This is a genomic window from Brevundimonas sp. (genome assembly GCF_013912005.1).
In the GTDB taxonomy this organism is placed as follows: domain Bacteria; phylum Pseudomonadota; class Alphaproteobacteria; order Caulobacterales; family Caulobacteraceae; genus Brevundimonas.
Genome location: NZ_JACESB010000005.1, coordinates 1 through 106,382 on the forward strand (window position 1 = coordinate 1; position 106,382 = coordinate 106,382).

122 protein-coding genes, 4 tRNA genes and 1 other RNA gene (1 of these 127 running past the window's edge) are annotated in these 106,382 nt (G+C 71.9%); 71 read left to right on the plus strand and 56 right to left on the minus strand.

Features of this window, described 5'->3' with window-relative positions:
- The first annotated feature begins 239 nt into the window (after positions 1-239).
- Entirely contained in the window at positions 240-659 is a 420-nt protein-coding gene (locus H2038_RS05100; protein WP_292109926.1) for an endonuclease domain-containing protein, read from the plus strand.
- Positions 660-865: 206 nt separating this feature from the next.
- Here H2038_RS05100 and fabG read toward each other — a convergent pair whose 3' ends face one another.
- The 3 genes from fabG to H2038_RS05115 form a co-directional block, all read right to left on the minus strand.
- A complete protein-coding gene (fabG, locus tag H2038_RS05105; protein WP_292109928.1) occupies positions 866-1,606 on the minus strand; it encodes a 3-oxoacyl-[acyl-carrier-protein] reductase in 741 nt (246 codons plus the stop codon).
- A gap of 112 nt (positions 1,607-1,718) precedes the next feature.
- A complete protein-coding gene (fabD, locus tag H2038_RS05110) occupies positions 1,719-2,666 on the minus strand; it encodes an ACP S-malonyltransferase (RefSeq protein ID WP_292109930.1) in 948 nt (315 codons plus the stop codon).
- Positions 2,667-2,735: 69 nt separating this feature from the next.
- A complete protein-coding gene (locus tag H2038_RS05115) occupies positions 2,736-4,142 on the minus strand; it encodes an FAD-binding oxidoreductase (RefSeq protein ID WP_292109933.1) in 1,407 nt (468 codons plus the stop codon).
- Positions 4,143-4,199: 57 nt separating this feature from the next.
- Between H2038_RS05115 and H2038_RS05120 the strand changes: the two genes are divergently transcribed.
- The 3 genes from H2038_RS05120 (at position 4,200) to H2038_RS05130 (ending at position 6,154) form a co-directional block, all read left to right on the plus strand.
- Positions 4,200-4,610 (plus strand): NUDIX hydrolase, encoded by a 411-nt coding sequence (locus H2038_RS05120; protein ID WP_292109935.1) that lies wholly within the window; start codon positions 4,200-4,202, stop codon positions 4,608-4,610.
- A gap of 101 nt (positions 4,611-4,711) precedes the next feature.
- On the plus strand, positions 4,712-5,689 hold the full coding sequence (locus tag H2038_RS05125) for an SPFH domain-containing protein (RefSeq protein WP_292110396.1): 978 nt from the start codon (positions 4,712-4,714) through the stop codon (positions 5,687-5,689).
- Between the two features lie 3 nt (positions 5,690-5,692).
- On the plus strand, positions 5,693-6,154 hold the full coding sequence (locus tag H2038_RS05130) for an NfeD family protein (RefSeq protein ID WP_292109938.1): 462 nt from the start codon (positions 5,693-5,695) through the stop codon (positions 6,152-6,154).
- On the opposite strand, the gene H2038_RS05135 is transcribed toward H2038_RS05130, so the two are convergent.
- Positions 6,047-7,333 carry a patatin-like phospholipase family protein gene (locus H2038_RS05135; protein ID WP_292109941.1) on the minus strand — a complete coding sequence of 429 codons (1,287 nt, stop codon included), beginning with the start codon at positions 7,331-7,333 and terminating at the stop codon, positions 6,047-6,049. The two genes, H2038_RS05130 and H2038_RS05135, sit on opposite strands and share 108 nt — an antisense overlap.
- Before the next feature lie 40 nt (positions 7,334-7,373).
- Complete coding sequence (gene rnhA / locus H2038_RS05140; RefSeq protein ID WP_292109944.1) at positions 7,374-7,814, minus strand: ribonuclease HI; 441 nt, start codon at positions 7,812-7,814, stop codon at positions 7,374-7,376.
- A gap of 85 nt (positions 7,815-7,899) precedes the next feature.
- Here rnhA and H2038_RS05145 point away from each other — a divergent pair, with 85 nt between their 5' ends.
- The 6 genes from H2038_RS05145 (at position 7,900) to H2038_RS05170 (ending at position 11,310) form a co-directional block, all read left to right on the plus strand.
- On the plus strand, positions 7,900-8,088 hold the full coding sequence (locus tag H2038_RS05145) for a hypothetical protein (RefSeq protein WP_292109947.1): 189 nt from the start codon (positions 7,900-7,902) through the stop codon (positions 8,086-8,088).
- Positions 8,085-8,477, plus strand: coding sequence for a type II toxin-antitoxin system death-on-curing family toxin (locus H2038_RS05150; RefSeq protein ID WP_292109950.1), 393 nt, complete (start codon positions 8,085-8,087; stop codon positions 8,475-8,477). Before H2038_RS05145 ends, H2038_RS05150 begins: the two co-directional genes overlap by 4 nt.
- A 102-nt stretch (positions 8,478-8,579) precedes the next feature.
- Positions 8,580-8,795, plus strand: coding sequence for a twin-arginine translocase TatA/TatE family subunit (locus H2038_RS05155; protein WP_292109953.1), 216 nt, complete (start codon positions 8,580-8,582; stop codon positions 8,793-8,795).
- Between the two features lie 38 nt (positions 8,796-8,833).
- Positions 8,834-9,373 carry a Sec-independent protein translocase protein TatB gene (gene tatB, locus H2038_RS14850; protein WP_366926484.1) on the plus strand — a complete coding sequence of 180 codons (540 nt, stop codon included), beginning with the start codon at positions 8,834-8,836 and terminating at the stop codon, positions 9,371-9,373.
- Entirely contained in the window at positions 9,370-10,248 is an 879-nt protein-coding gene (gene tatC / locus H2038_RS05165) for a twin-arginine translocase subunit TatC (RefSeq protein ID WP_292109956.1), read from the plus strand. Before tatB ends, tatC begins: the two co-directional genes overlap by 4 nt.
- Before the next feature lie 51 nt (positions 10,249-10,299).
- Positions 10,300-11,310: an HWE histidine kinase domain-containing protein gene (locus H2038_RS05170; RefSeq protein ID WP_292109959.1), complete on the plus strand. Its 1,011-nt coding sequence runs from the start codon at positions 10,300-10,302 to the stop codon at positions 11,308-11,310.
- Between the two features lie 73 nt (positions 11,311-11,383).
- On the opposite strand, the gene glnA is transcribed toward H2038_RS05170, so the two are convergent.
- Both glnA and H2038_RS05180 read right to left on the minus strand, forming a co-directional pair.
- The gene (gene glnA, locus H2038_RS05175) at positions 11,384-12,793 is read right to left on the minus strand and encodes a type I glutamate--ammonia ligase (protein ID WP_292109962.1); all 1,410 of its coding nucleotides are present in this window, start codon (positions 12,791-12,793) and stop codon (positions 11,384-11,386) included.
- A 72-nt stretch (positions 12,794-12,865) separates the two neighbouring features.
- Complete coding sequence (locus H2038_RS05180) at positions 12,866-13,204, minus strand: P-II family nitrogen regulator (protein WP_292109964.1); 339 nt, start codon at positions 13,202-13,204, stop codon at positions 12,866-12,868.
- A 117-nt stretch (positions 13,205-13,321) separates the two neighbouring features.
- Between H2038_RS05180 and H2038_RS05185 the strand changes: the two genes are divergently transcribed.
- The 5 genes from H2038_RS05185 (at position 13,322) to H2038_RS05205 (ending at position 19,256) form a co-directional block, all read left to right on the plus strand.
- Positions 13,322-14,146, plus strand: coding sequence for an NAD(P)H-hydrate dehydratase (locus H2038_RS05185; RefSeq protein ID WP_292109965.1), 825 nt, complete (start codon positions 13,322-13,324; stop codon positions 14,144-14,146).
- A gap of 44 nt (positions 14,147-14,190) precedes the next feature.
- Positions 14,191-14,964: a peroxide stress protein YaaA gene (gene yaaA / locus H2038_RS05190; protein WP_292109967.1), complete on the plus strand. Its 774-nt coding sequence runs from the start codon at positions 14,191-14,193 to the stop codon at positions 14,962-14,964.
- A gap of 65 nt (positions 14,965-15,029) precedes the next feature.
- Positions 15,030-15,878, plus strand: coding sequence for a 3-hydroxybutyrate dehydrogenase (locus tag H2038_RS05195; protein ID WP_292109969.1), 849 nt, complete (start codon positions 15,030-15,032; stop codon positions 15,876-15,878).
- Positions 15,879-15,993: 115 nt separating this feature from the next.
- A complete protein-coding gene (locus H2038_RS05200) occupies positions 15,994-18,162 on the plus strand; it encodes a TonB-dependent siderophore receptor (RefSeq protein WP_292109971.1) in 2,169 nt (722 codons plus the stop codon).
- Positions 18,072-19,256, plus strand: coding sequence for a PepSY domain-containing protein (locus H2038_RS05205; protein ID WP_292110399.1), 1,185 nt, complete (start codon positions 18,072-18,074; stop codon positions 19,254-19,256). Before H2038_RS05200 ends, H2038_RS05205 begins: the two co-directional genes overlap by 91 nt.
- Before the next feature lie 201 nt (positions 19,257-19,457).
- Here the strand turns inward: H2038_RS05205 and H2038_RS05210 are convergent, their stop codons facing one another.
- Together H2038_RS05210 and H2038_RS05215 are read right to left on the minus strand one after the other, a co-directional pair.
- The gene (locus tag H2038_RS05210) at positions 19,458-20,396 is read right to left on the minus strand and encodes an L-threonylcarbamoyladenylate synthase (RefSeq protein ID WP_292109974.1); all 939 of its coding nucleotides are present in this window, start codon (positions 20,394-20,396) and stop codon (positions 19,458-19,460) included.
- Between the two features lie 70 nt (positions 20,397-20,466).
- Entirely contained in the window at positions 20,467-21,015 is a 549-nt protein-coding gene (locus H2038_RS05215) for a cytochrome b (RefSeq protein ID WP_292109977.1), read from the minus strand.
- 120 nt (positions 21,016-21,135) lie between these two features.
- Between H2038_RS05215 and H2038_RS05220 the strand changes: the two genes are divergently transcribed.
- Positions 21,136-22,920 (plus strand): acyl-CoA dehydrogenase, encoded by a 1,785-nt coding sequence (locus H2038_RS05220; RefSeq protein WP_292109980.1) that lies wholly within the window; start codon positions 21,136-21,138, stop codon positions 22,918-22,920.
- Here the strand turns inward: H2038_RS05220 and H2038_RS05225 are convergent.
- Positions 22,917-23,726 carry a serine protease gene (locus H2038_RS05225; RefSeq protein WP_292109982.1) on the minus strand — a complete coding sequence of 270 codons (810 nt, stop codon included), beginning with the start codon at positions 23,724-23,726 and terminating at the stop codon, positions 22,917-22,919. The two genes, H2038_RS05220 and H2038_RS05225, sit on opposite strands and share 4 nt — an antisense overlap.
- A gap of 87 nt (positions 23,727-23,813) precedes the next feature.
- Between H2038_RS05225 and H2038_RS05230 the strand changes: the two genes are divergently transcribed.
- Positions 23,814-25,994, plus strand: a complete 2,181-nt coding sequence (locus H2038_RS05230; RefSeq protein WP_292109984.1) for a S9 family peptidase — start codon at positions 23,814-23,816, stop codon at positions 25,992-25,994.
- 13 nt (positions 25,995-26,007) lie between these two features.
- On the opposite strand, the gene H2038_RS05235 is transcribed toward H2038_RS05230, so the two are convergent.
- Complete coding sequence (locus H2038_RS05235) at positions 26,008-26,475, minus strand: DUF1036 domain-containing protein (protein WP_292109986.1); 468 nt, start codon at positions 26,473-26,475, stop codon at positions 26,008-26,010.
- A gap of 86 nt (positions 26,476-26,561) precedes the next feature.
- On the opposite strand from H2038_RS05235, the gene H2038_RS05240 reads away from it, so the two are divergent.
- From H2038_RS05240 to H2038_RS05250, 3 genes are read left to right on the plus strand one after another with little or no spacing between them, the layout of a single operon-like run.
- The gene (locus tag H2038_RS05240) at positions 26,562-27,119 is read left to right on the plus strand and encodes a GNAT family N-acetyltransferase (RefSeq protein ID WP_292109988.1); all 558 of its coding nucleotides are present in this window, start codon (positions 26,562-26,564) and stop codon (positions 27,117-27,119) included.
- Positions 27,120-27,150: 31 nt separating this feature from the next.
- On the plus strand, positions 27,151-27,468 hold the full coding sequence (locus H2038_RS05245) for a hypothetical protein (RefSeq protein WP_292109990.1): 318 nt from the start codon (positions 27,151-27,153) through the stop codon (positions 27,466-27,468).
- A gap of 58 nt (positions 27,469-27,526) precedes the next feature.
- Entirely contained in the window at positions 27,527-28,981 is a 1,455-nt protein-coding gene (locus H2038_RS05250) for a hypothetical protein (RefSeq protein ID WP_292109992.1), read from the plus strand.
- A gap of 30 nt (positions 28,982-29,011) precedes the next feature.
- Here H2038_RS05250 and H2038_RS05255 read toward each other — a convergent pair whose 3' ends face one another.
- The gene (locus tag H2038_RS05255; RefSeq protein WP_292109995.1) at positions 29,012-29,467 is read right to left on the minus strand and encodes a response regulator; all 456 of its coding nucleotides are present in this window, start codon (positions 29,465-29,467) and stop codon (positions 29,012-29,014) included.
- 128 nt (positions 29,468-29,595) lie between these two features.
- On the opposite strand from H2038_RS05255, the gene H2038_RS05260 reads away from it, so the two are divergent.
- Positions 29,596-30,195 (plus strand): sensor histidine kinase, encoded by a 600-nt coding sequence (locus H2038_RS05260; protein ID WP_292109998.1) that lies wholly within the window; start codon positions 29,596-29,598, stop codon positions 30,193-30,195.
- A gap of 44 nt (positions 30,196-30,239) precedes the next feature.
- A complete protein-coding gene (locus tag H2038_RS05265; protein ID WP_292110000.1) occupies positions 30,240-30,440 on the plus strand; it encodes a hypothetical protein in 201 nt (66 codons plus the stop codon).
- On the opposite strand, the gene H2038_RS05270 is transcribed toward H2038_RS05265, so the two are convergent.
- Positions 30,441-30,680: a hypothetical protein gene (locus H2038_RS05270; protein ID WP_292110003.1), complete on the minus strand. Its 240-nt coding sequence runs from the start codon at positions 30,678-30,680 to the stop codon at positions 30,441-30,443.
- 64 nt (positions 30,681-30,744) lie between these two features.
- Positions 30,745-30,818 (minus strand) — tRNA-Gln (locus tag H2038_RS05275).
- Between the two features lie 186 nt (positions 30,819-31,004).
- On the opposite strand from H2038_RS05275, the gene H2038_RS05280 reads away from it, so the two are divergent.
- Positions 31,005-31,081: transfer RNA gene (locus H2038_RS05280), tRNA-Pro, on the plus strand.
- Positions 31,082-31,107: 26 nt separating this feature from the next.
- Here H2038_RS05280 and ilvC read toward each other — a convergent pair.
- Genes ilvC through H2038_RS05295 form a run of 3 tightly spaced genes read right to left on the minus strand, consistent with a single transcriptional unit; the run spans position 31,108 to position 32,751 of the window.
- Positions 31,108-32,139, minus strand: coding sequence for a ketol-acid reductoisomerase (gene ilvC / locus H2038_RS05285; protein ID WP_292110005.1), 1,032 nt, complete (start codon positions 32,137-32,139; stop codon positions 31,108-31,110).
- Entirely contained in the window at positions 32,136-32,492 is a 357-nt protein-coding gene (locus tag H2038_RS05290; protein WP_292110008.1) for a type II toxin-antitoxin system PemK/MazF family toxin, read from the minus strand. Before H2038_RS05290 ends, ilvC begins: the two co-directional genes overlap by 4 nt.
- Complete coding sequence (locus H2038_RS05295; RefSeq protein WP_292110009.1) at positions 32,479-32,751, minus strand: AbrB/MazE/SpoVT family DNA-binding domain-containing protein; 273 nt, start codon at positions 32,749-32,751, stop codon at positions 32,479-32,481. The genes H2038_RS05290 and H2038_RS05295 overlap by 14 nt, the downstream gene beginning before the upstream one ends.
- Before the next feature lie 43 nt (positions 32,752-32,794).
- Between H2038_RS05295 and H2038_RS05300 the strand changes: the two genes are divergently transcribed.
- The 6 genes from H2038_RS05300 to H2038_RS05325 all read left to right on the plus strand — a co-directional run bounded on the left by H2038_RS05300 (position 32,795) and on the right by H2038_RS05325 (position 35,903).
- On the plus strand, positions 32,795-33,337 hold the full coding sequence (locus H2038_RS05300) for a DUF924 family protein (RefSeq protein ID WP_292110011.1): 543 nt from the start codon (positions 32,795-32,797) through the stop codon (positions 33,335-33,337).
- A 3-nt stretch (positions 33,338-33,340) separates the two neighbouring features.
- Positions 33,341-33,598: a hypothetical protein gene (locus tag H2038_RS05305; protein WP_292110014.1), complete on the plus strand. Its 258-nt coding sequence runs from the start codon at positions 33,341-33,343 to the stop codon at positions 33,596-33,598.
- 85 nt (positions 33,599-33,683) lie between these two features.
- On the plus strand, positions 33,684-34,541 hold the full coding sequence (locus tag H2038_RS05310; RefSeq protein WP_292110017.1) for a thymidylate synthase: 858 nt from the start codon (positions 33,684-33,686) through the stop codon (positions 34,539-34,541).
- 203 nt (positions 34,542-34,744) lie between these two features.
- Positions 34,745-35,044, plus strand: coding sequence for a phosphoribosyl-ATP pyrophosphohydrolase (locus H2038_RS05315; protein ID WP_292110020.1), 300 nt, complete (start codon positions 34,745-34,747; stop codon positions 35,042-35,044).
- Entirely contained in the window at positions 35,041-35,559 is a 519-nt protein-coding gene (locus tag H2038_RS05320) for a dihydrofolate reductase (protein ID WP_292110023.1), read from the plus strand. The genes H2038_RS05315 and H2038_RS05320 overlap by 4 nt, the downstream gene beginning before the upstream one ends.
- Before the next feature lie 23 nt (positions 35,560-35,582).
- The gene (locus H2038_RS05325; protein ID WP_292110025.1) at positions 35,583-35,903 is read left to right on the plus strand and encodes a YbjQ family protein; all 321 of its coding nucleotides are present in this window, start codon (positions 35,583-35,585) and stop codon (positions 35,901-35,903) included.
- Here the strand turns inward: H2038_RS05325 and H2038_RS05330 are convergent.
- Together H2038_RS05330 and H2038_RS05335 are read right to left on the minus strand one after the other, a co-directional pair.
- Positions 35,870-36,922, minus strand: a complete 1,053-nt coding sequence (locus H2038_RS05330; protein WP_292110027.1) for a hypothetical protein — start codon at positions 36,920-36,922, stop codon at positions 35,870-35,872. The genes H2038_RS05325 and H2038_RS05330 overlap by 34 nt on opposite strands.
- A 60-nt stretch (positions 36,923-36,982) precedes the next feature.
- Complete coding sequence (locus H2038_RS05335; RefSeq protein ID WP_292110030.1) at positions 36,983-38,062, minus strand: Mrp/NBP35 family ATP-binding protein; 1,080 nt, start codon at positions 38,060-38,062, stop codon at positions 36,983-36,985.
- A gap of 103 nt (positions 38,063-38,165) precedes the next feature.
- Between H2038_RS05335 and miaA the strand changes: the two genes are divergently transcribed.
- The 6 genes from miaA to H2038_RS05365 all read left to right on the plus strand — a co-directional run bounded on the left by miaA (position 38,166) and on the right by H2038_RS05365 (position 41,749).
- Positions 38,166-39,017 (plus strand): tRNA (adenosine(37)-N6)-dimethylallyltransferase MiaA, encoded by an 852-nt coding sequence (gene miaA, locus H2038_RS05340; RefSeq protein WP_292110032.1) that lies wholly within the window; start codon positions 38,166-38,168, stop codon positions 39,015-39,017.
- A gap of 352 nt (positions 39,018-39,369) precedes the next feature.
- Positions 39,370-39,663 carry a hypothetical protein gene (locus H2038_RS05345; RefSeq protein ID WP_292110033.1) on the plus strand — a complete coding sequence of 98 codons (294 nt, stop codon included), beginning with the start codon at positions 39,370-39,372 and terminating at the stop codon, positions 39,661-39,663.
- Between the two features lie 110 nt (positions 39,664-39,773).
- Positions 39,774-40,034 (plus strand): hypothetical protein, encoded by a 261-nt coding sequence (locus H2038_RS05350; RefSeq protein ID WP_292110035.1) that lies wholly within the window; start codon positions 39,774-39,776, stop codon positions 40,032-40,034.
- Positions 40,035-40,401, plus strand: a transfer-messenger RNA (tmRNA) gene (ssrA, locus tag H2038_RS05355).
- A 71-nt stretch (positions 40,402-40,472) separates the two neighbouring features.
- Complete coding sequence (locus H2038_RS05360; RefSeq protein WP_292110038.1) at positions 40,473-40,955, plus strand: ClpXP protease specificity-enhancing factor SspB; 483 nt, start codon at positions 40,473-40,475, stop codon at positions 40,953-40,955.
- Between the two features lie 56 nt (positions 40,956-41,011).
- The gene (locus H2038_RS05365; RefSeq protein ID WP_292110040.1) at positions 41,012-41,749 is read left to right on the plus strand and encodes a C13 family peptidase; all 738 of its coding nucleotides are present in this window, start codon (positions 41,012-41,014) and stop codon (positions 41,747-41,749) included.
- Between the two features lie 4 nt (positions 41,750-41,753).
- Here the strand turns inward: H2038_RS05365 and H2038_RS05370 are convergent, their stop codons facing one another.
- Positions 41,754-42,116, minus strand: a complete 363-nt coding sequence (locus H2038_RS05370) for a RusA family crossover junction endodeoxyribonuclease (protein ID WP_292110043.1) — start codon at positions 42,114-42,116, stop codon at positions 41,754-41,756.
- An 86-nt stretch (positions 42,117-42,202) separates the two neighbouring features.
- Between H2038_RS05370 and fumC the strand changes: the two genes are divergently transcribed.
- From fumC to H2038_RS05385, 3 genes are read left to right on the plus strand one after another with little or no spacing between them, the layout of a single operon-like run.
- Positions 42,203-43,594 (plus strand): class II fumarate hydratase, encoded by a 1,392-nt coding sequence (fumC, locus tag H2038_RS05375; protein WP_292110047.1) that lies wholly within the window; start codon positions 42,203-42,205, stop codon positions 43,592-43,594.
- 53 nt (positions 43,595-43,647) lie between these two features.
- Positions 43,648-43,905, plus strand: coding sequence for a type II toxin-antitoxin system CcdA family antitoxin (locus tag H2038_RS05380; RefSeq protein ID WP_292110048.1), 258 nt, complete (start codon positions 43,648-43,650; stop codon positions 43,903-43,905).
- Positions 43,905-44,159 carry a CcdB family protein gene (locus H2038_RS05385; RefSeq protein ID WP_292110052.1) on the plus strand — a complete coding sequence of 85 codons (255 nt, stop codon included), beginning with the start codon at positions 43,905-43,907 and terminating at the stop codon, positions 44,157-44,159. The genes H2038_RS05380 and H2038_RS05385 overlap by 1 nt, the downstream gene beginning before the upstream one ends.
- 102 nt (positions 44,160-44,261) lie before the next feature.
- Here the strand turns inward: H2038_RS05385 and H2038_RS05390 are convergent, their stop codons facing one another.
- On the minus strand, positions 44,262-44,504 hold the full coding sequence (locus tag H2038_RS05390) for a DUF2171 domain-containing protein (protein ID WP_292110055.1): 243 nt from the start codon (positions 44,502-44,504) through the stop codon (positions 44,262-44,264).
- The gene (locus H2038_RS05395; RefSeq protein WP_292110058.1) at positions 44,504-44,737 is read right to left on the minus strand and encodes a DUF2171 domain-containing protein; all 234 of its coding nucleotides are present in this window, start codon (positions 44,735-44,737) and stop codon (positions 44,504-44,506) included. Before H2038_RS05395 ends, H2038_RS05390 begins: the two co-directional genes overlap by 1 nt.
- Before the next feature lie 71 nt (positions 44,738-44,808).
- On the opposite strand from H2038_RS05395, the gene H2038_RS05400 reads away from it, so the two are divergent.
- A complete protein-coding gene (locus tag H2038_RS05400; RefSeq protein ID WP_292110061.1) occupies positions 44,809-45,000 on the plus strand; it encodes a DUF4169 family protein in 192 nt (63 codons plus the stop codon).
- Entirely contained in the window at positions 44,987-45,145 is a 159-nt protein-coding gene (locus H2038_RS05405; RefSeq protein ID WP_292110067.1) for a hypothetical protein, read from the plus strand. The genes H2038_RS05400 and H2038_RS05405 overlap by 14 nt, the downstream gene beginning before the upstream one ends.
- On the opposite strand, the gene H2038_RS05410 is transcribed toward H2038_RS05405, so the two are convergent.
- On the minus strand, positions 45,142-46,083 hold the full coding sequence (locus H2038_RS05410) for an EamA family transporter (protein ID WP_292110070.1): 942 nt from the start codon (positions 46,081-46,083) through the stop codon (positions 45,142-45,144). The genes H2038_RS05405 and H2038_RS05410 overlap by 4 nt on opposite strands.
- Positions 46,084-46,170: 87 nt before the next feature.
- A complete protein-coding gene (locus tag H2038_RS05415) occupies positions 46,171-46,920 on the minus strand; it encodes a Coq4 family protein (RefSeq protein ID WP_292110072.1) in 750 nt (249 codons plus the stop codon).
- A gap of 97 nt (positions 46,921-47,017) precedes the next feature.
- Here H2038_RS05415 and H2038_RS05420 point away from each other — a divergent pair, with 97 nt between their 5' ends.
- Both H2038_RS05420 and H2038_RS05425 read left to right on the plus strand, forming a co-directional pair.
- On the plus strand, positions 47,018-47,254 hold the full coding sequence (locus H2038_RS05420; protein ID WP_292110076.1) for a ribbon-helix-helix domain-containing protein: 237 nt from the start codon (positions 47,018-47,020) through the stop codon (positions 47,252-47,254).
- Positions 47,255-47,296: 42 nt separating this feature from the next.
- The gene (locus tag H2038_RS05425; RefSeq protein WP_292110079.1) at positions 47,297-48,013 is read left to right on the plus strand and encodes an SIMPL domain-containing protein; all 717 of its coding nucleotides are present in this window, start codon (positions 47,297-47,299) and stop codon (positions 48,011-48,013) included.
- A 3-nt stretch (positions 48,014-48,016) separates the two neighbouring features.
- Here H2038_RS05425 and H2038_RS05430 read toward each other — a convergent pair whose 3' ends face one another.
- Together H2038_RS05430 and H2038_RS05435 are read right to left on the minus strand one after the other, a co-directional pair.
- On the minus strand, positions 48,017-48,343 hold the full coding sequence (locus H2038_RS05430) for a hypothetical protein (RefSeq protein ID WP_292110082.1): 327 nt from the start codon (positions 48,341-48,343) through the stop codon (positions 48,017-48,019).
- 3 nt (positions 48,344-48,346) lie between these two features.
- A complete protein-coding gene (locus tag H2038_RS05435; RefSeq protein WP_292110085.1) occupies positions 48,347-48,553 on the minus strand; it encodes a hypothetical protein in 207 nt (68 codons plus the stop codon).
- Positions 48,554-48,678: 125 nt separating this feature from the next.
- On the opposite strand from H2038_RS05435, the gene H2038_RS05440 reads away from it, so the two are divergent.
- The gene (locus tag H2038_RS05440) at positions 48,679-51,000 is read left to right on the plus strand and encodes an ATP-dependent helicase (protein WP_292110087.1); all 2,322 of its coding nucleotides are present in this window, start codon (positions 48,679-48,681) and stop codon (positions 50,998-51,000) included.
- Between the two features lie 43 nt (positions 51,001-51,043).
- Here the strand turns inward: H2038_RS05440 and H2038_RS05445 are convergent, their stop codons facing one another.
- Entirely contained in the window at positions 51,044-51,289 is a 246-nt protein-coding gene (locus tag H2038_RS05445) for a DUF378 domain-containing protein (protein ID WP_292110090.1), read from the minus strand.
- Positions 51,290-51,454: 165 nt separating this feature from the next.
- On the opposite strand from H2038_RS05445, the gene H2038_RS05450 reads away from it, so the two are divergent.
- Together H2038_RS05450 and parE are read left to right on the plus strand one after the other, a co-directional pair.
- On the plus strand, positions 51,455-52,810 hold the full coding sequence (locus H2038_RS05450; RefSeq protein ID WP_292110093.1) for an O-antigen ligase: 1,356 nt from the start codon (positions 51,455-51,457) through the stop codon (positions 52,808-52,810).
- A complete protein-coding gene (gene parE / locus H2038_RS05455) occupies positions 52,773-54,866 on the plus strand; it encodes a DNA topoisomerase IV subunit B (RefSeq protein ID WP_292110096.1) in 2,094 nt (697 codons plus the stop codon). Before H2038_RS05450 ends, parE begins: the two co-directional genes overlap by 38 nt.
- Here the strand turns inward: parE and H2038_RS05460 are convergent, their stop codons facing one another.
- From H2038_RS05460 to H2038_RS05475, 4 genes are all read right to left on the minus strand, one after another.
- Entirely contained in the window at positions 54,867-55,385 is a 519-nt protein-coding gene (locus tag H2038_RS05460; RefSeq protein WP_292110098.1) for a phosphoglycerate mutase family protein, read from the minus strand. It lies immediately after the preceding gene.
- 76 nt (positions 55,386-55,461) lie between these two features.
- Positions 55,462-56,814, minus strand: coding sequence for a glycosyltransferase (locus tag H2038_RS05465; RefSeq protein WP_292110101.1), 1,353 nt, complete (start codon positions 56,812-56,814; stop codon positions 55,462-55,464).
- 31 nt (positions 56,815-56,845) lie between these two features.
- The gene (locus H2038_RS05470; RefSeq protein ID WP_292110104.1) at positions 56,846-57,001 is read right to left on the minus strand and encodes a hypothetical protein; all 156 of its coding nucleotides are present in this window, start codon (positions 56,999-57,001) and stop codon (positions 56,846-56,848) included.
- A gap of 32 nt (positions 57,002-57,033) precedes the next feature.
- Complete coding sequence (locus tag H2038_RS05475; protein ID WP_292110107.1) at positions 57,034-57,924, minus strand: SPFH domain-containing protein; 891 nt, start codon at positions 57,922-57,924, stop codon at positions 57,034-57,036.
- Between the two features lie 201 nt (positions 57,925-58,125).
- Between H2038_RS05475 and H2038_RS05480 the strand changes: the two genes are divergently transcribed.
- The 4 genes from H2038_RS05480 to H2038_RS05495 all read left to right on the plus strand — a co-directional run bounded on the left by H2038_RS05480 (position 58,126) and on the right by H2038_RS05495 (position 62,167).
- Entirely contained in the window at positions 58,126-61,419 is a 3,294-nt protein-coding gene (locus tag H2038_RS05480; protein ID WP_292110109.1) for an autotransporter outer membrane beta-barrel domain-containing protein, read from the plus strand.
- 26 nt (positions 61,420-61,445) lie between these two features.
- Positions 61,446-61,522, plus strand: a tRNA-Val gene (locus H2038_RS05485).
- Positions 61,523-61,602: 80 nt separating this feature from the next.
- On the plus strand, positions 61,603-61,827 hold the full coding sequence (locus H2038_RS05490; protein WP_292110111.1) for a hypothetical protein: 225 nt from the start codon (positions 61,603-61,605) through the stop codon (positions 61,825-61,827).
- A 67-nt stretch (positions 61,828-61,894) separates the two neighbouring features.
- On the plus strand, positions 61,895-62,167 hold the full coding sequence (locus H2038_RS05495; protein WP_292110114.1) for a hypothetical protein: 273 nt from the start codon (positions 61,895-61,897) through the stop codon (positions 62,165-62,167).
- Here H2038_RS05495 and H2038_RS05500 read toward each other — a convergent pair.
- The 4 genes from H2038_RS05500 to queC are packed head-to-tail and all read right to left on the minus strand — an operon-like array spanning position 62,164 to position 64,350.
- Positions 62,164-62,634, minus strand: coding sequence for a GNAT family N-acetyltransferase (locus H2038_RS05500; RefSeq protein ID WP_292110117.1), 471 nt, complete (start codon positions 62,632-62,634; stop codon positions 62,164-62,166). The two genes, H2038_RS05495 and H2038_RS05500, sit on opposite strands and share 4 nt — an antisense overlap.
- Positions 62,631-62,999 (minus strand): 6-carboxytetrahydropterin synthase, encoded by a 369-nt coding sequence (locus H2038_RS05505; RefSeq protein ID WP_292110120.1) that lies wholly within the window; start codon positions 62,997-62,999, stop codon positions 62,631-62,633. The genes H2038_RS05500 and H2038_RS05505 overlap by 4 nt, the downstream gene beginning before the upstream one ends.
- Entirely contained in the window at positions 62,999-63,634 is a 636-nt protein-coding gene (gene queE, locus H2038_RS05510) for a 7-carboxy-7-deazaguanine synthase (protein WP_292110122.1), read from the minus strand. Before queE ends, H2038_RS05505 begins: the two co-directional genes overlap by 1 nt.
- Positions 63,631-64,350, minus strand: a complete 720-nt coding sequence (gene queC / locus H2038_RS05515; RefSeq protein WP_292110124.1) for a 7-cyano-7-deazaguanine synthase QueC — start codon at positions 64,348-64,350, stop codon at positions 63,631-63,633. Before queC ends, queE begins: the two co-directional genes overlap by 4 nt.
- A 188-nt stretch (positions 64,351-64,538) precedes the next feature.
- Between queC and H2038_RS05520 the strand changes: the two genes are divergently transcribed.
- Entirely contained in the window at positions 64,539-66,149 is a 1,611-nt protein-coding gene (locus H2038_RS05520) for a response regulator (protein ID WP_292110126.1), read from the plus strand.
- Here H2038_RS05520 and H2038_RS05525 read toward each other — a convergent pair.
- Entirely contained in the window at positions 66,128-67,177 is a 1,050-nt protein-coding gene (locus H2038_RS05525) for a ligase-associated DNA damage response exonuclease (RefSeq protein WP_292110130.1), read from the minus strand. The genes H2038_RS05520 and H2038_RS05525 overlap by 22 nt on opposite strands.
- Before the next feature lie 79 nt (positions 67,178-67,256).
- On the opposite strand from H2038_RS05525, the gene H2038_RS05530 reads away from it, so the two are divergent.
- From H2038_RS05530 to H2038_RS05560, 7 genes are all read left to right on the plus strand, one after another.
- On the plus strand, positions 67,257-67,733 hold the full coding sequence (locus tag H2038_RS05530; protein WP_292110132.1) for a PaaI family thioesterase: 477 nt from the start codon (positions 67,257-67,259) through the stop codon (positions 67,731-67,733).
- Complete coding sequence (locus tag H2038_RS05535) at positions 67,730-68,128, plus strand: PaaI family thioesterase (protein WP_292110135.1); 399 nt, start codon at positions 67,730-67,732, stop codon at positions 68,126-68,128. Before H2038_RS05530 ends, H2038_RS05535 begins: the two co-directional genes overlap by 4 nt.
- A gap of 64 nt (positions 68,129-68,192) precedes the next feature.
- Positions 68,193-68,603, plus strand: coding sequence for a hypothetical protein (locus tag H2038_RS05540; protein ID WP_292110137.1), 411 nt, complete (start codon positions 68,193-68,195; stop codon positions 68,601-68,603).
- Positions 68,604-68,636: 33 nt separating this feature from the next.
- Positions 68,637-68,978 carry a hypothetical protein gene (locus tag H2038_RS05545; RefSeq protein ID WP_292110138.1) on the plus strand — a complete coding sequence of 114 codons (342 nt, stop codon included), beginning with the start codon at positions 68,637-68,639 and terminating at the stop codon, positions 68,976-68,978.
- Positions 68,979-69,065: 87 nt separating this feature from the next.
- Entirely contained in the window at positions 69,066-69,518 is a 453-nt protein-coding gene (locus H2038_RS05550) for a hypothetical protein (protein WP_292110141.1), read from the plus strand.
- A gap of 8 nt (positions 69,519-69,526) precedes the next feature.
- A complete protein-coding gene (locus H2038_RS05555; protein ID WP_292110144.1) occupies positions 69,527-69,955 on the plus strand; it encodes a hypothetical protein in 429 nt (142 codons plus the stop codon).
- Positions 69,956-70,023: 68 nt separating this feature from the next.
- Positions 70,024-70,659: a helix-turn-helix transcriptional regulator gene (locus H2038_RS05560; RefSeq protein ID WP_292110146.1), complete on the plus strand. Its 636-nt coding sequence runs from the start codon at positions 70,024-70,026 to the stop codon at positions 70,657-70,659.
- Between the two features lie 52 nt (positions 70,660-70,711).
- On the opposite strand, the gene H2038_RS05565 is transcribed toward H2038_RS05560, so the two are convergent.
- The 4 genes from H2038_RS05565 to H2038_RS05580 all read right to left on the minus strand — a co-directional run bounded on the left by H2038_RS05565 (position 70,712) and on the right by H2038_RS05580 (position 74,978).
- Complete coding sequence (locus H2038_RS05565) at positions 70,712-71,197, minus strand: SH3 domain-containing protein (protein ID WP_292110149.1); 486 nt, start codon at positions 71,195-71,197, stop codon at positions 70,712-70,714.
- A 117-nt stretch (positions 71,198-71,314) separates the two neighbouring features.
- Positions 71,315-72,985, minus strand: coding sequence for a lysine--tRNA ligase (locus H2038_RS05570; RefSeq protein WP_292110151.1), 1,671 nt, complete (start codon positions 72,983-72,985; stop codon positions 71,315-71,317).
- Between the two features lie 48 nt (positions 72,986-73,033).
- On the minus strand, positions 73,034-73,501 hold the full coding sequence (locus H2038_RS05575; RefSeq protein ID WP_292110153.1) for a hypothetical protein: 468 nt from the start codon (positions 73,499-73,501) through the stop codon (positions 73,034-73,036).
- 31 nt (positions 73,502-73,532) lie between these two features.
- Positions 73,533-74,978: a response regulator gene (locus H2038_RS05580; RefSeq protein ID WP_292110156.1), complete on the minus strand. Its 1,446-nt coding sequence runs from the start codon at positions 74,976-74,978 to the stop codon at positions 73,533-73,535.
- A gap of 117 nt (positions 74,979-75,095) precedes the next feature.
- Between H2038_RS05580 and queA the strand changes: the two genes are divergently transcribed.
- From queA to tgt, 3 genes are read left to right on the plus strand one after another with little or no spacing between them, the layout of a single operon-like run.
- Complete coding sequence (gene queA, locus H2038_RS05585; protein WP_292110159.1) at positions 75,096-76,187, plus strand: tRNA preQ1(34) S-adenosylmethionine ribosyltransferase-isomerase QueA; 1,092 nt, start codon at positions 75,096-75,098, stop codon at positions 76,185-76,187.
- Positions 76,184-76,663: a hypothetical protein gene (locus tag H2038_RS05590; protein ID WP_292110162.1), complete on the plus strand. Its 480-nt coding sequence runs from the start codon at positions 76,184-76,186 to the stop codon at positions 76,661-76,663. Before queA ends, H2038_RS05590 begins: the two co-directional genes overlap by 4 nt.
- On the plus strand, positions 76,660-77,784 hold the full coding sequence (tgt, locus tag H2038_RS05595; protein ID WP_292110402.1) for a tRNA guanosine(34) transglycosylase Tgt: 1,125 nt from the start codon (positions 76,660-76,662) through the stop codon (positions 77,782-77,784). The genes H2038_RS05590 and tgt overlap by 4 nt, the downstream gene beginning before the upstream one ends.
- A gap of 193 nt (positions 77,785-77,977) precedes the next feature.
- Here the strand turns inward: tgt and H2038_RS05600 are convergent, their stop codons facing one another.
- From H2038_RS05600 to H2038_RS05615, 4 genes are all read right to left on the minus strand, one after another.
- Complete coding sequence (locus tag H2038_RS05600) at positions 77,978-78,520, minus strand: hypothetical protein (RefSeq protein ID WP_292110165.1); 543 nt, start codon at positions 78,518-78,520, stop codon at positions 77,978-77,980.
- A 53-nt stretch (positions 78,521-78,573) separates the two neighbouring features.
- Entirely contained in the window at positions 78,574-78,915 is a 342-nt protein-coding gene (locus H2038_RS05605; RefSeq protein WP_292110168.1) for a hypothetical protein, read from the minus strand.
- 67 nt (positions 78,916-78,982) lie between these two features.
- Positions 78,983-79,939, minus strand: a complete 957-nt coding sequence (locus H2038_RS05610) for an alpha/beta hydrolase (RefSeq protein ID WP_292110171.1) — start codon at positions 79,937-79,939, stop codon at positions 78,983-78,985.
- Between the two features lie 95 nt (positions 79,940-80,034).
- Positions 80,035-80,111: transfer RNA gene (locus tag H2038_RS05615), tRNA-Lys, on the minus strand.
- 109 nt (positions 80,112-80,220) lie between these two features.
- On the opposite strand from H2038_RS05615, the gene H2038_RS05620 reads away from it, so the two are divergent.
- Positions 80,221-81,303, plus strand: coding sequence for a CaiB/BaiF CoA-transferase family protein (locus H2038_RS05620; protein WP_292110173.1), 1,083 nt, complete (start codon positions 80,221-80,223; stop codon positions 81,301-81,303).
- Positions 81,304-81,305: 2 nt separating this feature from the next.
- Here the strand turns inward: H2038_RS05620 and H2038_RS05625 are convergent, their stop codons facing one another.
- A complete protein-coding gene (locus H2038_RS05625; protein WP_292110176.1) occupies positions 81,306-81,668 on the minus strand; it encodes a response regulator in 363 nt (120 codons plus the stop codon).
- Position 81,669: 1 nt separating this feature from the next.
- Positions 81,670-83,013: an ATP-binding protein gene (locus H2038_RS05630; RefSeq protein ID WP_292110178.1), complete on the minus strand. Its 1,344-nt coding sequence runs from the start codon at positions 83,011-83,013 to the stop codon at positions 81,670-81,672.
- A 186-nt stretch (positions 83,014-83,199) separates the two neighbouring features.
- Here H2038_RS05630 and H2038_RS05635 point away from each other — a divergent pair, with 186 nt between their 5' ends.
- From H2038_RS05635 to H2038_RS05645, 3 genes are all read left to right on the plus strand, one after another.
- The gene (locus H2038_RS05635; RefSeq protein WP_292110181.1) at positions 83,200-83,463 is read left to right on the plus strand and encodes a hypothetical protein; all 264 of its coding nucleotides are present in this window, start codon (positions 83,200-83,202) and stop codon (positions 83,461-83,463) included.
- 80 nt (positions 83,464-83,543) lie between these two features.
- Positions 83,544-85,331: an autotransporter assembly complex family protein gene (locus tag H2038_RS05640; protein ID WP_292110184.1), complete on the plus strand. Its 1,788-nt coding sequence runs from the start codon at positions 83,544-83,546 to the stop codon at positions 85,329-85,331.
- Positions 85,328-89,557, plus strand: coding sequence for a translocation/assembly module TamB domain-containing protein (locus H2038_RS05645; protein WP_292110187.1), 4,230 nt, complete (start codon positions 85,328-85,330; stop codon positions 89,555-89,557). Before H2038_RS05640 ends, H2038_RS05645 begins: the two co-directional genes overlap by 4 nt.
- A 61-nt stretch (positions 89,558-89,618) precedes the next feature.
- On the opposite strand, the gene H2038_RS05650 is transcribed toward H2038_RS05645, so the two are convergent.
- On the minus strand, positions 89,619-90,143 hold the full coding sequence (locus H2038_RS05650) for a hypothetical protein (protein WP_292110190.1): 525 nt from the start codon (positions 90,141-90,143) through the stop codon (positions 89,619-89,621).
- A gap of 104 nt (positions 90,144-90,247) precedes the next feature.
- On the opposite strand from H2038_RS05650, the gene H2038_RS05655 reads away from it, so the two are divergent.
- Genes H2038_RS05655 through H2038_RS05675 form a run of 5 tightly spaced genes read left to right on the plus strand, consistent with a single transcriptional unit; the run spans position 90,248 to position 95,891 of the window.
- A complete protein-coding gene (locus H2038_RS05655) occupies positions 90,248-91,498 on the plus strand; it encodes a hydrolase (RefSeq protein ID WP_292110193.1) in 1,251 nt (416 codons plus the stop codon).
- Positions 91,499-91,502: 4 nt separating this feature from the next.
- Positions 91,503-92,510 carry an arginine N-succinyltransferase gene (locus tag H2038_RS05660; RefSeq protein ID WP_292110195.1) on the plus strand — a complete coding sequence of 336 codons (1,008 nt, stop codon included), beginning with the start codon at positions 91,503-91,505 and terminating at the stop codon, positions 92,508-92,510.
- A 17-nt stretch (positions 92,511-92,527) separates the two neighbouring features.
- Positions 92,528-93,946 carry a succinylglutamate-semialdehyde dehydrogenase gene (astD, locus tag H2038_RS05665; RefSeq protein ID WP_292110403.1) on the plus strand — a complete coding sequence of 473 codons (1,419 nt, stop codon included), beginning with the start codon at positions 92,528-92,530 and terminating at the stop codon, positions 93,944-93,946.
- Entirely contained in the window at positions 93,943-95,283 is a 1,341-nt protein-coding gene (astB, locus tag H2038_RS05670; RefSeq protein ID WP_292110198.1) for an N-succinylarginine dihydrolase, read from the plus strand. Before astD ends, astB begins: the two co-directional genes overlap by 4 nt.
- A gap of 2 nt (positions 95,284-95,285) precedes the next feature.
- The gene (locus H2038_RS05675) at positions 95,286-95,891 is read left to right on the plus strand and encodes a DUF998 domain-containing protein (RefSeq protein WP_292110201.1); all 606 of its coding nucleotides are present in this window, start codon (positions 95,286-95,288) and stop codon (positions 95,889-95,891) included.
- Positions 95,892-95,896: 5 nt separating this feature from the next.
- On the opposite strand, the gene H2038_RS05680 is transcribed toward H2038_RS05675, so the two are convergent.
- The gene (locus tag H2038_RS05680) at positions 95,897-96,877 is read right to left on the minus strand and encodes a LytTR family DNA-binding domain-containing protein (RefSeq protein ID WP_292110204.1); all 981 of its coding nucleotides are present in this window, start codon (positions 96,875-96,877) and stop codon (positions 95,897-95,899) included.
- Here H2038_RS05680 and H2038_RS05685 point away from each other — a divergent pair.
- Positions 96,867-98,111 carry an acyltransferase family protein gene (locus tag H2038_RS05685; RefSeq protein ID WP_292110207.1) on the plus strand — a complete coding sequence of 415 codons (1,245 nt, stop codon included), beginning with the start codon at positions 96,867-96,869 and terminating at the stop codon, positions 98,109-98,111. The two genes, H2038_RS05680 and H2038_RS05685, sit on opposite strands and share 11 nt — an antisense overlap.
- 13 nt (positions 98,112-98,124) lie before the next feature.
- Here the strand turns inward: H2038_RS05685 and phhA are convergent, their stop codons facing one another.
- Both phhA and hspQ read right to left on the minus strand, forming a co-directional pair.
- Positions 98,125-99,000, minus strand: coding sequence for a phenylalanine 4-monooxygenase (gene phhA / locus H2038_RS05690; protein WP_292110210.1), 876 nt, complete (start codon positions 98,998-99,000; stop codon positions 98,125-98,127).
- Positions 99,001-99,069: 69 nt separating this feature from the next.
- Positions 99,070-99,387, minus strand: a complete 318-nt coding sequence (gene hspQ / locus H2038_RS05695) for a heat shock protein HspQ (protein ID WP_292110213.1) — start codon at positions 99,385-99,387, stop codon at positions 99,070-99,072.
- 147 nt (positions 99,388-99,534) lie between these two features.
- On the opposite strand from hspQ, the gene H2038_RS05700 reads away from it, so the two are divergent.
- Positions 99,535-100,662, plus strand: coding sequence for a Ppx/GppA phosphatase family protein (locus H2038_RS05700; RefSeq protein WP_292110216.1), 1,128 nt, complete (start codon positions 99,535-99,537; stop codon positions 100,660-100,662).
- On the opposite strand, the gene H2038_RS05705 is transcribed toward H2038_RS05700, so the two are convergent.
- The 6 genes in view from H2038_RS05705 to gyrA are tightly spaced (at most 60 nt apart) and all read right to left on the minus strand, a layout consistent with a single transcriptional unit that may run on beyond the window.
- Positions 100,659-100,922, minus strand: coding sequence for a hypothetical protein (locus tag H2038_RS05705; protein WP_292110218.1), 264 nt, complete (start codon positions 100,920-100,922; stop codon positions 100,659-100,661). The two genes, H2038_RS05700 and H2038_RS05705, sit on opposite strands and share 4 nt — an antisense overlap.
- 60 nt (positions 100,923-100,982) lie before the next feature.
- Positions 100,983-101,867 carry a peptidylprolyl isomerase gene (locus H2038_RS05710; protein WP_292110220.1) on the minus strand — a complete coding sequence of 295 codons (885 nt, stop codon included), beginning with the start codon at positions 101,865-101,867 and terminating at the stop codon, positions 100,983-100,985.
- A 22-nt stretch (positions 101,868-101,889) separates the two neighbouring features.
- Complete coding sequence (locus H2038_RS05715) at positions 101,890-102,726, minus strand: peptidylprolyl isomerase (RefSeq protein WP_292110222.1); 837 nt, start codon at positions 102,724-102,726, stop codon at positions 101,890-101,892.
- Between the two features lie 2 nt (positions 102,727-102,728).
- Positions 102,729-103,211 carry a pantetheine-phosphate adenylyltransferase gene (gene coaD / locus H2038_RS05720; protein ID WP_292110224.1) on the minus strand — a complete coding sequence of 161 codons (483 nt, stop codon included), beginning with the start codon at positions 103,209-103,211 and terminating at the stop codon, positions 102,729-102,731.
- Between the two features lie 50 nt (positions 103,212-103,261).
- Positions 103,262-104,062, minus strand: coding sequence for an aminotransferase class IV (locus H2038_RS05725; protein ID WP_292110226.1), 801 nt, complete (start codon positions 104,060-104,062; stop codon positions 103,262-103,264).
- Positions 104,063-104,065: 3 nt separating this feature from the next.
- Positions 104,066-106,382 carry the 3' portion of a DNA gyrase subunit A gene (gyrA, locus tag H2038_RS05730; RefSeq protein WP_292110228.1) on the minus strand. 449 nt of this gene lie beyond the right edge of the window, so only the last 2,317 of its 2,766 coding nucleotides appear in the window; the start codon falls outside the window, past its right edge — the gene reads right to left on this strand; the stop codon is at positions 104,066-104,068.

A 106,382-nucleotide genomic window follows, 5' to 3' on the forward strand; every position in this document is an offset into this window, starting at 1 on the left:
CGGCGCTGGCGCTCACCTCCCCGTGAGCGAAGGCGAACGGGGAGGACAGACCCGCGTCAGCGGGTCAGGAGGGGGCGACGCGGGCCCAGGGGGCGGCCCGCGGACACCGCCTGCGCCGCCCCTCCACCGCCCTTCGGGTCCCCCTCCCCGTCTCCGACGGGGAGGTGAATGGCCGGGGTTGCGACCATGTGTTCCGCGTTTGTTCTTGTCCGTTTCCATACCCGTGTTATCTTTTCCCCATGGAAGAGCGTGGCACCTATGCCCAGGCCAAGGCTCTCCGGCGCCCGATGTCGCCGCCGGAAGCGCGTCTGTGGGCGCGGGTGCGCGGGAAGCGACTGCACGGTCACAAGTTCCGCAGGCAGCACCCGATCGGGCCGTACATCCTCGACTTCTATTGTCCGGCGGCGACGTTGGCGGTGGAGATCGACGGCCGCTGCCACGAAGATCCCGAGCGGCTGGCGCACGACCGCCGCCGGTCCGCGTGGCTGGCGGCGCGGGGCGTGCGCGTGATCCGGGTGGCGGCGGTGGACGTGCGCGACGAACTGGACGGCGTGCTGGCCTTCATCGTTCGGGTGGTGCGGGAGCGCCTCCAGGCGTCCGCGCCGCCCCCTCCACCGCCCTTCGGGCGGTCCCCCTCCCCGTCTCCGACGGGGAGGTGAAGCGGCGCTGGCGCTCACCTCCCCGTGAGCGAAGGCGAACGGGGAGGACAGACCCGCGTCAGCGGGTCAGGAGGGGGCGACGCGGGCCCAGGGAGCGGCCCGCGGACACCGCCTGCGCCGCCCCTTCCACCATCCCTCGCCTGCGGCCCGGATGGTCTCCCTCCTCATCTGCGACGGGGAGGTGACGCGGAGGCCGCGGCGCGGGTTCAGATCATCGCCATGCCGCCGTTGACGTGCAGGGTCTGGCCGGTGACGTAGGCGGCCTCGTCGGAGGACAGGTAGACGGCGGCGGCGGCGATCTCGTCGCCCTGGCCGAGGCGGCCGGCGGGGATCCTCGACAGGATGGCCTCGCGCTGCTGGTCGTTGAGCACGTCGGTCATCGGCGAGGCGATGAAGCCGGGGGCGATGCAGTTGACGGTGATGCCGCGGCTGCCGACCTCCTGGGCCAGCGACTTGGAGAAGCCGATCATGCCGGCCTTGGAGGCGGCGTAGTTGGTCTGGCCCGGGTTGCCGGTGACGCCGACCACCGAGGTGACGCCGATGATGCGGCCGGCGCGGCGCTTCATCATCCCCTTCACGGCGGCGCGGGACAGGCGGAAGTAGCTCTCGAGGTTGACCTTGATGACCTGCTCGAAGTCCTCGTCCTTCATCCGCATCAGCAGACCGTCCTTGGTGATGCCGGCGTTGGCGACGAGGATGTCCAGCGGGGCGCCGGCGGCCTCCTCGGCGCGGGCGACCAGACCGTCGACCGACTCCGCGTCCGAAAGGTTGGCGGCGGCGGCGAAGGCGCGCTCGCCCAGTTCCTTCGCCAGGTCCTGCAGCACCGCCTCGCGGGTGCCGGAGAGGACGACGGTCGCGCCCTGCGCATGCAGGGCGCGGGCGATGGAGCCGCCGATGCCGCCGGTGGCGCCGGTGACGAGGGCGGTCTTGCCGGTGAGGTTGAACATGGGGGGCTCCGATGCGGTGTGGTGAGAAGTGAAAAGTGTTAGTGAGCGAGAGGTGAGCTGCGTGAGAGCAGGCGGTCGCCGCAGCGGCTCACTTCTTGCTCACTGGCGCTCTTCACCCAAAGCTCTTCGCGAAGGCCTCGAGGTCCTCCGGGCTGTTCAGCGACAGGCTTTCCGCGTCCGGCGCGATCCGTTTGGCCATGCCGGTCAGGACCTTGCCGGAGCCGATCTCGGCGAAGCGGGTCACGCCGCCCTCCCCGGCCATCCACTCCATCGACTCGCGCCAGCGGACGCGGCCGGTGACCTGCTCGACCAGCAGGCGGCGGATGACCTCCGGATCGGTCTCCGGGCGGGCGGTGACGTTGGCGACGACGGGGACGACCGGGGCCGAGATGCGGGCGTCGGCGAGGGCGGCGGCCATCTCGTCGGCGGCGGGCTGCATCAGCGGGCAGTGGAAGGGCGCCGAGACGTTCAGCGGGATGGCGCGGGCGCCCAGCTCCTTGGCTTTTTCGATGGCGCGGTCGACGGCGGCCTTGTCGCCCGAGATGACGATGTTGCCGGCGTTGTTGTCATTGGCGACGACGCAGACGCCGACCTCGGAGCCGGCCTTCGCGGCTTCCTCGGCGAGGGCGAGGTCGGTCTTCGGCCCGATCAGCGAGGCCATGGCGCCCTTGCCCACCGGCACGGCGCGCTGCATGGCCTGGCCGCGCAGCTTCAGCAGGCGGGCCGTGTCGGCGAGGGCGATCGCGCCGGCGGCGCACAGGGCGGAGTATTCGCCCAGCGAATGGCCGGCGACGAAGGCGGCGCGGCTGACGTCGACCCCGAACTCGGCCTTCAGGGCGCGGGCGGCGGCGACCGAGACGGCCATCAGGGCCGGCTGGGCGTTCTCGGTCAGGGTCAGCTGGTCCTCGGGGCCCTCGCGCATCAGGATCGACAGCTTCTGGCCCAGCGCCTCGTCGACCTCGGCGAAGACCTCGCGGGCGCTGGCGAAGGCGTCGGCCAGCGCCGCCCCCATGCCGACCGACTGGCTGCCTTGTCCGGGGAAGAGAAGGGCGAGGGTCATGGGGGGCTCCGGAACCGTGAATCGAGGGCGCAGCGATAGGCCGGGCCTGCCGCAGGGGCAAGCCGGGGCTCAGAACAGAACGGCCGGGTTCATGATGCGGTGCGGGTCCAGCGCCGCGCGGATCGCCTGCATGGCGGCGACCTCGGCGGGAGACTTGTAGCGCCGGGCCTCGTCGGTCTTGAGGCGGCCGAGACCGTGTTCGGCCGAGATGGAGCCGTCGTAGCGGGCGACGATGTCATGGACGATCCGCGAGCCCTCGGGCTGGCGGGCCATGAAGGCCGCGGGGTCGGCCTCCGGCGGGCGCATGACGTCGTAGTGGATGTTGCCGTCGCCGACATGACCGAAGGCGCTGACGCGGGCCCCCGGCTCGAAACGGAGCACGGCGGCGGTGGCCTCCTCGAGGAAGTCGGCGATGCGGGACACGGGCACCGAGACGTCGTGCTTCCAGCCGGGCCCCTCGGGCTTCTGCCCGGCGGACTGCTCCTCGCGCACCTTCCAGAAGGCGGCGCGCTGGGCCTCGTTCTGGGCGATCGCGGCGTCGGTGACCAGGCCGCGTTCGAAGGCCTCGGCGAGCAGGGCCTCCAGCGCCGTCTCGGCCGCGCCGGGCTGGCCGGCGCCCAGCTCGATCAGCACGCACCAGGGCGGGGTCGAGTCGAGCGGCTCGCGGGTGTCGGGGATGTGCTTCAGCACCAGTTCGAGGCCGATGCGCTTCATCAGCTCGAAGGCCTCGACCCCGCCGCCGGTCTCCGCCTTGGCGCGGGCCAGCAGTTCGACGGCGGCCTGGGGGCCGTCCACGCCGACGACCGCGGTGGCGCGGGAGCGCAGCACCGGGTGGAGCTTCAGGGTGGCGGCGGTGACGACGCCGAGGGTGCCCTCCGCCCCGATCAGCAGCTGCTTGAGGTCGTAGCCGGTGTTGTCCTTGCGCAGGCGTTTCAGGCCGTGGAAGACCTCCCCGTCCGGCAGCACGGCCTCCAGCCCGAGCACCAGGTCGCGCATCATGCCGTAGCGCACCACGCCCGTGCCGCCGGCGTTGCTGGACACGGCCCCGCCGATGGTGGCCGTGCCCTCGGAGGCGAGGCCGAGGGGGAAGCGGCGATCGACGGCGGCGGCGGCCTGCTGGGCTTCCAGCAGGGTGACCCCCGCCTCGACGGTGAGGGCGTCGTCGAGCGGGCTCACGTCGCGGATGGCCCGCAGCCGGCGGGTCGAGAGCAGCACCTCGCCGAACGGGACCTGGCCGCCGACGAGGCCGGTGCCGCCGCCCTGGGTGACGACCGGGATGCGGCGTCCGGCGCAGACCCGGAGGGCGCGGGCGACCTCCCCGGTCGAGCGGGGCAGCAGCATCAGCGGGGTCGCGCCGCTCCAGCGGCCGCGCCATTCGGTCAGCGAGGGCCCGATCTCGGCGGGATCCTCGGTCCAGCCGCCGGGATCGAGAGCGTCCTTGAGGGCGGCGAGGGCTTCGGCGTCGGGCGGGGTCATGGGCCGGTTGTTCCAGAGTCATGGACGCGGGGGAAGGGGCGGGCCAACCTGCGGCGCATGTCGACTCCCCTCCCCGCCCCGGTTCCCTGCGTCGGCGTCGTCTGCCTGCGGGGCGAGGAGGTGCTGCTGGTCCGCCGCGGCCGGCCGCCGCGGCAGGGCGAGTGGAGCCTGCCCGGCGGGCGCATCGAGCCGGGCGAGCGCGCCGTCGACGCCGCCCTGCGGGAGCTGCGGGAGGAGACCGGCGTCGAGGCGCGCCTCCTCGGCGTGCTGGACGTGGTCGACGGCCTCTTTCCCGAGGCGGGGCGGCACTATGTGCTGATCGACTACGCCGCCGAATGGACCGCCGGCGAGCCGGTCGCGGGCGACGACGCGGCGGAGGCGGCCTTCTTTCCCCTCGCCGAGGCGGCGGCGCGGGTGGAGTGGGAGGAGACGCGGCGCATCATCGCCCTCGCCGCCGCACGCCGCTGAACGGCGAAGATTACGCGGATGTCATCTTCCGCATGTCCGGTTTCGGTGGCGGCCGCCCCCCGGGCTGATAACCTGAACGGGATCGGGAGGCTTGCATGGACATGTCGGTTCTATTCGTGGTGGCGCTGGTCGTTCTGGCCTTCGTGCTGCTGTTCAGCGTGGTGAAGATCGTGCCGCAGGGGCGCGAGTACACGGTCGAGCGGTTCGGCAAGTACACCCGGACCCTGCCCCCGGGGATCAGCCTGCTGACCCCCTTCGTCGAGCGCATCGGCCGGCGGATGAACATGATGGAGCAGGTGCTGGACGTCCCGACCCAGGAGGTCATCACCAAGGACAACGCCATGGTGAAGGTGGACGGCATCGTCTTCATCCAGGTGATGGACGCGGCGCGCGCCGCCTACCGGGTCGACAACCTGCCCTACGCCATCGCCCAGCTGTGCATGACCAACCTGCGCACCGTGGTGGGCTCGATGGAGCTGGACGAGGTGCTGAGCCAGCGCGACGCGATCAACACCCGGCTGCTGCACGTCATCGACGCGGCGACCGAGCCGTGGGGCGTCAAGGCCAACCGCATCGAGATCAAGGACCTGACCCCGCCGACCGACATCACCAACGCCATGGCCCGGCAGATGAAGGCCGAGCGCGAGCGGCGGGCGGTGATCACCGAGGCGGACGGCGAGAAGCAGGCGGCCATCGCCCGCGCCGAGGGGGCCAAGCAGGCCGCCATCCTCGAGGCCGAGGGCCGGCGCGAGGCGGCCTTCCGCGACGCCGAGGCGCGCGAGCGCGAGGCCGAGGCCGAGGCCCGCGCCACGGCCATGGTGTCGGAGGCGATCGCCCGCGGCGACGTCAACGCCATCAACTACTTCGTGGCCCAGAAATACGTCGAGGCCTTCGCCGAACTGGCCCGCAGCCCGCAGCAGAAGACGGTCATCGTGCCGTCGGAGATGGGGGCCCTGGTCGGCTCGATCGCCGGCATCGGCGAGCTGGTCGGCCTGGCCCGGGACCAGCAGGGCGGCGCCCGCCCGGCCCCCGCCCCGCGCGCGCCCCGGACGCGCGGCTCGGTTCCCGGAACGGAGTAGACCATGGACGCCCTGATGGACCTCCACGCGGCCCAGCCCTTCTGGATCTGGCTGGCCCTGGGCGTGCTGCTGCTCGCGGTCGAGGCGGCCTTCTCCACCGAATGGCTGTTGTGGCCCGCCGTGTCCGCCGGCGCGGTGGCCGTGGTCACGGCGCTGGGGCTGCCGCTGGGCGGCTTCTGGGGCGAGGCGGCGCTGTTCGCCGTGCTGACCGTGATCGCCACCCTGCTGTCGCGACGGCTTGTCCAGCGGGTCAACCCCGCCGACGCGCCGGACATCAACGCCCGCGACGGGCGGCTGGTGGGCCAGCGGGCGCAGGTGACGGAAGCCTTCGTCGACGGCCGCGGCCGCGTCTTCGTGTCAGGCGCCGAATGGGCCGCCGAGATCGACGGCGTCGCGCCGCCGGTCGGCGAGAGCGTCATCGTCGCCGCCGTCGACGGGGCGCGGCTGAAGGTGCGCGCCGCCTGAGCGCGGCGGGAGCTCCCCTTCCGCCTCGCCGGTCAGCGTCTCCGCCCTGAAACGCCGCCAGGCCTCGCCGTCGCGGGCGGCGCGGCGGCCGGCGTCGAACAGGGCCCGCATCGAGTCGCGGTCGAAATCGAGGCTGGACGTCTCCAGCTCGGGGGGCGTGGCCGCCACGTAGAGCGGCATGTCGATCCGGTGCGCGAACTCGGCGGTGGCCAGCAGCTGGGCGCGGAGCATGGCCTTGCCCGCGCTGTCGAAGCTGCGCTCGAGGATGTCGCGCAGGCGGCCGCCGGTCACCCGCGGCGTACGGGTCAGCTGGCCGTTGACGAGGACGTAGAATGTCCCGCGCACCGGCGATTCCGGCGTCCAGTCCAGCAGGCCTTCCGGCACGCCGAGGAAGGGCGCGTTGACGCCGCCGTCCACGTGCATGGTCTGGACCACCCGCCCCTGCTCGTCGAGGCCGGCGATGAGGACCGGAGGGAAGACCCCGGGAACGCTGGCCGAGGCGACGAGGATGTCGCGGAACAGGACCAGCCCCTGCGGCCCGCCCTGGGTCGCCACGACGCCCATGTCCCAGATCACGGTCTCCTGCGCGTCCAGATCGGTCGTGGCCACGAGCAGACGCCGGCCCCGGGCGTGCTCGGCGGCGACCGCGGCGAGGAGCTCCGGCGTCACATGGCGTTCGACGACCTCCCGCAGGTCGGCGGGGCTGAACAGGCTGGGGGCGAAGAAGGCGGCGAAGCTGCGCCAGCTGACCAGGCCCTGGGTTCCGCCGTCCGTATAGGCGGACTCGAGCCGGTCGTCCCACGCCGGGCCGAGGAAGGCGAAGGGCGCGGTCAGGGCGCCCGTGCTGACGCCGGTGACCACGGCGAAGGCCGGGCGGTCGCCCCGGTCGCTCCAGCCGGAGAGGACTCCCGCCCCCCAGGCGCCGTTCGCGCCGCCGCCGGACAGGGCGAGGACGGCCGCCGGCTGACCCTCCTGGAGATGGCTGGCCAGCTCTCCGGCGAGGCGCTCGAGCCGGCCCGCGTCGGACGCCCGGATGCGGGGGTCGGCGGCCGGAACGACCTCGACGTCGGCCAGCCGCAGCACGCCGTCCGGCGGCCGGCTGAGGGTCCCGCACGCGGCGAGGCAGACCGCGAGTCCGGCGAGCACGGCGGTGCGGAGGTTCCGGGTCAGGCTGGCCATGACGCCCGTGGATACTCCCGGGCGGGCCACGGCGGCAACGTCAGCGCGGGAGTTCGTCGATGCCGCGATTGGCCAGCCGGTCGGCGCGTTCGTTGAGCTCATGGCCGGCGTGGCCCTTGACCCAATGCCATTTGACCTCGTGGCGCAGGCGGGCCTCGTCGAGGCGTTTCCACAGGTCCTCGTTCTTCACCGGCTTCTTCTCGGCCGTCTTCCAGCCGCGCGCCTTCCAGCCGCGGATCCATTCGGTGATGCCCTGCATCACATACTTGCTGTCAGTGTGCAGATCGACGCGGCAGGGGCGGGTCAGGGCCTCCAGCGCCCGGATCGCCGCCATCAGCTCCATGCGGTTGTTGGTGGTCAGCGGCTCGCCGCCCCACAGCTCCTTCTCGTGGCCGCCGCCGGTCTGCAGGACCGCGCCCCAGCCGCCCGGGCCCGGATTGCCGCGACAGGCGCCGTCGGTGTGGATGATGACGTGGGACACGGCGGCTTTCCTTGGTCGGTTTCCCACCTCGGGTTGGTTGGAGGCGAGTCGGCGTTCGGCTATGTTCCTAGGCAGGAGCGACACCATGATCCATGCGAAGATTCAGAACGTGTCCGGCAAGGCCGTAATCGAACTGGACGAAGCGGACCTCGCCAAGCTTGGCGCCACCTTCGGCGACGATGTCCGGGTCGAAGCCGCCGGTTCGGAGGCAGTCGAGAAGGGCAAGGCGTTTGTTGAGCGATATATCAGGACGTTCGACGCACTGGCCAAGTGACCGTGGAGCCCCGCTGGCTGACCGACCCCGAGATATTCGAACTCCATAGTTATGTCCTCGCGCGAACAGGAGGCTCTCCGGGACTGCGCGACGCGGGGCTGTTGAGTTCGGCGTTGACGCGGCCCGTCAACCGCTGGTGTTACGAGGGCGTGGAGGACGTCCGGGCCCTTGCCGCGACGTATGCTGTGGGACTGGCCAGAAACCATCCGTTCGTCGACGGGAACAAGCGGGCGGCGTTCCTCGGACTGGGTCTCTTCCTCGAACTGAACGGGTGGAGGCTGCTCGCGGCCGACGAGGACGCAACCCGCGCCATGGTCGCAGTCGCGGGCGGCGAGATGGACGAAGGACAGCTGGCCGCCTGGATCCGCGCCAACAGCGCGGCGACCTGACGCGGCAATCGCTTGGCGTCACGCCACCGAACGGCCTATATGCGGGACCATGAATTCCGGCCGGGGCAATATCGCTCCGCCATCGATAGAGATTGAGCCGCCATGCAGCCCGGTATCTGGCAAATCCTGATCATCGCCGTCCTCGCCCTCCTGCTGTTCGGCGGGCGCGGCAAGATCTCGGGCCTGATGGGCGACGCCGCCAAGGGCATCCGCGCCTTCCGCGACGGCCTCAAGGACGGTGACGCCGAAAAGCCGCGGGACGAGCGCGCCGGCGCCCTGCCGCGCACCGAGTCCGAAAAAGAAGACCTCAGGTCGTAAGCGCCGCATCGCGCCGGAGAGACTGACGGATGGGTGGTCTGGGGCCCGGCATCGGCGGGCTGGAAATCCTCGTCATCGGCCTGCTGGCGCTTATCGTCGTGGGACCGAAGGACCTGCCCCTGTTGATGCGCAAGGTCGGCAGGGCCGTGGGCAAGGCGCGCGCCATGGCCAATGAATTCCGCTCAAGCTTCGACGAACTGGCGCGTCAGTCCGAGCTGGACGAACTGCGCAAGGAGGTCGAGGCGCTTCGCACCGGTCAGGCGATGGTCCCCCTTGGGGCCGAGGCCGAGGCGACGTTCCGCGACATCAGCCAGGACCTGAACCGACCGCTGGACGCGAGCCGGCCGGCCCTGACCGGACCGGACGAATGGCCCGACTCCGCCCCGGTGATGGAGCCGCTGGCGGAACCTGAACCCGAGCCCGTCCCGCCGCCCGTCAAGCCCGCCCGGTCGAGGGCGAAGAAGACGACCGCCGCCGCGGGCGCCGCCGGCTCGGGGCCGAAGTCGAAGGCCGGGGCCGCCGCGTCCCGCGCCCCCGCCAATTCCCGCGCGCCGCGCAAGAGGGCGATCGAGCCGTGAGTCCCCATGATCGCGACGAGGACGAGATCGAGGCGTCGCGCGCCCCGCTCATGGATCATCTGATCGAACTGCGCAGCCGGCTGGTCGTCTGCGTGGCGGCCTTCGTGCTGGGCTTCATCGGCTGCTTCATCGTTGCCGACCCGATCTATGTCTTCCTGGTCCAGCCTTTCGCGGTCGCCGCCCAGTTCCGCGAGGCGGCCGGCCCCGGCGGAAGCGTTTCGCCGTTTGACCTGATCCTGGGAACCGCCGGGCTGGTTCCCGTTCCGCGAGGGGACGGCGACACCGTGAATCTGATCTTCACCGCGCCCCTCGAGTTCCTGATCACCAAGATGAAGCTGGCCGCCTTCGGGGCCGTGGTCGTCACCTTCCCGGTGCTGGCGTGGCAGTTGTACCGGTTCGTAGCCCCGGGCCTCTACCGCAACGAGAGGGGCGCCTTCCTGCCCTTCCTGATCGCCGCGCCCCTGCTGTTCCTGCTTGGCGCGGCGATGGTCTATTACGTCATGCTGCCGTTCGTCATGCTTTTCTCGCTAGGACAGCAGATCAGCGGCGGCGGCATTTCCGCCGAGCTTCTGCCGCGCGTATCCGACTATCTGAATCTCGTCATGGCGCTGCTGCTGGCTTTCGGCCTGTGCTTCCAGCTGCCGGTGGTGATGACCCTGTTGGGGATGGCCGGGATTGTGTCGTCGGACGCCCTCGCCTCCAGCCGGAAATACGCCATCGTCGCCATCGCCGTGGTGGCCGCCTTCGTCACCCCGCCCGATCCGCTCAGCCAGATCATGCTCGGCATCCCCCTGGTGCTGCTCTACGAGGTCAGCATCTGGTGCGTGCGGCTGATCGAGCTGCGCCGCGGACGGGCGGACGCCGCAGCCGCCTGAGTCGGCCAGTCGACGCAGGCGCCTTTGCGGCGCCAGCCGCGTTGGACCTGGATGACCCGGGTCTGTCCCGCCTTCGCCTCCTCCCTGCTCGAGCACCTGCGCGGCTATGCCGTGATCGGCCTGACCGGAGACGGGCGGATCGTGCGGTGGCTGGCCGACGCGACCGGCATCACCGGCCATGACGAACAGGACGTGGTGGGGCGGCACGTGCGCCTGCTGTACACCGCCGCCGACCAGGCCGCAGGCGCGCCCGAGCAGGAAATCGAGACGGCGCTCGCCACCGGGCGGGCGGAGGATTCACGGTGGCACTGCAGCCGCAACGGCACGCGCTTCTGGGGCAACGGGCTGACCCTGCCCTTCCGCCACGACGACACCGCGGTGATCAAGATCTTCCGCGACGAGACCGCGCTCAAGATGGCGGAGGAACAGCGCGTCCTGCTGCTCAACGAGCTCAACCACCGGGTGAAGAACACCTTGGCCACAGTGCAGTCGGTGATCGAGCAGACCCTGCGCGGCGCCGGGGTCTCCGCCGAAGTGCGCACCGACCTGACCGGCCGGCTGCTGGCGCTGTCGCGGGCCCACAACGTGCTGGTGCAGCAGAACTGGGCGGGCGCGGACCTGGCCGCCCTGGTCGACGACGTGGTCGCGCCCTACCGGGGCGAGCCGGCGCACTTCCATCTCGAGGGGCCGCGGGTGCGGCTGCACCCGTCGCAGGCGGTCACCCTGTCGCTGGTGCTGCATGAGCTGGCCACCAACGCCGTCAAGTACGGGGCGCTGGGCGTGGCGGGGGGCGAGGTCCACCTCGGCTGGAACCTGTCGCTGGACGCCTGCGGCCGCCGCGCCCTGACCCTGCTCTGGCGCGAGGCCGGCGGGCCGCCGGTCCGCCCGCCGACCCGCCGGGGCTTCGGCAGCCGGCTGCTGCGCAGCGCCTTCTCGGACCAGCGGGGCGAGGCCCGCGTGGAGTACGAGCCGGAGGGGGTGCGCTGCCTGATCACCCTCGGGCTGGTCGAGACGGCCGCGCCCGACGCGGGCCTGGTCGCAGACGCCGGCCCCGCCGGATGAGCCCGGGAACAGCGAAAGGGCGCCGGACGGTCTCCCGCCCGGCGCCCCCGCGTGATCGTCAGCCCCCTGTCGATCAGCAGCTGTAGTACATGTCGAACTCGACCGGGTGCGGGTGCAGCTGCAGCCGCATGACCTCCTCCATCTTCAGCTCGATGTAGCTGTCGATGAAGTCGTCATCCATGACGCCGCCCTTCTTGAGGAAGGCGCGGTCCTTGTCGAGGTTCTCCAGCGCCTCGCGCAGCGAGCCGCAGACCTCCGGAATGTTGGTCCGCTCTTCCGGCGGCAGGTCGTACAGGTTCTTGTCCGCGGCCGCGCCCGGGTCGATCCGGTTCTCGATGCCGTCGAGACCGGCCATCAGCAGGGCGACGAAGGTCAGGTAGGGGTTGCCCATCGGGTCCGGGAAGCGGGCCTCAATGCGCTTGGCCTTGGGCGAGTTGACCCACGGGATGCGGATCGAGGCCGAGCGGTTGCGGGCCGAATAGGCCAGCTTCACCGGGGCCTCGTAGCCCGGCACCAGGCGCTTGTAGGAGTTGGTGGTCGAGTTGGCGAAGGCGTTAATGGCCTTAGCGTGCTTGATGATGCCGCCGATGTACCAGAGGCAGAGATCCGACAGGCCGGCGTACTTGTCGCCGGCGAACAGCGGCTTGCCGTCCTTCCAGATCGACTGGTGCACGTGCATGCCCGAGCCGTTGTCGGCGAACATCGGCTTGGCCATGAAGGTCGCCGACTTGCCGTAGGCCGCGGCGACGTTGTGGATCACGTATTTGTAGAGCTGCAGCCGGTCGGCCATGGTCAGCAGGTCGCTGAACTTGAGGCCGAGCTCGTGCTGGGCCGGCGCCACCTCGTGGTGGTGCTTTTCGGGGTTCAGCCCGAGGTCCTTCATGACCGACAGCATCTCGCCGCGCAGGTCCTGGCCGGAATCGACCGGGTTGACCGGGAAATAGCCGCCCTTCGGCCCCGGGCGGTGGCCCATGTTGCCTTCCGAATACTCGGCGCCGGTGTTGGCCGGCAGCTCGATGGAGTCAAAGGCGTAGCCGGTGTCGTGGGCCTGGGTCGACCAGCGCACGTCGTCGAACACGAAGAACTCGGCCTCGGGGCCGAAGAAGACCATGTCGCCGACGCCGGAGGACTGGACATAGGCCAGCGCCTTCTTGGCCATCGAGCGGCTGTCGCGGTTGTAGGGCTCGCCGGTGTCCGGGTTCAGCACGTCGCAGAACAGGAACATCGTGGTCTGCTGGTAGAACGGATCGATCCAGGCGCTGCTGAGGTCCGGCTTGAGCAGCATGTCGGACTCGTTGATCGCCTTCCAGCCGGCGATCGACGAACCGTCGAACATGGTGCCCTCCTCAAGGAACTCCTCGTCGACGAGGTCCACGTCGAAGGTGACGTGCTGCATCCGCCCCTTGGTGTCGGTGAAGCGGAGATCGACGTAGCGGACGTCCTTCTCCTTGATGTCCTTCAGTATCTTGCCGGCGTCGCTCATGCTCGGAGGTCCGTTTCTTGGGGAGGATAGTGAAACGGCCGCCCCGGGAGGGCGGCCGGTGGTCTGCAGCGATCAGACGGCCTGGGCCCCCGTCTCGCCGGTGCGGATGCGGATGACGTCGAGGACGTCGGAGACGAAGATCTTGCCGTCGCCGATCTTGCCGGTGCGGGCGGCGGTCTGGATCGCCTCGACCACCGCCGGGACGAGGTCGTCGGGAACCACCACCTCGATCTTGATCTTGGGCAGGAAGTCGATGACGTACTCGGCCCCGCGATACAGTTCCGAATGCCCCTTCTGCCGGCCGTAGCCGCGCGCCTCGAGCACCGTCATGCCCTGCACGCCGACGTCCTGCAGCGCTTCCTTCACTTCATCCAGCTTGAAGGGCTTGATGACGGCTTCGATCTTCTTCATCGGCGATCCCGGCGGGCCAGAGGGCCTCGCGCTCGGGAGGCGAATGGACATTGCATCGCACAATAAGGCAAGCCCTTTTCGACCGCAGTCGCCATCCGTGAACGGAGGAGAGGCCCGATGACCGCCCCTGCCCTTGCCGACTGGCGCGAAGCCCTGCCCTGGCCGGCCGAAGATATCCACAAGCACGCGCGGGGACGCCTCGGCGTGGTGGCCGGCAAGGCCTTCCAGACCGGCGCGGCCCGGCTGGCGGCGCGGGGCGGGCTGCGCATCGGGGCGGGACTGGTGCGCATCCTGTGTCCGCCGGAGGCGGCGGCGATCATCGCGCCGGCCATCGAGGCGGTCATGCTGACGCCGTTCGCCTCGCCCGAGGCCCTCGCGGAAGCCGCGCAGCCGCTGGATGCGGTGGTGATCGGCCCCGCAGCGGGGGTGAACGACGCCACGCGGGCCAATCTGCGGGCGCTGGCGGAGACGGGCGCGGCGCTGGTCGTCGACGCCGACGGTCTGACGGCCTTCGAGGCCTGGCCCGCCGACCTGTTCGAGCTGCTCGACCGCGACGACGTGCTGACGCCGCATGCGGGCGAGTTCGAACGCCTGTTCCCGGGCCTGCTCGACGGCGGGCGCGAGGCGGCGGCGGCGGAGGCGGCGGCCCGCTCGGGGGCGGTGGTGGTCCTGAAGGGGCCGGCGACGGTGATCGCCGCGCCCGACGGCCGCCGGGCGATCAACGACAACGGCACGCCGTGGCTGGCCACCGCCGGCAGCGGCGACGTGCTGGCGGGCATGATCGGCGGTCTGGTCGCCCAGCGCATGGACAGCTTCGACGCCGCGCGGGCGGCGGCGTGGATGCACGCCGAGGCGGCGCGGCGCTTCGGGCCCGGCCTGATCGCCGAGGACCTGCCCGACCTGCTGCCCGGGGTGCTGGCGGCGCTGCAGCCGGGCGGCTGAGGTCGGCGGTTCAATTCGCGGCCGAAGCGGCCTAATCCGACCGCATGTTGATCGTCCTCTCCCCGGCCAAGCGGCTGGACTTCACCGAACCCGATCCGGCGATCCCCGCCACGGAGCGCCGCTTCGTGGACGAGACGACGGCGCTGACGCGCACGGCCCGGCGACAGACGCAGGCCGAGCTGCGGCGGCTGATGTCCCTGTCCGACGATCTGGCCCGGCTGAACCAGGAGCGGTTCCGGGCGCTGGAGCCGGCGGCGACGGACAAGGGCGTGCAGGCGGCGCTGGCCTTCGCCGGCGACGTCTACCAAGGGCTGGACGCGCGGACCCTCGACCGACCGGCGCTGGGCTGGGCCCAGGCCCATGTGCGCATCCTGTCGGGGCTGTACGGCCTGCTGCGGCCGCTCGACCGGATCCAGCCCTACCGGCTGGAGATGGGGACGCGGCTGAAGACGCGGCGCGGGGCCAACCTCTACGACTTCTGGGGCGACCGCATCTCGAAACAGCTGAACGCCGACGCGGAAGGGCACGCCGACCCGACCCTGGTGAACCTCGCCAGCCAGGAATATTTCGGCGCCGTCGACGCGCGGGCGCTGAAGCTGCCGGTGGTCACCTGCCACTTCCGCGAGGCGCGCGACGGATCGAGCCGCATCGTCTCCTTCTTCGCCAAGCGGGCGCGCGGGAGCATGGCCCGGTTCGCGGCCGAATCGGGGCTCGAACGGGTCGAGGACCTGAAGGCGTTCGACCGCGACGGCTATCGCTTCGACGAGGCTTTATCGAGCGCCACGGACTGGATATTCATCAGGCCGGGAAATTCCTGAGGCCTGTCGCCTTCGCACCCGCGAACGGCTAGGCTGGCGTGACAGACAGGACGGACGAGACCTTCATGTTCCAGTGGCCCCGGCGCGGCGACGCCTCCGACACCGCTCGCGAGCCCTTCCGCGACATCGGCGACCTCAGCGGCCAGGTGGCGGTGATCTCCGGCTCGACCTCGGGGATCGGTCTGGCCATGGCGCGGGCCATCGCCTCGCGCGGCGGGGACGTGGTGCTGAACGGCCTCGGCGACCCGGCCGAGATCGAGCGCACCCGCGCCGAGATGGAGGCGAGCTGCGGCGTCCGGGTGCGGTACCACGCCGCCGACATGCGGCGCGGCGACGAGGTCGCCGACATGGTGGCCTTCGGCAAGCACCAGCTGGGCCGGGTCGACATCCTGATCAACAACGCCGGCGTGCAGCACGTCGAGGCGGTGGAGAAGTTCCCGGCGGACAAGTGGGAGCAGATCATCGCCATCAACCTGTCGTCGACCTTCTATGCGACCCGGGCGGCGATCCCGATCATGAAGGCCCAGGGCCGCGGGCGGATCGTCAACGTCGCCTCGGCCCACGGTCTGGTCGCCAGCCCGTTCAAGTCGGCCTATGTCGCGGCCAAGCACGGCGTGATCGGCTTCACCAAGACCGTCGCCCTCGAGGTCGCGCAGGACAACATCACCTGCAACGCCATCTGCCCCGGCTTCGTCGAGACGCCCATCGTCGAGAAGCAGATCGCCGACCAGGCGCGGACGCGGGGCATGTCGAAGGAGCAGGTGCTGAAGGACGTGATCCTCGGCTCGCAGCCGACCAAGCGCTTCGTCACCACCGACGAGCTGGTCGGGATGATGCTCTACCTCGTCTCCGACCTCGGCGCCTCGGCGAACGGGGCGAGCTTCTCCATCGACGGCGGCTGGACGGCGCAGTAGGCCCGGCCGCCGCCCGCTGCGGCCTGCGGTCGCGCCCCGGCTGCGGACGCGGCTTCGCCTTGCGCCCCGGAGACCTCCACGATAATGCGAGCCATTCGCATTATCGGAGTCCGTCGTGTCCGTTCGTCTCACCGCCCTGCTGACCTCCGTCGCCGTCGCCGCCGTGGCGGCCTCCGGACCTGTCTTCGCCCAGGAGGCGGACGCCGAGCCGGCGCGGCTGGACGAGATCGTCGTCACCGGCTCCCAGGTCCGGCTGCCGCCCCCGTATGCGGGCGGTCAGGTGGCCACCGGGGGCCGCGCCGGCCTGTTCGGCTCGCTGGACGTGATGGACACGCCGTTCGCCACGACGAGCTACACGGAGACCCTGATCCGCGACCAGCAGGCGCGGAGCGTCGCCGACGTGCTGCAGAACGACCCGGCGGTGCGCGTCACCAAGGGCTTCGGCAACTTCCAGGAGCTGTACGTCATCCGCGGCTTCCCGGTGTACTCGGACGACATGACCTACAACGGCCTGTACGGCGTGCTGCCGCGCCAGTTCGTGGCGGCGGAGCTGCTGGAGCGGGTGGAGGTCTTCCACGGGGCCACCGCCTTCCTGAACGGAGCGGCCCCCGGCGGGAGCAGCGTCGGCGGGGCCTTCAACCTCGTGCCGAAGCGGGCGGGGAACGCGCCGCTCACGCGCCTGACCGCCGGCTGGTCGGGCGAGGACGAGATCTACGCCGCCGCCGACCTGTCGCGCCGCTTCGGGACCGACGGCGACTGGGGCGTGCGCCTCAACCTGGCCGCCCGTGACGGGACCGGCGCGGTGGACGGCGAGGATCGCCAGCTGCGCGTCGCGGGGCTGGGCGTCGACCACCGCGGCGACCGCGCCCGCTTCTCGGCCGATCTGGGCTGGCAGGACCACCACATCGACGCGCCGCGGCCGAGCGTGACCCCGGCCGGCGCGGTTCCGACGCCCCCGTCCGCAGACGCCAACTTCGCCCAGCCGTGGACCTACACCGACGAGCGGCAGCTGTTCGGCGCGGCGCGGGGCGAGTTCGACCTGACCGGGGACGTCGTCGCCTGGGCCGCCTTCGGCGGCCGGCGGGGCGAGGAGGCGAACCGGCTGGCCAACCCGACGGCCCAGCCGGACGGGACCCTCAGCGCCTACCGCTTCGACAACGCCCGCCGCGACACGGTGTGGTCGGGCGATGTGGGGGTGCGCGCCGATCTGACGGCCGGCGCCGTCGGCCACCGCCTCGTCGCCTCCGCCTCACGGGTGCAGTCGAAGTCGGAGAACGCCTACGCCTTCTCGAGCTTCGCCGGCTTCGCCAGCAACCTGTACGCCCCGGTCGTCGTGGCGCCCCCGGCCGCGGACTTCTTCGTCGGCGGCGATCTGGACGATCCGAACGTCACCGAGCGGGTGGAGAACACCTCCGTCGCCCTGGCCGACATGATGTCCTTCCTCGACGGCCGCCTGCTGCTCACGGCCGGGGTGCGTCACCAGCAGATCGAGACGCGCTCCTACGACTACAACAGCGGCGCGCCGCTCTCCGCCTACGAGGGCGACGCCGTCACCCCCGCCCTGGCCCTCGTGTACAAGCCGTCGGACCGGATCTCGCTGTACGCCAACTATGCGGAGGCGCTGGTTCCGGGCCAGACGGCGCCCGCCGTCAGCGGCGGCGTGCCCGTCGACAACGCCGGGGAGGTGCTGGACCCGTTCCGCGGGGAACAGGCCGAGGTCGGGGCCAAGTACGACGGCGGGACGTTCGGCGGCTCGATCAGCCTGTTCCGCCTGACCCTGCCCAGCGCCTTCGTCGAGAACAACGTCTTCGCCGCCAACGGGGAACAGGAGAACCGCGGGGTCGAGCTCAGCCTGTTCGGCGAGCCCGTCGAGGGTCTGCGGGTGCTCGGCGGCGTGACCCTGCTGGATGCGGAGCTGACCCGCACCGCGGGCGGCGCACTGGACGGCAACGCCCCGATCGGCGCCCCGGAATTCCAGACCAACCTCAACGTCGAATGGGACGTCCCCGCCGTCGCCGGCCTGACGCTGGAGGGCCGTGCGGTCCACACGGGCGAGCAGTTCGTGGACGGCGCCAACACGGTCGAGCTCGACGCCTGGACCCGCTTCGACGCGGGCGTCCGCTACGCCTTCGAGGCCGGCGGCCGGCCGCTGACGCTGCGGGCGCGAGTCGAGAACCTCGCCGACGAGGATCACTGGGTCGCGGTCGGCGGCTATCCGGGGGCGAACTACCTGACCCTCGGCGGGCCGCGGAGCGTCTCGATCTCGATCTCGGCGGACTTCTGACCGGCATGGACACACGGACCCTCCGGGCCTGGTCGTGGGTGCACCGGTGGTCGAGCCTCGTCTCGACCCTGTTCCTGCTGATGCTGTGCCTGACGGGCCTGCCGCTGGTGTTCAGCCACGAGATCGACGAGGCGCTGCTGCACCGGGACTGGCGGCCGGCCGCGCCGGGGCGGGTCCTGACGCTGGACGAGGTGCTCGACGTCGCCCTGGCGCGGCATCCGGGGGAGGTCCCCGCCTTCATGAGCTTCGACGAGGACCGGCCGGTGGTGAACGTCACCAGCGTCGATCCCGCCGGGCCGCCGGGCCGCTACACCTTCCAGCCGATCGACCGGACCAGCGGCGATCCCGCCCCGCCCGTGGCCGGGCACCCCGTCATGGAGTTCCTGCTGCAGCTCCACACGGACATGTTCCTCGGCCTGCCGGGGATGCTGTTCCTCGGGCTGATGGGCCTGCTGCTGGCGGTGGCCGTAGTCTCGGGCGTGGTGCTCTACGCGCCGTTCATGCGGCGCCTGCCGTTCGGGACGGTGCGCGCCGACCGCAGGGCGCCGATCCGCTGGCTCGACTATCACAACCTGCTCGGCGTGGTGACGGTCGCATGGGTGCTGGTCGTGGGGTTGACGGGGGTGGTCAACACCCTCGCCGTGCCGATCATCGCCTACTGGAAGGAGACCTCGCTCGAAGCGCTCGCCGCCGCCCACGAGGCCCCGGCGGCGCCGGGCGAGCGGAGTTCGCTGGAGGCGGCGGTCCAGCGCGCCCGCGCCGCCCTGCCCGGCCGCACGCTCCAGTTCGTCGCCTTCCCCGGGTCAGACTATTCGACGGACCGGCACTACGCCGTGTTCTTCCACGGCGACACGCCGCTGACGAGGCACCTGACGACGCCGGCCCTCATCGACGCCCGGACCGGCGAACTGACCGCCGTCGCCGCGACGCCGTGGTATGTGAAGACCCTGTCGCTGTCGCAGCCGCTGCACTTCGGCGACTACGGCGGGCTGCCGCTGAAGATCGTCTGGGCCCTGCTCGATCTGGTCACGATCGTGGTGCTGGCGTCCGGCCTCTATCTCTGGCTCGCCCGCCGGCGGAAGGCGCGGGCATGAGTCGGCGGGATCCGGGCCCGGGAGCCATATTCGCCGTCCCCCTCGTCGTCGGCGGGCTCAGCCTCGCGGGCCTCGTCGGGGCGCTGCTCGGCGACGGCGTGATGGACGGGATCGGCGCCGCCCTGCTCGCCTCCGGGCCCGCTGTGGCCGCATGGGCGCTGGCGGCCCGCCGGCGGCAGGGGCCCGCCGCCGGCCCGGCGGCTAGCCGACGAAACCCGCCGCCCGCTTCAGCCGGTCGTTGATGGCCTCGCCGAGGCCGTGGGCCGGGATCGGCGAGACGGCGATGCCCGCCGGCCTCTCGCGGTCCGCCTCGCGCAGGCGACGGAACAGGTTGGCGGCGGCCTCGCGCAGGTCGCCGGCCGGGCTGAGGCTCCAGCGGGGGTCGCCGACGCCGGGACCGAAGCCGAGCAGGATCTCGCCCGGACGCGCCCCGTCGGCGTCGATGCGCACCGGAGCGTCGGGGGCGTAGTGGAGCGCGGTGCGGCCGGGGGAGCGATGCCCCTCCCCGCCTTCGTCGAGGGGGCCGACCACCGCCTCGAGCTCCTCGCGCGTCACCGAGCCGGGCCGCAGGAGGCTGACGCGGCCGTCCAGCACGGAGACCACCGTCGACTCCACCCCCACCGCGCAGGGACCGCCGTCCACGGCGTCGGCGGCGGCGCGGCCGGTCTCCTCGACCGCGTCGTCGAAGGTGGTCGGGCTGGGGCGGCCGGAGCGGTTGGCGGAGGGGGCGACGACGGGCCTGCCGAAGGCGGCGATGATCGCGCGGGCGCGGGCGTGGCCGGGGACCCGCACCGCGACGCTGTCCAGCCCGGCGCGGGCCAGGTCGCAGACCGCGACGCGGTCGCGCACCGGCGCGACGAGGGTCAGCGGCCCCGGCCAGAAGGCTTCGGCCAGGGCCCGGCCGCGGGCGTCGAGCACAGCGATCGCCTCGGCCTGGGCGGCGTCGGCCACGTGGGCGATCAGCGGGTTGAAGCGCGGCCGGCCCTTGGCCTCGAAGATGGCGGCGACCGCGGTCGGGTTCGAGGCGTCGGCGGCGAGGCCGTACACCGTCTCCGTCGGCAGGATGACGAGCCCGCCGCCGGCGAGGGCCTCCACGGCCTGGGCGTCGGTGGCGCCGCGCTGGTTCTGGCCGCCCGGCATGGGAGCGCTCCGCTGCTGAGGCGCGGGTGATGCGCCCGCCGGGGCGGCGTGGCAAGCCCGCCGCGGGTCGTCAGGGCCGGCGCGGGATCAGGGGAATCATCCGGTGCAGCACGTTGTCGCGATCGATGAAGTGGTGCTTCAGCGCGCCGAGGACGTGCAGGGCGATCAGCACGTACAGGAGCTTGGGCAGGGCGTGGTGGACGTCCATCAGCAGGCCGGCGGTCTCGCGGCCGCCGCCGACCGGCAGCAGCGGAAAGTCGAACAGGCCGTAGAACTCGAAGCCGCGCCGCACCGCCGAGCCGGCCAGCCAGCCGGTCAGCGGCATGATCAGCAGCACGGCGTAGAACAGCACATGGGTGGCCCGGGCGATCAGCTTCTGCCAGCCGGGCGTGCCGGCGGGCAGCGGGATGGCGGGATTGGCCAGGCGCCAGCCGAGCCGGGCCAGGGTGAGGATCAGGATGGCGGCGCCGCCGGACTTGTGCAGCATCATCCACGTGGCCTCGTTCGGCCCCTCCTGCTCCGCCAGCGAGACGAAGACGATCTGGCCGAGGACGAGCAGCGCCGTCAGCCAGTGCAGGGTCAGGGAGATGGTGGAATAGCGGTTGCGCGGTTCGGCCATCGGGTCCTCCTCCGGGGATGCGTCAGCCTGCCCCAGTCGCCGTCCCGCGCCAACCCGCCGCTTGCGTGACCCCGCGGCAAGGCGGCATGGAAGGCGACCGACGACAGCCGAGCCTGACCGATGACCTACCGTGCGCCCGTCCGCGATCTCGCCTTCACCCTCCAGGCCGTGGCCGGGATCGACCGGGTCGCCGCCACCGGCGCCTTCCCCGACTACGACGCCGAGCTGATGGCGGCGGTGCTCGAGGCGGCGGGGCAGTTCTCGGAGGAGGTGCTCGCGCCGCTGAACCGCGTCGGCGACGCCCACGGGGCGACCTGCGTCGACGGCAACGTGACCACCGCCCCCGGCTTCGCCGACGCCTACCGCCAGTTCGCCGCCGGCGGCTGGACCGGGCTGTCGGCCCCGGCCGCGGCGGGCGGGCAGCAGCTGCCGAAGGCGCTGGAGCTGGCCGCGTACGAGACGGTGCACGCCGCCAACATGGCCTTCGGCCTGTGCCCGATGCTGTCGCTGGCGGCGATCGAGGCGCTGGAGGCGTTCGGGACCGAGGCGCAGAAGGCGACGTATCTGACGAAGCTGGTCTCGGGCGAATGGACCGGGGCCATGGTGCTGACCGAGCCGCAGGCCGGCTCGGATCTGGGGTCCCTGACGGCGACGGCGACGCCGAACGGCGACGGCACCTACAGCCTGGCGGGCCAGAAGATCTTCATCACCTGGGGCGACCACGACGCCGCCGACAACATCGTCCACATGGTGCTGGCGCGCCTGCCCGACGCCCCGCCGGGTCCGAAGGGCATCAGCCTGTTCCTGGCCTCGAAATTCCTCATCGACGCCGACGGCGGCCTCGGCGCGCGCAACGCCTTCCGGCCGGTGAGCGTGGAGCACAAGCTGGGCATCCACGGCTCCCCCACCTGCGTGATGGCCTATGAGGGCGCGACCGCCGAACTGGTCGGCCGGCCGCACGAGGGCCTGTCGCACATGTTCGTCATGATGAACGCGGCCCGGCTGGCGGTGGGCGTCGAGGGCGTGGCGATCGCCGAACGCGCCTACCAGCACGCCCTCGCCTATGCGCGGGAGCGCCGGCAGGGCCGGTCGGTCTGGACCGGACAGCCGAACAGCCCGATCGTCGACCACCCGGACGTGCGGCGCGCCCTGTCGGTGATGAAGGCGAAGATCGCGGCGGCGCGGGCGATCTGCCTGTCCACCGGGGTGGCGGCCGACCTCGCGCGGCACGCGGCGGACGAGACCGAGCGGCGCTTCTGGAAGGGGCGCGAGGACCTGTTCACCCCCATCGCCAAGGCGTGGGCGACGGACATCGGCGTCGAGGTGGCGTCCATGGGGGTGCAGGTGCACGGGGGCATGGGCTTCATCGAGGAGACCGGGGCCGCGCAGTACTATCGCGACGCGCGCATCGCCCCGATCTACGAGGGCACCAACGGCATCCAGGCGATGGACCTCGTGGGCCGGAAACTGTCCCAGGACGGCGGCGAGGCGGCGAAGGCGCTGATCGCCGACATGAAGGCGACCCTGATCGACCTGCCGAAGCTGTACGTCGGCAAGCCGGTGGAGCGGCTGGCCAACGCCATCGAGGCGGTGGAGGACGCCACCCTGTGGCTGCTCGACGCCAAGGCCGATCCGGCCCGCGCCGCCGACGTGCTGGCCGCCGCCGACGCCTATCTGAAGCTGCTGGGCGACGTGGCCGGGGGCTGGATGCTGGCCCGCGGCGCGCTGTGGGCCCGGGCGGAGCTCGACGCCGGCCAGGGCGACGCGGGATGGCTGGAGGGCCGGATCGCCCTCTACGAGGTCTATGCGGCCAATGTGCTGGGACATGTCTCCAGCCGGCTGGCCGCCGTCGGCCAGGGCGGCGCCCTGCTGGAGCGGATGACGGTCGAGGTGCTGGCGGGCTAGGGCGCCGCGGCGGCGTCCATCCGGGCGATCGCCTCGCGGACGTATTCGGCGTGGGCCACGATGCCGATGCCGACGGTGTCGCCGTCGACCCGCATCTCCTGCACCAGCACCCCGGCGATGAAGGGGTGGTCCGGCTGCGTCGTGCCCGGCAGCTTGCGCGCCGCCGGGGTCCAGAACACCGGCCCGCCGGAGTTGCCGGGGAAGACGGCGAAATCGAGCAGGAAGGTCGGAAACTCGCTGATCGGGGTCAGCGGCCAGGAGGCCACGCGGCCCGTGCGCAGGATCGGGAAGCCGGCCTTGTTGGCGGCGTAGCCGTGCGGATAGCCCAGCGTCATCAGCTCGTCCCCCGGGCCGATCCGCCAGGCGTCGAGGGCGTCCGGCCCCGCCAGCCAGCCCAGCGGCAGGGCGGCGCGGGCGAACTCCGCCGGCGCGGAGATGGCCATCACCGCCACGTCCCGGTCAGGGTGACGGGTCCAGCGCGGGGCACCGTCCGCGTCGCGGATGGGCAGGGGCTCGGGCGCGAAGCGCCAGCCGCCGTCCCACTCCGGATAGCGCCAGCCGATGCGGGCCTCCGAGGCCGGCATCCCGTCCAGCACATGGGCGGCCGTGACCAGGACGGTGCGCGGCAGGCCGTCCGGGCCCGGCGCGTCGACGAGGAAGGCCGTGCCGACCCGGCGGTTGGCGCCGTCGGCCAGCGGCTGGTCGATCTGGACCGTGGCCGCGATCAGACCCAGGGTCAGGTCCCAGGCGGGGCGGGCCTCGACCGCCTCGGCGGCGGGCGGCGGCGGAATCTGCAGGTCGAACATCACGCTCCCGGTGGCGCAGGCCTCTTCCCATTTGACGGCGAGGGGTCGGCGCGCACAAGGTCCCGCGTCCATCCGGGGAATACCGCCATGAACCGCCGCGACCTGCTCGCCACCGCCTCCGCCGCGCTGGCGGCCGCCGCCCTCCCCGTCCCCGTCCAAGCTTCCGGAGCCTCGATGACCCAGGGCCGTCCCGTCCCGCCTGTCGCGAAGAAGATCCCCGTCACCATCGAGCAGCTGGGCCGCACCCGCGTCGACGAGTACCAGTGGATGAAGGACGACAATTGGCAGGCGGTGCTGCGCGACCCGACCCTGATCAAGGCCGACGTCAAGGCGCATCTGACCGAGGAGAACGCCTACCGCGAGGCGATGATGGCCTCGACCCTGCCGCTGCAGGCGCAGATGTTCGAGGAGATGAAGGGGCGCATCAAGGAGGACGACAGCTCCGTGCCGTCGCCGGACGGGCCGTGGGAGTACTACACCCGCTACCGCGCCGGCGATCAGCACCCCCTGTTCTGCCGTCGCCCGCGGGGGCGCGAGGACGGCGAAGTGGTCCTGCTGGACGCCAACGCCCTGGCCGCCGGCAAGGCCTATTCCGAGGTGTCGAGCGCCGAGCACAGCCCCGACCACAGCCTGTTCGCCTACGCCGAGGACGCGCAGGGGTCGGAGGTGCACCAGATCTACGTCAAGGATCTGGTCACCGGGGAGGTGCTGCCCGATCCGATCCAGTCGGCGACCGGCAACTTCACCTTCTCCCCCGACAGCCGCTGGGTGTTCTGGACCAACCGCGACGACAACGGCCGGCCGGACAAGATCTTCCGCCGCCCGGCGCGCGGCGGCGAGACCAGCCTCGTCTACGAGGAGGCGGACGACGGCATGTTCATCGGCGTCGGGCGCAGCTCGGACGACCGCTTCGTGCTGATCTCGATCGAGAACCAGGAGACCTCGGAGGTCCGCTACCTGCCGGCCGGCGATATGGCCGGGACGCCGCAGGTGCTGGATCCGCGGGTCGTCGCCCGCCGCTACGACGCCGACCACTGGGGCGACCGGTGGGTGATCCGCACCAACGCCGACGAGGCCGTCGACTTCAAGATCGTCGAGGCCCCGACGGACGCGCCGGCGAAGGCGAACTGGAAGGACCTGGTCCCGCACACGCCCGGCCGCTTCATCGAGGGCGTCGCCCTGGTGAAGGACTTTCTCGGGCGACAGGAGCGGACCGACGCCAACACCAGGATCGTCATCCGCGACCGCGCCGGGGCCGAGCACGAGATCGCCGTCGACGAGCCGGCCTATGCGCTGTCGCTGGGCGGCGCGTCGGAGTTCGACACCACGGTGATGCGCTACGGCTACAACTCGCCGTCGACGCCGACCTCCACCTATGACTACGACCTCAGGACCCGCGAGCGGACCCTGCGCAAGGTGCAGGAGGTGCCGTCGGGCCACGATCCGGCGGACTATGTGGTCGAGCGGCTGAACGCCCCGGCGCCCGACGGCGAGCTGGTGCCGGTGACGCTGGTGCGGCGGAAGTCGACGCCGGTCGACGGCTCGGCGCCCCTGCTGCTGTACGGCTACGGCTCCTACGGCATTCCGATGCCGGCCAGCTTCTCGACCAACCGGCTGTCGCTGGTCGATCGCGGCTGGATCTACGCCATCGCCCACATCCGCGGCGGCTCGGACAAGGGCTGGAACTGGTTCCTGTCGGCCCGGCGGATGACCAAGAAGAACACCTTCACCGACTTCATCGCCGCCGCCGAGCACCTGATCGCGCGCGACTACGCCCGGGCGGGCAACATCGTCGCCCAGGGCGGTTCGGCCGGGGGGCTGCTGATCGGGGCGGTGACCAACATGCGGCCGGACCTGTGGGCCGGGGTGATCGGCCAGGTGCCGTTCGTCGACGTGATCAACACCATGAGCGACACCTCCCTGCCGCTGACGCCGCCGGAATGGCCGGAGTGGGGCAATCCGATCGAGGACCCCGAGGCCTACGACTACATGTTCTCCTACAGCCCCTACGACCAGGTGAGGCCGCAGGCCTATCCGGCGGTGCTGGCGACCGGCGGCCTGTCCGATCCGCGGGTGACCTACTGGGAGCCGGAGAAGTGGGTGGCGCGGCTGCGGCCGGCGACCACCTCGGGCAAGCCCGTGCTGCTGAAGATCAACATGGAGGCCGGCCACGGCGGGGCCTCGGGGCGCTTCGACTACCTGAAGGAGGTCGCCCACGACTACGCCTTCGCCGTCTGGGCGGTGGAGAAGGGCTGGGAGCGGGTCTGACCCGCTCCGCCGCCTAGGGGTCGAGGGTCCAGGTGTAGACCCCGGGCTCGGTCGCGGTGGCCGGAACGAAGCCGCGCAGCTCCTGCGTGCTGGCGCACTCCGCGTCGCCGGTCGAGTAGAAGGTATAGGGGCCGGGATACTCGACGCAGAGGGTGTGATCGCCCTGCCAGCGGCGGCCGGAGCCGTCGGTGGCGTCCGCGTAGAAGTAGAAGTTGGCGTTGTCGGTGGTCACGAGATTCGAACACGCGCCGGCGGCGACGTCGAACCAGCCGCGGTTGATGAACCGGCCCTCGCCCGGCGGGACATAGGACACCGCGACGGTGGCGTTCCGGCCGCTGCTGTTGCAGACCTGCAGATCGACCGTCGGGCGCGATTTCGCCGCCGCGACGCCGGAGGTGCTGGCCGACGGCTTCGCCTGGGCCAGCGCCGCGCCGGGCGTGATCAGCATGGCGGCCGCCGTGATCGCGATGAGGCTTTTCATGAGCTTTTCCTTCCCCTTGCCCTGCAACGATAGCAAAGCTTCAACGCCGCGCCAGTGACCGGGTCTGACGTCCGGGGAGAAGTCCGATGAGCCTGCAGCTTCGTTCCGCCGTCGCCGACGACCTGGAGCCGATCGCCGCCCTGTACGGGCGGGAGGTGCTCGGGGGCACGGCGACGTTCGAGCTGGAGCCGCCGGGCGTCGGGGAAATGGGGCGCCGGATGGCGGCGGTGCGGGGGCACGATCTGCCGTGGCTCACGGCCGAACTGGACGGCGCCTTCGCCGGCTACGCCTACGCCTCCCCGTTCCGCCCGCGCCCGGCCTATCGCTACGGCGTCGAGGTGTCGGTCTATGTCGCGGAGACGGCCCGCGGCCGGGGCGTGGGACGGGCCCTGCTGTCGGCCCTGGTCGAGCGGGCGCGCGCCCGCGGCCTCCGCCACCTGATCGGCGCGATCAGCGACAGCGCCACGAGTCCGGCCTCGATCGCCCTGCACCGGTCGCTGGGTTTCGAACAGGTCGGCCGCTACCGGCAGGTCGGCTGGAAGTTCGACCGCTGGCTCGACGTCACCCTGATGCAGCTGGACCTCGCACCGGACGGCGCGCCGCCGGGGAGCCCCGGACTGGATCTCGGCGGCGGTCTCGCTTGAGCCGGGCCCGGGGGAGGCCTAAGGGAGGCGCATGACGGCCCTGCGGACCCTCTGCCTGCTGTTCGGCGCCCTCGCGGCGCTGACGCTCGGCGCGTTGTCCGCCAGTCCGGTCCGGGCGGCGCCGTCCTGCCACGACGGCGCGTCTAGCTCGCACGCCCCGCAGCATCCCGACAAGCCGACCAGGGCGATGGAGTGCTGCGTCGCCTGCGTGGCGGCCGCCGCCCCGGCTCCGCCGCCGCGGACGCCGGTGGTCCTGCCGGTTCCGGCGCGGGCCGCCGCGCCCGTCGCCCTCCCTGCGGGTCTGCATCCGGCCCCCGAACCCCATCCGCCCCGACAGACCGACGCCTGAGACCGACGCGGCCGCGCCGCGTCCCCTACGCGTTTTCCATTCTGTCCGGAGGCCTCTCATGGCTCACCCCTTCCTCGCGCCCCTCGCGGGCGCCTCCCTGCTCGCCCTCGCCCTGCCGGCGGCGGCGCAGGACCCCGCGCATCATCCGCAGCCGCCGCAGCCTGGCGCCCCCGCCCGGCCGGCGGCGTCCCATGACGGCCATGCGCCCCGGCCCCAGCCGTCCGCGGAGCCGCGCCACGACCCCGCGCACCACGCCGGCATGGACCACGGCGCGATGGATCACGAGGCCATGGACCACGGCGCCATGAACCACGCCGCCGGGGATGAACCGCACGCCGGCCACGCCGCGACCAGCCCGCTGGGCCCCTGGCCGATGACGCGCGACGCGTCGGGGACGGCGTGGCAGCCCGACCTCTCCCGGCACGGCGGCGTCCACCGCGCGGCCGGCGGCTGGGACCTGATGGGCCACGCCACGCTGAACCTCGTCCACGACTGGCAGAACGGGCCGCGCGGCGACGACAAGACCTTCGTCGGCGGCATGATCATGGGCTCGGCCCGCCGCGACCTCGCCGACGGCTCGACCGTGAACCTGCGCGCCATGCTGAGTCCCGAGCCCTTCATGGGCGAGGAGGGCTTCCCGCTGCTGCTGGCCGCGGGCGAGACGGCGGACGGGACGACGCCGCTGGTCGACCGCCAGCATCCGCACGACCTGTTCATGGAGCTGTCGGCCTCTTACGCGCGTCCGCTCTCCGCGGACGATAGCGTCTTCGCCTACATCGGCCTGCCGGGGGAGCCGGCCTTCGGGCCGCCGGCCTTCATGCACCGCATGAGCGCCATGGACAGTCCCGAGGCGCCGATCACCCACCACTGGCTGGACTCGACCCACATCGTGTTCGGGGTGGCGACGCTCGGCTGGGTCCACAAGGACCTCAAGATCGAGGCCTCCTCGTTCCGCGGGCGCGAGCCGGACGAGGATCGCTGGGACATCGAGAGCCCGGAACTGGACAGCTGGTCGGTGCGGGGCTCGTGGAATCCCTCCGAGGCCTGGTCGCTGCAGGTGTCGTATGCGGACGTCACAGCGCCGGAACAGCTGGAGCCGGACGAGGACGAGACCAAGTGGTCGGCCAGCGCGATTCACACCCGGCCGGTGGGGCGGGACGGCTGGTGGTCGTCGACCCTGGCCTGGGGGCGCAAGACCAACGACCATGACGAGTCGAAGGACGCCTGGCTGCTGGAGTCGGCGGTCAGCCCGGACGACCGCTGGACCGTCTTCGCCCGCGCCGAGCGGATCGAGACCGACGAGCTGGTTCCCGGCCACCACGGCGGCCACGGGGAGCTCTACACCGTCGCCAAGGCCTCGGTCGGGGCGGTCCGGGACTGGCGGATCGCGCCGCGGGTGCGCTTCGGCCTGGGCGCGCTCTACAGCGTCAACCAGGTCCCGGCGGCGCTGGAGCCGGCCTACGGGGGCGATCCCGACGGGGGCATGGTCTTCGCCCGCCTGAAGATCGAGTAGCCGCAAAGTCGCGCCGCGCGGGCCTGCGGGTCAGTGCGGCGCGATGTCGTCCGGCGGCGAGGCCAGCCAGGGGGCGAGCCGGAAGCGCCGCGGCGTCTCGCCGAGCGTCCGGTGCAGGATGAACTGCCGGGCGAAGGCGACGACGGCGCGGATGGTCTGCTCGTCGAACGGCTTGCACACCGCCCCGAGCGCGCCCGAGAATCCCTCCGGTATCTGCTCGGGGTTGGCGGTGAGGAACACCACGGCGGCGCCGTGTTCCGCGACCAGCCGTTGCGCGACCTGCGGCCCGGTCATGCCGTCGAGCAGGTTGACGTCGACCAGCGCCAGCTCCGGCGCCTCGCGCCCGGCGATGGCGAAGGCGCTGGCCTTGTCCATGGCGCAGCCGACCACGTCGCAGCCGCAGTCAGCGAGCACCAGCTCCAGTTCCATGGCGAGAAGCGCCTGGTCCTCGACGATCATGACCCGAAGATCGGGCGGCTGGTTCACTCGCTTCCCCCCGCGTTTACCGAGCCGGTTTACCACTGTTCTGTCCGATAGCGGACACCGAACGCCCTATTGGCTATTCGGTTCGGTCTGGAGTAGAAATTCTCGCGTAGCGAGCGTCCGGGGGGAAGATGGCGTCGGCCGAAGAGCGCCTCAGCGAGGTCCAGGGACGATTGCTCGGCGGCTATCAGCTGCTGCAGACGCTCGTGGGCATCCGTCTGCGCAGCGTGGTCGACCCGGAAAGCAAGCGCCACCTGATCTGGTTCAGCGACGTGGCGGCGGCCATGGATCTGCTGAGTCGGCGGATGACGGCCGAGGGGCCGACCGACTTCGCCGGCTATCTGGAGGACGTGGCCGCCTTCTGGGCCCGGGCCTGCGAAGGCCGGCCGGTGAGGCTGGATGTGCGGGGACAGGCGGCGCTGTTGCCGGACACCCATCTGCTGCCGCTGGCGATCATCACCCACGAGCTGATCGGCAACGCCTGCCGCCACGCCTTTCCCGACGGACGGCGAGGGTCCATCGCCGTCGCCTTCTCGCGCGCCATCGGCGGCGTCAGCCTGGTGGTTCGGGATTCGGGAATCGGAGCCGACGCCGTCGAGCCGCGCGAGGGGCTGTCCCTGGTCGGCGGCCTGGTCGAGCACCTCGGCGGTTCCCTGCATATCGAGACCGCGCCCGGCGCGGGGGTCGGCGTGCGCATCCGCCTGCCGCTCGAGGGCGCGCTGACGCATTGAGGCGCAAGGCCGGAACGCCGGCGTCGCTGGCGGGTTGGGAAGCCATGGCGGACCGGCGCAGACCCCACTCGGAGACCCTGAACACCCCGCAAGCGCCGGGCGCGCCGTCGGGCGACTTCGGCGCGCCGGAGGACGAACTGCTGGTGGACGGGCAGGAGGAGGTCTTCTCCCGCTCCGAGGTCGAGAGCGGCCGGATCGAGCATCAGGCCGAGGCCGGCGGCGACGAGGGACCCGAGGCCGAATAGTCAGGGATCGAACGAGCGATCCTCGTCCAGCGGAGCGATGAACACGCGGTCGCACTCGTTGCTCTCGTTCGCGATCGGAATCACGGTCAGGCCGTCGTCGGCCTCCTCCATCACCTCGGCCACGACCTCCTCGAACTGCGCCTCCTTGCCGGGGCGGCGGTAGAGCACCACGCCGTCCTTTGCGTCCAGAACGCCATAGGCGGGGGAGCCTTCGAGAAGGGAGTCGAGATGCAGCGTCATCCGCCCACAATGTCGGCCACGCCGAAATGGTTCACGGAAAGGTGGCGGGGGACCGGGATGAGGATGGCTGGGGAACTAGGACTCGAACCTAGAATGACGGTACCAAAAACCGTAGTGTTACCATTACACCATTCCCCAGCAGGTCCGGCGCAACCCCGCCCTGCGGCGGGGAGGCGGTCGATTACGACAAGGCCGCGGGCAACGCAAGCGGGCTTTTTCGCTTTTGCGAGGGCGGCCGCGGGAGGGGTTGCAGACTATTTTCCGGCAGGCGTTTTCCGCGCTTGCGGCCCCCCCACCCCGTCGCTATAAGCCCGCTCCTCAAGTCGGAGTGTGGCTCAGTCTGGTAGAGCACTGCGTTCGGGACGCAGGGGTCGCAGGTTCGAATCCTGCCACTCCGACCATCTTCCCCCGGGGTCTTCCCGGTCGATCAGGCGCCCCTCGGGGCGCCTGTTTCGTTTCCGCCGCCGGCCGCCCGGGCGGTCGCCTCCAGCCGCCGCCCGACCGCCTCGATGGCGCGCTCGCCCAGCGCCCGGCGTCGGGCCAGCAACTCCGGCGAGCCGGCGTCGTAGTCGGCCATGAGCCGCTTCACGAAGGCGCCGGAGCGGACCTCGGCCAGCACCTCGTCCATGGCCGCGCGCGAGGGCGCGCCGATCACCCGCGGGCCGGTCAGATAGGCGCCGTACTCGGCGGTGTTGGAGATGCGCGCGAAGGCGCCGGCCGGCCCCAGCCGGTGCATAAGGTCGACCACGAGCTTGAGTTCGTAGAAGCACTCGAACCACGCCACCTCGGGCGGATAGCCCGCCCCGACCAGCTTCATGAAGGCGGCGTCGACCAGCTCGACCGTCCCGCCGCACAGCACCACCTGCTCGCCGAACAGGTCGCTCTCGCACTCGGCGGCGAAGGTGGTCTCGAGGATGCCCTTGCGGCCGCAGCCCAGGGCCGCCGCGTAGGACAGGCCCAGGGCGTGGGCGCCGCCCGTGGCGTCCTGGTGCACGCCGAACAGGCAGAACACCCCCTCCCCCGCCTCATAGAGTTCGCGGATGCGCGGGCCGATGCCCTTGGGCGAGGCGAGGATGACGTCGACGTCCGGCCGCGGCTCGACCAGGCCGAAGCGGACCGACAGGCCGTGGGCGAAGACCAGGGCCGCGCCGGGGCGGAGGTTCGGCTCCAGTTCGTCCCGCCACAGGTCGCGGTGGGCCTCGTCGGAGACCATGACGGCGACCACGTCGGCGCCGGCGGCGGCCTCGCCGGCGCTGCGCACCTCGAAACCGTCGGCCGCGGCCCTCTCCCGCGTCGCCGAGCCGGGCTTCAGTCCGACCACGATGTCGCCGACGCCGGAGTCACGCAGGTTCAGGGCGTGGGTGCGGCCCTGGCTGCCGTAGCCGATCACCGCCACCCGTCGGCCGCGGATGATCGACAGGTCGCAGTCACGGTCATGGAAGACGGGGAGCGGGGTCATGCAGGCTCTTCTTCCATCAACGAGGCGAGGATGGCCCGAACACGGGCGAGGACTTCAGGCGGCGCTTGGCAGATGGGACGGAAGCCCCGCTCGGCCCGGTCGAGGCTGCGGATCTGGTCCGCGAGTACGGCGCCGCCCACCGGGAGGCCCTCCGGCAGGACAACCTTGGTTGGCCACGGCGTCAGGTTCGCGGTCACGGGACAGACCAGCGAGCGGCGGCTGACCTGGTTGAAGCGCGTGGCCGAGACCACCAGCGCCGGGCGCGCTCCAGCCTGTTCGCTGCCCCGAACCGGCTCAAAGTCGACCCAGACAAGGGCGCCTGCCCGGGGCGCCTTGGGGTCAGGGGCGGTCATGCAGGATCTCGTCCCCGCGATCCAGGCCCCAGTCGACCGTCTCCGGCTCGCCGGCGGGGCCAAGGCGGTCGATCTCGGACACGATCCAGTCCAGCGTCACCTCAGGCCGCCGCCGCACCGTCAGCTCGAGGGTCTCGCCCCGGAGCTCCATGTCCATGTCCTGGCCAGGCTCGAGGCCCAAGGCCTCCACCGCTCGCCGGGGAAGACGGACGGCGACGCTGTTGCCCCAGCGGGCGGCCCTTACCTTCATCGCCTTCATGCCCTATCCTCCCGGATATCCGTCTGTATATCACGCGAGCGCCATGACCGTCACCCCGTCCGACGTCGTCGCCTTCTGGAAAGAAGCCGGTCCCTCGAAGTGGTTCGCCAAGGACGAGGCGTTCGACGCCGAGTTCCGGCGGCGATTCGAGGCGGCCCATCTCGCCGCCGCCCGGCGCGAACTCGACGCCTGGGCCGACAGCGCCGAGGGGGCGCTGGCCCTGCTGATCCTGCTGGACCAGTTCCCCCGCAACGCCTGGCGCGGCACGGGCCACGCCTTCGCCACGGATCCGCTGGCGCGGATGTTCGCCCTGCGCGCCCTCGACGCGGGGATGGACCGGCTGGTCGGCGAGGACCTGCGCCGCTTCTTCTACCTGCCGCTGCAGCACGCCGAGGATCGCGCCCTGCAGGACCGCGCGCTGGCCCTGTTCCAGGGCCTCGAGCGCGACCCCGAGGACCGGTGGGCCGAGCACCACCACGCGGTGATCGAGCGCTTCGGCCGCTTCCCGCACCGCAATCGGGCGCTCGGCCGGGAGACCACGGCGGAGGAAGCCGCCTTCCTCGAGCAGGACGGCTTCCGGGGCTGATCCATGCAGCGCTGCCGCGAGTGCGCGACGATCCTGCAGGAGGGCCGCAACTGGCACGCCTCCTATGCGGCGCGGAACTACCGCCACTGCATGGAGTGCGCGCGCGCCTATTCGCGCCAGCGCTACGGCAAGCTGAAGCCGACGGTGAAGCGGCGCGTGCCGGTGGCCGGCGTCACCGCCCGCACGCCGATGACCGCCCGCGACCGGGCGGTGCGCAACCGGGCGGAGCTGGCGCGGCAGCGGCGGGACCGTCCCGACTGATCGATACACAGGCGGCCGCCACGTTTCTGTGAGCAAGCCGAAGCTCGGTCTGCCCCGGCGCGCGAATCACCGGCACTCTGCCCCCATGAACGCCGCCGTCGCCCTCGCCGATCTCCAGGACCGCGCCGGAGCCGCCGCGGCCGACCATCCGGAATGGCAGTACCTCAACCTGCTGCGCGACATCCTCGACAACGGGGCGCGGCGCGACGACCGGACGGGCACCGGGACGCTGGGGGTGTTCGGGCGGCAGATGCGCTTCGACCTGTCGAAGGGCTTCCCGCTGCTGACCACCAAGAAGCTGCACCTGCGCTCGATCATCGTCGAGCTGCTGTGGTTCCTGCGCGGCGAGACCAACATCGGCTGGCTGAAGGAGAACGGGGTCAGCATCTGGGACGAATGGGCCGACGCCGAGGGCGAACTGGGGCCCGTCTACGGCAAGCAGTGGCGCAGCTGGACCGCGCCCGACGGGCGGGTGATCGACCAGATCGAAAAGCTGGTCGAGGGGCTGAAGACCAATCCCAACAGCCGCCGCCATATCGTCACCGCCTGGAACCCCGCCGACGTCGACGACATGGCCCTGCCGCCCTGCCACTGCCTGTTCCAGTTCTTCGTCGCCGACGGCAAGCTGTCCTGTCAGCTGTACCAGCGGTCGGCGGACGTGTTCCTGGGGGTGCCGTTCAACATCGCCTCCTACGCCCTGCTGACCATGATGATGGCCCAGGTGACCGGGCTGGAGCCGGGCGAGTTTGTCCACACCTTCGGCGACGCCCATCTGTACCTGAACCATGTCGAGCAGGCGGAGCTGCAGCTGACGCGGGAGCCGCGGCCGCTGCCGACCATGACGATCGCGCCGAAGGCGGACCTGTTCGCCTACCGGCTGGAGGACTTCGCGCTGGAGGGCTACCAGCCCTGGCCGCACATCAAGGCGCCGGTGGCGGTCTGACCGTCCGTTTCCTCCCCGGGCGGAGCCTGGGGAGGGGGACCATCCGGAGCCGCAGGCGGAGGATGGTGGAGGGGTCGAACGCCGCTTCCGGATCCACGGGTCCCCGCGCCGCCTTCACCCCTCCACCACTTCGTGGTCCCCCTCCCCATCGCTGCGCGACGGGGAGGAGACACGCCCGCCGCCGCGGCTGTAGAACCGCCCCCATGAATCTGTCCGACCTCACCACCTCCGTCCTGCGCATTTCCGACATCTACGCCCGCGAACACGCCATCGACCGCGACCGCGACTGGGCGCTGCTGAAGCTTCAGGAGGAACTCGGGGAGCTGACCGCCGAGCATCTGCGCATGAGCGGGCGGGCGCGGGGCGCGGCGGACGCCGGCAAGCTGGGCGACGAGGCGGCCGACGTGCTGGGCATGCTGCTGGTCTATTGCGACCGGGCGGGGATCGACCTCGAACAGGCGATGCAGCGGAAATGGCTGCACTGGCTGGAGGAAAAGGCGTGACCGCCCTGCCCCGCCTCGCCCTCGTCGTCGCCCGGGCGCGCAACGGCGTCATCGGCCGGGACGGCGACCTGCCGTGGCGGCTGCGCTCGGACCTGCAGAGGTTCAAGGCCGTGACCATGGGCAAGCCGTGCGTGATGGGGCGGAAGACCTGGGAGAGCCTGCCGCTTAAGCCCCTGCCCGGTCGGCTGAACCTGGTCCTGTCCAAGGACGAGTCCTTCGAGCCGAAGGGGGCGGTCGCCTGCCTGACCCTGGACGAGGCGATCGAGATCGGCCGCGAGCAGGCCGTGGAGGACGGGGTCGACGAGGTCTGCGTCATCGGCGGCGCCGGCCTGTTCGCGGCGACCCTGCCGCGGGCGAAGCGGCTGTATCTGACGGAGGTCGACGCCGAGCCCGAGGGCGACGTGCTGTTCCCGCCGTTCGACGAGAGCGCCTGGGTCGAGGTATCGTCCGAAGCCGTGCCGCCCGGGGAGAAGGACGACCACGCCTTCGTCTTCCGCGTGCTGGAACGGCGCTGAGCCGAGGGAGAGAGAGACACGCCATGCTGATCGTGACCACCAACGACGCGCCCGGCTACCGGGTGGTGAAGACCCTCGGGCTGGTGCGCGGCATCACCGTGCGCTCGCGCAACGTCATCTCCGACGCCATCGGCGGCCTGCAGTCGATGCTGGGCGGCCGGGTCGGGGCCTATGTCAAGCTGGCGGAGACCTCGCGCGCCGAGGCCTATGACGAGCTGGTGCAGCATGCGCAGGCGATGGGGGCCAACGCGGTCATCGGCATGCGCTACGAGGCCAACGAGATCATGGAAGGCGTGACCGAGGTGCTGGCCTACGGCACGGCCGTCGTGGTCGAGCCGGAATAGGCGTCGAGCTCGGCGACGAGGGCGTCGCGGGCAACCAGGTCTCCGATCAGCCGGCGCAGGTCGTGGATCTCGCCCTGCAGCCGGCTCCCGTCCGCCCCCAGGCGATCGAGGGCGTGGTGGTCGAGGCCCTCGTCCCAACCGTCGTTCGGGCCGAACAGGGCGTGGTGCAGGTCGAGCGGCGCCTCGGGCGGCGGCAGGAAGCGCCAGGCGGGCGGGGCGTCGTGGGTCAGGATCTGGTGTCTGGCCATGACGCTCACGAGGACGAACCACCAGAAGGGCGGCGCCTCGCCGGGGACTGCGATCCGGGCCCGGAGTTCGGCGGCGAGGCGGGCGACCCCCAGACCGGTCATGCGCATCGCAACGCCTGTGGCGTTCGGCGCATCGCTCCAGATCATCGGATACTGGTCGGCCCAGAACAGGTCGTGCAGCCGCTGACGCCCGGCCGGGCCGAGCAGTCCGACGCCCAGGATCACGCCGGCCATGCAGTCCGTGGACGGCCGCTCCGTGCGTCCGTCATCGACCAGGAAGCGGTCGAGCAGATCGGCGTCGCCGATCCAGCCGGCCAGCGCCGGCAGATACTCTGCGAACAGCGCGCGGCCGACGCAGGCGCCGACGGCCGCGCGAACCTCGTCCTCCATACCGGCGGGCGACAGATGGACCAGACCGTCGACGGCGGCGGGGGCGGAGTCCCAGTTCGGCTCACAGGCGTAGTGGAACAGCATCGGACGCGCCGGCTCCAGCCCCGCCCGGCCGAAGGCCCACAGCAGATCGACCGGCGCGCCGTCGATGAGACGCCCCGCCGCGACGAAGCGATCGTACAGTCGTTCCACCATGGCGGCGTCGCCGTGGCGGGCGACCGGATCGACCAGATCGCCATGGGTCGCCGGGTCGGCAAGCAGGGCGGGCAGCAGCGCCTCGGCATCGGCGCGGCCGCCTCGTCCGGAGACGACTTCGATCGCCGCGCCCCGCTCCAGCGGGCGCAGGGTCTCGGTCAGCAGGCGGCGGGTGGCTTCGAGCATGGCGGCGGAAGCTAGACGGTCGACCGCCGGAGGCAAGCGGCCGTCAGCTTCCGGCAGGGCTCAGACGCCGAGCACGTCCGCCACCCGCGCCGCCACGACGGCGACGCGGCGCGCGACCTCCCCGTCCGGATCGGCGCTGACCAGCGGGCGCCCGGCGTCGCCGGCCTCGCGCACGGCGGCGTCCAGCGGCAGGTCGCCGAGGAAGGGCACGCCCAGCCGCTCCGCCTCGGCCCGCGCCCCGCCTTCGCCGAACACCGGGCCGGACATGTTCTCGATCAGGCCGAGGGTCGGGACCCCGACCTTTTCGAACAGCTTGTGGGCGCGGCGGGCGTCGGCCAGCGCCACCTCCTGCGGGGTGGAGACGATCACGGCGCCGTCGAGCGGCGTCTTCTGGATCAGGGTCAGCTGGACGTCGCCGGTGCCCGGCGGGAGGTCGACGACCAGCACGTCGAGCGGCGCGGCTTCGGTACCCCAGCGGGTCTGGGTCAGCATCTGGGTCAGGGCCTGGGAGGCCATGGGGCCGCGCCAGACCATGGCGTCGTCGGCCCCGGTCAGCAGGCCGACCGACATGACCTTCAGCCCGTGCGCGAGGTGCGGCTCCATGGCGCCGTCGACGTAGGCCGGCTTGCCGGAGACGCCGAGCATGGTCGGCATGGAGGGGCCGTAGACGTCGGCGTCCAGCACCCCGACCGAGAGGCCGCGGGCGGCGAGGGCGGCGGCGAGGTTGACGGCGACGGTCGACTTGCCGACCCCGCCCTTGCCCGAGGCGACGGCGAGCACGCGGCGGACGTGCGCGGGGCGATCGGTCGGGACCGGGGCCCGCGGACGGGTCTGGTCGACGGCCTGCGGCGACAGCGACGCCGTGCGCCGCGGCGGGGCGGCCGCCGCCTCGGCCGTCAGCACCACGGAGACGCGGGCCATTCCCGGGAGGGCCTTCAGAGCCGCCTCGGCGGCGTCGCGCACCGGCGCATAGAGGGCGGCGTCGGCCGGCGCGACCTCGAGGGCGAAACCGGCGCGGTCGTCGGCCACCACCAGTCCCTGCACCAGCCCCGCCGTCGCCAGCCCCTGCCCGCTGCGGGGATCGATGACGCCGTCGAGGGCGGCGAGAACCTGGTCGCGGTCGAGGGGCGGTCGGGGCACGGGCGGACTCCATGGACTTGCCGCGTGGGCGGCGGGCGTTCTATCGCCGATATACCCCCTGCCCGCGAGCGCCGATTTGCCCCGGAACACCTCCGCCCCGCCCGTGACCCTGCTCGCCGGCCCGACCGCCTCCGGCAAGTCGGCGCTGGCGATGCAGATGGCGCGGGAGACCGGCGCGGTGATCGTCAACGCCGACAGCCAGCAGCTGTACGCGGACCTGCGGGTTCTGACCGCCCGCCCCTCCCCGGAGGACGAGGCGGCGGTCGAGCACCGGCTCTACGGCGTGGCCGACGCCGCCGACGCCTGGTCCGTCGGTCGCTGGAGCCGCGCGGCGATGGCGGAGCTGGGCCGGATCGAGACCGGGCGGCCGGTGATCATTGTCGGGGGGACCGGACTTTATTTCACGGCCCTGACCAGGGGGCTGGCCGACATTCCTGAGGTGCCGGAAGAGGCGCGGGCGGCGGCGGCGGATGAGCTCGCCGGCTTCGGCGAGGCGGCGTTCCGCCGACGACTGGCCGAACTGGACCCGGCGGCCGAGGCGCGGATCGCGCCCGGCGACCGCCAGCGCCTCGTCCGCGCCATGGCGGTGGCGACGCACACCGGCCGGGCGCTCAGCGACTGGACGGCCGACACCAGGCCGCTGCTGGCGCCGGGCAGCTGGACCGGACGGGTGCTCGAACCGGACCGGGCGACGCTTTACGCCCGATGCGACGCCCGCGTCGGCCGGATGATCGAGGACGGCGCGCTCGGGGAAGTCCGCGCCCTTCTGGCCCGTCGGCTGGACCCGGAGTCGCCGGTGATGAAGGCGGTGGGCGTGCGCGAGCTCGCCGCACATCTCGCCGGCCGCACAACGGCCGAGGAGGCGGCCGACGCCGTCCGGCAGGCCACCCGGAACTACGCCAAGCGTCAGCTGACGTGGTTCCGCAACCAGACGCCCGGATGGCGCCGGATGTAACGCCGGCCGGGCCCGTCCGCGGCGCTGTCGGAACGCTGGCCGAACGGTGGAACTGCTGCTACTGTCGGTTGATCGTTACGCTGGAGAATGTCGTGCTCGTTTTTGCAATGGCCGCCTTGCTCGCGCTTTCGCAAGCGCAGACTCCCGCCCAGACCCCGGCCTCGCCTCCCCGGGAGGCGACAAGCAACCGCCCCGCCGACGGGGTGATCTGCCGCCGCGAGAGGATCGTGGGCTCCAACCGTTCGCAAAGGATCTGCACGACCTCGCGTGAACGCCAGCTCGCCGAGGACGGCGCCCAGCGGACCCTGGAGCGTCACTCGTCGGCCCCGCAGACCTGCGACGATCCGGCCCGATGCTGATCGCCCTCCTCGCCGCCGCCGTTCTCCAGCAGGCTTCGACGCCGGCGGCGCCCGAGGCCGGCGCGCCGGCGGCGGTCTCCGCTTCTGCGGCTCCCGCGCCGAACGAGGACGAGGCCCTCGACCGCCAGGTCTGCCGCAGGGAAGCGGTCGTCGGCAGCCGGTTCAACAGCCGCGTCTGCATGACCCGGCGTGAGTGGAACCAGCGCCGGGAGGAGTCCCGGCGGCTCGCCCACCGGCTGGAAAGCGCCAACGCCAATCGCAACCGCCAGACCGCGCCCGGGCACTGACGGCGTCGCCGACGTCCGACGTCAGCTTGCACAACCGCGTTACCCTGGGTTGACTCCCGCCTCGCGCGGGAAGACGCTGCCTGTGTCCTGAAGACCGGGAAAGGCCCGCCATGATCATCGTCGCCTTCGCCGCCGCCCTCCTCGTCCCGCAGAACGCGGCGCCCCAGCCGGCGGCCTCCTCCCTGGAGAGCCCGGGCCAGCGGACCATCTGTCGAAAGGAGCCGGGATCCGGCACCCGGCTCAAGGTCAGCGTCTGCCTGACCGCAGAAGAATGGGCTGAACGGATCGAAGCGGCGGAGCGTGATCGCCCGCACCTCCGGCCGACGATCGACAATCGTCGCCCCGGCCGCGGGCCCGGGCGGCCGCGCTGACCCCTTCAATTTCCGGGCGCCCCGGCCTATATTGGCTTCGTCCGGGTCCGCCCGGACTATGGCGATAAACGCGCTTGCAATAAGCGGACCGGACCCGGGTGCGATTCCCGGCGGCTCCACCAATCTCTTCCCGTGTCATCGGCGGGCGAGCATGGGGCCGACTAGCATCGACGGACGTGTAAAGAGGTTGCTTTCGCCCGTCCTGGCCCACCGTATCGGGCCATTAAACTACCTGCGAACGATAACTTCGCTGGAGAAGTCGCTCTCGCCGCGTAATGCGGTTCGGGTGATTTCGAACTCTTAAGTCCTCGGGGTTCAGATCCCGGGGCGGGGCCTGCCGGGAGCCTGCCAACAGAATCCCGGCGCTTTACCTTCCCGCCATCTTCCGCCCGCCCGCTCGCGCGGCTACACCGTCGGCTGAACAGCCGAGGCGCCCGAATGGCCGAAGAGACGCCCCCCGTCGACGAGATGCACTACGAGCAGCTGGCGCAGGACGCCCTGCGCGGGGTGATCCGCGCCGCGCTGGAGAGGGCCGCGGGGCCGGACGGCATCCCCGGCGCGCACCACTTCTACATCACCTTCCGCACCCGGGCGCCGGGCGTCAGCGTGCCGCCGGACATCCTCGCGAAGTACCCCGAGGAAATGACGGTGGTGCTGCAGCACCAGTACTGGGACCTGAAGGTCGAGCCGAACCGCTTCTCGGTCATGCTGAAGTTCGGCGGCATGCCGAAGGTGCTGGCCATGCCCTACGCGGCGGTGACCCGGTTCTACGATCCGTCGGTGCAGTTCCTGCTGCAGTTCGAGACGCCCGTCGAGCTCGAGGCGGCCGAGGAAGAGCCGGCCCCGGAGCCGGACAGCCCGCCGCCGTCGGGCGACGATGGCCCCAAGGTGGTCTCGCTGGACCAGTTCCGGAAGAAGTAGGGCCTTCCCCTCTCCGCCGGCGGGGCTAACATCCCCGCGAGCGAACGAGGGTGGGCATGAGGGGTGTCCTGATCCTGTGGCTGGCCGCGGCGTTCTGCGGGACGCCGACGGCCGCAGCGGCCGGCGGCGGCGGCCGCTTCGCCGGCTGGACGGCGGCCATCGTCCAGGCCGACTGGCGGGACGGGCGGGGCCGGCCGATCGAGGCCTTCGACAACGCGCGCCGGGATCTCGTGGAGGCGTTTCTGCGCGCCGGTTTCGCGCGCGAGACGATGGTCGACGTCTCACTGAAGAACGCTCCGCCGCAGCGGGCGCTGCAGGACCTGCAGGAGACGGCGGCGCTGGGGACCCGCGGCTGCCTCCTGTACTTCACCTCACACGGCGCGCCGGATCATCTGGTGTTCGGCGAGACCGAGATGACGCCCGATGTGATGGCCAACCTGGTGCGCGGAACCTGCGGCGCACGGCCGACCGTGGTGATCGTTTCCGCCTGCTATTCCGGCCAGTTCGTCAACGCCCTCGAGGGGTCGAACCGGATGGTGCTGACGGCCGCCCGCCGCGACCGCACCTCGTTCGGCTGCGGCGCCGATGAACGGTACCCATGGTTCGACGGCTGCGTGCTGGAGAGCCTGCCGGCCGCCGCCGACTTCCTCGCCCTCGCCGCCGGCGCGCGCGCCTGCGTGGCGCGCAAGGAGGCCGAGGCGGGCGTGGCCCTGCCGTCCGAGCCGCAGCTGTTCGTCGGGGCCGAGATGCAGCTGCGCCTGCCGACGCTGCGCTTCGAGCGACCCGCGTCCTGAGCGTTCAGCTCCCGCCGCGCCGGGGGAAGCAGCGGATGGCGATCCGCTCGCGCTCCCCTTCCCGGCGCTCGACCAGCAGCCGCGCCACCTGGGCGTCGTCGTGGAACAGGTAGCCCTTGATCGCGTCGAGCAGCGCCTTGGCGAGGTTGTCGAGGTCGATGTGCGGCGGCTCGCCGACGTGCTCCATCACGATCTCGACGGTGAAGTCGCCCCACGACGGCCGCGAGCTCCACTCCTTGCGCATGAATTCGTAGACCAGCGGCTTGTAGTATTTGGCCTGGGTGGTGAGGCCGTCGATGGTGATCTCGACCGCCTCCCCGCTCTCGCGCGCCCGAACCTTGCCTGAGCCGATCCAGCCGGGGGTCATGCGTCGCTCCGCCGCGAGCTTGCCCGCCCGCGGCTCCGTGCTACACCGCCGCACATCCTCCCGCCACGCCTGAAGAGCCTGCCGACATGAGCACCGTCCGCACCGAATCCGACACCTTCGGCCCGATCGAGGTCGCCGCCGACCGCTACTGGGGGGCGCAGGCGCAGCGCTCGCTGGGCAACTTCCGGATCGGCTGGGAGAAGCAGCCGCTGCCGATCGTGCGGGCGCTCGGGATCGTCAAGCGGGCCGCGGCCGAGACCAACATGGCGCTGGGCAAGCTGGACCGCACCCTGGGCGAGACCATCGTGGCCGCCGCCCAGGAGGTGATCGACGGCAAGCTGAACGACCACTTCCCGCTGGTGGTCTGGCAGACCGGCTCGGGCACCCAGTCGAACATGAACGCCAACGAGGTGATCTCGAACCGGGCGATCGAGATGCTGGGCGGCGAGATGGGCTCCAAGAAGCCGGTCCACCCCAACGACCACGTCAACATGAGCCAGTCGTCGAACGACACCTTCCCGACGGCCATGCACGTGGCCTGCGCCGAGCAGGTGGCCAACGACCTGATCCCGGCCCTGAAGCACCTTCACGCCGCGCTGGACGCCAAGGCGAAGGCCTGGGACCACATCATCAAGATCGGCCGCACCCACACCCAGGACGCCACGCCGCTGACCCTCGGCCAGGAGTTCTCGGGCTATGCGCAGCAGGTCGCCAACGGCATCGAGCGCATCGAGCAGACGCTGCCGAAGCTGATGGAGCTGGCCCAGGGCGGCACGGCGGTCGGCACCGGGCTGAACGCCCCGGTCGGCTTCGCCGAACAGGTGGCCGAGCGGATCGCCGCCATCACCGGCCTGCCCTTCACCACCGCGCCCAACAAGTTCGAGGCCCTGGCGGCGCACGACGCCATGGTGTTCAGCCACGGGGCGATCAACACGGTGGCCGCCTCGCTGTTCAAGATCGCCAACGACATCCGCTTCCTCGGCTCGGGCCCCCGCGCCGGCCTCGGCGAACTGGCCCTGCCGGAGAACGAGCCGGGCAGCTCCATCATGCCGGGCAAGGTCAATCCGACCCAGTCCGAAGCCCTGACCCAGGTGTGCGTGCAGGTGTTCGGCAACCACGCCGCCCTGACCTTCGCCGGCTCGCAGGGCCATTTCGAGCTGAACGTCTACAATCCGGTGATGGCCTACAACTTCCTGCAGTCGGTGCGCCTGCTGGCCGACGCGGCGATCAGCTTCACCGACAACTGCGTGGTCGGCATCGAGCCGCGCGAGGACAACATCCGGCGGGGGCTGGAGAACAGCCTGATGCTGGTGACGGCGCTGAACGGCAAGCTCGGTTACGACGCCTGCGCGAAGATCGCCAAGACGGCCCACAGGAACGGCACCACCCTGCGCGAGGAGGCCGTCGGCGGCGGCTATCTGACGAACGAGGAGTTCGACGAATGGGTCCGGCCGGAGAAGATGATCTCGCCGCAGTGATCGACCACCCCCGGTTGGTGGCGAGCCTGCGGTTTTCGAGGTAGCCTCGCGCCATGGGCAAGGTCGAACTGAACATCGAGATCGATCCGGACAGTGCCGAAGAGGCGGCGCGGCTCGGAGTGGACCTGGCGAGAGCCGGACGGGCAGGTGTCGAACTGGCTCTGGCCCGCCAGCGCAACAGCCTCAAAACTGCCGAGGAACGCGCTCGGGACGCCCGCGCATGGGCCGAGGAGAACGCCGAAGCCTTGAAGGCCTACAATGAGCGCGTCGCGCGGGACGGGATATTCGGCGAGGACTTCCGGACCTGGTGATGCGTCAGTTCGACGTGTTTCCGAACCCGTCGCCTCGCTCGCGCGTGGCCGCACCCTTCATTGTCCTCATGCAGTCGCACTTCCTCGACGAGATGCCTACGGCGCTCGTCGCCCCGTTGATGCGTGAGCCGCGAAGCGGCGATTTCACCCGTGTCTCAGTCGCCGTCGTGCTGGACGGCGAAACCCTGCAGGTGTCGCTCGCCGAGCTGGCGCCATCGCCCGGGCGGAGTTGCGGCGTCCGGTTGGAAGCCTGAAGGATTCGGAGGATGACATCCGCCGCGCCCTCGATCGTCTGTTCACCGGCTTCTGACCTGATCATCTGATCGCGGACATGCTGACAGCCGAACCAGCGCGCGTCAGTCCAGCGCCGTCCAGCGCCGCTCCGCCTCGTCCTTGTCCACGGTCAGGAAGACCTTGCGCTCGTCGGCGACGACGCGGTCGACAAGATCGAGCGGGATCAGGTGGTGGCGGTCGCCGGCCTCTGAGTCGCGGCGGGTCAGCTTGACGCCGCCCTCCACCAGGCCGTCGACCTCGCCGACGTGCCGGTTATCCGAGCCGAGGACCTCGAAGTCCTCGCCGATCGCGAAGGCGTCGACCATCAGTTCTTCTCCGTCCAGCGCGCCCGGGCCTCGTCGCGGGTCAGGTTCAGGTGGACGTGCTCGTCCACCCGCTCGACCCAGCTGACCGGGATCATGTGGTGTTTGAAGCCGGCCGCGAGATCGAGCTTGGCCAGTTCGATCTGGTCGCCGTGCAAGTGATCGACCCGACCGACGTGCTCGCCGTCGGAGCCCACCACTTCGAGGTGTTCGCGGATCGAGGACGGGTCTACCATGGGAACTCCTTCGGCTGCGGTCCGGGAAGAACCCGTTCGGCGGCCGGCCGGTTGCATGTGCGGAGGCCCCGATGGGCGACATCGTCAACCTGAACCGGGCCCGCAAGGAGCGGGCGAAGGCCGCCGCCAGGGCCTCGGCCGCCGCCAACCGCGCCGCGCACGGCCGCACCCGCGGGGAGCGGTCCGGCGCCGAGGCGGAGCGCGCCCGGGCCGCTCGCCTGCTGGACGGGGCGAAGCGGGAGGATCGCGATGACCCCGCGTGAGGAGAAGCGACGCCTGCAGCGCGGTCTCATCCCCATGCTGATCGCCATCCGCGTGCAGGAGGCGCGCAAGCGCAAGGCGGCCGAGGCCGCCGCCCGGGCCGAGGGCCGGCCGCCGCCGAAGCCGCGGAAGAAGGGCTGGTTCTAGGCCGCCGAGATCCGCGGGGCGCGGATCATCAGCACCTGCCCGGCCAGAACCAGCGCCAGCCCCGCGAGGGCGAGCCAGCCGAAGCGGGCGTGCTCGAACAGCACCGAGACCAGCATGGCGATGGGCGGGGTCAGGGCCGAGATGTAGCTGGCGAGGGCGTAGCCGCGGGTGCGGGCGATGCCGAAATAGACCACGAAGGCGATCACCGAACCGAACACCGACAGGTAGAGCAGCGAACCGATGTAGCGGGCGGTGGGCTCGACCGACCACTCCGCGCCGGTGACGAGGCCGTAGAGCGCCAGCACCCCGGTCCCGTAGGCCATGGCCCACGCCGTCGAGGGGATGACGGCCGAGCCGGCCTGCTGGCCGCGCCAGGCGAAATAGTTGCCGAAGGCCGAGGCGGCCACGGCGGTGAAGGCGAAGCCGACGCCGGCGGCGCTGGCTTCGGACAGGCCCCCGGTCAGGACCTCCGACCCGGACAGCACCGCCACGCCGAGGACGCCCAGCAGCGCCCCCGCCCACGCCGCCATCGCCGACCGCTGGCGGGCGGCGACGCGGAACAGGATCAGGTTGAGGAAGGCCAGGGAGGCGAAGATCACCGCCACCACCGCCGAGGCGATCCGGCCCTCGGCCGCGTAGGTGAAGCTGTAGCTGATCGAGAAGGCGAACACCCCCTGCCCCAGCGCCGCGAGGTGCTGGTCGCGGGTCAGCTTCAGGGACCGGCCGGTGGCCAGGCAGCCGGCGAAGATCAGCACGGCGGCGAGACCGAAGCGCCAGACGATGGAGGCGATCGGATCCACCGCGCCCAGCTGCAGGGTGATGGCGTACCAGGTGGTGCCCCAGATGGTGGCGCACAGGCCGACGCCGCCGATCGCCAGCAGCGTCGCGCGGGACAGTCCGGGGGCCGGCGACGCGGGGCTATCCGTGGGAGCGGTCATTCCCGCCCAGTGACGCACGCGCGAACCGGGCGCAAGCCGGGAAATCGGACGCCGCCCCAAGCTGACCTTATGCGGCCCTGCCGGCCGTCAGGCGCGGAGCTTGAGCGACTGACGCACCGCGGGAGGCACGGCCTCGTAGACCGTCGGCGGCCGCAGTCCCAGGCTGCGGCGCACGGCGTCGAGCGGCATGTCGAACAGGGCCTCGTAGTCCAGCGCCGGCAGCCAGCGGGTCCGGCGGCCGATGCGCCACGCCTGCAGCACCGCGCGGCGGGCCGGGATGGACGGGTTCTCGCGCCGGATTTCGCGCGCCGCGCCCAGGCCGATGAAGGCGAAGCCGAGGTTGCCGGTCTGGGCGTACGAAAAGGCCACCACGCAGGCCTCGCCCAGCGCGTCCGTCTCGTAGCCGGTCAGCACGTGCCAGACGTCGTGCACGTCGCGCAGGCGACGGCTGTACCAGATCACCGGATGCTCGGCGTCGACGAGGGGGCCGACCTTGCGCGCCTCCATCGCCAGCCCCTCGGCGGTGAAGCCCCGGGCCTCGCGGAAGGCGCGATAGGCGGCGCCGACGGTGCCGGGGCCGAAGCGGGCCAGCCACGCCGGATCGTCGAGCCGGTGCGCCAGCTCCTCGCGCAGGAAGGCCTGTCGTCCGCCCTCCATGGTCCGCAGCATGCGATCGTAGCCGCGCCGGATCGAGCGGCCGGACAGGGCTCGCATGATCTCGAACACCTGGGCGGTGTCCTCCTTGTCGCGCACCAGGCGACGGAAGGCGCGCAGCGCCGCCAGCGGCTCAAGCCGCTGCGGTCTCAGGCGGGTGAACTCAAGGTCGGCGGCGGTCATGGTCGGGATCCTGCGTGACCCCACCATACCCGAAGCGGAGGATCAGGTGAACGTCGATCACATCGCGCGCGCCGTCCGGATCGGCTAGGCTGCCGACATGCTCAGAAAGCGCTCCGTCTCCCTCTCCGGCCACGCCACCTCCGTGGCGCTGGAGCCCGAGTTCTGGGCGGTGCTCGACCAGATCGCCGCGCACATGGGCCTCGGTCACGCCGGGCTGATGAAGCGGATCGACGAGCGGCGGGGACGGGTCCCCCTCGCCTCCTCGTGCCGTCTGCTGGCGCTCGCCTGGGCGGGCGGCGACCGGTCCTTCGCCGAACAGGAGTCGGTCGATTGACAGGGGCAGGAGTTGGCGCATGGTGAGGCCGGGAGGCGCGGCATGACCGACAATCGACTGATCCCCGCCGTCGTGTTCGGCGGCCTGCTGGCCATAGGCATGATCGGCGGCGGCGCCCTGATCGGCCAGGGCGTGGTCAACGCCCGCGTCGGCGACCGGACCGTGAGCGTGCGCGGTCTCGCCGAACGGGACGTGAAGGCCGACCTCGCCATCCTGCCGGTGCGCTTCACCGCCTCGGGCGAGGTGCTGTCGGAGGTGCAGGCGCGGATCGACGGCGACCTCGCCATCGTGCGCCGGTTCCTGGCGCAGCAGGGCTACCCCGCCGAGGCGGTCACCCTCGGCCGCCTCGAGGTCGCCGACCGGCGCGCCCGCGAGTACGGCAGCCAGGACCAGGGCCCGCGCTTCATCCTCGCCCAGACCGTGATCGTCCGCACCGGCGACGTGAACCGGGTGCAGAACACGACCCGGGCGCTCAACGACCTGATCCGCCAGGGCGTGGTGCTGCAGGACTTCAACGGCCCCAGCTACATCTTCACGCGGCTGAACGAGGTGCGGCCGGCGATGATCGCGGAGGCCACCGCCTCCGCCCGCTCCGGCGCCGAACAGTTCGCCCGCGACTCCGGCACGGGGGTCGGCGCGATCCGCGAGGCCTCCCAGGGGTATTTCGAGATCCTCGCCCGGGACGAAAGCGGCGACGAACGCCAGACCCCCGACAAGAAGGTCCGGGTCGTCACCACCGTCCGCTACGCGCTGCGCTGACGATCAGTTCGCCGGCGCGGGTCCCGGCTCGGGCAGGCTGGGCGGCTCGACCGGCGGGGGATTCGGCAGGTCGGGCAGTTCCGGCGCCCGCGGCAGCTCGGGCGTCGGCACGTCGACGTCGATGTTGACGTCGGTTGCGTCGGGCGTGTCCACGCGGCCGTTGGACAGCATGAACACCACGATGATCACCAGCACCACGATCAGGCCGCCGACGAGGAAGGCGACCCAGGCGCCGCCCCCGCCCCGACGCTCCGGCGGATTGTTGATGGTGGTGTGATGCACCACCTCGGGCCGGCGGTCCTCCGGCGGGGGCAGGTTCGGATCGGTCATGAATCAGCTCCCCGACGGCGCGGGCATGGCGGGCGCGGAGACTTCCGGCAGGTCGACATCGACGTTGACGTCCTTCTCGCCGCCTCCGAAGCCGCCGCCGGCGAAGACGAAATAGGCCACGATGGCGAGCACCACGACCACGGCCCCGACGATGAAGGCCATGCCGGTGTTGCCGCCGCCGCCGGTGTTGTTGTTGATGTTGTCGGCCATGAACCGAACCTCCGCTGCTGAACCAGTGCGGCGTCCAAACGGAGCCGTGGCCGTTGCGGTTCCGGCGCCCGCGGCGGGGAGCGGCTGACAAGCGGCCCCGTGCTCCTTATGTTCCGTCGGTTCCCATGACCGATTCCGCTCCCCCCCGCATCTCCGATCTTGCGCGCGCCCGGCCTCCGGGCGGCGTCGGCCCCGACTATCTGGCGGGGCTGAACCCCGAGCAGCGCGAGGCGGTCGAGACGACCGAAGGCCCGGTGCTGGTGCTGGCGGGCGCGGGCACGGGCAAGACGCGGGTGCTGACCACGCGGCTGGCGCACATCCTCGCCACCGGCCGGGCGCGGCCGTGGGAGCTGCTGGCGGTGACCTTCACCAACAAGGCCGCGCGCGAGATGCGGGAGCGGATCACCCATCTGATCGGGCCGTCCGCCGAGGGCCTGCGCTGGCTGGGCACCTTCCACTCCATCGCCGCCCAGATCCTGCGCCGGCACGCGGAGCTGGTCGGGCTGAAGTCCACCTTCACCATCCTCGACACCGACGACCAGGAGCGGGTGTGCAAGCAGCTGATCGAGGCGGCCAACCTCGACTCCAAGCGCTGGACCCCGCGCTCGCTGAGCGGTCTGATCGACCACTGGAAGAACCGCGGCTGGACGCCGGAGAAGCTGCCGGCCGGCGAGGACTTCGCCAACGGCAAGGGCCAGACCCTGTACGCCGCCTATCAGGCCCGGCTCGCCTCGCTGAACGCCTGCGACTTCGGCGACCTGCTGCTGCACAACATCACCATCCTGTCGCAGCACGCTGACATTGCGGAAGAATATCGCCGTCGGTTCCGCTACATCCTCGTCGACGAGTACCAGGACACCAACGTCGCCCAGTACCTCTGGCTGCGCCTGCTCACCGCCTCGACCGGCAACGTCTGCTGCGTCGGCGACGACGACCAGTCGATCTACGGCTGGCGCGGGGCCGAGGTGGACAACATCCTGCGCTTCGAGCGCGACTTCCCCGGGGCGAAGGTGATCCGGCTGGAGCGCAACTACCGCTCGACGCACCACATCCTCGGCGCCGCCTCGGGCCTGATCAGCGCCAACCGGGGGCGGCTGGGCAAGACCCTGTGGACCGAGGACACCGCCGGCGACAAGGTGCGCGTGCGCGGCGTCTGGGACGGCGAGGCCGAGGCCCGGCTGATCGCCGACGAGATCGAGACGGCGAGGAAGTCCGGCCTGAAGTACAGCGACATGGCCGTGCTGGTGCGCGCCTCGTTCCAGATGCGGGCGTTCGAGGAGCGCTTCGTGATGCTGGCCATCCCCTACACGGTGATCGGCGGGCCGCGCTTCTTCGAACGGGCCGAGATCCGCGACGCCCACGCCTATCTGCGGCTGATCGTGTCCGAGGACGACGACCTGGCGTTCGAGCGCATCGTCAACGTCCCCAAGCGCGGCGTCGGCGACACCTCGGTGCAGAAGATCCTGACCATCGCCCGCGAGAACGGGGTCTCGGCGATGCAGGCGGTGCGCGCCCTGCTCGGCTCCGACGAGCTGCAGGCGCGCACCCGCACCGCCCTGTCCAACTTCGTGCGCGACCTCGACCGCTGGCGCACCCGGGCGGCGGAGATCCCGCACTGGGAGCTGACCGAGCTCGTGCTCGAGGAGAGCGGCTACACCGACATGCAGAAGGCCGACCGGACCAGCGGCCCGACGCGGCTCGACAACCTGAAGGAGCTGGTCCAGTCGATGCAGGCCTTCGACGGCCTGACCGCCTATCTGGAGCACGTCTCCCTGGTCATGGACCTCGACCGCGGCGACAGCGCGGATTCGGTGCAGATCATGACCCTGCACGGGGCCAAGGGGCTGGAGTTTCCGCTGGTCTTCCTGCCGGGCTGGGAGGAAGGCGTCTTCCCGAGCCAGCGCAGCATCGACGAGAAGGGCGAGAAGGGCCTCGAGGAGGAGCGCCGCCTCGCCTATGTCGGCGTCACCCGGGCCAAGTCGGACGCCCGGATCAGCTTCGCGGCCAACCGCCTCGTCTACGGCCGCTGGACCAGCCAGCTGCCCAGCCGCTTCGTCGACGAACTGCCGATCGACCACGTCGAGGCGCAGTCGGACACCGGCTACTACGGCGCCTCGGCCGGCATGAAGGAGGCCAAGAGCCGCTGGGACGAGGCGCCCAGCTTCGGTTCGGGCTATTCCTCGCCCGGCTGGAAGCGGGCCCAGTCCTTCACGGCCGCCCGCGCCCCCGCCGACCGCCCGGCGCGGCACGCCCTGATCGAGGGCGACGGGCGCCTGATCGCCACCGCCGATCCGAAGGCCGGCTCAGGCTGGACCAAGGGCGACCGGGTCTTCCACCAGAAATTCGGCTACGGCCACGTCCGCCTGATCGAGGGCAACAAGCTGGTGGTGGCCTTCGACAAGGCGGGCGAGAAGAAGGTGATCGACACCTTCGTGGAAAAGGCCTGACCCGCGGGGGTCAGGCCTTTCCTCGCTTCAGGCCGAACCGCGCTTACATGCGGGCGGCGGTCGTCCGGTGACCCGCCTCGGCGTGGGCTTCGCCGATGCTGAAGGCCTTCATCAGGGGCATGATCTGCCACAGGGCCGACAGGCCGACGAGCACATAGACCAGACGCGACAGGACCGAGCCTTCGCCGAAGATGGCGGCGACAAGATCGAACTCGAACGCGCCGACCAGACCCCAGTTGAGGCCGCCGACGATCAGCAGGATGAGAGTAACGAGATTGAGAGCTTTCATGGTATCCTCCGTGGTTGCTTGAAAAGCGTTTGCCTGCGGCGGATGTTCCCATCGCGCTCAACTGATTTCGCGCCCGGGCCCTACAGTTCAGCTTGGGCCGGAACGCGCCGCCGTCAGGGGATCGGCGCAAACCCTTCCTTAAACCGGCCTCGCCACCCTCCGGGCGTGCGCGACTCCCGTCCAACGGCCGGCTTCACCGACCCCGCCCCCAGCTGGTGGGAAGCGGCGATCTGCGGCGTCGTCATCGCCATGATGACCGGGGCCCTGATCGGCCCGGTGTTCGCCCCGACCCAGGAGGAGACGCCGATCCTGCGGCTGGTCTGGCTGCCGGCCTATGCGGCCATCGCCGGCCTCCTGCTCTACCGGGTGGATCGCCTGTGGCGGGCGTGGCCGGCGATGCTGGCCATGGCGGCGGTGGTCGGGCTGGCCTTCGCCTCGCGCTACTGGTCGATCGACTTCGCCACCACCATGCGCCGGGTCATCGCCCTGGCGATCAGCTGCGGCTTCGCCCTCTATCTCGGGGCGGTGTTCCGCGGGCCGCACCTACCGCGGCTGCTGATGCACACCACCCTTGCGCTGGCGGTCGGCAGCCTCGTGGCGGTGTTCGCCTTCCCCGAGATCGGGGTGCACCAGTTCGAGAACGCCGGCCTGTGGCGCGGCCTCTGGTACGAGAAGAACCAGATGGGGGCGGTGATGGTCATCGGCGCCACCGCCTCGGCCGCCTGCCTCGCCTCCCCCGATTCCCGCCGCCTCCTGCCGGCGATCTCCCTGTTTCTCGCTGCGGTGCTGGTGCTGGCCACCCAGTCGAAGACCTCCCTGCTCTGCCTGCTCGTCGGGCTCGGCCTGGTCGGCGGCTTCTGGACGCTGCGGCGCGGCGGCGCGGCCTTCTCGGTCGGGGCGATCTGGGTCGCCGTCGTGCTGGCCGGTCTGGGCGTCTGGATCTGGGAGACGCATTCGGTGGCGGTGCTGGAGGCCCTCGGCAAGGACCCGTCGCTGACCGGCCGCACCGACATCTGGGAGGCCCTGATGCGCAAGGTCGCCGACCGGCCGTGGACCGGCTACGGCTATGGCGCCTTCTGGGGTCGCGAAGGCGAGTCCGCCCCCGCCGACTGGGTCCGCAAGGAGACCCAGTGGCCGGTGCCGAACGCCCACAACGGCTGGATCGACCTGCTGGTCCAGCTGGGCTGGCCGGGGGCGGTGCTGGTCGGGACGCTGATGGGCGTGACGGCCGTGGTCACCGTGCTGCGCAGCGCCGGCGCGGGCGCGCGCGAGGGCTGGTGGGCGCTCGGCTTTCTCGGCGCCTTCTTCGTGCTCAGCCTGTCGGAATCGATCCTGATGGCCCACCAGGGTCTGCCGTGGGTGCTGTTCCTCGCGGCGCTGACCCGGGCGACCCTGCCCTCGTCCACAGCCCCGGCCGCCGCGCTTGCCCCGCGGGGCCGCCGGGCCTACCAGACCGGCTCCCGAATCGCCGCACAGTATCCGAATGGGCCAGTCCGCCGACCTCCTCTCCCTGTTCGATGACGAGCCGACGCAGCCGCGTCCGGCCGACGCCGCGCTGACGCCGCAGGCCGTCGCGCCGAAGCCGCAGCCCGAACCGGTCGCCAGGGCCGCCGTCGAACACGCCGCCGCCGCCCCGCTGGCCGCCGCCACCGGCTACTCCGCCTCGTCCATCGAGGTGCTGGAGGGGCTGGAGCCGGTCCGCAAGCGGCCGGGCATGTACATCGGCGGCACCGACGAACGGGCCCTGCACCACCTGTTCGCCGAGGTGCTGGACAACGCCATGGACGAGGCGGTGGCCCGGCATGCGAAGCTGATCACCGTCGACCTCGACGCCGAGGGCTTCCTCTCGGTGCGCGACGACGGCCGCGGCATCCCCGTCGATCCTCACCCGAAGCACCCGGGCAAGTCGGCGCTCGAGGTGGTGATGACCGTGCTGCACTCGGGCGGCAAGTTCTCGGGCAAGGCCTATGAGACCTCGGGCGGCCTGCACGGCGTCGGCGTCTCCGTCGTCAACGCCCTGTCGGAGCGGCTGGACGTCACCGTCTGGCGCGACGGCCACGAATGGCGGCAGTCCTTCAGCCGCGGCCATGTGCTGGGCCCGATCCAGCAGGTCGGCCCGTCGCGGAAGAAGGGCACCCTGATCCGCTTCCGGCCCGACGAGGAGATCTTCGGCGTCGGCGCGGCCTTCAAGCCGGCGCGGCTGTTCCGGATGGCCCGATCCAAGGCCTACCTGTTCCGCGGGGTCGAGATCCGCTGGACCTGCGCGCCGGAGCGGATCACAGACCACACCCCGGCGGAAGCCGTCTTCCACTTCCCCAACGGCCTGGCGGACGCCCTGGCGGAGCGGATCGGCGAGGTCGAGACCGTCACCCCGACCTTCGCCGGCCGGGTCGAGCGCAAGGGCGAAGCCGGCGCCGTGGAATGGGCGGTCACCTGGTCCCCGGCCGGTTTCGGCGAGGCCGACGGCTTCGTCAGCTCCTACTGCAACACCGTCTCCACCCCCGACGGCGGCACCCACGAGTCCGGCTTCCGCGCGGCGCTGGTGAAGGGGCTGAAGGCCTACGGCGAGCTGACCGGCGAAAAGCGCGCCGGGCTGATCACCGCCGAGGACGTCATCGCCAACGCGGGCGCCCTGATCAGCGTCTTCATCCGCAATCCGGAGTTCCAGGGCCAGACCAAGGACCGCCTGTCCTCCCCCGAGGGCGCGCGGCTGGTCGAGCAGCTGCTGCGCGACCCGTTCGACCACTGGCTGACCGAGAGCCCGAAGCAGGCCAACCAGCTGCTCGGCTTCATCGTCGAGCGGGCCGAGGACCGGCTGCGCCGGCGCAAGGACAAGGAGGTCCAGCGGGCCGCCGCCACCCGCAAGCTGCGCCTCCCGGGCAAGCTGGCCGACTGCACCCGCCAGGCGGCCGAGGGCACCGAGCTGTTCATCGTCGAGGGCGACTCGGCCGGCGGTTCGGCCAAGCAGGCCCGCGACCGCAACACCCAGGCCATCCTGCCCCTGCGCGGCAAGATCCTGAACGTGGCCTCGGCGACCGTCGACAAGCTGCGCCAGAACGCGGAACTGTCGGACCTTGCGCTGGCCCTCGGCGTCCAGCCGGGCAGCCGCTTCAACATCGACGACCTGCGCTACGAGCGCATCGTCATCATGACCGACGCCGACGTCGACGGGGCGCACATCGCCGCGCTTCTGATCACCTACTTCTACCGGGTCATGCCCGAGGTGATCCGGCAGGGCCGCCTGTTCCTCGCCCTGCCGCCGCTCTACCGCATCCAGTCCGGCCCGCTGTCGGAATACGCCCGGGACGACGCCCACCGCGACGAGCTGCTGGCGACGGTGTTCAAGGGCCGAAAGGTCGAGATCGGCCGCTTCAAGGGTCTGGGCGAGATGATGGCCTCCCAGCTCAAGGAGACCACCATGGACCCGAGGAAGCGCACCCTCGCCCGGGTCGAGCTGCCCGAGAACGAGGCGGAGATCGAGGATCTGGTCGAGCGGTTGATGGGCAAGAAGGCCGAGGCCCGCTACCAGTTCATCCAGGAGAACGCCCGCTTCGTGGTGGATGAGCTGGACGTGTGATCAGCAGTCCGACGGCGCTCCGTAGCGGCTGACCACGGCCTGCACGGCGCCGCCCTCGAGGGTCAGCCGGGTCAGCCGGTCGTATTCGCACTCGGGCATGTCCGCCGCCTCGGGGTAGCCGAGGGCGCGGGCGATGGCCGGCACGGTGTTGCTGTGGCCGACGACCAGCACCACGGCGTCCTGCGGCAGGGCGCGGATGCGGGCGGCGGTGGCCGCGACATGGGCCGCGCCGCCGCCCTCGAGCGACACGACCTCTGACGGCGCGGAATGATAGTCCGCGGTCGGCGCCGCCGTGAGGATGGTGCGCTGCATCGGGCTGGTCAGGACGAGGGCCGGATGGGTGTCGCGCAGCGCCTGCGACAGGGCCGCCGCCCTCGCCTGCCCGGCTTCGGTCAGGGCCGGATCTGCATCGCCCGGCGTCGCGACCTTCTCGGCGTGCCGCACGAGGTAGACCGTCTGGGCGGAAGCGGCGCCGGCGGCGCACAGCGACAGGACGGCGGCGAGCAGCAGGCGCTTCATCGGAAATCTCCCCTTTTCCGATGGGTACGGCGGCCATGAGGCGGCGGCAAGCCGCCCCCTCGCCCACGCCCGCGGCTCAGTGCTCCGCCCACGCTCCCGCCGGCTCGACGAAGGCCCGTTCGCCGGACACGTCGGCGTAGGTCATGCACAGGTCCTCGAACACCCGGTTCCAGGCGAAGCGGTCGACCGCCCTCTGCCGCGCCGCGGCCCCGACGGCCTCGACGTCGCGCGCGAACAGGGCCTCGACGGCGGCGGCGTAGTCCCGCGGATCGGTGGTCGGCGACAGCTGGCCGACGCTCTCGTCGACGGTCTCCTTCACGCCCCCGGCGTTCACCCCCACCACGGGCCGCCCGCAGGCCATGGCCTCCAGCACGATCAGGCCGAAGGGCTCCTTGTCGTTGGCGTGCACGAAGGCGTCGCAGCTGGCGATGATCTTCGCCACCGCCCTCGGGTTGGCCTCGTACGGCAGGGAGATCACCCGCTCCTCCGGCGGCAGCCCCTGCCCCGCCCCGACCAGCACCAGGTGGTAGGGATCGCCGAGGCGCTGCACGGCCTCGATCAGCAGGTCGATGTTCTTCTCGCGGGCGGGACGGCCGGCGAAGCACAGCACCCGCGCCGAGGCGGGCAGGCCGAGCTTCTTCAGCAGCCAGTCGCGGTCGCGGCGGTCGGGGTGGAAGGTGTCGACCTCGACCCCCAGCGGCTGGATCACGATGTCCCGGATGCCGGCCTCCTCCAGCCGGCGCGCGATGTAGCGGCTGGGCGAGATCACGCGGTCGAACTGGCCGAACAGCCGGGCCCAGCGCTTCTCGACCGGCTTCTTGGCCCATTCGCCGAAATGCAGGGCGGCGAGGCCGGCCGGATCGGAGTGGCAGAAGCCGACCACGGGGCACCCGGCCCGCTGGCCCGCCTCCAGGGCCCCCTGGCCGGGGGTGTAGGGATCGCCGGCCTCGATCAGGGTCGGGTGCAGCGACGCCACCCAGGCGGCCCAACGCCGCACCGAGGTCGGCCAGCGGTAGCCGTCGCCGAACGGCAGCTTGGCGGCGTGCAGCTGGACGATGCCGTCCGGCCCCGCCCGGTGGTGGGCACCGGGGACCACGAGGCTGTGCGCGACGCCCGGACGGTTGGCCTCCAGCCAGGCCTTCTTGGACAACAGGTAGCGCTTCACCCCGCCCGACTTGGGCGCGTACAGCATGGTCGTGTCGACGAACCGCGGCCGGGCGTCCTCGGCGGCCGCCCTCGTGGCCCTCAGCGTCTCGGAGACCTCCTCGTCCCAGCCGGGAAACAGGCGCAGCTCCCCTTCCTGCACTTCCAGACCCGCGAGGCTCATGAGCTCCCTTTCCGTGGCGCCGACGTTGGCCTTGCCAACGCGCTGGACCCGCTTGTGGATGCGGCGGGCCTTGCGGACCCGGGACATGTGGGACTTCACCATGGTCGCGCCCTACCCCCCGTCAAGGCAAAGCTCAAGCGTCCTCCGCGTCCGGAGGATCGTCGTGCGTCCGCACGCCGCGTCGGGCCAGCGCCTCGCGCAGGAGCACCTCAAGCTGGGCGTTGACCGAGCGCAGCTCGGCGGCGGCCAACCTCTCGACCGCCGCCATCACCGCCGGAGAGGCCCGCATCAGGAAAGGTTTGCGCGGCCGGCCCGCCATGATCAGCCGTACAGGGTGCCGGTGTTGACCACGGGCTGCGCCTCGCGGTCGGCGCACAGCACGACCAGCAGGTTGGAGACCATGGCCGCCTTGCGGTCCTCGTCGAGGTCGACCACGCCGCGCTCGTTGAGGTCGGTGAGCGCGTTCTCGACCATGCCGACCGCGCCCTTCACGATCAGCCGGCGGGCCGCCAGCACGGCCTCGGCCTGCTGCCGCTTGAGCATGGCGCTGGCGATCTCGGGCGCATAGGCCAGGTGCGCCAGCCGGGCCTCGTCCACGACGACGCCGGCCACCTTCACCCGTCCCGCCAGCTCCTCGCGCAGCCGGGCGGCGACCTCCTCTGCGTCGGCGCGCAGGGTGAGCTCGTGCTCCTCGCCGTGATCGTAGGCGTAGTGCGAGGCCATGTCGCGCAGGCCGGTGTCGACCTGGATGTTCACAAAAGCCTGATAGTCGTCGACGTCGAACAGCGCCTGGGCGGAATCCTCCACCCGCCAGACGACGTTGGCCGCGATCTCGATCGGATTGCCGCGCCGGTCGTTCACCTTCAGCTTGTCGCTGGTCAGGTTGCGAACCCGCAGGCTGATCTTCTTCCGGCTGTACCAGGGCAGGACCCAACGCAGGCCGGTCGCGCGGTCGGTGCCGCGGTAGTCGCCGAACAGCAGGATCGCCATCCCCTCATTGGGCTGCAGCGAGTACAGGCCGCACAGGGCCAGCAGGCCGATGGTCCCCGCCAGCACGCCGGCCACGACCAGCACCGGATTTCCGGGATCCAGCCCGATGCTCACGGGGCCGAGGATCAGCAGCGCCAGACCCAGCAGCAGCATCAGGATGCCGTTGGCCGTCTTCGCGGGCCGTTCGGCGGAACGGGAGTGGGTGGTGGAAAGCTCGCTCATGGCATGCCCCTCGATGTCGATATGAAAGTGATATCAGTTTCCCCGGGGCTGAGGCAATGGTCACGCTTCGCGACGATCGGCGTCCCGGCCGGCGGCCTTGCATTCGCCTCAAATTCGAGAAACTTGAGGCAGGCTGGCATGGTCCCTGTTAGAGGATCGCCGGCGTCTCTGCGCGCGTCGACCACAGGGGTTTCTATCCGAATGCGTATTCTGCTCGCGACCGCGGTGGCGATCGCCCCCCTGATGGCGGCCTCCGGCGCCATGGCCGAAGTGGTGATCTCGACCGCGCGGACGTCGCCGATCACCACCGCGAACGCGACGGGCACAGGCGCCGACAGCATCCGCATCGCCAGCGGCGGAGCGATCAACGTCAACGCGGGCGCCGCCGTGACCGTGAATTCCAGCCACGGCGTCGACATCGATTCGGGCGGCCGGATCACGATGGAGAACGCCGCGAGCGGGGCCACCGCCATTCTGGCCAACGGCGGCAACACCGCGAACATCACGGTCGGCGGGTCGATCGCGATCTCCGACAACATCTCCGGCGAGACCGATACGGACAAGGACGGCGACCCGGACGGCCCGTGGGCGGCGGGCTCCGACCGCTACGGCGTGCGGGTCGTCGGCGCCGCGCCCCTGACGGGCAATGTCCTCATCGAGAACGGCGCCTCGATCACGGTCGAAGGCGTCAACTCGGCGGCGATCTCCATCGAGGCGCCGCTGGTCGGCGACCTGACCAGCCTCGGGTCGCTCAGCGTCGTCGGGGACAACAGCTTCGGCGTGCGCACCACCGGCGCCATCACCGGCGACGTGACTCTCAGCAGCGCCATCAGCGCCCGCGGCGCCGGCGCCGTCGGCGTGTCGCTCGAAGGCGGCGTGGACGGCAGCGCGGTCTTCCTCGGCTCCGTCAGCGCGAGCGGCTACCGCTTCACGACGCCGCCGCCCGTCCGGCCCGACGGATTCGTCGAGACGCCCGACAATGACGACGACATCCTGCTCCTCGACGAGCTGGACGCCGATGATCTGCTCCAGGGCGGCCCCGCGGTCCGGATCGCCGGAAACGTCACCCACGGCGTCATCTTCGACACGGGCCCGTCCTACGGCGTGAACGGCATCGAAGGCGACGACGACAACGACGGGGTCAAGAACGGCGACGAGGACGACGACGGCGACGGCACGATCAACCGCAACGACTCCGACCGCGACGGCGACGGCATTCCCGACAGTTCCGAGGGCACGGCCACGATCACGAGCTTCGGCGCCGCGCCTGCGGTGGTCGTCGGATCCACGACCGGCCCGGTCACCCTCGGCGTCGCCGGAACCGGCGACCGCGCCTACGGGCTGATCAACCGCGGCGCGATCACCGGCCAGGGCGTCTACGCCGGCGTCGACGCGACCGGCCTGCAGTTCGGCGGCGCCGGACAGACGGTCACGGTCGACGGCGGGGTTCGCAACGCCGGGTCGATCGGAGCCGGCGCCAACGCCGCCAACGCGACGGCCATCCGGTTCGGCGCCGGCGCGTCGACGCCGACGCTCGTGAACAGTTCGAGCATCACCGCCGGCGTGGGCGGCTCCGGCGGGAGGGCTGTCGGCGTGCAGATCGACGCCGGCGCCAGCCTGCCCAGCCTGTCGACCAGCGGCACGATGTTCATCGCCAGCGAAACGGGCAACGCTGACCTCTACGGCATCCGCGATCTCAGCGGGACGCTGACCTCGATCACCAACACGGGCGCCATCAGGACGCAGCGCGGCGCGAACAAGGACGGCTCCGCCGCAACGGGCGTGACCGTGGCCATCGACGTCGCTGCGAACACCACCGGGGTCACCTTCCTGCAGAACGGGGTCGCCGGCGGCGTGTCCGCCTCGAACCCCGACAGCGACGGCGACGGCGTGCCTGACGCGAGCGAGCCGACGACGGTGGGGGCCATCCGGTTCGGGTCCGGCGCCGACACGGCCGACATCCGCAACGGAGTGGTGAACGGCGACATCTCCTTCGGAAATGGCGCGGACACCCTGTCCATCACGGGCGGCGCCGAGGTGCGCGGCGCGATCACGGACAGCGACGGCCTGCTGTCGGTGAACATCGCGAACGGAACGCTGGCGGCGGGCCAGGTTACGCCCACCACCATCTCCAGCCTCAACATCGGCAGCCAGGGCGACCTGGTGGTCACGCTCGATCCCGCCAGCGGCGGTTCGGGCGGCTTCAACGTGACCGGGGCCGCGACCCTTGCCGACGGGGCCGGACTGGGCGTCCGGTTCAGCTCGCTGATCACCGACCCGGGGCGGTTCACCCTGATCGACGCCGCGACCCTGACCGCCGGCTCGATCGACATGGATTCGTTCCAGTCCAACTCGCCCTACCTGTATGTGGTCGACGGCGGCGTGGACGCGGCGAACGGCATCGTATTCGCCGACGTGCGGCAGCGGACGACGGCGGAAGCCGAACTGATCCCCGTCGAGGCCTCGCTCTACGACGCCTTCTATGACGCGCTGGGCCGGGACTCCGGCATCCGCGACGCCTTCCTGGCGCAGACGGATCGCGCCGGATTCATCGACCTCTACGAACAGCTGCTTCCGGAGCACTCGGGCGGACCGCTGCTGTCGCTGGCGTCCGGCGTCGACGCGGTGACCCGTGCGCTGACCGGCCGCAACGCCACCGTCGCGCCGGGCGAGACCAGCGCCTGGGTGCAGGAGATCAACTTCTACGCCGACAAGGATCGCACCGACACCTACGGCTTCCGTTCCGAAGGCTTCGGGGTGGCCGGCGGCGTGGAGCGGGGCTCCGGCCTCGGCGCCGTGGGCCTGTCGGTCGCCTTCACCTCGTCGGACCTCGAGGATCCCGAGTCCGAGGCCGAGGAAGTCCTGTCGGCCAACCTGCTGGAGCTCGGGCTCTACTGGCGCGCCCAGGGGCAGCACTGGACGACCTGGGCCCGCGCCGCCGCCGGCTACGCCACCTTCGAATCCGAGCGTCGCCTGGTGGGCGCAGGCCTGAACCTGTCCAACAGCTCGGACTGGAACGGCTTCTCGCTCGCCGCGGCCGCCGGCGCCTCCTACGAGCGCAGCTTCGGCCGCTTCAGCATCCGTCCGGAGATTTTCGCCGAGTACTTCGCGCTCAGCGAGGACGGCCATGTGGAGGAAGGCGGCGGCGACGGCTTCGATCTGGAGATCGACGACCGCGAGGGCCACATGTTCTCGGCCACCGCGGCGGTCAACTTCGGCATGGCCATGGGCCAGGACAGCTGGCTGAAGCCCGAGCTGCGGGTCGGCTGGCGCCAGAACATCTCTGTCGATCCCGGCGAGACGATCGCGCGCTTCCGGTCCGGCGGCCCCGACTTCACGCTCACGCCCGACACCATCGAGGGCGGCGGCCCGATCGTCGGTTTCCGCCTGAACGTCGGCAACGAGCTGGGCATGCTTTCGGTCAGCGCCGACGCCGAGATGATCGACGACTACGTGCGCTACATGCTGTTCCTGCGGGCCAGCTTCCGGTTCTGACCCGGAAGCCGGCCACGGAGCGCTACGGGCGGCTAGCTCAGCTGGTCAGAGCACCTCGTTTACACCGAGGGGGTCGGGGGTTCGAACCCCTCGCCGCCCACCATAGCGCCTGCGGCGCCGCCGCCGGAACCTGACGGCGGCTCGCGCGTTGGTGCACTTCGCGTCATGCGTCGGAGGAACACCATGAAGAAGACCCTGATCGCCGCTGCGGCCGCCGCGGCTCTCGTCGCCGGCCAGGCCGCCGCCGCCAATACGGCCGCGCCGCGCGTGCAGGATCGCGTCGGGGGCATGTCGGAAGGCGCGGCTCCCGCCGGCGCCCAGCTCGCGGGTCTGCCGTTCGCCATCCTGTTCGTGGCCGGCTTCACCGCCATCGCGGTCGCGAGCGAGGACGACTCCGACAGCGACTGAATCGGCGTCGGGTCAGACGACGTTCACCTTTGACGGTTAACGCTACGGCCTCACGGAGAACGGCCGCATGATCCCGCACGCCCGCAAGGTCATCCCGCTCGGCGGCCTCGTCGCCGCGGCGCTGCTGCTGCAGGGCTGCCTCGTCGGCGCGGTCGTGGGCACGGCGGGCGCCGTCGTGGGCGGCACGGCGAAGGCGACCGGCGCGGTGATCGGGGCGGGCGTCGACGCGGTCACCACCTCCGACGAGGAGACCCGGGCGAAGCGGGAGCGCGAGCAGCGGGCGTGGGAACGCCAGCAGCGCCGGTGCGAGCAGCGCCGGAGCCAGGGCCGCGACTGCTAGAGCCCCAGCTCCATGGCGTAGTTGTGAATGGCGACCCCGGCGATGGCGAAGTCGCGCCGGCCGAGGTCCGCATAGCCGCGCTTCAGGAAGACGCGGCGCGCCCCCTCGCTGGCCTCGACGTACAGGCGGCGCATCCCGTCCTGGCGGGCGGCGCGTTCGAGCTCGTCCAGCAGGCGGCTCGCCACCCCGGTCCCCGCCGCCTCCGGAGCCGCGTACAGGAGGTCGATGTGCCCGTCGGCCTCCAGATCGACGAAGGCGCATACTTGGTCATCCGCGTCCACCGCCACCCAGCACCGCCGTCCGTCCGCGAGCCGCCGGCGCAAGCCGTCCCCGGTCGGCCCCTGCCCGGCCCAGGCCTCGACCTGCTCCGGCGCATAGTCGCGGGCGCCCAGGCCGCGCACGGCGCGTGCGTAGACCTGCGCCATGGCGTCCGCATCGCCGACGGCCGCGGGTCGGAGGCGGATCACAGGGTCATCACGCAGCGTTCGTTGATGGTCGGACGGGCCACCTGCACCCGGCACAGGCCCGGCCAGTCGGGCTGCAGGCGGCGGGCGAACCAGAGGCAGAGGTTCTCGAGGCTCGGCAGCTCCAGTCCCGGCTTCTCGTTCAGCAGCCCGTGGTCCAGCTCCTCCGCCGCCGCCTTCAGCGCCCGGTCCAGGGCGCCGAGATCGGCGACCCAGCCGTGGGCGTCGTCCAGGGTTTCGGAGCGCACCGTGGCCTCGACGGTGAACGAATGGCCGTGCAGCCGCCGGTAGATGCTGCCCTCCGGCTCGTCGGGGAAGTGGTGGGCCGCGTCGAAGGTGGCCTGTTTGGTGATTTCGAAGACGGGCATTAGCGGACGCCGATGTACTTGTGGGTCTGGACGCTGAGGCGCCAGCGCGGGTGGCGCAGGCAGTAGTCGATGGCGGCGGCGGTGTTCGCCTCCCGCTCCGGGCCGTCCATGGGCTGGAGCCAGAAGCGCTCGAAGGCGAGGGTCTCGAACCGCTCGGGCATGGCCAGAGGCTGCGGAAAGACCAGCTTCAGCTCCTGGCCGGAGGTCTGCGCCAGCGGCGCGTCGGCCTTGGGGCTGACGCAGATCCAGTCGATCCCGTCGGGGGCCGCGAGCGTGCCGTTGGTCTCGATCGCCACCTCGAAGCCCCGCGCGTGCAGGGCCGCGATCAGCGGCGGGTCGAGCTGCAGCAGCGGTTCGCCGCCGGTGCAGACGACCAGCTTCGGATCGCCGTCGCGCCCGCGCCACAGCCCGGCGACCCGCTCGGCGAGCGCCTCGGGCGTCGCGAACCGCCCGCCGCCGTCGCCGTCGACGCCCACGAAGTCGGTGTCGCAGAAGCTGCAGACGGCGGAGGCGCGGTCGCGTTCAAGGCCGTTCCAGAGGTTGCAGCCGGCGAAGCGCAGGAACACCGCCGGGCGGCCGGCCTGGCCGCCCTCCCCCTGCACCGTCAGGAAGATCTCCTTCGCAGCGTAGCTCATCGCCGCGCCGCCCATTCCTCGTACCCCGCCTGGCGGAGCTCGCAGGCCGGGCAGGCGCCGCAGCCGTAGCCCCAGGCGTGGCGGCGTCCGCGTTCGCCGCGGTAGCAGGTGTGCGAGGACTCGAGGATCAGTTCGACGAGCGCCGATCCGCCGAGATCCTGCGCAAGCGCCCAGGTCTCCGCCTTGGTCAGGCGCATCAGCGGGGTCTCGATCCTGACGGGATGGTCCAGCCCCAGCGACAGGGCCTGCGCCATGGCGTCGAGCGTGTCGCGCCGGCAGTCGGGATAGCCGGAGTAGTCGGTCTCGCACATGCCGCCGACCAGCGCCTCGAGCCCCCGCCGGTCGGCGAGGGCCGCCGCCACGGTCAGGAAGACGAGATTGCGGCCCGGCACGAAGGTGGTCGGCAGCCCGCGCGCGTCCATCTCGATCGCCCGCTCGGCGGTCAGGGCGCTGTCGGCGATGCGGCCGTAGCCGGTCAGGTCGACCACGTGGTCGGGGCCCAGGCGCGTCGCCCAGGCCGGGCGCAGGCCCGCCATCCCGTCGCGCACCTCCAGCCGGGCCTGCATCTCGACGCCGTGCCGCTGGCCGTAGTCGAAGCCGACGGTCTCGACGCGCTCGAACCGCTCCAGCGCCCAGGCGAGGCAGGTCGCGCTGTCCTGTCCGCCGGAGAACAGGACGAGCGCGGACGTTTGGGGAGTCTGGCCGATTTCGCTCATGACAAACCTGCGGTCGGCCGTCGGCCGCGCGCATGGACAGGAAGGTGAAGCCGTATGGATACGGGCCGGCCTTCTACACCAACCCCCGGCGGGGCGCAAAAGCCGCACGACGCCGCGCGACGCGGGTTAACCCTTCCGCAAAGCGTTGCCGTCATTTGTCAATGTATTGCAGTGGAGTGCCGGCCAGTATGCCGACGATCGAGGCTCTCACCGAACGCGCCGAGGCGATCGCACCGGAGACGCCCGGCAGCGAGGTTTTCGCACGCCTCGTCCGCGAACCCGACACCCTCGTCATCCCGGTGGTCGACAACGGCCGGCCGGTCGGCCTCGTCGAGCGCAACGACTTCCTGCTCCGCATCGCCGGCGCCTTCGGCTACGCCGCCTACGCCAACCGCCCCGTGACCCATGTCATGGATTCCGAACCGGCCGTCGTAGAGGCCGGGGTCGAGATCGACGCCTTCTGCGACACGCTTCTGCGGGGCGGTCCGGCCGCGCTGATGCGCGGCTTCATCGTGACGCGCGAGGGCCGCTATCACGGGGTGGGCACGGCGATCTCGCTGCTCAAGGCGGTCAACGATCACCAGCGGAAGCGGAACGAAGCCCTCGCCGAGGAAGCCCGCGCCCTGTCCGACTCGCGCAGCCAGGCCCGCGCGGCGGCCCGCTCCAAGGCCGAGTTCATGGCCCTGATGAGCCACGAGCTGCGCACGCCGATGAACGGCGTGCTCGCGGTCGCGGACCTGCTCCGCCGCCAGCCGCTGAACCGGCAGGCGCAGGCGCACGTGACGACCATCATGGACTCCTCGGAGGCCCTGCTGCGCACCCTGCAGGACGCGCTGGACCTCGCCCGCGCCGAGGCCGGGGAACTGGAGCTCTCTCCCGCCGTGACGCCGCTGCGCGCGCTGATGGACGAGGTTCAGGCGGACTGGGAGCCGCGCGCGGCCGAGAACAACGTCGCCCTGATGGTGGGCTACGAGGGCGACACCGAACTGGCCGCGCTCATGGACGGCCCGCGCGTGCGCCAGGTCTTCGACAACCTGATCGGCAACGCCCTCAAGCACGCCCGCAGCGGCGTGGTGGAAGCGGCCCTGCGCGCGACCTCGGTCGGCGAGGCGGTGCGGCTCGAGGCTCGGGTCCGCGACGACGGGCCGGGCGTGGATCTGTCGCGCGTCGAGACCCTTTTCGAGCCGTTCGCCGCCTCCGGGGGCGCCGGCGGCGCCGGTCTGGGCCTGCCGATCTGCCGGCAGCTGATCGACCGGATGGGCGGGCGCATCTGGGCCGAGAACAACCGCGGCCGTGGCGCCACCTTCGCCTTCGTGCTCGAGGCGCCGCGCGCCGAAGTCGCGGCGGACGCCGACTCCAATGTGGAGAACCTGCCCGACCTCGACCTCCAGGACAGCCCGCACGTCCTGATCGTCGACGACAACGCCACCAACCGGGTCGTCGCCCAGGCGCTGTGCGAGATGTTCGGCTGCACCTCGGAGACGGCGGAGGACGGCGTGGAGGCCGTGGCCTGCGTCAAGGAGCGCCGCTTCGACCTGGTGCTGATGGACATCAAGATGCCGCGGATGGACGGCGTCGAGGCGACCAAGGCGATCCGCGCCCTGCCGGGGCCGGAGAGGACCATTCCGATCGTCGCCCTGACCGCCAACGCGGACCCGGATGACGCGCGGCGCTACCTGTCGATCGGCATGGCCGCGGTGGTCGAGAAGCCGATCAAGCCGGAGCGCCTGCGCATGGCCATGAACGCCGCCCTGGAACAGGCCGCCGGCGCCGCCGCTCAGGACCGCTCGGTCGCCTGATCGTCCGGCGCGGTCGCCGCCTCCTCGTCCTCCTCGTCATAGCCGACCAGCCGCAGCGCCCGCGCCGGCTGGCCGTTCAGCTCGCACCAGCGCAGCAGCCCCTCCTCGCGGCCGTGGGTGATCCACACCTCCTCGGGCCGCAGCTCGGCGAAGGTGGCGGTCAGCTCCGGCCAGTCGGCGTGGTCGGAGAGGACCAGCGGCAGCTCCACCCCGCGCTGCCGGGCCCGGGCCCGGACCAGCATCCAGCCGGAGGCGAAGGCCCGCACCGGATCGGCGAAGCGCCGCGACCAGCGGTCCTGGATGGCCGACGGCGGCGCGAGCGCCACCTCCCCGGCGAGGCTGCCGGGGGGCAGGCCGGTGGCCGGAGCCAGCGGCCCCAGCGCCACCCCCTCCCGCTCGTACAGCCGGTTCAGCCGCTCGAGGGCCCCATGGACGTAGATCGGCCGCTCCCAGCCCGCCTCGCGCAGCAGCCGGATCACCCGCTGCGCCTTGCCGAGCGCATAGGCGCCGACGAGGTGGGCCCGCTCGGGGAACTGGCGCAGCGAGGCGACCAGGCGGGCGATCTCGTCCCCGGCCGGCGGGTGCACGAAGACCGGCAGGCCGAAGGTCGCCTCCGACACGAAGACGTGGCACGGGACCGGCTCGAACGGCCGGCAGGTGGGGTCGCGGCGGCGCTTGTAGTCGCCGGACACCACCATGGTCAGCCCGCGCCAGCGGATCACCGCCTGGGCCGAGCCCAGCACGTGGCCCGCGGGCGCGAGGGTGACCTCCACTCCGTCGCGGCTCACGGTTTCCCCGTAGTCGGCCGGCTCCTGTCGGCCCGCGAAATCCTCGCCATAGCGCTCGGCCATGATGGCGAGGGTCTGCGGCGTCGCCAGCACGGCGCCGTGACCCGCGCGCGCGTGGTCGGCGTGGCCGTGGGTGATCACCGCCCGCGGCGTGGGAACCACCGGATCGATGTGGAAATCGCCCGGCGGACAGTACAGCCCTTCGGGCGTGGGCCTCAGCAGCTCCTCGAACCGGATCATGCGCCTCCTCGACCGACAGCCTCAGGAACGCACGAGCAGCGCTTGCGCTCAACCGCCCGGCCGGGGAATAGCTGGAGTCATGACCGCCTCGCCCATCGTCGGCCTCCTGCCGCAGCTCGCCGCCGGCGCCGCCCATACCCATGCGCTCGGTTTCTCCTTCGACCGACTCGACGGCGACCGGGTGCGCATCCGGGCTCCGTGGCGTGAGGATCTGGTCGGCGATCCGGACACCGGGGTGCTCGCCGGCGGCCTCGTCACCACCCTGCTGGACCACGCCGGCGGCCTGGCCGTCTGGGTGGCGCTGGAGCGGTTCGAACCGATCGCCACGCTCGACCTGCGGGTCGACTACATGCGCGCCGCCCGGCCCCGCGCCGGCCTGGTCGCCGAGGCCCGCTGCTACCGCCTGACCCGCTCCATCGCCTTCGTCCGCGCCTGGGCCTTCGAGGACAGTCCGGACGACCCCGTGGCGGCCGCCCAGGCCGCCTACATGCTCGACTCCAGCAGCGGCCGGCCCGTCGGCGCCAACCTGCAGCCGCGCCCGGAGGGCCGCGCGTGACCGACCTGCTGGAGACCCTCCCCTACGCCCGCTTCCTCGGCCTGCAGACCGCGCGCGAGGGCGACAGCCTGACGGTGACCATGCCGTTCGCGGACCGGCTGATCGGCAACCCGCTGCTGCCGGCCCTGCACGGCGGCTCGACCGCCGCCCTGCTCGAGTTCGCCGCCATCGCCCAGGTCGCCCTGCTCTATCCGCGGCTGAAGCTGCCCCGGCCGATCAACGTCACCGTCGCCTATCTGCGCTCGGGCCGTCCGGTCGACGTTCACGCCCGCGCCCGCATCAGCAAGGCCGGCCGGCGGGTCGCCCACGTCGAGGCCCGTGCCTGGCAGGAGGCCGAGGACCAGCCGATCGCCTCCCTCGCGGCCCACTTCCTGATCGCGGAACACGACCTCTAGTTGTTTTTCCGCACAACCTGTGTTTACCCTTTGTTCCGTGTCGTCCCACACGGAGCAACAGGTCATGAACAGACTCGTCATCGGCGGATCCCTGTCCGCCCGCCTGCACGCCGCTGAGGCCGCCGTCGACCGGGCCCTGGCCGACGCCGCCGGCCTCGCCGCCGCCCTCCCGGTCGCCCGCCTAGACGCCGCCCTCTCCGCCGTCGCCGGCCAGAAGGCGTTCGACGAGGCGGCGGCGAGCGTCGCCGCCCTCGCCGCGGCGCGGGGCCACCTCGTCCGAACCCATCACGCGCTCGCCGCCCTCGCCCGCCGGCTGGGGGTGGACGTGCTCGCGGTGGGACAGCTCGACAAGCCGGGAGATCGCCCGCCCGTCGGCGGCGAGGGCGACGACTCGCCGGTCGCACGGAACTTCGTTAACGAAACGTGTGGAAACGGCCTTAACAAATCCCTACCGGGAACCCTCCCGATATGTTAAGCGCTGCTTTACTGTTTTTGTTTGGAGGGTGTCATGGACAAGGCCCAGGTTATCGCCAGCCTCGCTGGCGATCTGAATGCGAGTGAGAAGGCCCTCGACGAGGCGATCGTCCGCGCGACCGCCCTCGTCCAGTCGATGGTCGGCGGCCGTACGGCCCTCAACGTCTCGCCTGTCATCGGCGCCGAGGCCCAGGCGAAGGCGCTCGAAGCCATCGCCGCCCTGGGCGCCGCGCGCCAGGCCATGGTGACCTGCCACGAGGAACTGGCCAAGGATCACCGCCGGATGGGCTATGGCGTCTATATGAGCGGCGAGGACAAGTACCCCGAAGGTCAGCGGCCGCCGACGACGGGCGAGCACCGTCTTCGGGCGGTTTAATTCGGAGTAATGTACGTCGGCGGTCGTTCCCGCGGCTGCTAACTTAAGGCATTGTCGCCCCCGTGCAGGACGCATGGGGGCGATTCCGTGTTCGAGACCATCTACTCGCAGCTCGTCCTGGCGGCGGCGGTCGCGGTGGTCACCTTTGCGTTTGCAAAGGGAGACGAGCCCGAGCGGATCGGGGCCGCGGCATACGCCATGGTCTTCCTTGCCACCACGATGATCAAGGGGAGCTCAAGCCTCAGTCTGCCCCGGTGGGGTGTGATGGGGGTCGAGACCGTACTGCTGGTGGTTTTCATTGGCCTCGCCTGGCATAGCCGGCGTCCTTGGCCTGTATGGGCGGCGAGCTTTCAGGCCCTTGTGGTCACGGGCTATGTTCTGGTCGCAGCGAGCCTTCGCCCCCCGCACAACGCCGTCGCGGCCGTCATCAACATGTCGAACTACGCCCTGCTCATCGCCTTGGCGGTCGGCACCTTCTGGGCCTGGCAGGAGCGGCGAGCGGTACGTCTGGCGGAGCCCCCCGGACCGAGACACCTGTAGCGGCGGCCATGCTCGACACCCTACTCTCCCAGATCGGTTTCGCCGTCGCGGCGCTGGTCGGGGCTTTCGCCTTTCTGAAGGGCGACGAGCCGGAGCGGCTCGGGGCCGGAGCCTTTCTGCTGGGGGTGTTCACGACCCTGCTGATCCACGACGGCGGCGCCCTGAGCGGGGTTCAGTGGGGGGTGCTCGCCGTGGACGCGGTCTTTCTGGGCGTCTGCGTCGCCCTGGCCTGGAAGAGTCGCCGGAGCTGGCCCGTTTGGGCCTGCGGCTTCCAGTCGCTCGTGGTGATGAGCCACATCCTGACGCTGGTCGATCTCCGCCCCCCGCTCGCCGCCTTCTACGCCGCCATCAATCTCGCCGGCTACGGCGTGCTGATCAGCATCGCCGTCGGGACCTTCCGGGCCTGGCAGGACCGGAAGGCGGCGGGGCTGGAATAGTCGGCGGCGTTGACCGCGGCAGGCGTTAGGCGGATATTCCTATCGTCCACCGATTCGCTGCTCCGCCCATGCCCCTGTCGCACGCTCAGCTCTGGAACGCCGTCGACCAGCTCGCGCGCCGCGAGGGGCTGAGCGCCTCGGGGCTGGCGCGTCGCGCCGGGCTGGACGCCACCGCCTTCAACCCGTCCAAGCGCTTCGGACCCGGCGATCCGCCCCGTCCCCGCTGGCCCTCGACCGAGAGCCTGACGCGGGTGCTGGAGGCCACCGGCGTGTCGCTGGCGGAGTTCGCGGCCCTCGCCCGCGACGCCGCGGAGCGGCCGGCGGTCATCCCGCTGCTGGGCATGGCCCAGGCCGGCCAGGACGGCTTCTTCGACGACGCCGGCCTGCCCACGGGCGACGGCTGGGAGCAGACCGAGCTGCCCCGCCCGCGCGACACTCTGCTCAGCCTGCGCATCACCGGCGACTCCATGGCGCCGGTGTACCGCGAGGGCGACAAGGTCATCGTCGACCGCGAGGCCTCGGACGTCCGCAAGGGGGACCGGGTCGTCGTCCGCACCACCGGCGGCGAGACCCTGGCCAAGGAGGTTTCGGGCCTGACCGCCCGGGCGGTGACCCTGGCCTCGGTCAATCCGGCCTACGAGCCGCGGGTGATCCCGCGCCGCGACATCCTGTGGATGGGCCGCATCCTCTGGGTCAGTCAGTAGCGGACGCGAAAAGGGCCGCCCCGGAGGGCGGCCCTCGTTCCGGCGTGGCCGGTCAGTAGGCGCTGACGTAGTTGGCGTTGACCCAGCCGCCGCCGGCGATCTGGACCCACTCGCCCTGCGAGCCGATGGCCGAGAACGGCTGGCCGGCCGACAGGCTGCCGACCTGACGGTAACCCGTACCCGGGCCCGACCGGATGCGCAGGTTGGAGGTCGCGCGGTACTGGGCCGATCCCTGGACGCTGGCCGCGCGGGCGCGCTGCTGGTTGCAGCCGATGTAGGAGCCCGCGGCGGCGCCGGCGGCGGCGCCCGCCACGGCCCCGAGCGTCCGCTCGTTGTCCGAAACCTGGCTGCCGGCCAGGGCGCCGAGCACGCCGCCGATCACGGCGCCGGTGCGCTGGCGGCCGCCGGGGGCGTCGCAGTTGGTGATGCCGTTGGCCTGTTGGGCCGCGGCCGCGGTCGGAAGGGCGGCCGGGGCCAGCATTCCGAGGGTGGCGGCGGCGGCGAGGGCGACGGTCAGCTTGTTGTTCCTGGTCGACATGGCTCTGCTCCTGTCATCGAGTTGGTCGATGAGCAGGAGAATGCGCCGATCAGTCTGAAGGCTCCCGGAGCGAAGCGGTTATGCGGCGTTCATGTCCGTCACCGCACATTGCGCGCTTCAGCCCGCCAGTTCTCCCCGCGCCCCGGCCTCGATCAGTTCGATCGTCTTCGGCAGGCCGTAGATCGCCGCGAACGAGCCGAAGCGGGGCCCCTGCGACTGGCCCAGCAGCACCTCGTAGAGCGCCTGGAACCAGGCCCGCAGCGGCTCGAAGCCGTGCTCCTTGCCGACCGCATAGACCTCGTTCTGGATCGTCTCGCCGTCGGTCGTGTCCGGGGGCAGCGCCTTCAGCCGTCCCGCCAGATCCTCCAGCGCCGCCTTCTCCTTCGCGTCCGGCAGGCGGTAGGCCTTCGTGGGCTTCACGAAGTCCTCGTAGTAGTTCAGCGCCCGGTCCATCAGCCGGTCCAGCAGCGGCTCGTTGTCCGGCGTCGCTTCCGGCAGGTAGCGGGCGAAATAGGCCCACAGCTGATCCTTGTCGGAGGCGTTGGCGACGCCGACGAGGTTCAGCAGCAGGGCGAAGGACACCGGCGAGGTGTGATCCGGCGGCGATCCGGCGTGGATCGACCAGACGGCGTTGTCGATGCGCCTGGCCGGCTCCTGGGTCTTGTAGGCCTCGATGAAGGCCAGATAGTCGTCGATGGCCCGCGGAATGACGTTGAAGTGCAGGCTCTTGGCCGACTTCGGCGACTGGAACATGTACCACGACAGGCTCTCCGGCGTGCCGTAGCGCAGCCACTCCTCCATGGTCAGGCCGTTGCCCTTGGACTTGGAGATCTTCTTGCCCTCGATGTCGAGGAAGAGCTCGTAGTTGAAGCCCTCCGGCGGCACCCCGCCCAGCGCCCGGCAGACCTTGGAGCTTTCGCGCACGCTCTCGATCAGGTCCTTGCCCGACATCTCGTAATCGACGTCCAGCGCCGTCCAGCGCATGGCCCAGTCGGGCTTCCACTGCAGCTTCACATGCCCGCCGGTGACCGGGACCTCGGTGCGTCCGCCGGCCGGGTCGTCGAACACGATCGTGCCCCTGGCCACGTTCCGCTCCAGCGTCGGCACCTGCAGGACGTGGCCGGTGACCGGGCTGATCGGCAGGAACGGCGAATAGGTCGCCCGCCGCTCCTCGCCGAGCGTCGGCAGCATGATGGCCTGGACCGCGTCAAACCGCTCCAGCAGGCGCAGCAGCACCTCGTCGAACCGGCCCGAGCGGTACTGCTCGGTGGAGGACAGGAATTCGTAGTCGAAGCCGAAGCTGTCGAGGAAGGCCCGCAGCCGGGCGTTGTTGTGGGCCCCAAAGCTGTCGTGCGTCCCGAACGGGTCGCGCACCACGGTCAGGGGCTTGTGCAGGTCCTCGCGCAGCATGTCGGGGTTGGGGATGCCGTCGGGAACCTTCCGGAGGCCGTCCATGTCGTCCGAGAAGGCCACCAGCCGGGTCGGCCAGTGGTCGCCGGTCAGGGCGCGGAAGGCGTTGCGCACCATGGTCGTGCGCGCCACCTCGCCGAAGGTGCCCATGTGCGGCAGGCCTGACGGCCCGTAGCCGGTCTCCAGCACCACCGGCTTGCGCAGGGCCTCGAAGGTCGCCAGCGCCTCGTCCGCCTTGCCGGCGTCGATCAGCAGCTTCGCCGCGTCGCGCTCGGCGTCGGACAGGCGCTTCTTCAGCACGTGGTTCAGAAGGTTGCGGGCCTGTTCAAACGGCCACGACCGGGCGTCGCGCGCGAGGTGTTCGAGGTTCTGCAGCATGGGTGGGGCTTTGACGCGTCCGGAGCCGCGGGTCAACGCGCCGGGGCCTCAGCGTCGGCGCAGCGCCCAGGCCACCACGCCGAATCCCGCCGCCACCACCAGCGCATCCTCGATCAGGCCGCTCTTGGTCTGGCCGATGCGCCGCATCGCCCGCTTGCGCCCGGCGAGGGTGGCGTAGGCCAGCGGCGCGGCGGCGGCCACGGCCAGGCCGGCGCCCGCCCGCTCCCGGCCGCGCGGCGCCAGCGCCCCGCCCGCAATCCCCGCGCTCATCACCCGCGCCAGCAGGCCGAGGAACACCGTCCGGTCGGGCGCCGACTTCATCTTGTCGCCGAACAGTTCGCCGACCCCCATGGCCAGGGCCCCGGCGGTGAAAAGGGGATGGGTCAGCAGCCGTAGCCGCCCCGGCGTCCTGCGCCCGGCGACATGGGCGGCGGCCAGCGCCGCCATCGGGGTCATCGAGCGGGCGCTGGCGACGGCGCCGATGAGGATGGAAGGGAGGAGGTCGGGCGATCGCATCCCCCTCCAACCCTTGTGGGCCGGCTCCGGTTCAACAGGCCGAGGGCGACCCGCACGGGAAATCGCCCGTCAGGGCGAGGCTCTGGCGCCAGCCGCTCCCGCCCCACTGGAAGACCTTGCTCACCAGTTCGGCCATATTGACCGGCTTCGCCACGCAGTCGTTCATCCCGCACTCGAAATAGGTCGCCACCTGTTCCTCCAGCGTGTTGGCGGTGACGGCGATGATCGGAACGGCGGCGGCCGGACCGTCGAGGGTGCGAATGCGGCGGCTGGCGCTGACGCCGTCCATGACCGGCATCTGGATGTCCATCAGGATCACGTCCCAGTCGCCGCGCCCGGCCGCCGCCACCCCTTCGCCTCCGTCAACGGCCGTTTCGCAGGCGACCCCCGCCGCGCGCAGCATGGCCTGGACGAGGGTCCGGTTGCTCTCGTTGTCGTCGACGTAGAGGGCGCGCAGTCCGCCGTCGCCGTCATCGCCATCGGCCTCGGCCTCCGCCTCGGCCTCCGGGAGGCGAGGGAGCGCGGCGCCGGCCTCCGGAACCGCCCCGTCCGCCGTCGGGGGCGTCTCCGGCGGGCTCGCGATCATCTGGTTGACGACCTCGAGGAGCCTCAGCCCCGCGGCGTGGATCCGTCGCGCCTGGTCCGTGCGGCCGGCGTCGAGGCCCGCGTCGGCGAGCAGGCCGGAGAAGCCGATCACGGCGTTGAGCGGCGTCCGCAGCTCGTGGGACATCTCGGTGAGGAACCGCTGCCGCGCGTCCGACATCGCCGCCTTCTGCTCCGCGGCGCTGCGGGCGATCTCGGCCTCCACCCGGTCGGTGACGTCCTGCTCGTTGAGCAGGACGCAGGTGCGGCCGGTGACGGGATCGGGAACCGGCCGGGCGTCCATGTGATGCCAGCGCGCGCCCGCGCCGGTGATCACCGCATGAAGACAGGAAACGGCCGTGGTCCGCGCGCCGGCCAGCATTTCCGCACCCGCCGGCGGGTCGGCGAAGCGGGAGGCGAAGTCGCCCTCCTCGCCGCCGTACGCGGCGTAGGCCGCCGGATTGGCGAACAGGCGGCGGCCGTCGTCGTCGAACAGGCTGATCATCGCCGAGGCGTGCCGCAGGGCCTCGACGGAGCGGCGCTCCTCCGCCGCGATCTCCTCCGGCGCCGCCTCGAACAGCAGAAGATCCTCGCCGGCGTCCGTCCGGAAGGCGGAGATCGTCGCCTGCGTCGTCACCGGCTGGTCGTGCGGGAAGAAGGTCCAGCGCTCGCTGACGGTCGCTCCTCCGGCCGTGAGCTCGACGAGCCGGCGGATCCGGGCCTTCATCGCCGGCGATCGCGCGGAGAAGTCGCGCGCCAGGAATTCCTCACGGCTGTCGGCGGCCCAGAGGGCCAGGGCGGCCGGATTGGCGTAGGGTTTGCGACCCGTTTGCGGGTCATACAGCCAGATGGGCCGGCGAAGGCGGTCCCACGCTGCACCGAAGCTCAGGGTCACGTTCGTCACCGCCTGCACAACCGCCGCCCAAGCTTTGCCATAAGCTCTGAATTAGTCCTTAAGTCGCGGCCTGCCCGCCCTTGACCGGGCGCCGCCCGCGTGGCCTCTGCCCGCGCGATGAGGACCGCCGATTTCGACTTCGACCTGCCGGAAGACCGGATCGCGCTGCGCCCGGCCGAGCCGCGGGACAGCGCCCGGCTGCTGGTCGTCCGGGACGGCGGGGTCGAGGACCGGATCGTGCGCGATCTGCCCGATTTCCTCCGCCCGGGGGACGCGCTGGTGTTCAACGACACCCGGGTCATCCCCGCCCGCCTGTCCGGCGTCCGTCAGCGGTCCGGCCCGGAGGGCGAGACCCTGAGCGTCGCCGTCGAGGCGACCCTGCACCACCGCGACGCGCCGGACGTCTGGTCGGCCTTCATGAAGCCCGGCAAGCGCATCAAGGTCGGGGACCGCATCCGCTTCGGGGCCGCCGGGGACGGCGGCTGTGAGCTCGGCCGGCTCGACGCGACGGTGGAGGGGCGCGGCGAGGATGGACTGGTGACCCTGCGCTTCGACCTGTCCGGGCCGGCGCTGGACGACGCCGTCCGCGACGTCGGGGTGATGCCCCTGCCGCCCTACATCGCGGCGAAGCGGCCGGAGGACGACCGCGACCGCTCGGACTACCAGACCGTCTTCGCCGAGCACGACGGCTCGGTCGCGGCGCCGACCGCCGGCCTCCACTTCACCCCCGCCCTGCTGGAGGCGATCCGCGCCCGCGGCGTCTCGACCCATGCGGTGACCCTGCACGTCGGCGCCGGCACCTTCCTGCCGGTCAAGGCGGACGACACGGCCGACCACCGGATGCACAGCGAATGGGGCGAGGTCTCCGAGGAGACCGCCGCGGCCCTGAACGCCGCCCGCGCCGCCGGGGGCCGGATCGTCTGCGTCGGCACCACCTCGCTGCGGCTGCTGGAGAGCGCCACGGGAGAGGACGGCGTGGTGCGGCCGTTCCACGGCGACACGGCGATCTTCATCACCCCCGGCTACCGCTTCCGCGCCGCCGACGTGCTGATGACCAACTTCCACCTGCCGAAGTCGACCCTGTTCATGCTGGTCAGCGCCTTCGCCGGGCTGGAGACGATGAAGGCCGCCTACGCCCATGCGGTGGCGAACGGGTACCGGTTCTATTCCTATGGCGACGGCTCGCTGCTGTTCCGGGCGGCGGAATGAGGGAGACGCTCCCGGGCGATCTCGTCGCCGCGCTCGACGGCCTGGCCGCTGCGGCGATCGAAGCCGATGTCCGCGATCCATGGTGGGTCTTCGGCGGCGCGGCCATGGCGTTGATCGGGCTGACGGACTGGCGGGTGCCCGACATTGATGTTCTCGCCAGCCCCGGCGATGTCCGACGGCTGGCCGGGGTGCTGGGCGCCCGGATCGTCACCGATCCCGGCGAGGGCCAGTTCCGTTCCCGCGTTTACGCCCGCACCGAGGGCCGCGCCGTGCCGATCGAGATCATGGCCGGCCTGGAGGTCCGCACCGGTCCGGACTGGCGCCCGGTCGCCTTCACCAGCCGCCTGCCGGTGGCGGTGGACGGCGGCACGCTCTACATCCCGGATGTGCCCGACCAGATCGCCACCGCCCGGCTGTTCGGCCGCCCCAAGGATCTGGCCCGCGCCGACGCCCTCCAACGCCTGAGCGCCGCCTGATGACCTTCCCCTTCGACATCGCCGCCACCGACGGCCGCGCCCGCACAGGCGTCCTGAAGACCCCCCGCGGCGACATCCGCACCCCCGCCTTCATGCCGGTCGGCACCGCCGCAACCGTGAAGGCCCTGACCGTCGACCAGGTCCGCGACACCGGCGCCGACATCCTGCTGGGCAACACCTACCACCTGATGCTGCGCCCCGGGCCCGAGCGGATGGAGCGGCTGGGCGGGCTGCACCGCTTCATGCGCTGGGACCGGCCGATCCTGACGGACTCCGGCGGCTTCCAGGTGATGTCCCTGTCGAGCATCTCCAAGCTGACCGAGGAGGCGGTGACCTTCTCCAGCCACGTCGACGGCTCGAAGCATGTCCTGACCCCGGAGCGCTCGATCGAGATCCAGGCCGACCGGCTGGGGTCGGACATCGTCATGCAGCTGGACGAGTGCGTCGCCTGGCCGGCCGAGGAGAGCCGGGCGCGCGAGGGCATGGAGCTGTCGGCGCGGTGGGCGAAGCGCTCCAAGGCCGCCTTCGGCGCCCGCGACGCCCAGGCCCTGTTCGGCATCCAGCAGGGCTCGACCTTCGAGCACCTGCGCCGCGAGAGCTCGGACCGCCTGCAGGAGATCGGCTTCGACGGCTACGCCATCGGCGGACTCGCCGTCGGGGAAGGTCACGCGGCCATGTGCGAGGTGCTGGACTACGCCCCGGAGATGCTGCCCGCCGACCGGCCGCGCTATCTGATGGGCGTCGGCAAGCCGGTGGATCTGGTCGAGGCGGTGTGGCGCGGCGTCGACATGTTCGACTGCGTCCTGCCGACCCGGGCCGGACGGCACGGCCAGGCCTGGACCTGGGCCGGGCCGATCAACCTCAAGAACGCCCGCTTCGCGGAGGACCAGGACCCGCTGGACCCAGAGGTCCCCTGCCCCGCCTCTCGTGACTATTCAAAAGCTTACCTGCATCATCTTGTCCGAACGGATGAAATCCTCGGCAAGGTGCTGCTCAGCTGGCACAACATCGCCTTCTTCCAGGCCCTGACCGCCGCCATGCGCGCCGCCATCGCGGAGGGCCGGTTCGAGGCCTTCCGCCGCGATTTCCACGCGCGACACGTGTCGAATGGCGGGGGATGAGGAACTAGGGATGAGGGATGAGGGATGAGGGACTGGGGATGAGGGACTAGGGATGAGGGGTTAGGGGACCATGAGTTGGATGATTGCGCCGGGGAGCGCCTGGCATCGGGGTGGGCCCCTCGTCCGGGGCTAAGCCCCAATCCCTGGTCCCTGATCCCTAGTCCCTCATCCCTAGTCCCTCATCCCTCCTCCCTCACCGCCGCGCCGGCCTGAACCACCGCGGCGCGGCCGGCGGGGCGCAGTTCCGCTGCATGCCGACGCCCTTCAGGAAGGCCCGGCGCATGCGTCCGGCCTGGATCGCGGCCTGCACGTGCCGGCTGTGCTGTTCGGCGCCGCTGAGCCGCCGAATCCAGCTTCGTCCCGGGATGAAGTCCGTGGTGGTGTCGCGGATCGCGTCGAGCGCGGCCGAGGACGCGGCGTCCGCCGCCCGTTCGCTCATGTAGGAGCCGTCGGGCGCCGGCGGCTCGTCGGTGTCCGGACCGAGCGCCTCGTCCAGCCGCGCCAGTTCCGCGGCGATGGTGCTGCACTGGGTCAGGTTGCGCAGGTCATAGGGATTGGCCTCCGCCTGCAGCAGCACAGTGGGGATTTCCTCCCGGCGCAGGTTGAGGTCGTCCAGCGGCGCCGTGACCGCGGCGCCGAGGCCGGCGCCGAAGTCGCGGCCGCCCTGCATCGCCGAGCCGCCGGCATTGCAGGCGGCGAGAGCGCAGACGGGCAGAAGCAGGATCAGGCGGCGCATGCCGCACTGAACCACGCGCCGGCGCGCAGCGGAAGCGCGGCGCGCCGCCGCGCTCAGACGCCGTCGGCGGAGCCGGTCTTCAGACGCTGCTGGTTCCCCGCCCGGGTCTTCGGGCCCTGGCCGGTGTCGGCGTCGGTGTTGCGGGGGCGGTTGCGGTTGGTCCCGCCCAGCTGGACGTCGTCGGCGTCGAGGGCGTCGCCCTCGTCCATATAGTCCGCCACCTCGCCCGCCGCCGGCGGCGCGAGGGTCGACTCCGCCACGTCGGCGGCGGCGTAGCTGTGCGGTTCGGGGCGACGCGACTCGCCGCCGGCGGCGGTCTGGTCGCCCGGCCCCACCGGATCGGTGGCGGCGTTCTGGGCGGTGGCGGTGGAGGAATCGACGTTCTGGTGCGGCATGACGGGCTCCCTGTTGCCTCTCAGGTGAACCCCTCCGTCCCCGCCCTGTTCCGGGCCGGCCGCGGCTTCAGCGCCCGGGGGGCTCGCGCCCGCCGAGGAAGGCGGCGACATCGGCCGCGAAGCGCTCCGGCTCCTCCACGAACATGAAATGCCCCCGGCCGGCGTACTCGATGATGCGCGCGTCCGGCGCCGCCCGGACGAGCGCCCGCTGGGGTTCGACCACCGTCTGGAAGTCCGCGCCGCCGGCGATCACCAGAACCGGCATGGTCAGCCGATCCACCCGGTCGAAGCGGTATTCCGTCAGCCCCCCGGCGCCGAACAGGACCCGGCCGATCTCGCCGGTGTTGCGCAGCCCGTCGGCCGCGTCCGCGGCCTCGACCGCCTCACGAATCGCCGGGTCCGGGAACATGGCGGCGTCGATGAAGGCGCGGTCGGCGACGAACGGGTTGCAGCGGGCGCGGGAGCCCTCGGGTCGGGCCGCCGCCGCCCGACGCCAGGTGTCGGGGTCCAGCCGCTCCAGCCGCTGACACTGCACGTCCATCGCCGCCGGCAGGTCGGGCGCCGCGGCCGCCAGCACCAGCCGCTCGACGCGTTCGGGATGCGCGGCCGCATATTCGAGCGCCACGATGGTGCCGAAGCTGTGCCCGATCAACGACAGACGCTCGACGCCCCAGCGCCGCCGCAGCTGCTCGAGGTCCTCGACCAGCAGGTCGAGGCTGTAGGCCTCGTTCCACGGCCGCTCGGACCGGCCGCCGCCGCGCTGGTCGAGGTAGACCATGCGCAGGCGCCGCTCGAGGGCGGGCCCGGCGAATCGCGCGAAGGCCTGGCTGCCCTGCCCCGGCCCGCCATGCAGGAAGACCACCGGCGCGCCCCCTGTCTGGCCGGCCACCCGGTACCAGAGGCGGACGCCGTTGACGACGACCTCATGCTCGCCGGGCCGGAGCGAGGGATCCGTCGGCGCCCGGGCGGCGACGGGCGCGACGAACAGGGCCGCGGCGGCGAGCGCGGCGATCAGGAAACGCATCGGCAACGGGAGACTCCGGCATGTCGCAGTCCCCACAGGAGGTCGACAGACCGCCGGATGGATGCAGCGTGGGCGAAGATGGTGGAAGGCGGCGATGGTACGCCCCCTGGGACTCGAACCCAGGACCCCCTGATTAAAAGTCAGGTGCTCTAACCAGCTGAGCTAGGGGCGCATCGCGCAGGCCCGCGGGGCGGGCCGTCGGGGGGCCTTCTCCGACAGGACGGCGCAGGGGTCAAGCGCGGTCGCTCGACGGCGGACGGCGGAGCCGTTACCCAGATCGCATGAACCCCCTCTCCGGCGTCCGCATCCTCGAGTTCGACGGCCTTGGGCCGGTGACCTTCGCCGGCATGGCGCTGGCGGACATGGGTGCCGGGGTGCTGCGGCTGACGCGCAGCGCGGCGGCCGGCGCGGCGGCCTTCGCCGAGGTCGGCGGCGAGGTGCTGCATCGCGGCCGGCCGGCGGTCGAGGTCAACCTCAAGGATCCGGAGGATCGGGCCCGGGTGCTCGAGCTCGCGGCCAACGCCGATGCGGTGATCGAGGGCTTCCGGCCCGGGGTCATGGAGCGCCTGGGGCTGGGCCCCGCCGAGCTGCAGGCGCGCAACCCGCGGCTGGTCTACGGACGGGTGACCGGCTGGGGGCAGTCGGGCCCGCTGGCCGGGGAGGTCGGCCACGACCTCAACTACATCGCCCTGTCCGGGGCCCTGCATGCGATGGGGGAGCCCGACCGGCCGCCCCGGCCGCCGCTCAACCTCGTGGGCGACTACGGCGGCGGCGCGATGTTCCTCCTCACCGGGGTGCTGGCCGCCCTGCTCGAGGCCCGGACCACCGGTCGCGGCCGGGTGGTGGATGCGGCCATGACCGACGGGTCGGCCCTGCTCACCGCCCTGTTCCACGCCCTGCGCGCGCGCGGCCTGTGGCGCGACGCGCGCGGCGGCAACCTGCTGGACGGGGGCGCGCCCTTCTACCGCTGCTACGCCTGCCGCGACGGCCGCCATGTGGCCGTGGGGGCGCTGGAGCCGCAGTTCTACGCCGCCCTCCTCGCCGGGCTGGACATCCCGGCGGCCGAGGCCCCGCAATATGACACGGGCCTGTGGCCGGAGCTGCACCGCCGCTTCGAGCGCCTGTTCGCAACCCGCGACCGCGACGCCTGGGCCGCGCACTTCGCCGGGACGGACGCCTGCGTCACCCCGGTGCTGGATCTGGGCGAGGCGCCCGGCCATCCGCACAACCGCGCCCGCGGGACCTTTGCCGAAGCCGGGATCGTGCAGCCGGCCCCGGCGCCGCGTTTCGACGGCGCGCGGCCCGTTCCGCCGCCGCATCCCGGGCCGCTGTCGCTGGCGCAGGCCCTCGCCGCCTGGCGCTGAGCTCAGGCCGCCGCCTCCGCCGCCGGCTCCCGCTCGCCCCCGCAGGCCTGCACCAGGGCGACGGCCAGCCGCGCGGGATCGATCGGCTTGGTCAGGAAGGCCGCCACGCCGATCCCGTCCCAGGCCGACTTGTGGGTGTCGAGGGCGTTGGCGGTCAGGGCGACGATCGGCGTCTGCGCGTTCGGCCCGCCGGCCCGGATGCGCCGGGACGCCTCCAGCCCGTCCATGACCGGCATCTGCATGTCCATCAGCACGGCGTCGAATCGTTCCAGCCGGGCTGCCTCGACAGCCTCCGCGCCGTTGCACACCAGGGTCAGACGGCAGCCGTGCGGCTCGAGCAGCAGGGCGAGGATGCGGCGGTTCACCTCATGGTCGTCGGCGGCGAGGATCGCCCGCCCCCGCGCCAGGCGAGACGGCGGCGACGGCGGCCACCTCCAGCGGCAGTACGAGGGTGAAGGTGGACCCGACCCCCTCGCGGCTGTCGACCGTCAGCTCGCCGCCCATGATGCGGGCCAGCTTGCGGCTGATCGACAGGCCGAGGCCGGTGCCGCCGTAGCGGCGGGTGGTGCCGGCGTCGGCTTGCTCGAAGCTGTTGAACATGTGCGGCAGCCGGTCGGCCGGGATGCCGCAGCCGGTGTCGCTGACCGCCACCGACAGGCGGCCGTCGCTCCAGCTCGCCCGCAGGCGGATTTCGCCCTCGCCGGTGAACTTGACCGCATTCGACATCAGGTTGAACAGGATCTGCTGGAAGCGCAGCGGATCGGTCCGCACCGCCTGCGGAACCGCGTCATCGACCTCCATCGCCAGCCGCACCCCCGCCGCCGTCGCCCGCGGCTCCCACAGCCGGCACAGGGCGGTCAGCCGCTCGCGCACGTCCATGACGGCGCTCTCCAGCTCCATTTTGCCGGCCTCGATCTTCGAGAAGTCGAGCACGTCGTTGAGCAGACCCATCAGCACGTCCCCGGCGTCGGTGAGCATGGCCACGTGCTCCCGCTGGGCCGGGCTCAGCTCGGTGCGGCGCAGCAGGTTGGCGGCCGAGATCACGGCATTCATGGGCGTGCGGATTTCGTGGCTGATCACCGCCAGGAAGTCGGACTTGGCGGCGCTGGCCACCTCGGCCTTGTGCTGGGCCTCCCGCGCGGCGTCGCGGGCCGACTGCAGCAGGCCGGTGGTCAGGGTGCTCTGCCGAACCGCCACGACCAGATGGCTCATGTAGAGCAGGCAGCCGATCGAGATCAGCAGCTCCTGCCAGCGCGCTTCGGTGATGGCGCTGATCACCGGCAGGCCCAGGAAGTAGGCGCCGTGCGTGGCCACGGCGGCGATCAGCACCGGTCGCGCCCGGTGCATGTGCAGGCTGACATGCAGAAGCCCGCCCGCCACCTGGATGAGGGCGAAGACGCGGCCGACGTCGCCGCCGGCGAACCACAGGTAGCCGGCCATGCCCGAGTAGATGGCGACGCAGCCGGCGGTGACAGCGCAGGCGAGCGCCACCTCGCGCCGCCCGGGTTCTTTCTCCGGATGACGGAGGAAGCGGCCGAAGACCCGCCCGTCGACGACCTGGCTGGCCAGCACCGCCGCAAGCCAGACGACCGGCCACACGCCGGGTGCGACGAACCATCCGGTCGCGGCGATGAAGGCGGCCAGCGCAAGACGGGTCCTGAGCTCCCGTCGGCGCACCTGCGCGACCATGGCGTAGGCGGTTTCGGTCATGCGACGATCTCCCCGCCCCGAGCGTGCACCCGAAATGCAAAACGATTGGTTGTCAGCCAGAGCGGCGACGACGCAAGACAGCTTGACCGTTGACGCCGGGGGTGATGAGTGCGGCGGTAGGAACCGCCTCGGAACAGCCGCGGCGGTCGTGCGTTGCAAGGCCCGACCCCGGGGGAGATCTCACCGATGAACCGACTTCTTGCTCTCGTGGCCGCCGCCGGCGCGCTGGCGCTCGCCGGTTGCGAGGATCCCTACGCCGACGAGGACGTCGAGACCTACCAGCCGCCGGTTGAGGCGCCGGTCGCGCCGGCCGTCGAGGACAGCGCCGCTGACGCGGCCGCCACGGCGCCCGCGGAGACGCCGCCGCCGGTCGACCCGTCGACCCTCCCGGCCGACCAGCGGAGCTCCGAACAGTCCGTCCAGCCGGAGAGCGAGACGCTCTTCTACTGATCCCGCCTTCGGGCGACATCGGCGGCGGGGGAGCGCCGTCCGGAACGAAGGGCGGTCCGCCCGCTGATAAAGGTTCGAGTTTGACGTCACGGCCCGCCCTGTTTCTCTTCAGCGTGGCCGGGCTCGCCTTCGCCACGGGCGCCGCGGCGGATCCGCGCGCGCGCATTCGCGGCGAGCTCGACGCCGAGCTGCGCGCCCAGCTCGAACGCGCGGTCGGCGAGGTCGACAATCCCCCGGCCAACCGCTTCGAGGCCCGCCGGCGCGCCCGCGGCGCCCTGGAGGCGGCCGAGGCCCTGCTCCGGTCGGAGGGCTACTACCAGCCGGTGCTCGAGGACGTGGTGGAGGGCGAGGAAACCCCGGTCGCCATCGTCGACGTGGTCCCCGGGCCCCGCTTCGAGCTGACGCCGCCGGCGATCAACTGGGTTGCGCCCGCCCCGAACCCGGACACCGCCGCCGAGGTCAGCGCCGGCCTCGAGCTGGAGGCCGGCGATCCCGGCCGCGCGGTCGACGTGATCGCCGCCGAGGGCCGGATCGTCGCCGGCCTCACCCGCCGCGGACACGCCGACGCCCGGGCGGAGCCGCGCCGGGTGGTGGTCGACCACGCCACCTTCACCGTGCAGCCGACCTACAACATCGCCGCCGGTCCGCTGGTGCGGCTGGACGGCGTGCGGCTGGAGACCCGCGGCCCCACCAATCCCGACTGGGTCGCCGGCCTCGCGCCCTGGTCCGAGGGCGAGGTCTACGACCCGGACGACGTGGCCGAACTGGAGCGCCGCCTGCTGGAAACCGGCGTCTACGACGGGGTCGGCGTCGCCCTCGCTCCGGCCGACCAGACGCAGTCCGACGGCAACCGCCCCGTGGTCGTGACCCTGACCGACCGTCCGCGCCGCATCCTGGAGGCGGGCGCGACCTTCTCCACCGCCGAGGGGTCGGGTCTCGACCTGATCTGGACCTGGCACAATCGCTTCGGCCGCGCCGACACCCTGGTCTGGGAAGCGCGGGCGGCGGACATCGACAGCCGGCTCGGCGCCAGCCTGAGCCTGCCGCACTGGCGCCGGCCGGGGCGCACCCTGGAGCTGTCGGGGGCGGTGCTCAACGAGGACACCGACGCCTACCGCCGGACCGCCGTCGCCCTCGCCGCCGACCTGCGCCAGCGCCTCGGCAAGACCTCCTGGTTCAGCTACGGCGTCGGCCTCGACGCCGGGCGATACGACGAGAACCGCTTCGACCCGGTCACCCAGGCCCCGATCAACTTCGAGCGCGATCTGGTGATCCTCACAGGCCGCGGCAGCGCCTGGCTCGACCGCTCGGACGATCCGCTGGATCCGACCACCGGCTGGCGACTTTCCGGCTCGGCCCAGCCGACGGTCGTCGGCGGCGACGCCCGCGCCGCCTTCGTCCGCGCCGAGGCCCAGGCCAGCGCCTATCTGCCGCTGCAGGACAATGCGACGACGGTGCTGGCGGGACGTCTGCGGCTCGGCTCGATCATCGGCGCCGACGAGCTGGACGTGCCGTCGGACCGGCTGTTCTACTCCGGCGGCGGCGGTTCGGTGCGCGGCTACGAGTACCAGGGGGTCGGGCCGCGCCTGCCGGACAACACCCCGCGCGGCGGGGTCAGCCTGTTCGAGGCCTCGGTCGAGGTCCGCCGCGACATCGGGCGCAACTTCCAGGCCGTGGCCTTCGTCGACGCCGGGGCCATCGGCTTCCAGGAGACGCCGAACTTCAACAACCTGCGCTACGGGGCCGGCCTCGGGGTGCGCTACCGCCTGCCCTTCGGCCCGGTCCGCGCCGACGTCGCCTTCCCGCTCGATCGCCGCGAGGGCGACGCCGACTTCCAGATCTACGTCAGCATCGGACAGGCGTTTTGACCGACGCGCCGCCCCCCGCCGAGACGCCGGAAGCGCCGGAAACGCCCGCGAAGGCGAAGCGCAAGCGCACCCTGCTGCAGGCCGTCGCCTTCTTCGGCGGCATGGGACTGGCCATCGTCGCGGCCCTGCTGGTGGCGGTGCTGGTCGGCGGGCGGATGTACATCGTCTCCGATCCCGGGCGCGAGCTGGTGCAGAGCTTCGTCACCGGCAAGAAGATCGGCCGTTACGGCCGGATCAACGTCGAGGGGGTGCGCGGCGACCTGTTCGACGACTTCACCATCGAGCGGGTCACCATCACCGACGCGAAGGGCGTCTGGCTGGAGGCGCGCAAGGTCCGGGTCGACTGGGAATGGTGGCCGCTGGTCACCCGCCGCTTCCACGCCACCGAGGTCGAGGCCGACCTCGTCCGCCTGATCCGACGCCCCGAGGTGGAGCCGCCGACCACGCCGCCGGGGCCGCAGCCGCTGTCCATCGACATCGACCGCTTCGCCGCGGACGTCGAGCTGCTGGAGGGGTTCAGCAAGGAGTACGGCCGCTGGAACCTCGAGGGGGCGGCGGACGTGCCGCGCCGGGGAGCCAAGGACGTGCGCGTGCTCGCCCGCAGCAACAGCCGCCCCGGCGACTTCCTGCGGCTGGCGGCCACCTTCGGCGGCGACCTGACCGAGACCCGCCTGAACCTGCGGGCGCAGGAGGCGCGCGGCGGCCCGATCGCGGGCGCCTTGGGCTATTCGCCCGACCAGCCCTTCCTGGCGACCGCCCTGGTCAACGGCGAGGTGATCGACGCGGTGGTCCGCACCGGCGAATTCACCCCCCTGACCATCAAGGGCCGTTTCGGCGATCAGCAGGCGCGGATCTCCGGCTATTTCGACTTCTCCGGCTCCGACCTGCTGCAGCCGTTCGTGGAGCGCGTCGGCCGCACCGCGCGCTTCGGCTTCGCCACCCTCCCGGACCACGACCGTGACGGCCTGCAGGGCGTGGCCTGGCGGCTGATCGCCGACAATCTGAACTCCTCGGCGCGGGGCCTCATCCGGCTGTCGGACCGCAGCAGTCCGGACGGCGTCCGGTTGAGCGTCTCGACGCCCTCCCTCAGCCGCCTTGTCGGCCGCCCCGTCGCGGGCCGCGCCGCCTATGCGGGGGTGTTCACCGGGGACGCCGACGACTGGCGGCTCCGCGGCGCGGTCGACGTCCGCGGCGTCGAGGCCGCCAGCTATCGCGCCGACCGGCTGCGCGGGCCGCTGACCGTGGCCGTCGAGCGGGGCCGGATGGATCTGGGAGGCGACCTGTCGGCCGCCGGCGGCTCGACCGCCGGCGTCATCGGCGGTCTGCTTGGCGCGGCGCCGCGACTGCAGTTCGAGGCGGTCCGCCAGGCGAACGGCGCCATTCTTCTCGAACAGGTGGACCTGCGCGGACGGGCCCTCACGGTCGAGGGAACAGGCGGGCGCAACCTGCTCGGCGGCTTCGGCTTCCGCGGCGAGGCGCAGATCACCGACGCCTCCCAGATCTACGCCCCGGCGGACGGCGCCTTCGGGGGTCGCATCACCGCCTCCACGGCCCGCGCCGGCGCCCCGTGGCGGCTGGCCTTCGACGGTCGCGGCCGAGGCCTCGAAACCGGCATGGCCGAGCTGGACCGCCTGCTCGGCCCCACCCCCCGGCTGCAGATCGCCGGCGCCCTCGACGACGGCCGCGTGGCGGTGGAGCAGGCCCGGCTCACCGGCGCCCAGGGCTCGGCCGGCGCTCGCGGTCTGATCGAGGGCGATGGCCGGCTGCGGCTGGCGCTGAACTGGGACGCCCGCGGCCCGTTCGGGGTTGGTCCGGTGGAGATCGACGGCGCCATGACTGGCGAGGGCGCCCTCACCGGCACGCTCGCCCAGCCCCGCGCCGACCTGCGCGCCGCCTTCGGCCAGGTCGCGGCCGGCGCCCTGCGACTGAGCGACGTCGACCTGATCCTCAGCTTCCGGCGCGGGGCCGACGCCTCCGACGGCCGCATCGCCGTCACCGCCGCCTCGAACTACGGTCCGGCCCACGCCCGCGGCAACTTCTTCCTCGGCGGCGACCGCATCCGCCTGACCGAGGTCGATCTGGACGCCGGCGGGATCGCCGCGCAGGGGGCCATCGCCCTCTCCAATCGCACGCCGTCCAGCGCCGACCTGTCCTTCACCGCCCGCCCGGGCGCCTTCCTCGCCACCGGATCGGCCGAGGGCCGGGTGCGTCTCACCGACGGCCCCGGCTCGGAAACGGCCATCCTGCAGGTAAGCGGCGAGAACGTCCGCCTGGCCGGCTCGGGTTATGTCATCCGCAACCTCGAACTGAACGGCCGCGGCAGCCTTGAGCGGCTGCCCTTCACCCTCGTCGCCGACGTCGGCGGCGCCACCCCGGTCAGCTTCGACGGCTCGGGGGTCTACTCCCGGGACGGAGCCGCCCAGTCCGTGGTGCTCGAGGGCGCCGGCCGGGTGCGCGAAATCGCCTTCACCACCCGCAATCCGGCGGTGATCGCCCTCGCCGGCGACGGCCGGGTCGCCCGGGTCGATCTCGGCGTCGGCGGCGGCGTGCTGCTGGGGGAACTGCGCCAGGATGCGCGGGCCGCGATCGTCGAGGCCACCCTGACCAGCGTGGAGCTGGGCTCGATCGCGCCGGACCTGCGCGGCCGCGTCACGGGGCGCCTCTCGCTGCGCGGCGCCGGCGAGGACCTGTCAGGCTCGGCCAACCTGGACTTCGCCGACATTCGCAGCATCGACGCGCCGGGCGCCCTTTCGGTCGACGGGGCGGTCAACGCCCTGCTGGTCAACGACCGCCTGCGCATCCAGGCCCGCGCCTCCGACGACGGCGCCGTGCAGGCCTCGGCCGACGTGACCCTGCCCGTCGAGGCCTCGGCGGCCCCCTTGCGGCTGGCCGTCGCCCGCACCCGCGACATGACCGGCGACGTCTCGATCCAGGGCCAGATCCAGCCGATCTGGGACCTGCTCGTCGGCGGCGAGCGTTCGCTGTCGGGGCAGGTGGACGGGCGGGCCACCCTCGCCGGCACCCTCGCCGCACCGCGCCTGAACGGCCGTCTGGACCTGCGGGACGGAACATTCCGCGACAGCGCCACGGGCCTCCGGCTGGAGAACATCCTGCTGGCCAGCCGCTTCGACGACGCCAGCGGGGTGGTCGAGACTTTCCGCGCCGTCGACGGGACCGGCGGCTCCGTCACCGGCAACGGCCGCCTCGGCCTTACCGAGGGCTCCGGCTCGAGCTTCCAGCTGCTGCTCAACCGCTTCCGGATCATCGACAACGACATCGCCGAGGCCCGCGCTTCAGGCCCGCTGACCGTGATCCGCGCCGCGGACGGCAACATCACCCTCAGCGGCCGCATGGACATCGACGAGGCGCGCATCGAGGCCAATCCGCCCGGGTCGAACGGCATCGTCCGCATGGACGTGATCGAGATCAACAAGCCCGGCGGGGACGAACCGGAAGAGGTCCAGGCGCGGCCGCGCGGGCTGCAGATCGGCCTCGACCTGACCCTGAACTCCCCGGGCGGCGACGTGCTGGTGGTGGGTCGCGGCCTGAACGTGGAGATGAACGTCGACGCCCGTGTGCGCGGCACCATCAACCGGCCGGTCCTGACCGGCACGGCGCGGGTGGTGCGCGGCGACTACGACTTCGCCGGCAAGCGCTTCGTCTTCGACGATCGCGGCACGGTCACCCTGTCGACCCGGCCCGAGGACATCCGCCTGAACCTCAGCGCCACCCGCGACGATCCGGCCCTGACCGCCACGATCCGCGTCACCGGCACCGCCGCCCGCCCCGAGATCGACCTCACCTCCACCCCGGCCCTGCCCGACGACGAGATCCTGTCCCAGGTCCTGTTCGGCCGCTCCGCCTCGCAGCTGTCGGCCTTCGAGGCGGCCCAGCTGGCGGCGGGCGTGGCGGCGCTGGCCGGCGGCGGCGGCTTCGACGTCATCGGCAACCTGCGCGAGCTGGCCGGGCTCGACCGCCTGTCCTTCGGCGGCGAGGCGTCCAGCCTCACCGTCGCCGGCGGTCGCTACATCACGGACGACGTCTACCTCGAGATCATCGGCGGCGGCGAAGGCGGGGCGGCGGTGAACGTCGAATGGCAGGTGCGGCGCAACCTGACCGTCAGCTCCACCGTCGGCGGCCAGGGCGAGGCCAGCCTGTCGATCCGCTGGCGTCGCCAGTCCCGCCAGCCGGGCACAGGGCGCGAGGACCGCCGCCCGAACCGCTGACGAAAAAGGGCCGCGCCGGAGCGACCCGGCGCGGCCCACCATATCGGCCTGAACGGCTGCTTCAGTCCTGGTAGGTGTTAGCCGCGTCCATCCGGATGCGATCCAACGCGCTGGAGCCACGAATGCCCGCGATGTGCATAAGTCCGGCGATCAACATGGTCACGATCGTAAAAAACGTGAGCCACATCGGCTGCGCGGCGGCCATTGCGGGAACGAGAAGCGCCAGCACCCCGCCGCCAAGGCCCCAAACCACCAGAATGAGGAACAGGATGGGCAGCACCTTGTTCGGCTTCCGCCATTGAACGGCCGCCAGGATCAGCTGCAACAACGTCAATCCGACGCCAAGCATCAGGCCGAACTGTCCCTGCTGGGCGAGTGCGGCCGGATCAGGCGCCTGCCCGGTGAATTGTTCGATCATTCGCGCGGCGGCTTCCTGTGCCGCAGGCGTGGTCGAGTACCAGACGCCGACCCCTTGGTGCAGCGCGCCGATCAGCATGCCGATGGCGCTTACCTTGGCGGCCGCCAGGGCGGCTTCTTCAGTGTCGAGCGGCGATGTCGGATTCATCGCCTTGGCCCAGTCAGTCATTGGAATGCCTCCCTCGATCGAAGGCTCACCCTAGCCCTGCCCCGCCCGAGTCGAAAGCCGCTTCGCCTTCACCTTTCGGGTCGGGACGGCTAGGGTCCGCCCGCATGCGGATTCTGCCTCCCGACCAGACCGTGCTCGACCACGTCGCAGCGCGCGGACCGGCCATCGTGGCGCGCGCCGTTGAGTGGGCGAACGTCAACTCCGGCAGCCGCAACGCCGCCGGCCTCGACGCCGTGCTGCACCTGCTCGAGGCCGAGGCCCGCCGCCTGCCCGCCGAGGTCGTGCGCGTGCCGACCGCCGGCTCCACCACCGTCGCCGACGACGGCTCGGTGCGGGCCGAGGCCCACGCCGACGCCCTGCGCATCACCGCCCGGCCCGACGCCCCGGTCCAGGTCGTCCTGACCGGCCACTACGACACCGTCTTCCCCGCCGGGAGCGCCTTCCAGAGCGTGACCACGCGGCCGGACGGAGCCCTCAACGGCCCCGGCATCGCCGACATGAAGGGCGGCATCAGCGTCCTGCTCGCCGCCCTTGAGGCGTTCGAACTCCACCCCGAGCGGGAGCGCGTCGGCTGGACCGTCCTGCTCAGCCCCGACGAGGAGATCGGCTCGCCCGCCTCCGCCCCCCTGCTGGCCGAGCTGGGCGCCCGCGGCCACCTCGGCCTGACCTACGAGCCGTCGCTGCCCGACGGCACGCTGGCCGGCGCGCGCAAGGGCAGCGGCAACTACCATCTGGTGGTGACCGGCAAGGCCGCCCACGCCGGCCGCGCCTTCCACGAGGGCGCCAACGCCGTCGCCGGCGCCGCCGTCCTGGCCGCCCGCCTGCACGCCCTCAACGGCCTGCGCGAGGGCGTGACGGTCAATGTGGCGAAGATCTCCGGCGGCGGGCCGCTGAACGTCGTCGCCGACAACGCCGTGGTCCGCTTCAACGTCCGCGTCCCCGACGCCGCCGCCGCGGCGTGGATCGAGGACCAGGTGCGGGCGCTGGCCGGCGAGCCCCCCTTCCCCGGCCTGACCCTGGCGCTCCACGGCGGCATGACCCGGCCGCCCAAGCCGATGGACGCCAGTCAGACCGCCCTGTTCGAGGCCGTGCGCGAGGCGGGCGCCCTGCTCGGCCAGTCGATCGCCTGGAAGCCCTCCGGCGGCGTCTGCGAGGGCAACAACCTGCACGCCGCCGGCCTGCCCAACATCGACACCCTCGGCGTGGTCGGCGGGGACATCCACTCCGACCAGGAGTTCGCCTGGCCGGCCAGCTTCGTGGAACGGGCGCAGCTCTCCGCCCTGATCCTGTGCAAGGTCGCCTCGGGCGAGATCGACGCCCTCAAACTCAAACAGCTCCGCCTGGAGACCGCGTAACCGCATGCTCGTCGTCCGCCCCGCCGGTCCGTCCGACCTCGATTACCTGCTGGAGCTGGCCATCCTGTCCGGCCCCGGCTTCACCAGCCTGCCTGAGGACCCGGACCAGCTCGCCGAACGCCTCGACCTCAGCCGCGACAGCTTCGCCGGGGCGATCGATCCGCAGGCCCGCTGGTACACCCTGATGCTGGAGGAGTCGGACACCGGCGACGTCGACGGCGTCGGCTCGGTCAAGGCGGCCGTCGGCCTCAAGCGGCCCTTCTTCTCCTTCCGGGTCGTCAACACCACCCAGTCCTGCCCTTCGCTCGGCATCCGGCTCGACCAGAAGACCCTGGTGCTGGTGAACGAGTGCACGGGCTGGACCGAGGTGGGCTCGCTGTTCCTCAAGGCGGACCGGCGCAAGGGCGGCGCCGGGCGTCTGCTGTCACAGTCGCGGTACATGCTGATCGGCGCCGAGCCGCAGCTGTTCGCCGAGTCCGTGCTGGCCGAGCTGCGCGGGGTCTTCACCCCCGACGGCGCCTGCCCCTTCTGGGATCACGTGGCGCACAAGTTCTTTCCGATGGAGTTCGAGGAAGCCGACCGGATGACGGGGTCGACCGACAAGCAGTTCATCCTCGACCTCGCCCCCCGCCACCCGATCTACATCGAACTGCTGCCCGAGCCCGCGCGGGCCGTGATCGGCAAGGTCCACCCGCAGGGCGTGCCGGCGATGGCCCTGCTGGAGTCGGAGGGATTCCGCCCCAACGGCCTCGTCGACATCTTCGACGCCGGCCCCACCGTCTGCTGCGACCGCGACAACATCCGCACCGTTCGGGACGCCCGCCGGCTGACCGTCGTCCTCGCCGACGAGGTCGAGTCCGAGCTGCCGGCCCTGATCTCCACCGACCACGTGCGCGACTTCCGCGCCGTTCGCCAGCGCGCCCTCGTCGAGGGCGACACGGTGACCATCGCCCGCGACACCGCCGACGCCCTCAGGGTGAAGGCCGGCGAAGTCGTGCGGGTGAAGACCTGAGCCCCCATCTGATGACCATGACCCCCTTCCACTCCACCGACCCCGCCACCGGCGACATCAACTGGCAGGGCGAGGCCGCCGCGCCCGCCGCGGTCCAGGCCGCCGTCGACCGCGCCCGCGCCGCCTTCCCCGACTGGGCCGACCGCCCGCGTCAGGACCGCATCGACGCGGTCAAACGCTACCAGGCGGTGCTGAAGGACCGGGCGCCGCAGATCGCCGAGGCGATCAGCCGCGAGACGGGCAAGGCGCTCTGGGAGTCAAAGGCCGAGCTGGCCGCCATGCAGGGCAAGGTCGACATCTCGATCCGCGCCTATGACGAGCGCACCGGCGAACGCAGCGCGGAGACCGGCTTCGGCCGCGCCATCCTGCGCCACCGCCCGCACGGCGTCGCCGCCGTGCTCGGCCCGTTCAACTTCCCCGGCCACCTGCCCAACGGCCACATCGTCCCCGCCCTGCTGGCTGGCGACACGGTCGTGTTCAAGCCGTCGGAAGAGACCCCGCTGGTCGGCCAGCTGATGGCCGAGGCCTTCGCCGCCGCCGATCTGCCGGAGGGCGTGGTCAACGTCGTCCAGGGCGGTCGCGAGACCGGCGCGGCGCTGCTGGACGCCGGCATCGACGCCCTGATGTTCACCGGCTCGGGGGCCGCCGGCGCCCACTTCCGCCGCAAGTTCGCCGACGATCCCCACGTCATCCTCGCGCTGGAGCTGGGCGGCAACAATCCGCTGGTCGTCTGGGACGCCGCCGACGCCGAGGCCGTCGCCGGCATCGTGGTCCAGTCGGCCTTCATCACCACCGGCCAGCGCTGCTCCTGCGCCCGCCGCCTGGTCGTGCCCGAAGGCGCGGCGGGCGACGCCGTCGTCGAGGCCGTGGCCGCCCTGTCGGACCGGCTCGTCTTCGGCCGCTGGAACGACGACCCCGAGCCCTACGCCGGGCCGCTGATCTCGCAGCGGGCCGCCGAGGCGGCGCTGAAGGCCCTGCAGGAGCGCATCGACGCCGGCGCCCGGGTGATCCGCGCCTCCGGCCCCGTCGGCGACCTGCCGGGCGCCTTCGTCAGGCCGGCCATCATCGACGTCACCGGCGTCGACGTCCCCGACGAGGAGATCTTCGCCCCCTTCCTCCAGGTCCGCCGCGTGGCCAGCTTCGACGCCGCCGTCGCCGAGGCCAACGCCACCCGCTACGGCCTGTCCGCCGGTCTGGTCAGCGACGACCCCGCGAACTGGGAGCGCTTCATCCGCCGCATCCGGGCGGGCGTGGTCAACTTCAACCGCCCGACCACCGGCGCCGCCGGCGACATGCCCTTCGGCGGCCTCGGCGCCAGCGGCAATCACCGCCCCTCGGCCTATTATGCGGCCGACTACTGCGCCTATCCCGTGGCCAGTTTCGAGGCCGGCGCGGTCAAGAACATCGAGAGCGAGATCAAGGGGTTGAGAGCGTGACCTCGACGGCTGTCGAAGCCAACGCCGACGGCCTGATCGGGCCGACCCACTCCTACGCCGGCCTGTCGCCCGGCAACCTCGCCTCCAGCCTCAACGCCGGCGAGGCGTCGAACCCGCGCGCCGCCGTGCTGCAGGGGCTGGACAAGATGAAGCGGCTGGCCGACCTCGGCCTGCCCCAGTTCGTCCTGCCGCCGCACGAGCGGCCGCACATTCCGTTCCTGCGCAGCCTCGGCTTCACGGGCTCGGACGGGGAGGTGCTGGCCGCCGCCTGGACGTCGGCCCCGACCTTCGCCGCCGCCGCCTGCTCCGCCTCGCCGATGTGGGCCGCGAACGCCGCCACGGTCACGCCGTCCGCCGACGCCGCCGACGGCCGGGTCCACTTCACCCCCGCCAACCTCGTCACCAACCTGCACCGCTCGCTTGAGGCGCCGCAGACGAAGCGGGCGCTGGACGCCCTCTTCCCCGACCCGGCCCGCTTCGCCGTCCACGACGCCCTGCCCGCCGTCGGCCACCTCGCCGACGAGGGCGCGGCCAATCACGTCCGCCTGTGCGCCGACCACGGCGCGCCGGGCGTCAATCTGCTGGTCTGGGGCCGCGAGGCCTTCGAGGCCTGGGACGATCCCTTCCCCGCCCGCCAGACCCGCGAGGCCTCCGCGGCGATCGCCCGCCGCCACGGCGCCTCGGGCGTGGTCCTCGCCCGCCAGTCGAAGGCGGCCATCGCCGGCGGGACCTTCCACAACGACGTGGTCTGCGTCGGCTCCCTGCGGACCCTGTTCTTCCACGACCTCGCCTTCGAGGACACGGCGGGAACGCTGGAGGCCATCCGCCGGGCCGCGGACGGCCGCTTCGATCCGGTCTTCGTCGAGGTCGCCTCGGCCGACCTGCCGCTGTCCGACGCCATCGCCAGCTATCTGTTCAACTCCATGCTGGTGCAGATCCCGGGCGAGGACCGCCTGACCCTGATCTGCCCCACCGAGACGCGCGACAACCTCAACGCCCACGCCGTGGCCGAGGGGCTGGCCGCCTCCAACGGGCCGATCGGCCGGGTCGAATACGTCGACGTGCGCCAGTCGATGCGCAACGGCGGCGGCCCGGCCTGCCTGCGCCTGCGCGTCGCCCTGACCGAAGAGGAGCTGGCCGCCACCAACCCCGCCATGCGCATGACCGACGAGCTGCACGCCCGCCTGTCGATCTGGGCCGCGGCCTGGTACCGCGACACGCTCAGCCCCGCCGACCTCGCCGACCCCGCCCTGCTCGACGAGAGCCGCGGCGCGCTCGACGCCCTGACCGACATCCTCGGCCTCGGCGGCGGCTTCTATCCGTTCCAGCGGACCTGAGCGTGCGCCGCCTCGCCTTCGCCTGCGCCGTGCTCGGCCTGCTCGTCCTGCTGGGCGCGGCGGTGGCCGGCGGCCTCGCCACGCCCGGCTACGATCACGCCCGCCAGTACCTCAGCGAGCTGGGCGCGACCGGCGCCGCCACGGGGCCGGCCGTCAGCGCCGCCTTCATCGTCTCCGGGGGGCTGCAGGCCGTCTTCTGGCTGCTGTGCATCCGCCTGCTGCCCGGCTCGCGGCTCGCCGCCGCCGGTTTCGCACTCAGCGCCCTGAACGGGCTCGGCCTGCTGGCCGGCGGGGTCTTCCCCTGCGACGCCGGCTGTTCGCTGCAGGACCCGAGCCTGTCGGCCGTGCTCCACGACGTGCTGGGCGGCCTCGGCTACCTGTGCGGCGTGGCCGGCGTCCTGCTCGTGGCCATGGCCTGGCGCAGCGACCCCGGCCGCCGCCGGTTGTCGGGCCTGGCCCTGCTCTGCGGCATGCCCGCGGTGATGCTGGTCTGGATCCTCCATCCCGGCTTCGAACTGTTCGGCCTCGCCCAGCGCGGCCTCGAACTGGCTTTCGCCGTCTGGACCCTCGCCGTCGCCTTCGAGATCCGCCGCAGCCCGACCGGCTAAGACTCTCAGCCTGCGGCGCGAAGCCGCTCCAGCGCTTGCGGATAGCGGCGCGAGACGGGCGCCTCGAGCGCCCCAAGCTCGACCGTCCAGTCGCCCGAGCCGTCGGGCCGCAGCCCGGTGACCGCCCCCGCATTGACCAGCCACGAGCGGTGCGCGCGCACGAAGCCGAAGCGCTCCAGCTCCACCTCGATCGCCGCGAGGGTCGCCCGCATCAGCGGCCGCCGCCCGTCCGCCAGCCAGAATTCGACGTAGTTGCCCGCCGAGGACACGGCGACGATCTGCGAGAGCGGCGCGCGGATGATCCGCCCGCCGTCGCGGATGTCGAAGCTCACCGGCCGCACCGGCTCTTCCCGCCGCCGGCGCAGGACGCCGACCAGCCAGAACAGGCCGGCGAACACGGCGTAGCTGATCAGGTCCTTGCGCAGTTCGTAGACGAAGCGATCGCCGAACACGTACGGCTCGGCCTCCATCGCCGCGTAGGCCAGCTTGCGCAGCCACACGAGGCCGGCGACGTGCAGCCCGGAGTAGGCCAGCAGGGCGACCGCATGAACGGCGGCGAACCGCAGTTTGGGCCGCCAGCCTTCGGCCACGATCTCCTCGGGCGAGGCGGCCGCCGTCGCCAGCCAGGGAAGCCACAGGGCCAGCCCGACGATCGCCGCGGCGCTCGTGCCTTCCCACACCCATGGCTCCCAGAACGCGACCTGCGGAAGGTCCGCCAGGTTGCTGAGGGCGTTCACGACCACCACCACCAGGGCCACGGGGGCGACGATCAGGTAGCCTGAGCGCAGGTCGCGAGGGTCCGCCCGGCGCAGGGCGTCCGACCACCATCGCCGGCCGCTCGCCCCGCGTTCGTCGCCGTTCGTCCCGCGGCCCCGGCGAATGTCCCGGCCAGCCGCCCGCACGTCCCCGGGCGCTTGCCGCCCCGCGCCCCGCTTCGCCAGCGTGGCCCGGTCCTCGTCCTCATGGAGTCCGGCCGTGTCCGACATCGCCCCCGTCCCGCCTGGCCGCCGCTACGATCTCGACTGGATCCGCGTCGGCGCCTTCCTGCTGCTGATCTTCTACCATGTCGGCATGTTCTATGTGCCGTGGGACTGGCACGTGAAGAGCGGCCATGAACTGCCATGGCTCGAGCCGGTGATGCAGCTCACCAGTCCGTGGCGTCTGACCCTGCTCTTTCTCGTCTCCGGCTGCGCCACCCGCTTCCTCGCCGACAGCTTCGCCGCGCGCGGCAAGGGGGCCGGCGCGCTCGCCGGTTCGCGCCTCCTGCGCCTCCTGCCGGCGCTGCTGTTCGCCATGTTCGTGATCGTGCCGCCGCAGAGCTACTACGAGATCTTCGAGCACCTGCGCGGCCAGGGCGTCGCCGATCCCGCCGGGCATTCGTGGCTGACCGACTTCTGGGTGCGCTACGCCACCGCCTCGGGCGGCTGGTGCGGGCCCGACGGCTGCCTCATCACCCCGACCTGGAACCACCTGTGGTTCGTGGTCTACCTGCTGGTCTACAGCCTGCTGCTCGCCCTCGTCCTCGCCGTCCCCGGGGCGCGGCGAGCCCTGCAGGCGGGCGCCGACCGCATCTTCCGCGGCTGGGGCCTGCTCGTCTGGCCGCTGGTCTGGCTGTGCGCCATCCGCCTGTTCCTGGCGCCGGCGTTCGAGATCACCCACGCCCTCGTCGACGACTGGTACAATCACGCCCTGAGCTTCGCCGCCTTCCTGTTCGGTTTCCTCATCGCCCGCTCCGAGCCCGCCCGCCGCGCCTTCATGGCGGCGCGCTGGCCGGCGCTGGGCCTCGCCGTGGTCAGCTGGGCGGCGTGGGCGGCATGGTCCTGGACCTTCCGGGGAGACGACGCCGTGCCGCCCGAGGCGCTGCGCACGGCCATGCGGCTCGTCTACGCTGTCGACCAGTGGGCCTTCATCGTCGCCATTCTCGGCTTCGGCGCCCGCTGGCTCAACCGCGGCGGCCCCGTGCTGCGCTACCTGACGATCGGGGTCTTCCCCTTCTACATCGTCCACCAGACGCTGATCGTCGTGGTCGGCCACCACCTGGCGACCTTGGGCCTGCCTCTGGTCGCCGAGGCGACGCTGCTGATCGCCGCCACCTTCGCCGGCTGCTTCCTCGCCTATGAGGCGGCCCGCCGGCTCGGCTGGCTCGGCCTGCTCCTCGGGGTCCGACCGGCGTCCCGTCCCGCGGCCGGGTCGCACGCCAGCGCAAGTCAGGCCGCGTGAACGACGGCGGGGCTCAGGCCGCGAACCGGCCGCCGCGGGCGGCGTAGGCCTGGGTGCCGCGGGTGAAGACGCGGTCGGTGGGCAGGATGGCGTCGATCGGGATGGTCTCGGCGCCCTCCAGCCGGTCGTAGATCGGTCCGAAGTCCTGCAGGGTGTCGCGCTTCAGCTGCTCCAGCGACTCGATGACGAAGTAGACCTGCTGGAAGTCGTCGATGCGGTACAGGGTCTTCATCACCCGCTCGAGGTCGAAGCCCAGGCGGTTCGGCGAGGGATCCTCCAGGGCGAAGACGCTTTCGGTGGCCGAGGAGACGATGCCGGCGCCGTAGATGCGCAGGCCGCCGGCGTCCTGCATCAGGCCGAACTCCACCGTGTACCAGTACAGCCGCGCCAGGTTCGGCAGCATGCCGCGCCGGGCCGCCCGCTGGCCGCCCCTGCCGTAGGCCTCCATGTAGGCGGCGAAGTCCGGATCGGTCAGCATGGGGACGTGGCCGAACACGTCGTGGAAGATGTCCGGCTCCTGCAGGTAGTCCAGCTGGTCCGGCTTGCGGATGAACTGCCCGGAGGGGAAGCGGCGATTGGCGAGGTGGTCGAAGAACACCTCGTCCGGCACCAGCCCCGGCACGCAGACCACGGTCCAGCCGGTCAGGGCCTCCAGCTTCGGGTTCATCAGGGCGAAGTCGGGAATCCCGCCGGTGTTCAGGTCCAGCGCCTCCAGTCCCTTGAAGAAGACGTCGGCGGCCCGCCCCGGCAGGATCTTCATCTGCCGGGCGTAGAGGGTGTCCCAGGTGCGGTGCTCGACCTCGGTGTAGGCGCGCCAGTCCTGCGGGATCGTCCAGTCGGCGGCCGCCCCTTCCGGCGGACTCTCGAAGACGTGTTCGAAATCGGACATGGCGCTCCTCGTCGGCTCTGTCGGCCCTTGGCCGCAATCTAGGCCCGTCGGACGGAGCGCGCCACCCGCTCAGTGGATGGCGTGGGCGCGCGGCGCGTGGCGCCCGCGGGCGTCGACGTTGAAGTATCTCCGCTCGTCCATCGGGGACAGCGCCTTCACCTGCGGGTCGAGCTCCAGCGCGTCCTCCGGCGCATAGGCGATGAAGCCGCCGTCGGCCCCCAGCGCCAGCACCTGGTAGAAGGGCTGCTCCGGCGAGATGTCGCCGGTTTCGCCCTCGCGGCCGGCGAAGCGCGGGTCCACGTCCACGACCACGCCGCGGAAGGCGGCGTCGCGGTGGCGGACCATGTCGCCGAGGGCGAAGCGGGCGAGGACGGATCGGATCATCATCCCGGCATCCTGCCCGCCGTCGTCTGAGCCTCGTCCGTGGACGGCGTTCATTTTCGCGTCAGCCACGGCTTGGCGCGCCGGCGTCGCCCGGTCTAGGCTGTCGAAGACGGGCGCCGCTCTGGACCGCCCACCTCGAAAGCTCGGCCGATGCCGGAGACCGCCGGCGGCGCCCGCCGCCCACGGTCCCAGCCTCGCCGGCCCGACGGACAGCGCGCCCGCGGCGGCGCGGCCGACGGATCCGGCGCGGCGGGTCGGGAGGCGCCCCTCTACGGCGCCCTCGACCTTGGGACCAACAATTGCCGCCTGCTGATCGCCAGGCCGGCCCGCGACGGCTTCAGGGTCGTCGACTCCTTCAGCCGCATCGTGCGGCTGGGCGAGGGTCTGTCGCGCAGCGGCCGCCTCGACGAGGCCGCCATGGAGCGGGCCTACGAGGCGCTGATGCTGTGCAGCGAGCGGGTCGTCCGCCGCGGGGTCGAACCGGACCGCCTGATGGCCGTGGCCACCCAGGCCTGCCGCCAGGCCGACAACGGCGCCGCCTTTATCGAGCGGGTCCGCGCCGGCACCGGCCTGCGCCTGAAGGTCATCGATCCGTCCGAGGAGGCGCGGCTGTCGGTCGAGGGCTGCCTCAACCTGTTCGATCCCGACGCCGAGGCGGTGCTGGTCGTGGACGTCGGCGGGGGCTCGACCGAGCTGAGCTGGCTGCGCCGGGCCGGCCGGGACTTCACCTCCTGCGGCTGGATGTCGGCGCCGATCGGCGTGGTCACCCTGGCCGAGCGCCACCCCGAGCCGCCGCCGGGCGACCCCGCCGCCCACGCGGCCTGGTACGAGGCGATGATCGACGACATGGCCGCCGCCCTCGCCGCCGCGCCGGTCGAGCCGGCCCTGCGCGAGGTGTTCGCCGCCGGCCGCGGCCATCTGGTCGGGACCTCGGGGGCGATCACCAGTCTTGCGGGCATCCATCTCGGCCTGCGCCGCTACCAGCGCAACCTGGTCGACGGCCTGTGGATGAGCCGCGCCGACTGCGACGCGGCCGCCGACCGGCTCAAGGCGCTGGGCCCGGCGGGCCGGGCGGCGGAATCCTGCATCGGACCCGACCGGGCCGACCTCGTGCTGGCGGGGGCAGCGATCATGACGGCGGTGCAGCGCGCCTGGCCGTCGGAGCGGGTCCGCGTCGCCGACCGGGGCCTGCGCGAGGGCCTTCTGCTCCGCCGCATGCGCGAGGACAGACGCCCCGGCCGCCGCCGGCGCCGGCGGGGCGGCGCGCGAAACGACTAGCGCGGGACTCCCCCGGGCCGACTGCGGGCGTAGTCCAGCTCCCGCTCCAGCCGCTGGCTGGACAGTTCGCCGCGTTCCCGGGCCGTCATCTGGTGCGACCGGGGAGTCAAGCCGAGCTCCGACTGGCGGCGGGCCTCGATGCATTCCGCCGTCTGGCGAACCCCGGCGCAGGGCAGCTCCGCGGTCCGGAGCGAGGGACTGGCGCAGGCGGAGGCCGCGAGAGCCGCGATCGGAATGAGCGCGCTTGCTGCAACCTTCATCTCGCCCTCCAAGGGTACTGACGGCGCAGCCTTGCAGGCCCGCGTTTCATGGGCAAGCCGTCAGCCGCCGGTCACCTGGGTCGGCAGCATGACGTCGCAGACCGAGAAGTCGGCGGCGCGGGCGGCGCGGGCGGCCTCCACCAGCGCCCGGAAGCGCTCCGATGAGGTGGACAGGACCTGCACCGCCGGCCGTTCCGCCGCCGGCAGGTCGGCGGCGATCCGCACCCGCGTCATGCGATCCGGCGTCGCCTGCGCCATCATGCCGTTGTCGCCGTCCCCGACCTGCAGGGCCCGGACGACGTCCAGCCCGGCCACGGTCATGCCCCAGACCGTGTAGCGCTTGTCGAGCGCCGGATAGGCCTGGCGCATGATGAAGAACTGGCTGTTGGCGGTGTCCGGATCCTCGTCCCGGGCCATGCCGGCCACGCCGGGACAATAGAGGCCCCAGCCGTGCACCTTGCCGTCGGCGGTCTGGGCGAAGACGGCGTCCGGCTGGGTCTGGACCGGCAGCGAATGCAGGAAGCCGACCCGCGCGCCCTGGGGCTCCGCTGCGGCGGCGAAGGGCATCGCCGGGTCGCGGCGGAAGGTGAACTCCGCCGGCAGGTCAGGGTGATAGCTCTGGCCCTCGCCATTGCCGAGCGGATCGCCGGTCTGCGCCATGAAGGCGTCGATCACCCGGTGCCAGGCGAGGCCGTCATAGAAGCCGGCCCGGGCGAGCAGGCGGATGCGCTCGACGTGCTGCGGCGCCGCCTCGGGGATCAGTTCGACGAGGATGCGCCCCTTGGTCGTGTCGATGACCAGCAGGTTGGCGGGCGGCACGGCGCGCCAGTCGGTCTCGCCGATGGTGGTCGCCGGCGTCGGCGCGGGGGGCGGCGGCGGCGCCTCCTGCGCGACGGCCTGTCCGGTCATCAGCGCCGCGGCGGCGACGGCAAGAGCCAGCTTCATCCTTCCCTCCCCGGAAGACGTCTCACTCGATGATTTCGGCCGACGGCCGGGCGTCGCAGACGTCCAGCCGACCCCCGGCTGCAGTCCGCCGCTGCTCCAGCCAGGCGGCGAAGGCAGGATCGGCGGTGGCCATCACCCGCGCCCGCGGGCGCTCGCCCGGCGGCAGGGCGGCGGCCGTGCGCACGCGCGTCATCACATCCGGATCGGCGACCCGTCCGTCCTCGGCCTCGGCGCCCCGCTTGAGCGCGCGGGCCACGTCCAGCCCGGCCACCACGCGGCCGAACGGCGCATAGGCCCCGTCCAGGGTCTCGTTGCGCCCGGTCATGATGAAGAACTGGCTGTTGGCGCTGTCCGGGTCGCCGCTGCGCGCCATGCCCAGCACCCCGGGGCAGAACAGGGCCGTGGCGGGGGTCTTGAAGTCCGCGGTGACCATCATCTGGGCGTCGGGCTGGGTGACCACCGCCATCGAGCCGATGACGCCCCGCTGCACGCCGTTCGGGCCCGGCTCGCCCACGCGCACGAAGCCGTCCGCCCGCCCGCGCCGGAACCCGAACTCGCCGGGGATGTCCGGCAGCTCGCTGCCGCCGGCGCCGGTGCCGAGCGGATCGCCGGTCTGGGCCATGAAGTCGGCGATCACCCGGTGGAATTTCAGCCCGTCGTAGAAGCCCTGGTCGGCGAGGGTGCGCACCCGCGTCACCGCCTGCGGCGCCGCCCGCGGATCCAGCTCGGCGACGATCCGCCCCTTCGAGGTGTCGATGACCAGCAGGTTCTCGGGCGCGACCTCGCGCCACGCCTGCGCCGCCGCCGGCGTCGCCGCCAGCAGCCCGGCCGCCGTCGCCGCCCCGATCCATCTCCGCATGCTCATGTCCTCACCCGCGCCCGCACCGCGGCCGCCACGGCCGGGCTGACGAAACTCTCGATGTCGCCGCCCAGCCGGGCGATCTCCTTGACCAGCCGCGAGGCGATCGCCTGATGCCGCGGGTCGGCCATCAGGAAGACCGTCTCGATGTCGGCATTGAGGCGCTGGTTCATCGCCGTCATCTGGAATTCGTACTCGAAGTCCGCCACGGCCCGGAGCCCGCGCACGATCACCGTCGCGTCCAGCTCCTCGGCGAAATGCATCAGCAGGCTGGAGAACGGCCGCACCTCCACCTGGGGGCCGAAACCGGCCACCTCGGCGCGCACCATCTCGACCCGCTGGTCGGTGGTGAACAGCGGTCCCTTGTCGTCGTTGCGGGCGACGCCGATGACCAGCCGGTCGACCAGCTTCACGGCCCGGCCGATGATGTCCAGGTGCCCGTTGGTGATGGGATCGAAGGTGCCGGGATAAAGCCCGATGCGCATTGCGTTCTCCCCGCCGCTCGCGGCGGTTTAGCAGGCGGGACCCGGCGGGCCTAGATCGGCTGCGGCGGGTTGGACGCCCAGGCGGCGTGGAGGCGATCGATGAGGGCCGGCTGCACGGCCAGGGCGTGGCCGTCGACCAGGCCGACCGGACAGACCGGAGTGGCGCTGTTGCAGATGAAGGCCCCGTCGAAGGCGGTCAGGTCCGCGAGGCGGACCTCCCTGGTCTCCTCCTCCAGACCGACCGCGGAGAGGCCGCGGCGCAGCAGCGCCTGTCCGACCCCCGCCAGCATCGGCGCGGCTGGCCAGACCACCCGGTCCCCCTGCAGGAAGCCGATGTTCCAGAGGCTCCCTTCGGAGACCCGCCCGGCGCCGTCGACGAACAGGGCGTCGTCGAACCCGGCCGCCCGCGCCAGCCGTCGCGCCCGGATCAGCCCGAAGGTGGCGGCGTGCTTCAGCGCGGCCGCTTCGCGGGCGTAGACCTGCGTCTGCAGCCGGACCGAAGCGAACAGCGGGGACGGCGGCGGGAACACCGCCGTCAGCACCCGCGGCGCGCCCCGCCAGTCCGGTGTGCGCGGTCCGATCTCGGGCGCGAACAGGCTGACCCGCAGCCAGCAGTCCGGCCGCCCCGCCACCGCGTCGCGCATCAGGCGGCGCAGCCGGTCCTCGCCGGCCGGCTCGCCGAACAGCTCCGTCGCCGACGTCTCCAGCCGGGCCAGATGCAGGTCGAGCCCGCGGACGCCGCCCGCCTCCACCCGAAACGAGGTGTAGGCCCCGTAGTTGACCAGGGCGATGCGGGCGAGGTCGTCCGGCGTCGCCGGCCTGCCGTCGACGCGCAGGTCGCCCGCGTCCACGCCTCAGGCCTCGTCGTCCCCGGGCGCCTCGACCGCTTCCACCGCATCGCCGCCGCTGTCCGGCAGCCGCTCGACGGAGACGACGCGCTCCCCTTCCGCGGTGCGGAAGATGGTGACGCCCTGGCTGGCCCGGCCGACGATGCGGATCTGGTCCACCGGGGTGCGGATCATCTGGCCGCCCGAGGTGACCAGCAGCAGGTCGTCCGACTCCTCGACCGGGAAGGCCGCCGCCAGCCGGCCGCCGGCCCGTCCGCCGAGGCCGTGGGCGGTCAGCCCCTGCCCGCCCCGGCCGGTGCGGCGGAACTCGTAGGCCGAGGAGCGCTTGCCCAGGCCGGTCTCGGTGACGGTGAGGATGAACTGCTCGGCCGCGCCCAGCTCGGCGATGCGCTCGACCGACAGGGCGGCGTCAGCGACGCCCTCCTCCTCGGCCTCGGGCGCGGCCGTTTCGTCCTCGCCCTCGCCGGCGGCCCGCCGCATGGCGTTGGCGTGCTTGACGTAGGCGGCGCGCTCGTCGGGGGTGGCGTCGACCCGCGCCAGCACGGCCATGGAGATGACCTCGTCGCCCTCCTGCAGGCGCACGCCGCGGACGCCGGTCGAGTCCCGGCCCTTGAACACCCGCACGTCGTCGGCCTTGAAGCGGATCGCCCGGCCCAGGGCCGTGGTCAGCATCACGTCGTCCTCGGCGGTGCACAGGGCCACGCCGACCATGCGGTCGCCCTCCTCGAGCTTCATGGCGATCTTGCCCGCCCGGTTGACGGTGGCGAAGTCGCTCAGCTTGTTGCGCCGCACGTCGCCGGAGCGGGTGGCGAACATGATGTCGTAGTCAGCCCAGTCCGCCTCATTCTCCGGCAGGGGCAGGACGTTCATGATGCTGTCGCCCGGCTCGATCGGCAGCAGGTTGACGAAAGCCTTGCCGCGCGACTGCGGATTGCCCAGCGGCAGCCGCCAGGTCTTCAGCTTGTAGGCCTTGCCGTTGGTGGCGAAGAACAGCACCGGCGTGTGGGTCGAGGCCGAGAACACGCCGACGACGGCGTCGTCCTCCTTCATCGCCACGCCCGAGCGGCCCTTCCCGCCGCGGTGCTGGGTCCGGTAGGCGTTGAGCGCCACGCGCTTGACGTAGCCGCCGTGGGTGACGGTGACGACCATGTCCTCGCGCGGGATCAGGTCCTCGTCCTCCATCTCGGCGTCGCCCTCGCCGATAACCGTCCGCCGCGGCACGGCGAACTCGGCCTTCACCGCCAGCAGGTCCTCGCGGATCACCGCCAGGATGTTGGCGCGGTCGGACAGCAGGGTCAGGTGCGACTGGATGGTGTCGGCGAGGCTGCGCGCCTCGCCGAAGATGTCGTCGCGGCCGAGACCGGTCAGACGGCTCAGGGTCAGGGCGAGGATGGCGCGCGCCTGCTCGTCGGTCAGGTTCAGCTTGTCGCCGTCGACGAGGGCCGAGCGCGGATCCGCGATCAGCTCGATCAGGGCCATCATGTCGCCGACCGGCCAGGACCGCGCCTGCAGCCGCTCGCGCGCCTCGGTCGGGTCGGCCGAGGAGCGGATGATGTGGATCACCTCGTCGATGTTGGCCACGGCGACGGCGAGGCCGACCAGCACGTGGCCGCGGTCGCGGGCCTTGGCCAGCTCGTACTTGGTCCGGCGGACGACCACCTCTTCCCGGAACTCGAGGAAGGCCTCCAGCAGCTGGCGCAGGCCCATCTGTTCCGGGCGCCCGTGGTTCAGCGCCAGCATGTTGACGCCGAACGAGCTCTGCAGGGCGGTGAAGCGCCACAGCTGGTTGAGCACCACGTCGCCCGAGGCGTCGCGCTTCAGCTCGACCACCATCCGCATGCCGTCGCGGTCCGACTCGTCGCGGACGTCGGCGATGCCCTCGACCTTCTTCTCGCGGACCAGTTCGACGATCCGCTCGATCAGGGTCTGCTTGTTCACCTGGTACGGCAGTTCGGTGACCACGATCGCCTCGCGGTCCTTGCGGATCGTCTCGATCGTCGCCTTGCCGCGCACGATCACCGAGCCGCGGCCGTCGCGCAGGGCGTTGCGGGCGCCGGTGCGCCCCATGATCTCGCCGCCGGTCGGGAAGTCCGGTCCCGGCACCAGCTCCAGCAGGGCGTCCTCGGGCAGGTCAGGGTTGTCGAGCAGGGCCACCGCGCCGTCGATCACCTCGCCGAGGTTGTGCGGCGGGATGTTGGTGGCCATGCCGACGGCGATGCCCCCGGCCCCGTTGACCAGCAGGTTCGGGATCCGGCTGGGCAGGACGACCGGCTCCAGCTCCTTCTCGTCGTAGTTCGGCTGGAAATCGACGGTGTCCTTGTCG

Coding starts and splice junctions, on each gene's coding strand:
- H2038_RS05100 (WP_292109926.1), top strand. CDS start 240: ATGGAAGAGCGTGGCACCTATGCCCAGGCCAAGGCTCTCCGGCGCCCG.
- fabG (WP_292109928.1), bottom strand. CDS start 1,606: ATGTTCAACCTCACCGGCAAGACCGCCCTCGTCACCGGCGCCACCGGC.
- fabD (WP_292109930.1), bottom strand. CDS start 2,666: ATGACCCTCGCCCTTCTCTTCCCCGGACAAGGCAGCCAGTCGGTCGGC.
- H2038_RS05115 (WP_292109933.1), bottom strand. CDS start 4,142: ATGACCCCGCCCGACGCCGAAGCCCTCGCCGCCCTCAAGGACGCTCTC.
- H2038_RS05120 (WP_292109935.1), top strand. CDS start 4,200: ATGTCGACTCCCCTCCCCGCCCCGGTTCCCTGCGTCGGCGTCGTCTGC.
- H2038_RS05125 (WP_292110396.1), top strand. CDS start 4,712: ATGTCGGTTCTATTCGTGGTGGCGCTGGTCGTTCTGGCCTTCGTGCTG.
- H2038_RS05130 (WP_292109938.1), top strand. CDS start 5,693: ATGGACGCCCTGATGGACCTCCACGCGGCCCAGCCCTTCTGGATCTGG.
- H2038_RS05135 (WP_292109941.1), bottom strand. CDS start 7,333: ATGGCCAGCCTGACCCGGAACCTCCGCACCGCCGTGCTCGCCGGACTC.
- H2038_RS05145 (WP_292109947.1), top strand. CDS start 7,900: ATGATCCATGCGAAGATTCAGAACGTGTCCGGCAAGGCCGTAATCGAA.
- H2038_RS05155 (WP_292109953.1), top strand. CDS start 8,580: ATGCAGCCCGGTATCTGGCAAATCCTGATCATCGCCGTCCTCGCCCTC.
- H2038_RS05170 (WP_292109959.1), top strand. CDS start 10,300: ATGACCCGGGTCTGTCCCGCCTTCGCCTCCTCCCTGCTCGAGCACCTG.
- glnA (WP_292109962.1), bottom strand. CDS start 12,793: ATGAGCGACGCCGGCAAGATACTGAAGGACATCAAGGAGAAGGACGTC.
- H2038_RS05180 (WP_292109964.1), bottom strand. CDS start 13,204: ATGAAGAAGATCGAAGCCGTCATCAAGCCCTTCAAGCTGGATGAAGTG.
- H2038_RS05185 (WP_292109965.1), top strand. CDS start 13,322: ATGACCGCCCCTGCCCTTGCCGACTGGCGCGAAGCCCTGCCCTGGCCG.
- yaaA (WP_292109967.1), top strand. CDS start 14,191: ATGTTGATCGTCCTCTCCCCGGCCAAGCGGCTGGACTTCACCGAACCC.
- H2038_RS05195 (WP_292109969.1), top strand. CDS start 15,030: ATGTTCCAGTGGCCCCGGCGCGGCGACGCCTCCGACACCGCTCGCGAG.
- H2038_RS05210 (WP_292109974.1), bottom strand. CDS start 20,396: ATGCCGGGCGGCCAGAACCAGCGCGGCGCCACCGACGCCCAGGCCGTG.
- H2038_RS05215 (WP_292109977.1), bottom strand. CDS start 21,015: ATGGCCGAACCGCGCAACCGCTATTCCACCATCTCCCTGACCCTGCAC.
- H2038_RS05220 (WP_292109980.1), top strand. CDS start 21,136: ATGACCTACCGTGCGCCCGTCCGCGATCTCGCCTTCACCCTCCAGGCC.
- H2038_RS05225 (WP_292109982.1), bottom strand. CDS start 23,726: ATGTTCGACCTGCAGATTCCGCCGCCGCCCGCCGCCGAGGCGGTCGAG.
- H2038_RS05230 (WP_292109984.1), top strand. CDS start 23,814: ATGAACCGCCGCGACCTGCTCGCCACCGCCTCCGCCGCGCTGGCGGCC.
- H2038_RS05235 (WP_292109986.1), bottom strand. CDS start 26,475: ATGAAAAGCCTCATCGCGATCACGGCGGCCGCCATGCTGATCACGCCC.
- H2038_RS05240 (WP_292109988.1), top strand. CDS start 26,562: ATGAGCCTGCAGCTTCGTTCCGCCGTCGCCGACGACCTGGAGCCGATC.
- H2038_RS05245 (WP_292109990.1), top strand. CDS start 27,151: ATGACGGCCCTGCGGACCCTCTGCCTGCTGTTCGGCGCCCTCGCGGCG.
- H2038_RS05250 (WP_292109992.1), top strand. CDS start 27,527: ATGGCTCACCCCTTCCTCGCGCCCCTCGCGGGCGCCTCCCTGCTCGCC.
- H2038_RS05260 (WP_292109998.1), top strand. CDS start 29,596: ATGGCGTCGGCCGAAGAGCGCCTCAGCGAGGTCCAGGGACGATTGCTC.
- H2038_RS05265 (WP_292110000.1), top strand. CDS start 30,240: ATGGCGGACCGGCGCAGACCCCACTCGGAGACCCTGAACACCCCGCAA.
- H2038_RS05270 (WP_292110003.1), bottom strand. CDS start 30,680: ATGACGCTGCATCTCGACTCCCTTCTCGAAGGCTCCCCCGCCTATGGC.
- ilvC (WP_292110005.1), bottom strand. CDS start 32,139: ATGACCCCGCTCCCCGTCTTCCATGACCGTGACTGCGACCTGTCGATC.
- H2038_RS05290 (WP_292110008.1), bottom strand. CDS start 32,492: ATGACCGCCCCTGACCCCAAGGCGCCCCGGGCAGGCGCCCTTGTCTGG.
- H2038_RS05295 (WP_292110009.1), bottom strand. CDS start 32,751: ATGAAGGCGATGAAGGTAAGGGCCGCCCGCTGGGGCAACAGCGTCGCC.
- H2038_RS05300 (WP_292110011.1), top strand. CDS start 32,795: ATGACCGTCACCCCGTCCGACGTCGTCGCCTTCTGGAAAGAAGCCGGT.
- H2038_RS05305 (WP_292110014.1), top strand. CDS start 33,341: ATGCAGCGCTGCCGCGAGTGCGCGACGATCCTGCAGGAGGGCCGCAAC.
- H2038_RS05310 (WP_292110017.1), top strand. CDS start 33,684: ATGAACGCCGCCGTCGCCCTCGCCGATCTCCAGGACCGCGCCGGAGCC.
- H2038_RS05315 (WP_292110020.1), top strand. CDS start 34,745: ATGAATCTGTCCGACCTCACCACCTCCGTCCTGCGCATTTCCGACATC.
- H2038_RS05325 (WP_292110025.1), top strand. CDS start 35,583: ATGCTGATCGTGACCACCAACGACGCGCCCGGCTACCGGGTGGTGAAG.
- H2038_RS05330 (WP_292110027.1), bottom strand. CDS start 36,922: ATGCTCGAAGCCACCCGCCGCCTGCTGACCGAGACCCTGCGCCCGCTG.
- H2038_RS05345 (WP_292110033.1), top strand. CDS start 39,370: ATGCTGATCGCCCTCCTCGCCGCCGCCGTTCTCCAGCAGGCTTCGACG.
- H2038_RS05350 (WP_292110035.1), top strand. CDS start 39,774: ATGATCATCGTCGCCTTCGCCGCCGCCCTCCTCGTCCCGCAGAACGCG.
- H2038_RS05360 (WP_292110038.1), top strand. CDS start 40,473: ATGGCCGAAGAGACGCCCCCCGTCGACGAGATGCACTACGAGCAGCTG.
- H2038_RS05365 (WP_292110040.1), top strand. CDS start 41,012: ATGAGGGGTGTCCTGATCCTGTGGCTGGCCGCGGCGTTCTGCGGGACG.
- H2038_RS05370 (WP_292110043.1), bottom strand. CDS start 42,116: ATGACCCCCGGCTGGATCGGCTCAGGCAAGGTTCGGGCGCGCGAGAGC.
- fumC (WP_292110047.1), top strand. CDS start 42,203: ATGAGCACCGTCCGCACCGAATCCGACACCTTCGGCCCGATCGAGGTC.
- H2038_RS05380 (WP_292110048.1), top strand. CDS start 43,648: ATGGGCAAGGTCGAACTGAACATCGAGATCGATCCGGACAGTGCCGAA.
- H2038_RS05385 (WP_292110052.1), top strand. CDS start 43,905: ATGCGTCAGTTCGACGTGTTTCCGAACCCGTCGCCTCGCTCGCGCGTG.
- H2038_RS05390 (WP_292110055.1), bottom strand. CDS start 44,504: ATGGTCGACGCCTTCGCGATCGGCGAGGACTTCGAGGTCCTCGGCTCG.
- H2038_RS05395 (WP_292110058.1), bottom strand. CDS start 44,737: ATGGTAGACCCGTCCTCGATCCGCGAACACCTCGAAGTGGTGGGCTCC.
- H2038_RS05400 (WP_292110061.1), top strand. CDS start 44,809: ATGGGCGACATCGTCAACCTGAACCGGGCCCGCAAGGAGCGGGCGAAG.
- H2038_RS05405 (WP_292110067.1), top strand. CDS start 44,987: ATGACCCCGCGTGAGGAGAAGCGACGCCTGCAGCGCGGTCTCATCCCC.
- H2038_RS05410 (WP_292110070.1), bottom strand. CDS start 46,083: ATGACCGCTCCCACGGATAGCCCCGCGTCGCCGGCCCCCGGACTGTCC.
- H2038_RS05415 (WP_292110072.1), bottom strand. CDS start 46,920: ATGACCGCCGCCGACCTTGAGTTCACCCGCCTGAGACCGCAGCGGCTT.
- H2038_RS05420 (WP_292110076.1), top strand. CDS start 47,018: ATGCTCAGAAAGCGCTCCGTCTCCCTCTCCGGCCACGCCACCTCCGTG.
- H2038_RS05425 (WP_292110079.1), top strand. CDS start 47,297: ATGACCGACAATCGACTGATCCCCGCCGTCGTGTTCGGCGGCCTGCTG.
- H2038_RS05430 (WP_292110082.1), bottom strand. CDS start 48,343: ATGACCGATCCGAACCTGCCCCCGCCGGAGGACCGCCGGCCCGAGGTG.
- H2038_RS05435 (WP_292110085.1), bottom strand. CDS start 48,553: ATGGCCGACAACATCAACAACAACACCGGCGGCGGCGGCAACACCGGC.
- H2038_RS05440 (WP_292110087.1), top strand. CDS start 48,679: ATGACCGATTCCGCTCCCCCCCGCATCTCCGATCTTGCGCGCGCCCGG.
- H2038_RS05445 (WP_292110090.1), bottom strand. CDS start 51,289: ATGAAAGCTCTCAATCTCGTTACTCTCATCCTGCTGATCGTCGGCGGC.
- parE (WP_292110096.1), top strand. CDS start 52,773: ATGGGCCAGTCCGCCGACCTCCTCTCCCTGTTCGATGACGAGCCGACG.
- H2038_RS05460 (WP_292110098.1), bottom strand. CDS start 55,385: ATGAAGCGCCTGCTGCTCGCCGCCGTCCTGTCGCTGTGCGCCGCCGGC.
- H2038_RS05465 (WP_292110101.1), bottom strand. CDS start 56,814: ATGGTGAAGTCCCACATGTCCCGGGTCCGCAAGGCCCGCCGCATCCAC.
- H2038_RS05470 (WP_292110104.1), bottom strand. CDS start 57,001: ATGCGGGCCTCTCCGGCGGTGATGGCGGCGGTCGAGAGGTTGGCCGCC.
- H2038_RS05475 (WP_292110107.1), bottom strand. CDS start 57,924: ATGAGCGAGCTTTCCACCACCCACTCCCGTTCCGCCGAACGGCCCGCG.
- H2038_RS05480 (WP_292110109.1), top strand. CDS start 58,126: ATGCGTATTCTGCTCGCGACCGCGGTGGCGATCGCCCCCCTGATGGCG.
- H2038_RS05490 (WP_292110111.1), top strand. CDS start 61,603: ATGAAGAAGACCCTGATCGCCGCTGCGGCCGCCGCGGCTCTCGTCGCC.
- H2038_RS05495 (WP_292110114.1), top strand. CDS start 61,895: ATGATCCCGCACGCCCGCAAGGTCATCCCGCTCGGCGGCCTCGTCGCC.
- H2038_RS05505 (WP_292110120.1), bottom strand. CDS start 62,999: ATGCCCGTCTTCGAAATCACCAAACAGGCCACCTTCGACGCGGCCCAC.
- queE (WP_292110122.1), bottom strand. CDS start 63,634: ATGAGCTACGCTGCGAAGGAGATCTTCCTGACGGTGCAGGGGGAGGGC.
- queC (WP_292110124.1), bottom strand. CDS start 64,350: ATGAGCGAAATCGGCCAGACTCCCCAAACGTCCGCGCTCGTCCTGTTC.
- H2038_RS05520 (WP_292110126.1), top strand. CDS start 64,539: ATGCCGACGATCGAGGCTCTCACCGAACGCGCCGAGGCGATCGCACCG.
- H2038_RS05525 (WP_292110130.1), bottom strand. CDS start 67,177: ATGATCCGGTTCGAGGAGCTGCTGAGGCCCACGCCCGAAGGGCTGTAC.
- H2038_RS05530 (WP_292110132.1), top strand. CDS start 67,257: ATGACCGCCTCGCCCATCGTCGGCCTCCTGCCGCAGCTCGCCGCCGGC.
- H2038_RS05540 (WP_292110137.1), top strand. CDS start 68,193: ATGAACAGACTCGTCATCGGCGGATCCCTGTCCGCCCGCCTGCACGCC.
- H2038_RS05545 (WP_292110138.1), top strand. CDS start 68,637: ATGGACAAGGCCCAGGTTATCGCCAGCCTCGCTGGCGATCTGAATGCG.
- H2038_RS05555 (WP_292110144.1), top strand. CDS start 69,527: ATGCTCGACACCCTACTCTCCCAGATCGGTTTCGCCGTCGCGGCGCTG.
- H2038_RS05560 (WP_292110146.1), top strand. CDS start 70,024: ATGCCCCTGTCGCACGCTCAGCTCTGGAACGCCGTCGACCAGCTCGCG.
- H2038_RS05565 (WP_292110149.1), bottom strand. CDS start 71,197: ATGTCGACCAGGAACAACAAGCTGACCGTCGCCCTCGCCGCCGCCGCC.
- H2038_RS05570 (WP_292110151.1), bottom strand. CDS start 72,985: ATGCTGCAGAACCTCGAACACCTCGCGCGCGACGCCCGGTCGTGGCCG.
- H2038_RS05575 (WP_292110153.1), bottom strand. CDS start 73,501: ATGCGATCGCCCGACCTCCTCCCTTCCATCCTCATCGGCGCCGTCGCC.
- queA (WP_292110159.1), top strand. CDS start 75,096: ATGAGGACCGCCGATTTCGACTTCGACCTGCCGGAAGACCGGATCGCG.
- H2038_RS05590 (WP_292110162.1), top strand. CDS start 76,184: ATGAGGGAGACGCTCCCGGGCGATCTCGTCGCCGCGCTCGACGGCCTG.
- H2038_RS05600 (WP_292110165.1), bottom strand. CDS start 78,520: ATGCGCCGCCTGATCCTGCTTCTGCCCGTCTGCGCTCTCGCCGCCTGC.
- H2038_RS05605 (WP_292110168.1), bottom strand. CDS start 78,915: ATGCCGCACCAGAACGTCGATTCCTCCACCGCCACCGCCCAGAACGCC.
- H2038_RS05610 (WP_292110171.1), bottom strand. CDS start 79,939: ATGCGTTTCCTGATCGCCGCGCTCGCCGCCGCGGCCCTGTTCGTCGCG.
- H2038_RS05620 (WP_292110173.1), top strand. CDS start 80,221: ATGAACCCCCTCTCCGGCGTCCGCATCCTCGAGTTCGACGGCCTTGGG.
- H2038_RS05630 (WP_292110178.1), bottom strand. CDS start 83,013: ATGACCGAAACCGCCTACGCCATGGTCGCGCAGGTGCGCCGACGGGAG.
- H2038_RS05635 (WP_292110181.1), top strand. CDS start 83,200: ATGAACCGACTTCTTGCTCTCGTGGCCGCCGCCGGCGCGCTGGCGCTC.
- H2038_RS05650 (WP_292110190.1), bottom strand. CDS start 90,143: ATGACTGACTGGGCCAAGGCGATGAATCCGACATCGCCGCTCGACACT.
- H2038_RS05655 (WP_292110193.1), top strand. CDS start 90,248: ATGCGGATTCTGCCTCCCGACCAGACCGTGCTCGACCACGTCGCAGCG.
- H2038_RS05660 (WP_292110195.1), top strand. CDS start 91,503: ATGCTCGTCGTCCGCCCCGCCGGTCCGTCCGACCTCGATTACCTGCTG.
- astD (WP_292110403.1), top strand. CDS start 92,528: ATGACCCCCTTCCACTCCACCGACCCCGCCACCGGCGACATCAACTGG.
- H2038_RS05680 (WP_292110204.1), bottom strand. CDS start 96,877: ATGTCGGACACGGCCGGACTCCATGAGGACGAGGACCGGGCCACGCTG.
- phhA (WP_292110210.1), bottom strand. CDS start 99,000: ATGTCCGATTTCGAACACGTCTTCGAGAGTCCGCCGGAAGGGGCGGCC.
- hspQ (WP_292110213.1), bottom strand. CDS start 99,387: ATGATGATCCGATCCGTCCTCGCCCGCTTCGCCCTCGGCGACATGGTC.
- H2038_RS05700 (WP_292110216.1), top strand. CDS start 99,535: ATGCCGGAGACCGCCGGCGGCGCCCGCCGCCCACGGTCCCAGCCTCGC.
- H2038_RS05705 (WP_292110218.1), bottom strand. CDS start 100,922: ATGAAGGTTGCAGCAAGCGCGCTCATTCCGATCGCGGCTCTCGCGGCC.
- H2038_RS05710 (WP_292110220.1), bottom strand. CDS start 101,867: ATGAAGCTGGCTCTTGCCGTCGCCGCCGCGGCGCTGATGACCGGACAG.
- H2038_RS05715 (WP_292110222.1), bottom strand. CDS start 102,726: ATGCGGAGATGGATCGGGGCGGCGACGGCGGCCGGGCTGCTGGCGGCG.
- coaD (WP_292110224.1), bottom strand. CDS start 103,211: ATGCGCATCGGGCTTTATCCCGGCACCTTCGATCCCATCACCAACGGG.